98 protein-coding genes and 2 pseudogenes (1 of these 100 cut by a window edge) are annotated in these 115,343 nt (G+C 69.7%); 35 read left to right on the plus strand and 65 right to left on the minus strand.

Translation table 11 applies throughout. The features are described 5' to 3' along the window. From BLU09_RS16895 to BLU09_RS16915, 5 genes and pseudogenes are all read right to left on the minus strand, one after another. Positions 1-626, minus strand: a 626-nt coding sequence (locus BLU09_RS16895) for a hypothetical protein (protein ID WP_244171786.1), incomplete at its 3' end; no start/stop codon positions are given. Between the two features lie 156 nt (positions 627-782). Beyond that, positions 783-1,178, minus strand: a pseudogene (locus BLU09_RS16900) (deoxyhypusine synthase family protein); the annotation flags it as partial. A 134-nt stretch (positions 1,179-1,312) separates the two neighbouring features. After that, positions 1,313-1,543 (minus strand): annotated as a pseudogene (locus tag BLU09_RS39400) (methyltransferase); the annotation flags it as partial. Between the two features lie 182 nt (positions 1,544-1,725). Beyond that, the gene (locus BLU09_RS16910; protein ID WP_167371102.1) at positions 1,726-2,871 is read right to left on the minus strand and encodes a DUF1015 family protein; all 1,146 of its coding nucleotides are present in this window, start codon (positions 2,869-2,871) and stop codon (positions 1,726-1,728) included. A 68-nt stretch (positions 2,872-2,939) separates the two neighbouring features. Beyond that, positions 2,940-4,400: an MFS transporter gene (locus BLU09_RS16915; protein ID WP_090490575.1), complete on the minus strand. Its 1,461-nt coding sequence runs from the start codon at positions 4,398-4,400 to the stop codon at positions 2,940-2,942. A 168-nt stretch (positions 4,401-4,568) separates the two neighbouring features. Between BLU09_RS16915 and BLU09_RS16920 the strand changes: the two genes are divergently transcribed. Then, entirely contained in the window at positions 4,569-6,035 is a 1,467-nt protein-coding gene (locus BLU09_RS16920; protein ID WP_090490576.1) for a deoxyribodipyrimidine photo-lyase, read from the plus strand. Positions 6,036-6,139: 104 nt separating this feature from the next. Next, on the plus strand, positions 6,140-6,460 hold the full coding sequence (locus BLU09_RS16925; RefSeq protein WP_090490577.1) for a polyhydroxyalkanoic acid system family protein: 321 nt from the start codon (positions 6,140-6,142) through the stop codon (positions 6,458-6,460). A gap of 27 nt (positions 6,461-6,487) precedes the next feature. Here BLU09_RS16925 and BLU09_RS16930 read toward each other — a convergent pair whose 3' ends face one another. From BLU09_RS16930 to BLU09_RS16955, 6 genes are read right to left on the minus strand one after another with little or no spacing between them, the layout of a single operon-like run. After that, complete coding sequence (locus BLU09_RS16930; RefSeq protein ID WP_090490578.1) at positions 6,488-8,290, minus strand: protein-glutamate O-methyltransferase; 1,803 nt, start codon at positions 8,288-8,290, stop codon at positions 6,488-6,490. Then, the gene (locus tag BLU09_RS16935; RefSeq protein WP_090490579.1) at positions 8,284-9,288 is read right to left on the minus strand and encodes a chemotaxis protein CheB; all 1,005 of its coding nucleotides are present in this window, start codon (positions 9,286-9,288) and stop codon (positions 8,284-8,286) included. The genes BLU09_RS16930 and BLU09_RS16935 overlap by 7 nt, the downstream gene beginning before the upstream one ends. A 37-nt stretch (positions 9,289-9,325) precedes the next feature. Further along, entirely contained in the window at positions 9,326-11,659 is a 2,334-nt protein-coding gene (locus tag BLU09_RS16940) for a hybrid sensor histidine kinase/response regulator (RefSeq protein WP_090490580.1), read from the minus strand. 33 nt (positions 11,660-11,692) lie between these two features. Next, positions 11,693-12,946, minus strand: coding sequence for a methyl-accepting chemotaxis protein (locus BLU09_RS16945; RefSeq protein WP_090490581.1), 1,254 nt, complete (start codon positions 12,944-12,946; stop codon positions 11,693-11,695). Between the two features lie 5 nt (positions 12,947-12,951). Next, positions 12,952-13,326: a Frizzy aggregation protein FrzB gene (locus tag BLU09_RS16950; RefSeq protein WP_090490582.1), complete on the minus strand. Its 375-nt coding sequence runs from the start codon at positions 13,324-13,326 to the stop codon at positions 12,952-12,954. After that, complete coding sequence (locus tag BLU09_RS16955; RefSeq protein ID WP_011554146.1) at positions 13,323-13,805, minus strand: chemotaxis protein CheW; 483 nt, start codon at positions 13,803-13,805, stop codon at positions 13,323-13,325. The genes BLU09_RS16950 and BLU09_RS16955 overlap by 4 nt, the downstream gene beginning before the upstream one ends. 170 nt (positions 13,806-13,975) lie before the next feature. Here BLU09_RS16955 and BLU09_RS16960 point away from each other — a divergent pair, with 170 nt between their 5' ends. Then, positions 13,976-14,845: a response regulator gene (locus BLU09_RS16960; RefSeq protein WP_090490583.1), complete on the plus strand. Its 870-nt coding sequence runs from the start codon at positions 13,976-13,978 to the stop codon at positions 14,843-14,845. Between the two features lie 135 nt (positions 14,846-14,980). Here the strand turns inward: BLU09_RS16960 and BLU09_RS16965 are convergent, their stop codons facing one another. Then, on the minus strand, positions 14,981-16,285 hold the full coding sequence (locus BLU09_RS16965; protein WP_090490584.1) for a radical SAM family protein: 1,305 nt from the start codon (positions 16,283-16,285) through the stop codon (positions 14,981-14,983). A 186-nt stretch (positions 16,286-16,471) separates the two neighbouring features. Here BLU09_RS16965 and ald point away from each other — a divergent pair, with 186 nt between their 5' ends. From ald to BLU09_RS16985, 4 genes are all read left to right on the plus strand, one after another. Continuing rightward, positions 16,472-17,596, plus strand: coding sequence for an alanine dehydrogenase (ald, locus tag BLU09_RS16970; protein WP_090490585.1), 1,125 nt, complete (start codon positions 16,472-16,474; stop codon positions 17,594-17,596). A 242-nt stretch (positions 17,597-17,838) separates the two neighbouring features. Then, positions 17,839-18,480, plus strand: coding sequence for a sigma-70 family RNA polymerase sigma factor (locus BLU09_RS16975; protein ID WP_011554150.1), 642 nt, complete (start codon positions 17,839-17,841; stop codon positions 18,478-18,480). 22 nt (positions 18,481-18,502) lie between these two features. After that, positions 18,503-19,402 (plus strand): anti-sigma factor family protein, encoded by a 900-nt coding sequence (locus BLU09_RS16980; protein ID WP_090490586.1) that lies wholly within the window; start codon positions 18,503-18,505, stop codon positions 19,400-19,402. Positions 19,403-19,578: 176 nt separating this feature from the next. Continuing rightward, entirely contained in the window at positions 19,579-21,267 is a 1,689-nt protein-coding gene (locus BLU09_RS16985; RefSeq protein WP_090490587.1) for a response regulator, read from the plus strand. A 52-nt stretch (positions 21,268-21,319) separates the two neighbouring features. Here the strand turns inward: BLU09_RS16985 and BLU09_RS16990 are convergent, their stop codons facing one another. The 6 genes from BLU09_RS16990 to BLU09_RS17015 all read right to left on the minus strand — a co-directional run bounded on the left by BLU09_RS16990 (position 21,320) and on the right by BLU09_RS17015 (position 28,319). Beyond that, on the minus strand, positions 21,320-22,453 hold the full coding sequence (locus BLU09_RS16990; RefSeq protein ID WP_090490588.1) for a hypothetical protein: 1,134 nt from the start codon (positions 22,451-22,453) through the stop codon (positions 21,320-21,322). Next, complete coding sequence (locus BLU09_RS16995; protein ID WP_090490589.1) at positions 22,450-23,220, minus strand: type III pantothenate kinase; 771 nt, start codon at positions 23,218-23,220, stop codon at positions 22,450-22,452. The genes BLU09_RS16990 and BLU09_RS16995 overlap by 4 nt, the downstream gene beginning before the upstream one ends. Positions 23,221-23,233: 13 nt before the next feature. Then, positions 23,234-24,238, minus strand: a complete 1,005-nt coding sequence (locus BLU09_RS17000) for a biotin--[acetyl-CoA-carboxylase] ligase (RefSeq protein ID WP_090490590.1) — start codon at positions 24,236-24,238, stop codon at positions 23,234-23,236. Positions 24,239-24,274: 36 nt separating this feature from the next. Then, positions 24,275-24,910, minus strand: coding sequence for a hypothetical protein (locus tag BLU09_RS17005; RefSeq protein WP_090490591.1), 636 nt, complete (start codon positions 24,908-24,910; stop codon positions 24,275-24,277). After that, positions 24,888-25,805: a HEAT repeat domain-containing protein gene (locus tag BLU09_RS17010; RefSeq protein ID WP_090490592.1), complete on the minus strand. Its 918-nt coding sequence runs from the start codon at positions 25,803-25,805 to the stop codon at positions 24,888-24,890. The genes BLU09_RS17005 and BLU09_RS17010 overlap by 23 nt, the downstream gene beginning before the upstream one ends. Positions 25,806-25,871: 66 nt before the next feature. Beyond that, the gene (locus BLU09_RS17015; protein ID WP_090490593.1) at positions 25,872-28,319 is read right to left on the minus strand and encodes an HTH domain-containing protein; all 2,448 of its coding nucleotides are present in this window, start codon (positions 28,317-28,319) and stop codon (positions 25,872-25,874) included. Between the two features lie 98 nt (positions 28,320-28,417). Between BLU09_RS17015 and BLU09_RS17020 the strand changes: the two genes are divergently transcribed. Beyond that, positions 28,418-30,616: an outer membrane protein assembly factor BamB family protein gene (locus BLU09_RS17020; RefSeq protein ID WP_167371103.1), complete on the plus strand. Its 2,199-nt coding sequence runs from the start codon at positions 28,418-28,420 to the stop codon at positions 30,614-30,616. A gap of 14 nt (positions 30,617-30,630) precedes the next feature. Here BLU09_RS17020 and BLU09_RS17025 read toward each other — a convergent pair whose 3' ends face one another. Next, positions 30,631-31,545 (minus strand): hypothetical protein, encoded by a 915-nt coding sequence (locus BLU09_RS17025; RefSeq protein ID WP_186817645.1) that lies wholly within the window; start codon positions 31,543-31,545, stop codon positions 30,631-30,633. Positions 31,546-31,596: 51 nt separating this feature from the next. Here BLU09_RS17025 and BLU09_RS17030 point away from each other — a divergent pair, with 51 nt between their 5' ends. Continuing rightward, positions 31,597-32,628, plus strand: a complete 1,032-nt coding sequence (locus BLU09_RS17030) for a homoserine O-acetyltransferase family protein (protein ID WP_090490881.1) — start codon at positions 31,597-31,599, stop codon at positions 32,626-32,628. Here BLU09_RS17030 and udk read toward each other — a convergent pair whose 3' ends face one another. Next, complete coding sequence (udk, locus tag BLU09_RS17035; protein ID WP_090490596.1) at positions 32,629-33,264, minus strand: uridine kinase; 636 nt, start codon at positions 33,262-33,264, stop codon at positions 32,629-32,631. Positions 33,265-33,333: 69 nt separating this feature from the next. Next, the gene (locus tag BLU09_RS17040) at positions 33,334-34,986 is read right to left on the minus strand and encodes an MbnB/TglH/ChrH family RiPP precursor modification enzyme (RefSeq protein WP_244171788.1); all 1,653 of its coding nucleotides are present in this window, start codon (positions 34,984-34,986) and stop codon (positions 33,334-33,336) included. A 116-nt stretch (positions 34,987-35,102) separates the two neighbouring features. On the opposite strand from BLU09_RS17040, the gene BLU09_RS17045 reads away from it, so the two are divergent. The 4 genes from BLU09_RS17045 to BLU09_RS17060 all read left to right on the plus strand — a co-directional run bounded on the left by BLU09_RS17045 (position 35,103) and on the right by BLU09_RS17060 (position 39,585). After that, positions 35,103-35,918 (plus strand): GNAT family N-acetyltransferase, encoded by an 816-nt coding sequence (locus tag BLU09_RS17045; protein ID WP_090490598.1) that lies wholly within the window; start codon positions 35,103-35,105, stop codon positions 35,916-35,918. Between the two features lie 229 nt (positions 35,919-36,147). After that, entirely contained in the window at positions 36,148-36,981 is an 834-nt protein-coding gene (locus tag BLU09_RS17050) for a hypothetical protein (RefSeq protein WP_244171789.1), read from the plus strand. 296 nt (positions 36,982-37,277) lie between these two features. Beyond that, positions 37,278-37,976: a response regulator transcription factor gene (locus tag BLU09_RS17055; RefSeq protein WP_090490600.1), complete on the plus strand. Its 699-nt coding sequence runs from the start codon at positions 37,278-37,280 to the stop codon at positions 37,974-37,976. Then, positions 37,945-39,585, plus strand: a complete 1,641-nt coding sequence (locus BLU09_RS17060) for a sensor histidine kinase (RefSeq protein ID WP_090490601.1) — start codon at positions 37,945-37,947, stop codon at positions 39,583-39,585. The genes BLU09_RS17055 and BLU09_RS17060 overlap by 32 nt, the downstream gene beginning before the upstream one ends. Here the strand turns inward: BLU09_RS17060 and BLU09_RS17065 are convergent. Further along, positions 39,573-40,751: a hypothetical protein gene (locus tag BLU09_RS17065; protein WP_090490602.1), complete on the minus strand. Its 1,179-nt coding sequence runs from the start codon at positions 40,749-40,751 to the stop codon at positions 39,573-39,575. The genes BLU09_RS17060 and BLU09_RS17065 overlap by 13 nt on opposite strands. A 7-nt stretch (positions 40,752-40,758) precedes the next feature. Next, positions 40,759-42,084 (minus strand): hypothetical protein, encoded by a 1,326-nt coding sequence (locus BLU09_RS17070; protein ID WP_090490603.1) that lies wholly within the window; start codon positions 42,082-42,084, stop codon positions 40,759-40,761. Between the two features lie 251 nt (positions 42,085-42,335). Between BLU09_RS17070 and BLU09_RS17075 the strand changes: the two genes are divergently transcribed. Beyond that, complete coding sequence (locus BLU09_RS17075) at positions 42,336-42,782, plus strand: hypothetical protein (RefSeq protein WP_244171790.1); 447 nt, start codon at positions 42,336-42,338, stop codon at positions 42,780-42,782. Beyond that, complete coding sequence (locus BLU09_RS17080; protein WP_090490605.1) at positions 42,779-43,348, plus strand: DUF4123 domain-containing protein; 570 nt, start codon at positions 42,779-42,781, stop codon at positions 43,346-43,348. The genes BLU09_RS17075 and BLU09_RS17080 overlap by 4 nt, the downstream gene beginning before the upstream one ends. Before the next feature lie 63 nt (positions 43,349-43,411). Here the strand turns inward: BLU09_RS17080 and BLU09_RS17085 are convergent, their stop codons facing one another. From BLU09_RS17085 to BLU09_RS17120, 8 genes are all read right to left on the minus strand, one after another. Beyond that, positions 43,412-45,187 (minus strand): choice-of-anchor X domain-containing protein, encoded by a 1,776-nt coding sequence (locus BLU09_RS17085; protein WP_244171791.1) that lies wholly within the window; start codon positions 45,185-45,187, stop codon positions 43,412-43,414. 226 nt (positions 45,188-45,413) lie between these two features. Beyond that, on the minus strand, positions 45,414-46,406 hold the full coding sequence (locus BLU09_RS17090) for a cysteine synthase A (protein ID WP_090490607.1): 993 nt from the start codon (positions 46,404-46,406) through the stop codon (positions 45,414-45,416). A 50-nt stretch (positions 46,407-46,456) separates the two neighbouring features. Next, positions 46,457-47,689 (minus strand): ABC transporter permease, encoded by a 1,233-nt coding sequence (locus BLU09_RS17095; RefSeq protein WP_011554175.1) that lies wholly within the window; start codon positions 47,687-47,689, stop codon positions 46,457-46,459. Positions 47,690-47,693: 4 nt separating this feature from the next. Then, positions 47,694-48,932, minus strand: coding sequence for an ABC transporter permease (locus BLU09_RS17100; protein ID WP_090490608.1), 1,239 nt, complete (start codon positions 48,930-48,932; stop codon positions 47,694-47,696). Continuing rightward, positions 48,929-49,681 carry an ABC transporter ATP-binding protein gene (locus BLU09_RS17105; protein WP_090490609.1) on the minus strand — a complete coding sequence of 251 codons (753 nt, stop codon included), beginning with the start codon at positions 49,679-49,681 and terminating at the stop codon, positions 48,929-48,931. Before BLU09_RS17105 ends, BLU09_RS17100 begins: the two co-directional genes overlap by 4 nt. After that, a complete protein-coding gene (locus tag BLU09_RS17110) occupies positions 49,678-50,937 on the minus strand; it encodes an efflux RND transporter periplasmic adaptor subunit (RefSeq protein ID WP_090490610.1) in 1,260 nt (419 codons plus the stop codon). The genes BLU09_RS17105 and BLU09_RS17110 overlap by 4 nt, the downstream gene beginning before the upstream one ends. Further along, positions 50,934-52,280, minus strand: a complete 1,347-nt coding sequence (locus BLU09_RS17115; RefSeq protein WP_090490611.1) for a TolC family protein — start codon at positions 52,278-52,280, stop codon at positions 50,934-50,936. The genes BLU09_RS17110 and BLU09_RS17115 overlap by 4 nt, the downstream gene beginning before the upstream one ends. Continuing rightward, positions 52,280-53,029 carry a YIP1 family protein gene (locus BLU09_RS17120; RefSeq protein WP_090490612.1) on the minus strand — a complete coding sequence of 250 codons (750 nt, stop codon included), beginning with the start codon at positions 53,027-53,029 and terminating at the stop codon, positions 52,280-52,282. Before BLU09_RS17120 ends, BLU09_RS17115 begins: the two co-directional genes overlap by 1 nt. A 172-nt stretch (positions 53,030-53,201) precedes the next feature. Here BLU09_RS17120 and BLU09_RS17125 point away from each other — a divergent pair, with 172 nt between their 5' ends. Further along, complete coding sequence (locus BLU09_RS17125) at positions 53,202-55,724, plus strand: ATP-dependent Clp protease ATP-binding subunit (RefSeq protein WP_090490613.1); 2,523 nt, start codon at positions 53,202-53,204, stop codon at positions 55,722-55,724. After that, positions 55,721-56,590 carry a Rossmann-like and DUF2520 domain-containing protein gene (locus BLU09_RS17130; RefSeq protein WP_261770586.1) on the plus strand — a complete coding sequence of 290 codons (870 nt, stop codon included), beginning with the start codon at positions 55,721-55,723 and terminating at the stop codon, positions 56,588-56,590. Before BLU09_RS17125 ends, BLU09_RS17130 begins: the two co-directional genes overlap by 4 nt. On the opposite strand, the gene BLU09_RS17135 is transcribed toward BLU09_RS17130, so the two are convergent. Continuing rightward, positions 56,574-57,899, minus strand: a complete 1,326-nt coding sequence (locus BLU09_RS17135) for a hypothetical protein (protein ID WP_090490615.1) — start codon at positions 57,897-57,899, stop codon at positions 56,574-56,576. The two genes, BLU09_RS17130 and BLU09_RS17135, sit on opposite strands and share 17 nt — an antisense overlap. Positions 57,900-57,998: 99 nt before the next feature. On the opposite strand from BLU09_RS17135, the gene BLU09_RS17140 reads away from it, so the two are divergent. Continuing rightward, the gene (locus BLU09_RS17140; RefSeq protein WP_373283982.1) at positions 57,999-61,394 is read left to right on the plus strand and encodes a hypothetical protein; all 3,396 of its coding nucleotides are present in this window, start codon (positions 57,999-58,001) and stop codon (positions 61,392-61,394) included. A gap of 62 nt (positions 61,395-61,456) precedes the next feature. Here BLU09_RS17140 and BLU09_RS17145 read toward each other — a convergent pair whose 3' ends face one another. From BLU09_RS17145 to BLU09_RS17180, 8 genes are all read right to left on the minus strand, one after another. After that, complete coding sequence (locus BLU09_RS17145) at positions 61,457-62,218, minus strand: hypothetical protein (RefSeq protein ID WP_244171794.1); 762 nt, start codon at positions 62,216-62,218, stop codon at positions 61,457-61,459. Beyond that, positions 62,215-62,970 carry a hypothetical protein gene (locus BLU09_RS17150; protein ID WP_244171795.1) on the minus strand — a complete coding sequence of 252 codons (756 nt, stop codon included), beginning with the start codon at positions 62,968-62,970 and terminating at the stop codon, positions 62,215-62,217. Before BLU09_RS17150 ends, BLU09_RS17145 begins: the two co-directional genes overlap by 4 nt. 14 nt (positions 62,971-62,984) lie before the next feature. Next, on the minus strand, positions 62,985-63,461 hold the full coding sequence (locus BLU09_RS17155; protein ID WP_090490617.1) for a hypothetical protein: 477 nt from the start codon (positions 63,459-63,461) through the stop codon (positions 62,985-62,987). A gap of 171 nt (positions 63,462-63,632) precedes the next feature. Further along, positions 63,633-64,205 (minus strand): nicotinate (nicotinamide) nucleotide adenylyltransferase, encoded by a 573-nt coding sequence (gene nadD, locus BLU09_RS17160; RefSeq protein WP_011554188.1) that lies wholly within the window; start codon positions 64,203-64,205, stop codon positions 63,633-63,635. A 1-nt stretch (position 64,206) separates the two neighbouring features. After that, positions 64,207-64,878, minus strand: coding sequence for a hypothetical protein (locus BLU09_RS17165; protein ID WP_090490618.1), 672 nt, complete (start codon positions 64,876-64,878; stop codon positions 64,207-64,209). A 3-nt stretch (positions 64,879-64,881) separates the two neighbouring features. After that, complete coding sequence (locus BLU09_RS17170) at positions 64,882-66,102, minus strand: exo-beta-N-acetylmuramidase NamZ family protein (protein ID WP_090490619.1); 1,221 nt, start codon at positions 66,100-66,102, stop codon at positions 64,882-64,884. Beyond that, positions 66,102-67,418, minus strand: a complete 1,317-nt coding sequence (locus BLU09_RS17175; protein ID WP_186817643.1) for an adenylate/guanylate cyclase domain-containing protein — start codon at positions 67,416-67,418, stop codon at positions 66,102-66,104. The genes BLU09_RS17170 and BLU09_RS17175 overlap by 1 nt, the downstream gene beginning before the upstream one ends. A gap of 68 nt (positions 67,419-67,486) precedes the next feature. Next, positions 67,487-68,215, minus strand: a complete 729-nt coding sequence (locus BLU09_RS17180) for a tetratricopeptide repeat protein (RefSeq protein ID WP_090490621.1) — start codon at positions 68,213-68,215, stop codon at positions 67,487-67,489. A 75-nt stretch (positions 68,216-68,290) separates the two neighbouring features. On the opposite strand from BLU09_RS17180, the gene BLU09_RS17185 reads away from it, so the two are divergent. Continuing rightward, positions 68,291-70,696 (plus strand): endonuclease MutS2, encoded by a 2,406-nt coding sequence (locus BLU09_RS17185; RefSeq protein ID WP_090490622.1) that lies wholly within the window; start codon positions 68,291-68,293, stop codon positions 70,694-70,696. 80 nt (positions 70,697-70,776) lie between these two features. Here the strand turns inward: BLU09_RS17185 and BLU09_RS17190 are convergent, their stop codons facing one another. Continuing rightward, positions 70,777-71,577 (minus strand): 4'-phosphopantetheinyl transferase family protein, encoded by an 801-nt coding sequence (locus BLU09_RS17190; protein WP_090490623.1) that lies wholly within the window; start codon positions 71,575-71,577, stop codon positions 70,777-70,779. A gap of 77 nt (positions 71,578-71,654) precedes the next feature. After that, positions 71,655-72,191, minus strand: a complete 537-nt coding sequence (locus BLU09_RS17195) for a tetratricopeptide repeat protein (RefSeq protein ID WP_090490624.1) — start codon at positions 72,189-72,191, stop codon at positions 71,655-71,657. 33 nt (positions 72,192-72,224) lie between these two features. Between BLU09_RS17195 and BLU09_RS17200 the strand changes: the two genes are divergently transcribed. After that, a complete protein-coding gene (locus BLU09_RS17200) occupies positions 72,225-72,818 on the plus strand; it encodes a hypothetical protein (RefSeq protein ID WP_090490625.1) in 594 nt (197 codons plus the stop codon). Positions 72,819-72,879: 61 nt separating this feature from the next. Here BLU09_RS17200 and BLU09_RS17205 read toward each other — a convergent pair whose 3' ends face one another. Together BLU09_RS17205 and BLU09_RS17210 are read right to left on the minus strand one after the other, a co-directional pair. Further along, a complete protein-coding gene (locus tag BLU09_RS17205; RefSeq protein ID WP_090490626.1) occupies positions 72,880-74,232 on the minus strand; it encodes a sigma-54-dependent transcriptional regulator in 1,353 nt (450 codons plus the stop codon). A gap of 3 nt (positions 74,233-74,235) precedes the next feature. Beyond that, the gene (locus tag BLU09_RS17210) at positions 74,236-75,525 is read right to left on the minus strand and encodes a sensor histidine kinase (RefSeq protein WP_090490627.1); all 1,290 of its coding nucleotides are present in this window, start codon (positions 75,523-75,525) and stop codon (positions 74,236-74,238) included. Positions 75,526-76,014: 489 nt separating this feature from the next. Between BLU09_RS17210 and BLU09_RS17215 the strand changes: the two genes are divergently transcribed. The 5 genes from BLU09_RS17215 to BLU09_RS17235 all read left to right on the plus strand — a co-directional run bounded on the left by BLU09_RS17215 (position 76,015) and on the right by BLU09_RS17235 (position 81,479). Next, a complete protein-coding gene (locus tag BLU09_RS17215; protein ID WP_090490628.1) occupies positions 76,015-77,310 on the plus strand; it encodes a TolC family protein in 1,296 nt (431 codons plus the stop codon). Beyond that, positions 77,307-78,053: an ABC transporter ATP-binding protein gene (locus tag BLU09_RS17220; RefSeq protein ID WP_020478849.1), complete on the plus strand. Its 747-nt coding sequence runs from the start codon at positions 77,307-77,309 to the stop codon at positions 78,051-78,053. Before BLU09_RS17215 ends, BLU09_RS17220 begins: the two co-directional genes overlap by 4 nt. 45 nt (positions 78,054-78,098) lie before the next feature. After that, positions 78,099-79,547: an efflux RND transporter periplasmic adaptor subunit gene (locus BLU09_RS17225; protein ID WP_090490629.1), complete on the plus strand. Its 1,449-nt coding sequence runs from the start codon at positions 78,099-78,101 to the stop codon at positions 79,545-79,547. Between the two features lie 27 nt (positions 79,548-79,574). After that, positions 79,575-80,780: an ABC transporter permease gene (locus tag BLU09_RS17230; RefSeq protein WP_090490630.1), complete on the plus strand. Its 1,206-nt coding sequence runs from the start codon at positions 79,575-79,577 to the stop codon at positions 80,778-80,780. Between the two features lie 141 nt (positions 80,781-80,921). After that, positions 80,922-81,479 carry a type 1 glutamine amidotransferase domain-containing protein gene (locus tag BLU09_RS17235; RefSeq protein ID WP_090490631.1) on the plus strand — a complete coding sequence of 186 codons (558 nt, stop codon included), beginning with the start codon at positions 80,922-80,924 and terminating at the stop codon, positions 81,477-81,479. 8 nt (positions 81,480-81,487) lie between these two features. On the opposite strand, the gene BLU09_RS17240 is transcribed toward BLU09_RS17235, so the two are convergent. Then, a complete protein-coding gene (locus BLU09_RS17240; protein WP_261770585.1) occupies positions 81,488-82,042 on the minus strand; it encodes a response regulator in 555 nt (184 codons plus the stop codon). 19 nt (positions 82,043-82,061) lie between these two features. Between BLU09_RS17240 and BLU09_RS17245 the strand changes: the two genes are divergently transcribed. Then, positions 82,062-83,396, plus strand: a complete 1,335-nt coding sequence (locus BLU09_RS17245) for a sensor histidine kinase (RefSeq protein WP_090490633.1) — start codon at positions 82,062-82,064, stop codon at positions 83,394-83,396. Here the strand turns inward: BLU09_RS17245 and BLU09_RS17250 are convergent. After that, positions 83,374-84,681: a lipoprotein N-acyltransferase Lnb domain-containing protein gene (locus tag BLU09_RS17250; RefSeq protein ID WP_090490634.1), complete on the minus strand. Its 1,308-nt coding sequence runs from the start codon at positions 84,679-84,681 to the stop codon at positions 83,374-83,376. The genes BLU09_RS17245 and BLU09_RS17250 overlap by 23 nt on opposite strands. 161 nt (positions 84,682-84,842) lie before the next feature. On the opposite strand from BLU09_RS17250, the gene BLU09_RS17255 reads away from it, so the two are divergent. Further along, entirely contained in the window at positions 84,843-85,364 is a 522-nt protein-coding gene (locus BLU09_RS17255) for a hypothetical protein (RefSeq protein WP_244171798.1), read from the plus strand. 27 nt (positions 85,365-85,391) lie between these two features. Here the strand turns inward: BLU09_RS17255 and BLU09_RS17260 are convergent, their stop codons facing one another. After that, entirely contained in the window at positions 85,392-86,147 is a 756-nt protein-coding gene (locus BLU09_RS17260) for an SDR family oxidoreductase (RefSeq protein ID WP_186817642.1), read from the minus strand. A 158-nt stretch (positions 86,148-86,305) separates the two neighbouring features. Here BLU09_RS17260 and BLU09_RS17265 point away from each other — a divergent pair, with 158 nt between their 5' ends. Beyond that, the gene (locus BLU09_RS17265) at positions 86,306-87,505 is read left to right on the plus strand and encodes a metallophosphoesterase (protein ID WP_090490637.1); all 1,200 of its coding nucleotides are present in this window, start codon (positions 86,306-86,308) and stop codon (positions 87,503-87,505) included. Between the two features lie 147 nt (positions 87,506-87,652). Further along, positions 87,653-88,438 carry a tetratricopeptide repeat protein gene (locus BLU09_RS17270; RefSeq protein WP_090490638.1) on the plus strand — a complete coding sequence of 262 codons (786 nt, stop codon included), beginning with the start codon at positions 87,653-87,655 and terminating at the stop codon, positions 88,436-88,438. Positions 88,439-88,544: 106 nt separating this feature from the next. On the opposite strand, the gene BLU09_RS17275 is transcribed toward BLU09_RS17270, so the two are convergent. The 3 genes from BLU09_RS17275 to BLU09_RS17285 all read right to left on the minus strand — a co-directional run bounded on the left by BLU09_RS17275 (position 88,545) and on the right by BLU09_RS17285 (position 93,836). Continuing rightward, positions 88,545-88,763, minus strand: a complete 219-nt coding sequence (locus BLU09_RS17275; RefSeq protein WP_020478851.1) for a DUF3185 family protein — start codon at positions 88,761-88,763, stop codon at positions 88,545-88,547. A gap of 52 nt (positions 88,764-88,815) precedes the next feature. Then, positions 88,816-92,349 (minus strand): ribonuclease R, encoded by a 3,534-nt coding sequence (gene rnr, locus BLU09_RS17280; RefSeq protein ID WP_090490639.1) that lies wholly within the window; start codon positions 92,347-92,349, stop codon positions 88,816-88,818. Between the two features lie 107 nt (positions 92,350-92,456). After that, a complete protein-coding gene (locus BLU09_RS17285; protein WP_090490640.1) occupies positions 92,457-93,836 on the minus strand; it encodes a protease inhibitor I42 family protein in 1,380 nt (459 codons plus the stop codon). A 195-nt stretch (positions 93,837-94,031) separates the two neighbouring features. On the opposite strand from BLU09_RS17285, the gene BLU09_RS17290 reads away from it, so the two are divergent. The 3 genes from BLU09_RS17290 (at position 94,032) to BLU09_RS17300 (ending at position 96,938) form a co-directional block, all read left to right on the plus strand. Continuing rightward, the gene (locus tag BLU09_RS17290; RefSeq protein ID WP_090490641.1) at positions 94,032-95,264 is read left to right on the plus strand and encodes a molybdopterin molybdotransferase MoeA; all 1,233 of its coding nucleotides are present in this window, start codon (positions 94,032-94,034) and stop codon (positions 95,262-95,264) included. 116 nt (positions 95,265-95,380) lie between these two features. Then, positions 95,381-96,055, plus strand: a complete 675-nt coding sequence (gene ribA / locus BLU09_RS17295) for a GTP cyclohydrolase II (RefSeq protein WP_090490642.1) — start codon at positions 95,381-95,383, stop codon at positions 96,053-96,055. Between the two features lie 49 nt (positions 96,056-96,104). Then, positions 96,105-96,938: an MBL fold metallo-hydrolase gene (locus BLU09_RS17300; RefSeq protein WP_090490643.1), complete on the plus strand. Its 834-nt coding sequence runs from the start codon at positions 96,105-96,107 to the stop codon at positions 96,936-96,938. Here BLU09_RS17300 and lipB read toward each other — a convergent pair. From lipB to lpdA, 5 genes are all read right to left on the minus strand, one after another. Continuing rightward, positions 96,928-98,001 carry a lipoyl(octanoyl) transferase LipB gene (lipB, locus tag BLU09_RS17305; RefSeq protein WP_090490644.1) on the minus strand — a complete coding sequence of 358 codons (1,074 nt, stop codon included), beginning with the start codon at positions 97,999-98,001 and terminating at the stop codon, positions 96,928-96,930. The two genes, BLU09_RS17300 and lipB, sit on opposite strands and share 11 nt — an antisense overlap. Beyond that, complete coding sequence (locus BLU09_RS17310; protein WP_244171799.1) at positions 97,998-99,671, minus strand: ClpX C4-type zinc finger protein; 1,674 nt, start codon at positions 99,669-99,671, stop codon at positions 97,998-98,000. Before BLU09_RS17310 ends, lipB begins: the two co-directional genes overlap by 4 nt. Before the next feature lie 137 nt (positions 99,672-99,808). After that, complete coding sequence (locus BLU09_RS17315) at positions 99,809-101,059, minus strand: dihydrolipoamide acetyltransferase family protein (RefSeq protein WP_090490646.1); 1,251 nt, start codon at positions 101,057-101,059, stop codon at positions 99,809-99,811. A 60-nt stretch (positions 101,060-101,119) separates the two neighbouring features. Beyond that, positions 101,120-102,049, minus strand: coding sequence for a lipoyl synthase (gene lipA / locus BLU09_RS17320; RefSeq protein ID WP_090490647.1), 930 nt, complete (start codon positions 102,047-102,049; stop codon positions 101,120-101,122). A gap of 257 nt (positions 102,050-102,306) precedes the next feature. Continuing rightward, the gene (gene lpdA / locus BLU09_RS17325; RefSeq protein WP_090490648.1) at positions 102,307-103,704 is read right to left on the minus strand and encodes a dihydrolipoyl dehydrogenase; all 1,398 of its coding nucleotides are present in this window, start codon (positions 103,702-103,704) and stop codon (positions 102,307-102,309) included. An 80-nt stretch (positions 103,705-103,784) separates the two neighbouring features. On the opposite strand from lpdA, the gene BLU09_RS17330 reads away from it, so the two are divergent. Continuing rightward, positions 103,785-104,921: a hypothetical protein gene (locus BLU09_RS17330; RefSeq protein WP_244171800.1), complete on the plus strand. Its 1,137-nt coding sequence runs from the start codon at positions 103,785-103,787 to the stop codon at positions 104,919-104,921. 18 nt (positions 104,922-104,939) lie between these two features. Here the strand turns inward: BLU09_RS17330 and BLU09_RS17335 are convergent, their stop codons facing one another. The 10 genes from BLU09_RS17335 to hisG all read right to left on the minus strand — a co-directional run bounded on the left by BLU09_RS17335 (position 104,940) and on the right by hisG (position 112,842). Beyond that, positions 104,940-105,389, minus strand: coding sequence for a hypothetical protein (locus tag BLU09_RS17335; protein WP_011554224.1), 450 nt, complete (start codon positions 105,387-105,389; stop codon positions 104,940-104,942). A gap of 267 nt (positions 105,390-105,656) precedes the next feature. After that, entirely contained in the window at positions 105,657-106,265 is a 609-nt protein-coding gene (gene hisIE, locus BLU09_RS17340) for a bifunctional phosphoribosyl-AMP cyclohydrolase/phosphoribosyl-ATP diphosphatase HisIE (protein ID WP_090490650.1), read from the minus strand. After that, entirely contained in the window at positions 106,265-107,044 is a 780-nt protein-coding gene (gene hisN / locus BLU09_RS17345; protein ID WP_090490651.1) for a histidinol-phosphatase, read from the minus strand. Before hisN ends, hisIE begins: the two co-directional genes overlap by 1 nt. After that, positions 107,041-107,802 (minus strand): imidazole glycerol phosphate synthase subunit HisF, encoded by a 762-nt coding sequence (gene hisF, locus BLU09_RS17350; RefSeq protein WP_090490652.1) that lies wholly within the window; start codon positions 107,800-107,802, stop codon positions 107,041-107,043. Before hisF ends, hisN begins: the two co-directional genes overlap by 4 nt. Beyond that, the gene (locus BLU09_RS17355; RefSeq protein WP_090490653.1) at positions 107,802-108,338 is read right to left on the minus strand and encodes an imidazoleglycerol-phosphate dehydratase; all 537 of its coding nucleotides are present in this window, start codon (positions 108,336-108,338) and stop codon (positions 107,802-107,804) included. Before BLU09_RS17355 ends, hisF begins: the two co-directional genes overlap by 1 nt. Continuing rightward, positions 108,335-109,051 carry a 1-(5-phosphoribosyl)-5-[(5-phosphoribosylamino)methylideneamino]imidazole-4-carboxamide isomerase gene (locus BLU09_RS17360; protein WP_090490654.1) on the minus strand — a complete coding sequence of 239 codons (717 nt, stop codon included), beginning with the start codon at positions 109,049-109,051 and terminating at the stop codon, positions 108,335-108,337. Before BLU09_RS17360 ends, BLU09_RS17355 begins: the two co-directional genes overlap by 4 nt. Beyond that, positions 109,048-109,641, minus strand: a complete 594-nt coding sequence (gene hisH / locus BLU09_RS17365; RefSeq protein WP_090490655.1) for an imidazole glycerol phosphate synthase subunit HisH — start codon at positions 109,639-109,641, stop codon at positions 109,048-109,050. Before hisH ends, BLU09_RS17360 begins: the two co-directional genes overlap by 4 nt. Further along, a complete protein-coding gene (locus tag BLU09_RS17370; protein WP_090490656.1) occupies positions 109,638-110,675 on the minus strand; it encodes a pyridoxal phosphate-dependent aminotransferase in 1,038 nt (345 codons plus the stop codon). The genes hisH and BLU09_RS17370 overlap by 4 nt, the downstream gene beginning before the upstream one ends. Continuing rightward, positions 110,672-111,985, minus strand: a complete 1,314-nt coding sequence (hisD, locus tag BLU09_RS17375; RefSeq protein WP_090490657.1) for a histidinol dehydrogenase — start codon at positions 111,983-111,985, stop codon at positions 110,672-110,674. The genes BLU09_RS17370 and hisD overlap by 4 nt, the downstream gene beginning before the upstream one ends. After that, positions 111,982-112,842 carry an ATP phosphoribosyltransferase gene (hisG, locus tag BLU09_RS17380; RefSeq protein ID WP_090490658.1) on the minus strand — a complete coding sequence of 287 codons (861 nt, stop codon included), beginning with the start codon at positions 112,840-112,842 and terminating at the stop codon, positions 111,982-111,984. The genes hisD and hisG overlap by 4 nt, the downstream gene beginning before the upstream one ends. A 301-nt stretch (positions 112,843-113,143) precedes the next feature. On the opposite strand from hisG, the gene thiO reads away from it, so the two are divergent. Both thiO and BLU09_RS17390 read left to right on the plus strand, forming a co-directional pair. Continuing rightward, a complete protein-coding gene (thiO, locus tag BLU09_RS17385; protein WP_090490659.1) occupies positions 113,144-114,262 on the plus strand; it encodes a glycine oxidase ThiO in 1,119 nt (372 codons plus the stop codon). 247 nt (positions 114,263-114,509) lie between these two features. Further along, positions 114,510-115,343: the 5' portion of an HD-GYP domain-containing protein gene (locus tag BLU09_RS17390; protein ID WP_090490660.1), read on the plus strand. The gene runs 402 nt beyond the window's last position; 834 of the gene's 1,236 nt are visible here — the first part of the coding sequence; it begins with the start codon at positions 114,510-114,512; the stop codon falls past the right edge of the window.

The raw sequence follows: 115,343 nt of genomic DNA on the forward strand, positions 1-115,343 counted from the left end.
CCGCCGATGTCGGGCAGCGTCGGCTCGTCCATCTTCACCTTCACGAGCCCACCGTTGTTCGGCGGCGTGAACGGCCCGCCGATGTCGGGCAGCGACGGCTCGTCCATCTTCACCTTCACCCGGCCGTCGAAGAACTTGGGCAGCGCCTTCTCGAGTCCCTCCGGGGCCTTGATGTTCGGAGGCGTGAGCGGGCCATCGAAGCCAGGCAGCGACGGCTCATCCGCCTTGACCTTCACCCGGCCGTCCATGAACTTGGGCAGCGCCTTCTCGAGTCCCTCCGGGGCCTTGATGTTCGGAGGGGTGAGCGGGCCATCGAAGCCAGGCAGCGACGGCTCATCCGCCTTGGCCTTCACCCGGCCGTCGAAGAACTTGGGCAGCGTCTTCTCATGCCCCTGCGGGGACCCGACGAAGCGGTCCGCCAGCTCGCGGGCCTTGGGCGTCAGCTTCACCTTCTCGAAGACATCGCGCAGCTGCTCGTGCTGGTGAGGGGTGAGCGAGCTGGCATCCGCGCCCTTGAGCGCCTTCTGGAGGGTGGGCGCTCCCACCTGCTTGCCACCGCGGGTGGCCTCCTTCAGTCGGGTCTCGAGCGAGGAAACGAATTGGGTCGGCGATTTGATAGGGCGCATGTGGGCTCCGTTGAGAGTTATCGCCTCCCCCCATGCGGAAGTTGCTCGTTTCTATGAAGTCGAGAGGGTTTCAGGGACGAATTGAAACCCTGCCCCCCGGCGACGGGGAGGGGCGGCACTGGCCCCCCCTCCCACATCGGCCCCAGCAACCGCCTGCTAGCCCCGGTGCTTCGCGATGAGGGCGCTCGCCGCCCTCGGGTTGCCCTGGCACTCGAGCAGGGCGCGGAGCATCAGCGGGACGACGATGGTGGCGTCCGACTCGATGACGAACATCGACGTCATCTCGGTCAGCTTGTCCCACGTGATCTTCTCGTTGGGCGTCGCGCCCGAATACGAGCCGTAGGACGTCGTCGAGTCGCTGATCTGGCAGAAGTACGCCCACGGCTTCACGGGCTTCTGCAGGTCGTACTTGATGGACGGGACGACGCAGATGGGGAAGTCACCGGCGATGCCGCCGCCAATCTGGAAGAAGCCCAAGCCCTGGCCCATGGAGACCTCCTCGTAGCGGTCATAGAAGTCCGCCATGCACTCGATGCCGGACTTGACGATGCTCGGTCCGCCGCGCTCACCATGTCCTGGAGCTCACACGCCAGCTCGTGCCGCGCAATCGCCCTCTCCGTGGACACGCTGCTTCGCCCCGATGCCCGCGTCCGGTACGGCGGATTGCGCAGCACGTGCGCGAAGCTGCCTGCCGCCAACTGCGCCCCTACCCTGCGCAGGTCCCCATGCACCAGGGGCACTTCGCGCTCACAGCGGTTGAGGTACACGCTCCGCTCGGCCAGGGAGAACAGGCGCGCCTGAAGCTCCAGCGCGGTGATGTCCTTGCGTCCCAGCTTGCGCGCGAGCACCAGGGGGATGATTCCGCAGCCCGTGCCCAGGTCCATCAGTCGGCCCCGCTGCGCCGCGCCTTCGTCCATGGCGAAGTGCGCCAGCAGCAGTGGGTCCAACGTGAAGCGGTATCCCTGACGGCGTTGCAGCACCCGGCCCCCCCGCCGCAAATCGAGTCCAGCGTCACCCCCAGCCCTGGCTGGAGTTCGAGCGGAACACGCCGGAGAAGAGCCTCTGGCCGAGTTTGGCGCAGGACCCTCACGCCAACGGGTCAGCCTTCCCGGTCCAGGTAGAGCAGCCCCGCCGGCGGCAGCGGTTCGACCCGAAGCGTGCTGGGTGGCAGCGTCGCCTGTGCCTCCATCACCGCGCGTACCTCCCACAGCGGCGGCGGATTGAGGGCGAAGCCCGCCTGGAACATCCCTGACTCCACACCCTGCACCAGCGACTCCAGCCCCTGCACCGGGAACACCTGTGAGTGCCCCGGCGCCTCCGGGTCCTTGATGCCCAGCACGGTCCGCAGCACCAGCGCGTTGAGCAACGCCAGATCCAGGCTCCGCAGCGTGGGATTGCGCGGCGCCCCCTTCAGGTGCGCCAGGTCCAACCCCTGACGGAACCGGAGGATGCGGCCTCGCCCTCCCGGCAACACCAACAGCACCGCGTGGTGCCCGGTGATGAGCGTCGCCAGTCGCTCTCGCGCCACCGCAAGACCGCGCGGCGTATTCAGGGGCTCATCCAGTTCGTAGACGCGCGCATACGCCGTCACCAGCGTGAGGAACGTCTCCTCCTTGAAGGTCTCCACGCCCTTGAGCGCGCGGTGGATGGGCAGCAGTTCCAGCCCCGGGTCGGACAGGGGAACGACGGCCGCCAGCGTCGGGCCGCGCTCGTCCAGCGCCGCCAACGGCCGCATGGGCGCTTCATCCAGCACAGCCTGGAGCCGCTTCGACACGGGGGAAGGCTCGATGCGCCGCAGCGACAGGGTGTTCTGTCCGTAGCGCCCTTCCCACACGACGATGGCGCGCGCAGAAGCCTCTGCGAGCAGTCCGCGCAGCACGCCATGGTCATCCGCGGTCAGCGTGACAGCGGGCTCCGCTTCCCAGGCCCTGGGCCGGTACGGGTCATGCTCCAGCGAGGCGCCCGCATCCGGATTCAGGGCACACAGGAGGAAGCGCACCGGCGGGCCGCCGAGCTTGCCAGCGGGTCCCTGCACCTCCACCAGGTACATCGCGGGGCGTGTGTCCCGCAGCAGCGCGCCCGAGTCCCGCAGGCGCCGCAGCTCCGCCGTGGGATTGGCCGCCTCCAGGAGGGGGCGAACGTGTGACGGCTGGGGCACCGCATTGCCACGCGGCACGTAGCCGCTGGGCTCCAGCGAGGAATCCAGCGAGCCAAGAAGGGCCGAAAATGGATTGACGCGCGCCATGTCGGGGGGAAGGTGGTGCCTCCTGCCCCGCCGTGCCATGGCGCGCGCCTGGTTGCCCTAGGCCGCGTCTACCACCAGACGTTCGTGTACGGCCGGTCCTTCGCTGAGCGGCCAGCCATCTTCAGGGCGGAGCGGTCCACGCTCTCCTCCCACAGCAGGCTCACCGTGGTGATGGCCCCCGCCGAACCAAGGAACGACAGGACGTACGGCGTGGACTGATCGAAACCACCCAGCACCACGCCGGAGAGGAGCAGCACCACCGCGCCCACGCCGCCGCCGAAGATGTTGGCTCGGACGATTTGGGACGGCGTCGGGTTGTAACGCATGGTGGCCAGCGCCAGCGCGCCCGCGCCGATGCCCGGCGCCAGCAGCAGCGTGTCCCGCCACGTCTTGCCGGACACGGGCGTCCCGGAGAAGTGGATGATGGCCAACAGCAGCGCCGCGTAGGCCGCGCCCCAGCCCGCACCGGACGAAATCAGCAAGCCGTCATTGAGCGGAAGCTGGCCGCCGCCAATGCCCGCCGTGAGCCACGCGCCCAACTCCGCGCCCAGGAAGGCGGACCACGTCAGGACGCCCGCGTCCTGCGTGAAGAGGTCCATCAGGCCCGCGGTGAACATGCCGCCCACCACCGAGTTGGCGATGCCGAAGGTGGCCATGGGGCGGTCCACCCAGTTGTTGAACTGCCACCACGACGAGGCACCGAAGCCCAGACCCGCGCCGATGAGCGTGCCCGCGAGCATCGCCTCACGCGAGCTCTTGTCGAAGTTGAAGTCGCTGGCGAACGCCTGCGTGAAGAAGCCACCCAGCGCGCCCAGCGTCGTGTGGTGCACGATGAAGGTGAAGCTGCCCGGACCGGAGAGGAACGGCCCCTGGCGCGGCCTGCCGTCCAGCATCACCCCGGTGTCCTCGATGGGAGGCACGCCCCGCTTCGCCGTGGCCCGGTCGTCCGGCGTCAGCGGCGACTGCGGCTTCGTCCGCAGCGAGTCCGGATCCGGAGGCAGCGTGGGCGCGTCGCTCGCCGTCGCGGTGTCACCCGGGTAGCGAGCCGGGTCCTGCGCATCCGAAGGGGGATAGGCGTTCTGCGCCGGGGGGTAGCTCTGCTGCGGCTGCGGCTGCGCATACGGGTCCACCGGCTGCGGCGGCTGCGCGTACGGGTCCGAGGGCTGCGTGGACTGTGGCGGTTGCGCATATGGATCCGCTGACGGCTGCTGCGGCTGCGGCTGCGCATACGGGTCCACCGGCTGCTGCGGCTGCGCATACGGGTCCGCGGGCTGCGCGGACGCCGGCGGCTGCGCGTATGGGTCCGCAGGTTGCTGCGTCTGCGTCGGCTGCGCATACGGGTCCGCGGGCTGCTGCGGCGCCGTCTGGCGATACGTGGGCTGCGGAGGGGCCGCATAACCCGCGGGGGCAGACGGAGGCTGCGCAGACCCCGGGGATGGATAGGTTCCGCCAGCCTGCGCCTTCGCGGGCTCCGGAATGACCAGCGCGAGAGCGAGGGCGGTGATGGGGAGATAGCTCCAGCTTCTCAATGATGACACGCAAGGACTCCTTCGGTCCGGCCGGACGGCAGAAAACCACAACCTGTCCTCGGGTGCCGGAAATTGGAGCGCCGTCCGACCCTCCCTGTCCCCTCGTTCACAGCCACGCACTTCTTTTCCTCCGCGACGCGAATGCGGCTCGCGTATCAGTGAGGCCCCATGCCTGAAGGCTTCTCGTGGTCCGAACTCGGCGTCGATTCGGCGCGCGTGCAGGTGGTGAAGGACCTCCCCCTTCCTTCCGGCCGCCGCGACTTCGTCCTCTACTGGTGCATGGTCAACCATCGCGCCGAACAGAACCACGCGCTGGATGCCGCCATCGGTCTGGGCAACCACCTGCGCCTGCCCGTCGTCGTCTACCAGGCCATCCGTCCGGACTACCCCCATGCCTCCGACAGGCTCCACGCCTGGGCCCTGGAGGGGATGATGGACATGGCCACCGGCTGCGCCGCGCGCGGGCTGCCCTACTGGCTGGAGCTGCCCCGGACCTCGAAGGAGCACCGTCCCCGGCTGGCCCAGCTCGGCCGGCGCGCCGCCGCCATCGTGTCGGACCTGTTCCCCACGTACATCATTCCGGGCCACCTGCGTGGCGCCGCCAAGGCCCTGGACGTGCCGCTGTTCGCCGTGGATGCCTCCTGCGTGGTGCCCATGCAGCGCATCGCCACGCGGCAGATTGGCGCCTATACCTTGCGGCCCAAGCTGAAGAAGCTGTGGCCGGAGTACCTGGACCGCGCCGTGCCCAACCGCGCGGTGAAGGCCGCCGCGGCCGGACGCAAGCTGGAGCCGGACTTCGCCACGTCGGACGCACGCGAGGCCCGCGAGTCCTTGGACGCCTTCGACTTCGACCATTCGGTGGCGCCCATCCAGGAGCGCGGAGGACGAAAGGCGGGCCTCGAGGCGCTCCAGGCCTTCGTGCACCAACGGTTGGAGGGCTATGACGAAGGCCGCAACGACCCGGGCCTGGCGCGGCAGTCCAACCTGTCCCCCTTCTTCCACTGGGGCAACCTCTTCGCGGGAGAGGCCGCGCGCGCCGCCATCCGCGCACGCGGCGCGCAGGATGCTTCCGTGCAGGGCTTCCTGGAGGAGCTGCTCGTCCGCCGTGAGCTGGGCTTCAACTACTGCTTCCACACGCCGGGGCCGCAGCAGCTCTCCGTGGCCTCCCTGCCTCCGTGGGCAAAGGAGACGCTCACCCGCCACCAGAAGGACGCGCGCGAGCACCGCTATTCGTTGAAGCAACTGGAGACAGCACGGACCGCGGACGGCTTGTGGAACGCGGCCCAGCGAGAGCTGGTGGAGCGTGGCCGCATCCACAACTACCTGCGCATGCTGTGGGGGAAGAAAATCCTGGAGTGGACTCCCTCCCCCCAGGAAGCGCTGCGACGCATCGCGTTCCTCAACGACAAGTACGCGGTGGATGGCAGGGACCCCGCGAGCGTCGCCAACTTCATGTGGGTGCTGGGACTGCATGACCGCCCCTTCCAGGAGCGGCCGGTGCTGGGCAAGGTGCGGCCCATGAGCTCCCTGCGCACGGCGGCCAAGTACAACCTGGCCCCCTACCTGGAGCGCTGGGGCCGCCCGGAGGACCCACCGGTGAAGCTCAAGCGCGTCCGCAAGACGGCAGGCCCGTGAGCAAGCCTGTTGACATCCGCGCGCCCAAAAGTGACACGGCGGTTCCATTCCCGCTCGGGCACGGATAAACGCACGAAGCGGGACACCGAGATCAGGAGCCAGCCATGGGAATGATGAAGTTCGATATCCCCCACTCCCTCCCCAAGGAGGAGGTCAAGCAGCGCGTCGATCAGCTGCTCCAGTACTGGGGCGGCAAGTACGGCGTGAAGGCGGACTGGCAGGGGGAAGGCGCGAAAATCGTCGGCAAGGTGATGGGCATCCAGATGGACGCCTCGTTCGTCATCACCGACAAGGCCGTCGAGGGTGAGGGCACCGACCCTGGCATGCTGCTGCGCGGCCAGGCCAAGAGCTACCTGCAGAAGAAGTTCGGCTCCGTGCTCGACCCGAACAAGAGCCTGGACCAGGTGAAGAGCAGCCTGGACTGACGTGAAGCACGGGACGCGGCCCCTGCCTCAGCGCAGGGGCTGTTCCTCCAACGCGGCCAGGGCGTAACGCGCCGCGCGAGAGATGGCATCCGCCGAGTCCGGCATCTCCGGGTAGTGCCCCGCGAGGGGACGCTGCGGGAAGCGAAGCTGGGCAATGGCGTTGCGGTAGCTGCGGCGGGCCGCCTCATGGTCCTGCGTGCGCTCGTGCACCTGCGCCAGCAGGTAGTGGCCAATGGCCAGCGTGGGCTCCAGGAACAGGGCCTTGCCCAGCTCGGAGCGCGCCTCGCTCAACTCCCCTGCTTGCAACGCTGCGACCCCGCCGAACACCCGCGCCTCCACGCACAGCGGCTCGCGCTGAATGGCCTGCGCGAAGGCCTCGCGCGCCTCGGGGATGCGGCCGGTGAGCGAGAACAGGTTGCCCAGCGTCAGCAGCCCATCCAGGTCACTGGGCTCGTCCGCGAGCAGCCGCTGCACGCCAGCGATGGCCGCCGAGAAATCCCCCTGCGCCATCTTCCGCACCGCCATGGCCAGTCGCTCCGCCGGAGGCAGCAGCGTGGGCCAGGCGGGCACCTCCACGGTGGGCGCGCGGGGCGTGGTGGCCACGGCCGGAAGCTCGGTGGTGATGCGCGGACGGGCGGAGTCCCCGCTCCCCACCGTGGGCAGCTCCGCGGTGACACGCGAGCGCGCGACGCTGGGAGGTAGCGGCGCGGCGATGGCCGGCAGCGGCGAGTGAGGCGACACCGCGGGCAGCCGCCCCGGCACCACGGAACGCGGACTGGAAGAGGCCCCCAGCGCCGGCAGCGTCACGCTGGGCGAGCCAGGCGCCGCCACCGAGGACGCGGACACCGCGGGCAGCCGCGTCGTCAACGGGACGTCCTCGGGCAGCATCCGCTTGCGCAGGTCCGCGGTGAACGCGTCCGCGGGCACGGGCCTGCGCGCGGCGACCTCGGGCTCGCCAGGATACGGGGTGATGCGCAGCGGCGGCGCCCGCATGCTCTTGTCGTTCAGCGGGCGGCGGTACACGAACGCCCCATCGACTTCGATCATCTCGAAGCGGTCGTAGACCTTGAAGAGGCTCTCCGAGTACCCCAGGAACAACAACCCGCCCGGCCGCAGCGCGGCGAGGAAGCGGTCCATCAACCCGCGGATGGTGGGCAGGTCGAAGTAGATGATGACGTTGCGGCAGAGGATGAGGTCCAGCGACGACAGGGCCACCTTGTCGAAGACGGGAACCGCCAGGTTCTGTCCATCGAAGCGGATGTACTCGCGCAGCGCGGGCAGCGCCTCATAGCCCTCTTCCACGGGCTTGAAAAAGCGCGTCAGCCGCGTCTGGTTGATGCTGATGGCCCGACGCGAGGTGAAGCGCCCCTGCTTCGCGGCCTCCACCGCGGCCAGGTTGAGGTCGGTGGCCCACAGGTCCACCTCCAGCGACAGCGCGCCCAGCTCCGCCAGCACCATGGCCAGGCTGTAGGGCTCTTCACCCGTCGCGCAGCCCGCGGACCAGATGGACACCTTGCGCATCTCGCGCCGCGAACGGGACACCAGTTCCGGCAGCACGCTCTTCTCCAGCGCGCGGAACTGCTTCGCGTCGCGGAAGAACTCCGTGTGCCCCACCGGCACCAGCGGCAACAGCGAGCGCAGCTCCTCTTCGCCACCGGCGCCCGTCAGGCGCTGGATGTAGTGCTCGGGCTCTTCCAGGCCCAGCACGGGCATCCGCGCGGACAGCGCCAGCCGGAGGCTGTGGAAGCCATCCGGCGTGATTTTCAGTCCCGCGCGCTCCAGCAGCAGCGCGGCGAGTTGCTGCAAGACTTTCTGGCTCGCCGTCAACACACATCCACCCACTGCATCAGCGCCGCGCCAATCCGGCTCAGTGGCAGCACTTCGTGCGCCGCGCCCATCAACACCGCCTCGCGCGGCATGCCCCAGACGACGCTCGACGCCTCGTCCTGGGCAATGGTCCGACCGCCGCGCTCTCGAATCTCCTTCAACCCTCGCGCCCCATCGCGCCCCATGCCCGTCAGGATGACCCCGATGCAGCGCGGGCCAAACGACTCACCCGCGGAAGTCAGCAGCATGTCACAGGACGGCCGGAAACCGCGAAGCGCGGGGCCCGCGTCCAGCTCCAACCTGCCCTCGGGTCTGACCAAGAGGTGACTGCCCGACGGAGCGATGTACACCGTGCCCGGCGCCATGAGCACGTCATGTTCGGCCTCCAGCACGCGCAGCGCCGTTTCGTTGGCCAGCCAGTGCGCCAGCCCTTCCGTGAAGCCGTCGCTGATGTGCTGGCAGTAGGCGATGGGCGCCGGGAAGGCGCGCGGAATCATCCGCAGCACCTGCGCCACCGCCTTGGGGCCGCCCAGGGACGCGGCGATGGCTACCAGCGGATACGGAGGAGGCGGCTTCGCCTCACGCGCCGCTTGCGGTGGCGGCCGCGTCTGCACCTGCCGCACCGCCTTCACCTGCGCCAGCAGCACCAGCTTGCGTGACACGTGCGCCCAGAACTCGGGCCCGGGGTTCGCCGGACGCTCCAGCACGTCCAGCGCGCCCGCCACCATCGCCTGGAAGGCCTCCTGGCCGGACAACACGCCGGGGTGCAACGCCAGCACCGGCACGGGCCGCTCCACCATGACGTGCTCGATGGCGGGCAGCGCGTCCAGCGCGCTCAGGTCCACCAGCACCACGTCCGGGAAGTGCCGCTGCACGGCCACCAGGGCGCCGGCGAAGTCCACCTCCGCCGGCCCCACGGGCACCAGGGATTCCCCATCGAACAGGCCCCGGGCCGCGAGCGCACGCAGCCCCTTGCCCACCATGAGCACCCGAAACGCCATACCTGCGACTGCCGCGCCACCGCCCAAGCCTGGCTCCTCAGGTCAGCCGGTCGATGGCCTGCGCGAGAACCTCCACGCCCAGCTCGCCCTTGACGAGGTACGCGTCCGCACCGGCATCCAACCCGCGCCGCTTGTCCTCGGGCGAGGCGAGCGACGACAGGATGATGACCGGAATGCGAGCCACCGCGGGCGTCGACTTGAGCCGCCGCGCCAGCGAGAACCCGTCCAGCTTGGGCATCTGCACGTCCGTGAGGATGAGGTCGTAGGTGTTGTTCTGCACCTTCACGTAGGCCTCTTCGCCGTCCTGGGCTTCCTCCACCGAGTGCCCCAGCGCCTTCACCAGCGCCCCTTCCGTGGCGCGGGCAATGGGCGAGTCGTCCACCAGCAGCACCCGGAGGCGCTTGGCGGCGGGGGCCTGGGTGACGGGGCGGGCCATCCGGCGCACCTCCGCCATGATGTCCGGGACATGGAGCAGCACGGCGATGCGCCCGTCCTCCAGCGCCGCGGTGCCGGCGATGAAGGGCGCGGCCTTGAGGAACTCGCCGCCGCAAGGCTTCACGGCCACTTCGCGCTCGTCCACGAAGCCGTCCACCACCAGCGCCGCGTGGTCCTCGCCGTGACGCACCACCACCGCGGGGGGCTTGTCGAAGCGATTGCCGCCGTTGAGGCCCAACAGCGGCCCCAACGCCACCAGCGCCGTGGGCTTGCCACGGTGCCGCACAGCCAGCGTGCCGAAGATCTCCAGCCGGTCATCCGGCTTGACGCGCATGACGGCTTCCACGTCCGCGGCGGGCATGCCGTAGACGTCGTCCCCCAGGCGCACCAGCAGCACCTTCATCAACGCCAGCGACTGCGGCAGACGCAGGGTGATGGTGGAGCCACGACCGATGCGGCTGCTCACGCCCACCGAGCCGCCCAGCGTCTCCACCTTGCGCTTCACCACGTCCATTCCCACGCCACGGCCAGACAGCTCGCTGACCTGGTCGCGGGTGGAGAAACCGGGGCGGAAGATGAGCTCGATGGCCTCGCGCTCCGACAGCGCAGCGGCCTGCACCGCGTTGATGAGGCGCTTGGAGATGGCCGCCTGACGCAGCCGCTCCGGGTCGATGCCGCGGCCGTCGTCCTCCACTTCGATGTGGAGCATGTCGCCGTCCACGCGCACGCGGATGCGGATGCGGCCGTTGAGCGGCTTGCCCAGCTGCTGGCGCGTGTCCGGGGACTCCACGCCGTGGTCCACCGAGTTGCGCAGCAAGTGCACCAGCGCGTCGCGCACGTCGCCCAGCATGGACCGGTCCACGCCGATGTCGGCGTTCTCGATGACCAAGTCCACTTCCTTGCCCTGCGTGCGCGACATCTCGCGAACGGCGCGCGGGAAGGCGTCGAACACGGTGGACAGCGGCACCAGCCGGGCCTCGGCCACGTGGTCCGCCATCTTCGCCAGGTTGCCGTGCAGTGTGTTGATGCCGTCATCGTTGCGGCGCACGAAGCGGAACGCGTCGTCGCGCAGCATGTGGAGGTCGCTCTCCACGCGGTCCAGCTGCTCACGCAGCTCGTTCGAGATGTCGATTTCTTCCGCCAGCCGGAGGAAGCGGTCCCCCAGGCGGCTGAAGCGCTCGAACAACGCCTCCGTCTCCGAGCTGCGCAGCCGGCCGCGGGCGCTCTCCACCAGCAGGTCGCCCGCGAGCAACCCCAGCGCGTCGAGCACCTCCACGTTGACGCGGATGCTCCGGTCGGCCACCGCGGACTTCGCGGCGCTCGGGGCCTCCTCGTCACGGCCATGCCCGGCGGCCGGGTGAGGCGCGGATGCAGCGGCGTGCGCTCCCGGCTCGGCCACGGGGGCCTGCGGCGGGGGCGGTGCCACCGGAGCCTGCACCGGCGCGGGCGGCGCGGCGACGGCCGCCGGTGCCACCACGGGCGCGGCGACAGAGGCCGGCGGCGGTGCGGGAGGCGGCGCCACGGGCCGTGCGCCAGCGATGGCCGGCGGCGTCTGTCCGGAGACGTCCGCGAGCATGCGGACCATCTCCTCGCTGGCCGGGTTGCCCGTGTTGGCGCCGGACAGGTCTTCGTTGAGATCGGAGAGGACGTCGCACGCCCTGAGCAGGACGTCGGTGGCCACCTCGGTGGCCGTCTTGCCCTCGCGCTCTGCGCGCAGGACGTCCTCGGCGGCGTGCGCCAGCTGCCCGATGGCGGCCAGACCCAACATGCGGGCCTCGCCCTTCATCGTGTGCAGCTCGCGCGCGACGTCCTCCGCGGCCTGGTCCGCGGTCTCCTTCTCCAGGTCCAATACCCCCAGCTGAATCTTCTGGAGGCGGTCGGCGGTGACCTCCTGGAACTTCTTCAGGAGGGATTTCTTGAGAGCCTCGGTGTCCATGGCCGGCGTACGCCCCTCCCCTTCCAGGAAGCGCTAGTCGGCCTTGAACCGCTTGATGAGCTCGGCCAGCCGTCCGGCCAACTGCGTCAGCTCCGCGGCCGCGCCCGTGGCCTGCTTCGAGGCCTGCGTCGTCTGGCGCGTCACGTCCTCGATCTCCGCCATGGAGGCCACCACCTGCTCGGTGGCCGTGCGCTGCTGCTGCGTGGCGAGGTTGATGACGCGGGCCGCGTCGCTCGTCTCCTGGACGCCAGCGAGGATGCCTTCCACCGCCTGCGCCGCCACCGCGCCCAGCTTCTCACCGGACTCCGTGGCGGACTTGGACGCCTCGGCGGCGCCGGCCGCGGCGGCCGTGGCCTCGCGAATCTCGGTGATGAGGTTCTTGATCTCCTTGGTGGAGTCCAGGACGTTCTCCGCCAGACGCCGCATCTCCGCCGCGACGATGGAGAAGCCCTTGCCGGCCTCCCCCGCGCGGCTGCCTTCCAGCGCCGCGTTCAGCGCCAGCAGGTCGGAGCGGTCCGCGATCTCGTCGATGACCTCCACCACCGTGCCGATGCGCTCCACGCGCTTGGACAGCTTCGCGATGGAGTCCGCCACCGCGACGCCGTCGCTGCGGATCTGCTGCATGGCCTGGATGAACTCGCCAATGGCGCCCCGGCCCGCGCGCGCCGCGCCCAGCGTCTCTTCCGCCACGCGCGCCACGCTGCCCGCGTTCTCGGCGATCTGCGCCGACGCGTGCTTCAGCTCCTCCATGGTGGCGGTCGTCTCGTGGATGGCCGCCGCCTGCTCCGTGGAGGACGTCTCATGCTGCGTGGAGGCCGCCAGCACCTGGTTGGCGGACGAGGACAGCCTCAGGGCCGCCTCGTTGATCTCCCGCACGAAGGTGCGCAGCGTCTCGATGACCTTCCCGAAGCCCTCCAGCAGGGGCCCGAGCTGCGGGTCTTCGGTGGTGGTGTTCCACCGGGACAGATCGCCCTCGCGCACCAGGCCGATGAGCGCGTCCAACGCCTGGTCGATCTCCTGCGCCGCCACGTGCTTGCGGTGCTCGGAGGCCGCGAACTGGTCCAGCACCTGGTTGAGCAGGTGCGCCAGCTCCGCGCCGGACTCACCGACCAGCTCCTTGGGCACGCGGGCCTGCAGGTTGCCGGACAGCACCGTCAGCAGCGTGTCGGTGATGGCCTTGGTGGAGGAAGAGGTCGACGCCGCGTTCGTGGCGCCGGCCTTGGAGGCGGGGGCCTTCCGGGCGCGAGCCTTGCCAGCGGGCTTCTCGTTGGGGGTGTCCAGGGACATGTGTCTCAGTGCCTTCCTTGAGTCCTTGCGGTTTCGACCAGATCGATGAGCAACACGGTGCGGGCCTCTTCCAGGCACACACCGACTGCGTAGGCTGCGGCGCCGGCCGTGGGAGGCATCCGGCGCAAGGAATTGACGGGGATGGAGCGCACACCGTGCACGGCGTCCACCTTGAGGTGGGCTTCACCCGCCGGGGTGTCGAAGACGATGGCGCGGTTGCCCCGGTGAGGCAGGCCCAGCTCCGCCAGCGTGAGGTCCTCCGGCAGCGCGCGGTCGATGCGCAGCACCTGGGACGCATCCGTGCCGTAGAGCGTGGCGCCGATGTCGAAGAAGAGGAGGTCCACCTCTTCCTCCTTCTCATGGAAGGCGTCGTCGTTCACCGCGCCACCGCCCGCTGCCGCGCCGTCTGGAGCAGCTTGGAGAAGTTGAGGAGGTTGATGGCCTCCTGGTTGCCGCTGGCCTGCACCACGCCCAGCAGGTGCTCGGCCGCGGCGTCGCCGCCCAGGGGCGGTGGGAGGATGTCCGCCACGGGAATGCGGCGCAGCCCCAGCACCGTGTCCGCGACGACGCCGGCCACATAGCTGCCCGTGACGCCGACGAACAGGCGGGTGCGCGGGCCGATGCGGGCCTCTCCCTTGGAGAGGAAGCGCAGCAGGTCCAGCACCGGGAGCACCTCGCCCCGGTGGCCGGTGACGCCCATGATGAAGGACGGGGTCCGGGGCAAGGGCGTGAGCAGACCGGCCCGAAGCACTTCGAGCACGTTCTCACTGGGCACGCCCAGGCGGAGGTCGCCCACGCGGAAGCAGAAGAACTCCTGCTCCGGCCGGGCCTGGGCGGCCAAGGCGCGGTCCGGAGCCATCCGGAGTGCTCGCTGGAGGGGAGTCGAGGTCGTGGTCAAGGCGCCAAAGTATCCGGAGGCGATGAATAGCGGTCAAGAGGACCTGACGACCAGCCCGCCTGGTCGCCGTTTCGATGGTCCGCGCTGCACCAAAGGTGTAGGGTTCTACCGCGAAGCCCTTGAGGAGGACGATGTCGCGCGTACTGGTCATTGATGACAGCCCGATGCTGGTGGAGCTCACCGTCCGGGCGCTCACCGCCGCCGGCTACCAGGCGAGCGGCGCGCAGGACCTTGCCAGCCTCGAGCAGAAGCTCGCCGAGGGGCCGTTCTCGCTCATCCTCATGGACGTCAACATGCCGGAGATGTTCGGCGACGACGTCGTGGAGTACCTCCGCCGGCAGAAGAAGGTCACCGCGAAGCTGGTCCTCTATTCCGACATCTCCGAGGCGGAGCTGGACGGAAAGACGAAGGCTTCGGGGGCGGACGGCTACATCCTGAAGAGCGGTGGGCTCGAAGCCGTGCTCGGCGGGGTCATGGGTCTCATTGGCCCCCCCGCCCTGGGCATCCCCACCGCCGTGCCCGCCCCGGCTGCGGCCCCCGCGGCGGCGCCCACCCCGCCGGCTCCCGCGGCCCCTGTCCCCGCGGCGACGGGCGGCCTCAAACCCGCGCCCACCACGGGCGGGCGCAAGCCGCGCATCCTCATCGTGGATGACAGCGAGATGACGGCCCGCATCATCGAAGCGGACCTGGTGACCAAGGGCTTCGAGGTCCATGTCGCGGACACCGCCGACAAGGCCACGAAGATCATCCTCAAGAAGCAGACGCGTCCGGACCTGGTGCTGCTGGACGTGCGCATGCCCAACGTGAACGGCGAGCAGTTCTGCCGCTTCATCAAGAGCAACAGCCTCTTCAAGGGCATCAAGGTGCTGCTGTGCTCGGGTGAGAACGTCGAGGAGTTGCAGCGCATCTGCCGTGAGGCGGGCGCCGACGGCTACATCCCCAAGGACGCGGTGATGGGCAACCTGGTGGCCAAGGAGCTGATGCCCACCGGTAACGAGTAGTCCCCAGGGGCCGCGTCGCGGCCCCTCCTGGCGTGTGCCCCCCCGAGGCCGCGCCACCTGCCTCCCGAGGACGGAGCGCCCACCGGGCCTCCAATCTGACAGGGGAAGGAACGCCCTCCCCCGTCCCCCCAGGCGCTACCGGACCCCGGCCGCGTTCTCGCGCTCTTCCAGCCCGCGCGCGAAGTTGCCCACGATGAGCCCCGGGCGTGCCGCCTTCAGCCGCTGAAGCAGCGTGCGGATGCCCACCGGCTCTCCTCCCGCGCCGCGCTCGCGCGCCACTTCCAGGTACTGCAACGGGTCGATGCACAGCGAGCGCGTCTGAACCTGGTCCACGCGGTACTTCTTCACCAGCCGCTCCAGCGCCCGCACCTCGCCCTCGCGGTCGGTGACGCCGGGGAACAGCAGCAGGTTCAGCGCCAGGTACGCGCCGCGCTCACGCGCCAGGGCGATGGAGGCCTCCACGTCCTCCCAGCCGTACTTCACCGGCTTGTAGTAGGCCTCGTAGAGGTCCTTCACCGCCGAGTTGAGTGACACGCGGATGGCGTCCAGCCCCGCGTCGAAGAGGGCCTCCAGGCCGCGCGTGAGGCTGGCGTTGGTGTTGATGTTGATGGAGCCCGCCTGCGTGCGCGCCCGCATGTAGCGGATGGCCTCGGCAATCTGCTTCCAGCGCGTGAGCGGCTCGCCCTCGCAGCCCTGGCCGAAGCTCACCATGGTGCGGCCCGGCGCGTGCTCCAGGTGGAAGAGGCCAATCTGGCCCATCTCCTCGCCCGTGGGCCCGTCATCCATGCGCTCGTGCGACGCCGGTGGGCCGTCCGCCGGCTGGTCGGAGATGCAGCCCACGCAGCGCGCGTTGCACATGACGGACGCGGGGATGGCGGCCTCGTCACGCACGTAGAAGGTGTTCTGCGACGTGAAGCACCGATAGAGCATCGCGCACGTCTTGAGCTGCTTCAGCACCCGGTTGTCCGGGAAGCGCGCCATGTGCTTCGCCACCAGGTCCTTCATGTCCGGCGTGGAGAACCGCTCCGGGTCCCAGTGGGAGCGACGGTCGGTATGGATGGCCCACGCCACCGGCCCCTCACCCACCCAGGCCGCGGCGGTGTACGCCCACTGCGGCAGCACGGGGCCACTGCCCTTCACCTCGCCGGGGAGGAAGGTGCGCGTGTAGCCGGGGGGCAGCAGCGCGCCCACTGCGTTGGGGACAAACGTCTTGCCCCCCATCTTCATCTCCCGGACGAGCTCCAGCTCCCCTGTCTCCGGATGCAGGCCCACCGGGAGGCGCCCTGGCAGGTGGACGAGCCGCCCGGAGGACGGCAGCGGAATGGGCTTGTCCTGCGGAGGAACGAGCTCTTCGCCGCTGCGCAGCGTGGCGAGCAGGTACGGATGTTCCATCACCCGTCCCTTGGGGTCCGCGAATAGGAGCTTCGGAGCAGACGTCATGTCCCTGCTAACTAACACGAGCGGCGCACGCTTCATCACGCATCGCATCCAACGCCTCGCGTCATGTCTTCAGAGGTGTTTGACGCAAATGGCGCCCATGCCGGGCTGTCTGCCCGCGCCTTGATTCCCCCTTGGGCCCTCGTTAGGGTCCGCGCGCTTTTTTACGTCCCCCTCTCGGAGGCAGTCGTGATCGTCGGAGTTCCCAAGGAGATCAAAACCCGCGAGTACCGCGTCGGCATGGTGCCGGCTGGCGCCGCCGCCCTCATCGCCGCGGGTCACACGGTCCTGATCGAGACGAACGCCGGCGTTGGCTCCGGCATCCCCGATTCGGAGTACCAGCGCGTCGGCGCACAGATCGTCTCCACCGCGGACGAGGTCTGGAAGCGCTCGGAGATGATCATCAAGGTCAAGGAGCCCATCGCGCCCGAGTACGCGCGCATCCAGCCCGGCCAGATCATCTATACGTACTTCCACCTGGCCGGCGTGGACCCGGAGCTGACCAAGACGCTGCTCCAGAAGAAGGCCGCGGCCGTGGCCTATGAAACGCTTCAGCCGGACGACGGCAGCCTGCCGCTGCTCAAGCCCATGAGCGAGGTGGCCGGAAAGATGGCCATCCAGGTGGGCGCCAAGTGCCTGGAGCGGGCCCACGGCGGCAAGGGCATCCTCCTGGGCGGCGTGCCCGGCGTGCGCCGGGGCCGCGTCACCGTCATCGGCGGCGGCGTGGTGGGCCTGTGCGCCGCCAAGGTGGCGGTGGGCATGGGCGCCGAGGTCACCCTCATCGACGTCAACATGGAGCGCCTCACCTACCTGGATGACGTGTTCCTCGGCCGCGTCGGCGTGCTGGCCTCCGACTCGGAGAGCATCTCCCGCTCCGTGCGCGAGGCCGACCTCGTCGTGGGCGCGGTGCTCATCCCCGGTCGCAAGGCCCCGAAGCTCGTCTCCGAGGCCCTCATCTCGGAGATGAGCCCGGGCTCCGTGGTGGTCGACGTGGCGGTGGACCAGGGTGGCTGCATCGAGACGTGCAAGCCCACCACCCACGACAACCCCACGTTCGAGGTCCACGGCGTCGTCCACTACTGCGTCGCCAACATGCCCGGCGCCGTGCCGCAGACGTCCACCTACGCCCTCACCAACGTCACCCGCCCCTATTCGCTCCGGATCGCCAACCTGGGCCTGGCGGCGGCCGTGAAGGAGGACCGCGCCCTCGCGCGTGCGATGAACACCTACAACGGCCACGTCACCTACGAGGCCGTCGCGAAAGACATGGGCTACCCCTACATGCCCATCGCGGACGCGCTCGCCGGCAAGTAAGCCCGGTAAGCAGGTAAACGACGCAGTCCCTGGCGGGGAGGTTCGGATGGCGACATCCGGCCTCCCCGCTCGTTATCTCTGCTAGGGAATATGTTTCCCTGGCCGGCGTCGTGTATTCCCGAAGCGGGCGTCCGGGCGGGTGTCGTGGGATGCCGTTGTTGCCCTGGTTGTTCCCGTGCATACATTTGGCGGGTAAGCGACAACTCATTCCCCTTTTGTTTCGGGCCCTTGGAAGGCGGGACATGTTGGATTTCAGGCAACCCAACCGGACGAAGCAGGAATTCGAAGAGCTGGCGCTCGCCCATCTGGACCCGCTCTATTCGGCGGCGCTGCGCCTGACGAAGAACGAGCGCGACGCCGAGGACCTGGTGCAGGACACCTGCATGCGGGCGTACCGCTTCTTCGACAAGTTCGAGCGCGGGACGAACATCAAGGCCTGGCTCTTCAAGATTCTCACCAACACCTTCATCAACCGCTACCGGCGGAAGGTGAAAGAGCGCACGGTGGTCGAAGGCGTGGAGCGCGAGGCCGTCCACGAGCGCTTCGTGAGCCGGGACGCGACGGACTTCGCGGCCAACCCCGAGCAGTACTTCTTCGACCGGCTCCTGTCGGACGACGTGCTGCGGGCCATTGACGCGCTGCCCATCGACTTCCGGCTGGTGGTCATCCTCGCGGACCTCCAGGAGTTCTCCTACAAGGAGATCGCGGAGATTCTCGAGTGCCCCGTGGGCACGGTCATGAGCCGCCTGTTCCGCGGACGCAAGCTCCTGCAGAAGAACCTGCGTGAGTACGCCGAGGGCCAGGGCGTATTCCGGCACGACGGGGAGCCGGTGAACGCCCCCGCGGACCTGGAAGAGTATCGCCACAGGAAGAAGACAGGGTAGAAACCCGTTCCTAGCGCGCGCCATGAACTGCCAGGACCTCGACCGGCTGCTCTATCCCTACCTCGACGGCGAATTTCAGCCCGAGGAACGAGTGGACCTCGAAACCCACCTCTCCGGGTGCGCTGATTGCCGGCGCCGCGCGGAGGAAGAGAAGCAGATGCAGCAGGCGCTGCGGCGAGCCGCGCGCCACTCCGTCTCAGGCATGCGGGCCCCCGCCTCGCTCCGGGCCGGCATCCAAGTGGGCCTCCAGCAGGAGCAGCGCCGCGTCCAGTTCGGCGTCTGGCTGCGCGCGGGGGCCATGGCGTTGGTGGTGGTGACGGTGGGCGGCGGCTGGGCCGCGTTCCACGCCGAGCAGCGGCTGAGCGCGGCCAGGACGGAAGCGGTGCAGCGCCACAGCAAGAGCAAGGCGCTCCCCTTCGAGATTGCCTCCAACACGCCGGAGCAGGTGGAGGAGTGGTTCAAGGACAAGGTGGATCCGCGCATCACCGTCCCGCAGATTCCCAAGGCGAAGCCGCTGGGCGGGCGCATCTCCATCCTCAACGGCCGCGAAGTCGCGTACATCAGCTACGAGACCCTTCCGGACAACGAAGGTGAGCCGAGCCGCCGCTTGGGCGTCTTCGTGCTCCCTGGCGACAACGAAGTCGTCATCCCGAAGTTCCAGGCCCTGCAAGCCGTGGAAGTGGACTCCGCGCAGGGCTTCAACGTCGTCACCTGGCGCGACGATGAAATCGTCTACGAGATGGTGACGGACATGGACGAAAGCGACATCCGCCGGATGCTCGCCGAGCGCGACAGCGGTGAGAAGCTCGCGCGCAAGTCCGCGCCGGAGGCCGACGAGCCGCTGTATTCGCTCCCGCCCGCGCCGCGCACGCCGCACTCCTGGCCTCCCATCTCCATCGAGCCGGTGACGTACCCTCAGTGACGGAAACGTCGGCTGCGTGACGGCGCTTGCCCGCTCCTCGGGCAGCCGGAATTCCGCCCGGTCCGAACATTGACGCTCCCGCGCATGGCCGATAGCCTCGACGCACATCATCACCTTGCGCGTCGCGGCCGGTAGGGCGTTTGTGCGCGCCGCACACCAGGACGGGCCGTCCCTCCATGTCGAAGAAAATCCTGATCGTCGAAAGCGACACCGCGCTCTCCGCCACCCTGCGCTCGGCCCTGGAGGGCCGGGGCTTCACGGTCGACGAGACGACCGACGGCAAGGGCAGTGTGGAGCAGATCCGCAGGGACCGACCGGACCTCGTGGTGCTCGCGGTGGACCTGTCCGCAGGACAGAACGGCTACCTCATCTGCGGCAAGCTGAAGAAGGACGATGACCTCAAGAACGTCCCCATCGTCATCATCGGCAACCCGGACGGCTTCGCGCAGCACCGAAAGCTGAAGGCCCACGCCGACGAGTACGTCGCCAAGCCGGTGGACGCGGATCAGCTGGTGGAGCGCGCGGGTGCGCTGATCGGCTTCCCCGAGCTGCCCGCCACCGAGGACGTCGTCGACGAGAGCCTCACGCTGGACGCGCTCGGCGACGAGCCGATGACGGCGGACTTCGGCGAGGAGATCTCCGTGGAGACCGCGGAGGAGCCTTCCGTCACGGGCGAGGAGCTGGACCTGGACGCCGCCTTCGGCGACCTGTCCGCGCCCGAGGAGACGCCGTCCTTCGAGGAAGAAGTCGTCGTCGCGCCGCCCGAGGCGGTGGTGGAAGGCGTGGAGGAGGACTTCTCCACGCTCGACTCGCTGGGCACCGACTCGGAGGATCCGCTCGAGGGGCTGGATGACGCCTCCGACGAGAAGACGGTGATCGGCTTCATCGCTCCGGCCCCCGTGGCCGCGCCTCCGCCCGAGCCGCCCCGCGCCGTCGCGCCGCCCCCGGTGCCCCGTCCCACCGCACCGCCCCGCCCTGCCCCGCCGCCCGTCGCGGTGGCGCCCGCGGCCGACGCCGCGGAGCTGCGCAGCCTGCGCGCGAAGGTGGCCGAACTGCAGGCCGAGCTCGATGACTCGCGTGGCGCGGCGTCCCACGCCGAGGAGCGCGTGCGTGACCTGGAGGCGCAGCTGGAGAGCCAGGCCACGGAGCTGGAGGCGGCCCGGGCGTCCTCGGGGAAGAACGACAAGGACACCTTCGCCCTCCGCGACGCGGCCAACAAGAAGGACAAGGAGATCCTCCGCCTCAAGACGGAGCTGAATCAGAAGGACCAGGAGATCATCGAGCTCAAGGACCAGAGCCTGGAGCTGGAGCAGAAGGCCAGCACCGCCGAGACCGAGCTCGCCCAGCGCGACGCCCAGCTCAAGACGCTGACCGCCCGGGCGGAGTCGCTCGCCGCGGACCGCAAGCGCGTGGACCAGCAGCTGGCCGCGGCCAAGGAAGAGGCCCGGGGCGCGTCCGCGCAGCTCACCGCGCTGCAGACGGAGCTGGACCAGCACCAGGCCCAGGCGCATGCCTACGCCGCGGAGCTGGAGGAGCTGCGCGCTCGCGCCGGACAGTTGGAGGCGGACGTCCAGGCCGCGCAGCATGAGGCCGAGGACCTGCGCGTCCAGTTGGGCCAGGCCCAGGTGGAGCTGTCCGAGCAGAGCAGCCGCGCCAGCACGGAGGCCGACGAACTGCGCGGCCGTATCGCCGAGCTGGAGGCCGCCACGGCCCGCAACGAGGAGCGCGTGACGCGCCTCTACGCGCGCATCAAGAGCGAGGAGAAGCTGCGCGAGAAGACGAAGAAGGCGCTCGTCATCGCTCAGCAGCTTCTGGACGAGCCCGCATCTTCGGTGGCGGACGACGCCAGCGAAGCGGCAGCCTAGTCGCACGGGCCGCGCTCCCCGGGCCACCCGTGCCCGGGGCACCGCCAGCCCCCTACCCCTGCTTCTTTGGGGTCGTCTTCTTCTCGTGCAGCTTCTTCGCGAAGCCCTGCACGGCCGCGGGCACGTTCTTGTCGCGGCTGAGGTCCTTCAGCTCGGCGTCGCGGAACGAGTTGAGGAACTTCATGGTGACGGTGAGCGGGACCTTGGGGTTCTTCACCAGCGCCATCTTCACCTTGTGGTTCTTCGTCCACTCGCGGTTGTTGTAGATGACGCGCAGCACGTCATCCATCATCGCGCGGTTGGCGGCGCACGAAAGCACCTCACCGTCGGTGATGCGCGGGCTGCGGATGACGGCCACCGCCACCAGCTTGTTCGTCTCGCGGATGAGCGCGGTGCGGGCTTCCTTGTTGCCCAGCGTGGCCAGCTTGATCTTCTCCGCGATGGACATGCGCATCACGCGCTGGGCCAGCGTCAGGCGCTTGCCCTCCTCCATGGGCGCGGCGGACTCGTCCGCGGCCTCCTGGAACTCCTGGAGCACCTCCTCCGCGGTGGGGCCCTGCGGCGGCGGCGCCTCCGCGGCCTCGGGGCCGAAGACGCGCACGCGCGCGGCCTTCATCTGCGGCACGTCCACCAGCGTCAGGCCGCTGCGCACCGCGAAGTCGCAGACGTTGTCGATGAGCGACACCGGCGCGCTCGCGTTGGCGCAGAGGTTCCGGAGGATGTCCTCGTGGCGCAACAGACGGAGCTGGTTCTGCCCGATGATCTCCGCCAGCTTCGGGCTGCAGTCCTTCGCCACGTCCGCCACCGCGTCGTCCGGCGTGCTGGCGTTGAGGACCAGCATCTCCGCGTAGGCCTCGTTGCCCTTCACGAGCCCCAGGAGGTAGCCGAGCACCTGCGGCTGCACCTCTTCGTCACGCAGCGCGGAGCCCAGGATCCTGTCCGGCAGCCCCGCGGCGGTCTTCGCGGCCGTCTCGCGCACGTTCGCGTCCGGGTCGAACGTGAGCATGTAGAGCGCGCCCACCATGTCGGAGGGGCTGAGCGGAATGAGCGACTTCGCCGCCATCATCCGCAGCGGCACCGGCGCCGCGGGGTCCACGTGCTTGCGCAGGTTGGGCGGCAGGAACTCCGCATCGAAGGGACAGCCCGGCGGCGGCGCCGGGACGGCGTTGGGAGCGGCAGTGGTCATGACGCGTGATTCCTTCCGTAGATGATGCGCAGGCCCTCGAGCGTGAGGAACTCATCCACCTGGTGGATGGCCTTGGACTCGCTGGCCACCAGCGACGCGAGCCCTCCGGTAGCGACGACCTTCACCGGAAAGCCCAGTTCGGCCTGCATGCGGGCGCAGATGCCGTCCACCATGCCCACGTAGCCGTAGACGAGCCCGGCCTGCATGGAGTGCACGGTGTTGCGCCCGATGACATGCGGAGGCCGCGCGAACTCCACGCGCGGCAACTTGGAGGCGTTCTGGAACAGCGCCTCCATGGAGATGTTGATGCCGGGGCAGATGCAGCCCCCCAGGTACTCTCCCTTCGGCGACACCGCGTCGAACGTCGTCGCGGTGCCGAAGTCCACGACCACCACGCCGGCGTGGTGCCTCTCGTAGGCGGACACCGCGTTGACGATGCGGTCCGCGCCCACCTCCCGGGGGTTGTCGTAGAGGATGGGCATGCCCGTCTTCACGCCGGGCCCGATGAACATGGGACGGATGCGGAAGTACCGCTCGCTCATCTTCTCCAGGTTGGACTGGAGCGGCGGCACCACGCTGGAGACGACGACCGCTGTCACCTTCATCGGGTCGATGCCGCGATGGGTGAAGAGCTGCCGGACCAGGATGCCGTACTCATCCGAGGTGCGGCGCGTGCTGGTCTCCACGCGCCAGTGGTCGAGCAGGCGCCGGCCCTCGAACACTCCGAGCACGGTGTTGGTATTGCCGACGTCGATGGCCAGGAGCATCACACCGCGCACTCTACCGCCGTGGGCGCAGCTGCTCCACGTCGCCCGCCAACACGCGTTCGAGCGAGCCCTCCGCCGTCCGGACCAGCAGCGCCCCGGATGGGTCGATGTCCTCGGCCCGTCCCCGCAGCTCCTGCCGGTCGGTGCGCACGAGCACGTCCTGCCCCAGCGTGGAGGACAGCGCCTTCCAGCGGGCACGCACCGCGTCGAAGCCCGTGTCCAGGTAGAGGTCCAGCCACTCCTCCAGCCGCGTCCAGAGCGACGCGGCGAAGCGAGCCCGGTGTACCGGCTGCCCCAGGGCCAGCGACAACGACGTGGCGGTGGCCCGCAGCTCCTCCGGGAAGTGTTCGGCCTGGGAGTTGAGATTGACCCCCACGCCCACGATGACGAAGTGCACGCGCTCGGGTTCGGCGGACAGCTCGGTGAGGATTCCAGCGACCTTGAGGCCGTCGATGTGGACGTCGTTGGGCCACTTGATGGCGGCCTCCACGCCCGCGTCGCGCAGCGACTCCGCCAGCGCCACGGCCGCCACCAACGTCAGCTCCGGTGCGCGCTGGGGCGGCAGGCCCGGACGGAGGATGGCGGAGAAGTAGAGGTTGAGGCCCGGCGGGGACACCCAGGTGCGGCCCCGGCGCCCCTTGCCCGCGGTCTGCTGCTCGGCCACCACGACCTCACCGTGCCTGGCGCCATCCTGGGCCATGCGGAAGGCCTTCTCGTTGGTGGAAGGCAGCGATTCGTGGTGGTGGATGGTGCGGCCCAGGTCGCGGGTGTCCAGCAGCGGGCCCACCTCGAGCGAGGTGAGCCGGTCCGGCACCTCCACCAGCCGGTAGCCTCGCGCGGACACCGCCTCGATGCGGTACCCCTTCGCGCGCAGGGCCTCCACGTGCTTCCACACCGCCGTGCGTGACAGGCCCAGCTTGCTGGAGAGCGCCTCACCGGAGGTGTAATCGCCCCCGCTTTCCGACAGGAAGCTCAGGATGAGCTCTTCCTGGGTCTGCTCGTTCGCATTGGCGGCCACTGCGGCACCTCGTGGAGAGTCTCCACCGTATCAGCATCACTCCGAAGGCGGCGCCACGCCGTCTCGGAGCTGCCAGGCCGTCAGCTCCAGGGAGGTCTGCGGCACCAGCTGGCCGTTGGTCTCCACGGCCATTTCGATGCGCACCATGCCGACGCCAGGCGCGAACGTCATCGTGTTCACCAACGTGGTCTTGGCGTCTGCCCGGTTGCGGCCCTCCACCTGGACACAGCGCGGGAAGGTGCCCGCGGGCGTCTCACAGGAGTCCCCCGCCTGGACGATGTGGTAGCGCTCCGTGGAGGACACGGACACCACGTTCGTCCACGAGTGCCCGGTCCTCACTGGACCGCGCAGCAGGTAGCGCTTGGGATCTCTCAAGCCGTAGCCGTCCAGCGAGAGCTGACCGCCCTGGCTGTCATGGAAGACGCCGGCCTCTTCCTTGAGAATCTCCACGGTGACTTGCTTGTCGTCGCGGCCGTTGAGCCGGTAGGTCCAGCTGTTGCCCACCGCGAGCGGGTAGTACGCGGACACGTCATCGGTGCTGGCGCTCGCGCCCGCCGCCGCGTCGACGTTCTTGGAACAGCCCGTGCCCAGCACCAGGGCCGCCAGCACCGCGGCCCCGCCCATGCCGAATGAACGCTTCATGTCGATGTCAGTCCGCGCGGCCGGGGCCACGCGCCTCCGCAGGTGAGTGCTTACGTGATGCGTAGAGCGTGTCCAGCGCCTGTTGCGCGGCGGCCTGGACGGCGGGCGCATCGTGCCCCTGCGCCATCGTGTAGAGATAGGCCTCCGCCTCTGGGCCACCGATTTCGCCCACCGCGAAGACAATCTCCTGCACGAAGCCCAGGTCACGACCACGCGCCAAATCGATGAGCACGGGCACGGCGACTCGCGCCTTCATCTCCACGAGCGAGCCCATCGTCCTGCGCACCGTCTCTGCGTCGGTCGCTTCCTTGAGCCGGTCGATGAGCAGCGGCGCGGCCGCCGGGTGCTGCCGTTCCGCCAGCGTGCGCAGGCTGAACTCCCGCACCCGAGAGTCCGTGGCCTTGAGGTCCAGCACCAGCGCTTCATCGGAGCGGTCCAGCGCCGTCAGCTGCATGACGGCGGACTCAGTCACCTGGCGCAGGACGTTGGCCAGCGCCGTGCGCATGGCCATCTGCCGTCCCGCGGGCGAGTCCTCCTCGACGGGCGCCTCTCCGAGCCCGACCAGTTCGTAGCGCTGGGGCAGACTCCCACCGAAGCGCTCCAGGACCAGGTTGGCACCCACTTCGGCGAAGCTGCGCGGGTCACCGTCCTTCAGCACTTCGCGGGTGAAGGGCACGTCCAGCGTCATGCGCCAGGGCCGCTCCTCACGCGGCGCATCCGCGCCTTTCTGCTCGAAACGGCCGGAGTCTTTCAGGGCGGCGGTGAAGAGCGTGGCCACGCCCTCGGGAGCCAGGCCCAGCAGGGCGTTGTCCCGCAGGGTGGCCCCGGAGAGTTCCACCGGCGCCACCGGGTAGCGCGGCGACTGCCACCGGCAGGCACCGAGCAGCAGGACGACGCAGGAGGCGAGCAACAGGACCGGCTTCATCGCTCCCCAGGGTAACACCTGGAGAGCGACGGCGCCGACCAATCCCTCACCTCCTGGAGTGCCGCGTCAGCTATCGCGCTCCCCGGACGGCCCCTTGGGGGGCACGGACGAGTCAGCGGACGGCTCACCGTCGGTGGGAGAGGAAGCAGGCTCGCTGACCTGCGCGCCCTCCACGACTCCAGAAGACGTCGTCGTCGCGGCGCCAGGGACCACTTCGCCCGCCGAGCCGTCCGGCGCGCCCGCCTGCGTCTGCCCCGAAGTCGGAGCAGCCGATGACGTCCCCTCTGAAGGAACAGTCCCGGGCACGTCTGCCTGCGTGGCGACGCCCACGGACGCGGATACTGCTTCGCCGGAGGCTGCCTCGGAAACGGCACCACCACCCGCCGAGGCAATCGCTTCGCCCGACGCGGCACCTGGGGCAGCAGCCGAGCCCTCGCCACGGTCAGCGCTTGCATCGACCGACTCGGAGACAGGAGGTGCCTCGCCAGCACCGTTGGCAGCAGGAGACTCGCCCCCCGTCACACCGGTTCCGGCAGTCGACACACCGGTGGCATCGACAGGAGTCGCCTCTCCAGCGACGCCCCCGGCAGCCGTCTCTCCGCCAGCGCCTGCAGCCGGGGCTCCGGCCTCGTCAGCGGCGAGACCAACAGCCCCGGCAACGGAGGCACCCGCCTCACCCGCGACCGAAGCGCCTGCCTCACCCGCGACCGAAGCGCCGGCCTCACCCGCGGCGGCGGCCTCTCCAGCAGCCCCCGCCTCACCAGGGGCTCCGGTGGCACCGGCCTCACCCGCGCGGCTGCCACGGCCGCGACGGCCCCGGCGACGACGGCGGCGACGCTTGCGGTCACCCTGTGCCCCTTCGGCACCGGCCTCCGCGGCGGTTCCATCGGGACGCGCACCTCCCACGAAAGCGCTGGCGGCCTCGAGGTCGTCATCCTCCCCGTCCTCGTCGTCGCCCTCCTCTTCATCCTCGCGGCCCTGCAGGACCGGCGCGGCCGGAATTGGAGCGGCTTCACGCGCCTCCCCGGCGGGAGCAGCCGAAGTCTCCTCCGTGGAAGTCCCCGCGGTGGCCTCGGCTTCACGAGCCTCACGGGCCTCGCGCGACTCACGCTCACGGCGGCGCTTCTCACGCGGACGCTCGCGCTCCGCCGGCGCCGCGGCCTCGGTGGGCTCCTCGCCCTCCCGGGCCTGCTTCTCGCGCTGACGCTCCTCGCGGCGCTTCTGGGCCTCCTCGGCATCCAGCTTCGCGGCCTCGAAGAACTTCTCGTCGACCTCGTACAGCGCGACCTGCGTGACGGAGACGGCCGTCTCCGCTTCCAGGAACTTCTCGCCCAGCGCGTCACCGCACCAGAGCATCACCAGCGAACCATTGGCCTGCGCCTCGGTGCGCGCATCACCGCGCACGTCACCCGCGCTCACCAACAGGCCCACCTGCGCCGAATAGTGGCCCAGGTCACGCCGCAGCTCCTGCACCGACTTGCGGTCGATGCCGGGAGTGCCCTTCAGCATGCGCACCGCGTAGCGCAGCTCCACGCTGCCCTCGCGCTTGCGCGCCGTGAGCAAGGGCCCTTCCTTGGACCGCTTGGCCACCTTCAGCTCGCGGAAGCCCAGGCCGTGCATCATCTTCACGACGGACTTCTCGAACGTACCGACGTCCAGCTCGCCCAGGCGCTTGCGCAGCCCACGCGCCACGGAGCGGCGCGCGTCCTTGAGCGCGGCGCGCAGCGTGGACACCAGCGCGGCATCCGCAGGGGCCTCGCCCGCGGCAGCCGGCTTGCCCAGCACCGGACGACCAGCCTCCAGCGGGATGCCCAGCGCCTGCGCGAACGCGGCCTGGAGCTCCAGCGGCGGTGCCTCGCTCGGGGCGCCAGCGCGCTCCAGCGACACCTCTCCAGAGTCCTTGCTGAAGGCGTACTGCGGCCGGCGGCCCGCGTCGATGCGACGCTGGTTGTCCTCCAGCAGCGCGGTGAGCACCGCCTCCACCGTGGTGTCCTCGGCGCACAGCTCCTTGACCCGGGCGCGCTCGATGATCTGCTCGGTGCGAAGCCCGATGTCCGACTCGCTGAGAATCTCGAACACCACCTCGGGCAGCGGCGGGAAGCGCTTGCGGCGACCGCCACGCTCCTCGTCCTCGTCGCGGCGGCGCTTGCGGTCGCTGCCACGGCCCGCGACCCGCACGTTGTCCGTGCGCGGCTCCGGGTGACGCTCCGGCGGACGCAGCGGCGGCAGTTCTTCTTCAGGATGCGGCTCCACCACGCCGGTTTGAGCCAGTGCCTCGACGTCCTCGGGAATCGACCAGTCAACCAGCGCGAAGGTATCCTTCGCCGTCACAAGTACCTTGCGATCCCGCGTGCGGCGCGCCATGGCTGCGAGGCGCGACAGCATCGTCACCTCAGGCGTCTTGCCCACGTGGGAGAGCAGGCTCTGCTGGATGGACTTCTCGGTAATTTCAAGGAAGTGGAGGGGACGACCTTCGCTCTCCAGGATGCGGAGCGCGGCCTCGTAGAATGTCATCGAGTATTCCCCAGGAATTCCGAACGGTTACAAAAATGTAGGTCCGTATAGGCGGCGGATGCTAGCCATCGCTAAACTGGCTTGTCAACGAACGCAAGATGACCCGCATACGCATCGGACAGCGCTGGAAACGCGAACCCGCGGCTTCCCCGCTCGATTCCATCGCACTGGAATTGGACGGGGTGGACCTTCTGTCCGGGGCCGTGGAGGAGTCTCTAGCAGAAGTCGTCCCCTCCCTGGTGCGCTCAGTTGCGGCGCTCGCGGGTGGACGTCAGAAACTGGCCCAGGTCTCCCTGCCCGAGGCCCACCTGGAGCTGGTGCTCCGCCGCATGGGGCCGGAGGTGGAGCTGCTGGTGGCCAACCTCTCCCGCCCTGCCCGGCTGATGCGCCCTCCCGTCCGGGTGGAGCTGGAGGAACTGGTGGAGGCGGTCCGAGAGGCCGGCGAGCGATTCCTCGCCGACGTCACCCGGGCGGGGCCCAAGGCGCTCGCCACCACCGTGGGGCAGGCCCTCAAGGAGCCGCTGAAAGGCCTGAACCGGCCCGCCCGTCCTCCTGACGAGGCGCCGGCCCGGCCCGCCACCCGGCGCGTGGAGCCCACGGAAGTCCCAGGCTTCGGCTTCGAGGTCCGGAACGCCGGGGCTCCCATGAGCCGTGGCGCCGCGCGGGGAACGGCCGGACTGCTTGCGCCCCTGCTGGCCGCGGGCGAGGTCTGGCTGTCGCTGCCCGGCAAGCCCGAGGCCTGGCGCGTCCCCGGCCCGCCGTTCCTGACGACGCTGGAGCTGTCGCGACTGGCGGTGGAGCTGGCGCGCACGGTGGAGCTGGGCGAAAGCCGCTTCGAGCTGGCCCCCGCGGGCGCGAAGCCTCCGCTCCTGGTCGACCTGAAGTCGGGCCAGGCGAAGGCGGGACGCACCGGGACGCCCTTCCCGCTCACGGGCACCGTGCTCGCCGCCGCCCTCTTCCACCTGGGCGAGTCCCTGGCCGCGGCCTTCGCGGAAGCGGACCACGCGCTGGTGGCCAACCCGTACCGGATGGAGCTGGCGGAGCGCTGCCGCGAGGGCCTTTCGCACCTGCGAGGCCCCGTGCAGCCCCCCGAGGCCAAGGGCGCGGCCCGCGAGAAGAAGGCCCGGGCCACGGGCCAGGGCACGTCACGGCCGTTGAAGGTCCCCGGCCGCTTGCGCCGGCTGCGCTTCGCGAAGCTGTGGGAGAAGCGCGGCCTGCCGGACGCGGAGGAATCGCGGCTGCTGCTGGGCCGGCACGGACCGGTGTACTGCGCGCCGCACCTGGCCTCCGCGTTCTCCCGAAAGGACGGAGAACTGCTGTGGAAACGCGCCGCGGCGTTGGGCGTGGCCGCGTCGGCGGATGGCCACGCGGTGGCGGCGGACATCGCGCGCGTCTACGGCTTCACGGGCCGGGGCGGTGGCGCGCGCTGGCTGCATGACCACGACGGAATCCCGCTGGGCCCGCTGCTGCTGCGCAAGGACGGCCTGCTGCTCACCTTGTCCGAGGACCGCACCGTCGTGGCCTTCGCGGAGGCCACGGGCCGCGAGGTCTGGCGCCTGGCGCCGCCGCGCACCCAGCGCAGCTGGCTGGCCACCCAGGGACACCGCGCGCTGGTGGGCACGGACTCGGGCTACCTCTATGGGCTCGACCTGGAGGACGGGCAGGTCCGCTACCGCATGCGCGCGCCCATGCCGTTCCACGGGCCCCCGGTGGCCTGGGGCCGGCGCTTCCTGGCCATGCTGGGCCGCGGCTCGCACTGGGCCGTGCTGCTCGCGGACGCGCACACCGGCGAATCCGTGTGGACGTATGAGCCGGACCTGTCCCACCTGTCCGCGCCGTTGCCCGTGGGCTCGCGGGTGTTCATCGCCGGAGAGCGCGAGCGCGAAGGCATGCTGCTCTGCCTGGACGCGAAGGGCCGGCGTCTCTGGGAGCGCCCGCTCAACCTGGGCCCTGGCCCCTTTGCGTTGGCGTCCCTCCCCCGCGCGGTCGTGGTGACGAGCGCCTCGGGCGCCGCCACCCGGGTGGCCGCATCCGGAACGGTGGACTGGCGCGTGGGCGCCGCGGGCGAGCCGCTCATCAGCGCGCTCCCCGCCCATACCGCGCGCGACATCACGCTGGTGCCGGGGGAGCGCGTCCGTGCCGTGGACCCCCGCGGCGGGCAGGTGCTCGCGGAGGTCCAGGCCGGCGTGGGGCTCGTCGCGCTCCAGGCCGACGTGCGCCTCAACCTCTACTTCCTGGACGATGCCGGCACGCTGTCCGCGTACCGGCTCGGCTCTCACTTCACGGTGGTGGAGTAACCCCGCGCGAAGGCCTAGTTGGCCGCGGCCTTCGACGGGTCGATCTCCTCCTCGGGCCGCTCTTCCTGGGTGGCGCCCTCCCAGGTCTCGCCAGCGCCGAGCTTCCATTCCGAGGGCACGTCCAGCTTCCACACGTAGGTGGCCGTCGCGGTGCCGCCCGACGCCGCGCTGGAGGAGAGGTTGATGGTCATCTCCACCTTCGCCACCTCGTTCGGGAGCAGGTCCAGGTCGTAATGGCCCAGCACCATCTGCGGGGGGAACGCCCGGACGAAGCGCTCCGGGTGGTCAATCTTCATGGACGGGTCGGCGCCGCGCATCTCGCCCAGCAGCTTCCCCTTCGCGTCCGTGAGCTTCCACACCGTGTCGAACGTGGCGCTGGTCATCATCTTCAGCACCTTGCCGTCATCCTTGAGCACGCGCTGCGCGCCCCACACCGCCAACTGCAGGCGGATCTGCGGCTTGCCCAGCACCATCACCACGTCGGAGGAGATGATGTCCAGGCGCATGCCCTTGTCCGTGGCCGACCACACCGGGCGGTAACGGCCCTCGCGCAGGCTGTCGAACGTCTTGCGCGTGTACTCGTAGAAGGCCTTGCGGTCCTTCGCGCGGTCATCCTTCGCGCCACTCTCCTCGCGCTTCTCCAGCTCCAGGAGGTAGTCGTCGAACTTCGTGTTCCCCTTGAAACGCGTCAGGTGCGCGTCCACCTGATCGAAGTAGTTCTTGAAGAAGGGCTTCAACTCATCACGGTAGCTGGCCTCGTCCGGGTTGGCGCGCATCCAGCCCACGCGTTCGAGGTACTCCGCGTGAATCCGTTGCTGATCCGCATCCCGCTGAGCCTCCAGCGCGCGACCGCTCGCGCTGCGATAGCTCATGACGGCGGCCAGCAGCACACCCGCGACGATGACGATGACTCCGAAGTAGCGCTTCACGCGGCAGTCTCCTGTGCCTTTGTCCCGGCAGTGATATGAAAAATCCCCAACGTGATCCAGGCCACCGGGACCCACCTGTTCACCACGCCCCTTCCATTGGAGGAAGGAGAGCTGCTGGGCAATCCCCAGGTGGCCTGGGCGGCCTACGGAGAACCATCAGACGGCAAAGCGGTGGTGTTGCTGCACGACCTCGCGCATTCGCACCTCGCGTTGGGCCCGCCGGAGGACTCGGCATACCAGCCCTCCGGCTGGGGACGCGCCCTGGTGGGGGCGAACCTCGCGTTGGACCCCGCCATCACCCCCGTCTTCTCTCCCGGGTTGCTCGGCAGCCCTTTCGGCAGCACGTCGCCCGCGACGGTGAATCCCGCGTCGGGGGAACGCTGGGGGCTCGAGCTGCCGCCGCTCACGGTGCAGGACATGGCGCGCGCCGTATCGGCCACGCTGCGCGCACAGGGGCTGACGAAGGTGCGCGCGCTGGTGGGCGTGGGCCTGGGCGCCCATGTGGCGCTGCGACTGGCGTCACTGTTCCCCGACCTGGCCGAGGGAGTGGTGGCCATCGGCGCGGCGCGCGCGCTGCCCGAAGGCGTGCGCGAGAAGCTGGGCCTGTCCTGGCAGGTGCTGCGCGCGGACCCGGACTACCGGGACGGCCTCTACGCGCTGGACGCGCCGCCGCGAAAGACGATGCGCAAGCTGCGTCTGGACTTCCTGAAGCTGCTCTGCGGGCGTGAGTTCCTGGCCTCCGCGTACCCGGCCCCCGAAGCGGCCCGCGCCGCGCTGGAGGCGGAAGCGGACGCCTTCGCGGACGCCTTCGACGCCGTGTCCTGGGCGTCGCTGTGCTCGGCGTACGCGGGCAGCGACGTGTCGGACGGCTTCTCGCGAATCCGTGCGCGGGTGCTCCTGGTGACGGGGACGTCGGATGCCATGGCCCCGATGAACCGGGTGCGTGACACCTACCACCTGCTGAGCGCGGCGGGCGTGAGCGCCCGTTTCCTCGAGCTGCCGGGGCCCGGGGACCACGCGGCACTGCTCCAGGACGCGGAGCGGCTCCATGGCCCGCTGAGCGACTTCCTGCGGCGGTGCTGACTAGTCCCGATTCACGGCGCCAGAGAGCTTGCCGCGAAGCGCGCCCACCAGCATGCCGATGGCAATCTCGTTGTTGCCGCCGTGCGGGATGATGATGTCCGCGAAGTGCTTGGACGGCTCCACGAAGCCCATGTGCATGGGCCGCACGTGGCGCAGGTACTGGCTCACCACGTGGTCGAAGTCGCGGCCGCGGTCCTTGATGTCGCGGGTGAGGCGCCGGAGGATGCGAAGGTCGTCGTCCGCGTCGACGTAGATCTTCACGTCCATCTCATCCCGGACCTCCTTCATGTGGAGCACCAGGATGCCCTCGATGAGGATGATGTCGCCGGGGTCCACGTTCTTCGTCTGCGGCGTGCGCGACGAAGTGACGAAGTCGTAGACGGGCTTCTGGATGGGATGCCCGGACTTCAGCGCTTGCAGGTGCTGAACCAGCAGCTCCCTGTCGAAGGCATCCGGGTGGTCGAAGTTCACCTCACGCCTGTCCGCCAGCGGAAGGTCCTTCAAGTCCCGGTAGTATGAATCCTGATCGATGAAGGCCACGCGGCAATCGGCCAATGCCTCGCGTACCTTGCGGGCAACGGTGGTCTTGCCGGACGCGGTGCCGCCCGCGATTCCGACGACGAGGGGGGACGCCATGTGGGCGCGACGTATCTTACCAGGACGACCAGCGCAAGGGTTCGGTCCAATCCCGGACAATTCTTCCCGCTATCCCTGGCGGATCAGCCCTCGCGCCCTCGCCGCCTCCAGCAACCCAGGGGCTACCTCCGCCTCGGCCATGGGCCGCACAGCGAGCATTCCCAGGAATTCACCCAAGGCCAGGGGCACCGACATCACGTCCGGTCCTCCCGCCCTGCGCCGCGCGACGAAGGACCAGGGCCCCGGGCCGGGCCTGCGCGCCACCTGGTTCAGCGAATCCAGGCCGGACAGCTCCAACGTGCCACACGCCCACGCACGGGCCGTGAGGTGCCGGCGCACGGCTCGGGCGGAATGGACCAGCTCGGACAGGTCCACGGGAAGCGACCCGACCCGCACGTCCTCCATCAACCCCACCTGCCCTGGCGCGGGGGCGGGCACCCGCCGCGTGAACAGCGACGGCAGCAGCATCTCCAGCGTCAGCGCCGCCGACGCCCCCTCATCCGGTGACTCGCGCAGGCGGCGCATGGCCCAGGACGCGAAGGACTGACCGGGCGTCCGCGCCACGGAGTCGAAGAGCTTCCGGTACTCCTTCGAGCCGGTGAAGGCCGCCAGCCCCTCCCGCGTGCCCGCGAGCAACAACCGGGTGAGCGGCCAATCGCGGTCCAGGACCTCCGCGACCACGGCCAGGCGGAAGTCCTGGTCCGCCAGCGTGCCCGCTTCGTCCTCCACGGAGGCCGCGGGCGCGGCGGCGTAACCCGCGTCGAACAAGGCCCAGGGCTGGCTGTCCTCCGTGAGTGGAGGCACGGCCGCGACAGCCGCCGGTACGCGCCACGTCAGCGGCGGACGCGCTCCCGCGGGCACCAGTTGGCGCAGGCGGCGCAAGGACATCCGGGCGACCTCGGGCGGGTGGCCATCCCCCTCGAAGGTGACGGCTCGCAGCGATGGGCAGCGCGGAATCAACGAGGCCAGCAGGTCGAACAGCTCCTCGCGCACCGGCTGCGTGTGGTCATCCACGTAGAAGCTGCGCGGCCCCCGGTGCGTCACCACGCCTCCGGCGATGTGCAGCTCGACGACCTGGTCGAGCGGAAAGCCGTCCAGCCCCGTCTCCAATGGCAGTCCCGCGGAGAGCTGATGGCTGAGCAGGTGCCCCAGGTCGAGCAGCAGCGGCGCCCCGGTGCGCGCGTGCAGCTTCGCCATGAAGTCGAGCACATGCCACTGCCCGCGCCGCGCGAGCACCGCGGGGTTCTCCAGCGCGAGCGGCACGGACAGGTGTTGCTGGACCTGGAGCGCGTGGGACACGCACGCCTCCAGGCCCGCTTCGTTGAAGGGCGGCGTGAAGTAGAGGTAGCCCGGGAAGGGCTGCCCATCCACGTGCCACCAGCCCACGTCGTTGCCCACCCAGGGGCTCTCCACGGCGCGCGCGTGGGCGTCCAAATCCCTCAAGGCCTGGACGGGCTCCAGCGCGGGCCCCCAGAGGTTGAGGTGGACGGGATGGAAGAGCACCGGGACGTCCTGGCGACGGCGCCACATCTCCGGGAACAGCGAGGCGTGCGCCTTCGACTCTTCCAAGGAGAGCGGCGCACTGTACTCCACGTAGTCGAAGAGGCCCGGTGACTCGTCCAGCAAGCGGTAGGGCTGCGGCACGTCCGCCACGCTCAGGTTGCTGCTCAACCCCAGGCCCCGCCAGGGCAGTGTCCACGTCTCGGAAACCGCATGCGTCATGCGCTCAACGTAGACGCGCCCCGCGTCCACCGCCACCCGCGACTGCCGGGCAGTGGCGCGATGAACGCACCCGAGGTCGGGTATGCTCGCCGATTCCCCTCACCCCAGGAGCCGCGATGCCCGCCCCCTCACGCGTCGAGATAGATGAGTCCAACGCGCAGTACCGTGGAGCCTGGAGGCGCTTCGCCCTGGGCAGCAAGTCGGGTGAAGTGGTGGAGCGACCCGAGGTCTACATCACCGCCTGCCACGTCGCCTGGTCGATGATGAACTCCGCCTTCCTGCGCGCGCCCGTCGAAACGGAACAAGCGCTGGCGGCCGCGGCGGCCTCGGCGGCGCGCTACTTCTCCGCCGGTAGACATGGCTGGAGCTTCGTCGTCTGCGACGACTGGCTGGCCCCCTCCATGCGCGACAACGCGCCATCCATCCTCGCCTGGTACGGGCTCAAGTCCGAGATGGACGTCACCGGCATGGTGGCGGACCGGCTGGCGCCCTCCATTCACCCACGGCCTCCGTTCACCATGCGTCCCGTCACGGATACGTGGGGCCGGCAGGCCGTGGCCGACATCAACGCCAACGTCTACGACGTCCCCCGCCACTTCGGCCGTGAAGCCTTCGACGAGGACACGCTCTACACCCCGGACTGCCAGGGCTTCGTGGCGTGCCGCGACGAAGAGGCCGCGGCCAGCACGGTGGTGCTGCGCGTGGATGCCGCCGCCTACGTCGCCCTGGTGGCGACCCAGCCGCAATACCGCCGGCAAGGTGCCGCAGAGGCCGTGATGCGACATGCGCTGGCCAAGGCCCATCAGGACTGGGGCACCGAGCGCACCGTCCTCCACGCCACGAGCGAAGGCGAGCCTGTCTATACCCGCATGGGCTACCGGCCGGTGACGCGCTTCCGCATGTACATGGCGCCTCCACCAGGCCAGGGCTGAGCCACACACGGTGCTCGGCACGGGGGAGTAAAAACAGACTCACGCCATTTCGAGCGAGTGACTGGCTTTTTCTACCGAGCTTGAAAGCCAGCCGCTCCGTCGCATTGAAGAATGCCGCTCTCGCATGAACTGCGGCCCACATTCTTCGATGGCGGGGAGGTTGTGGCAGACTGATCCGTGAGGGGGCTTGCTGCACGTCTTGCATCGCCCAGCCACACGGAGTCCGCACATGGCCAAGTGGGATGATCTCGTCCTGGCGATTCCACCGCACGCGGGCGGCAGGTCTCAGGCTCCCGCCGCGGTCACGCTGCTGGAGACACTCCTCGGCCTTCACGAAGCACAGCTCACCCTCCTTCGCGGGTTGCATCGCGACGTCCGGCCGCTGCAGGAAGGTCCCTTCCTGGCCGGGCGGCTCCACCTGGACGCCGTGCGTGCCCCTCAGGCCACCCGCGACGAACAGCTGGAGCGGCTGAAGTCCGCGCGGAGCTGCTTCACGGAAGCCATGGGCACCGAGCGCGACAAGGCGCGGCTGTCGTTCATCGCCCTGCACCTGGGCCTCTGCTGGCTGCTGCTGGGCGCGGAGCGGGATGCGCGGGAGTGGACGCAACTGGCCCACCGCACGGCCGTGGAGGCCATGAAGGACATCCTGGTGGAAGCCTCGAAGCACCAGGGCCTCACCCAGAACCGGTACCTGGATCCGGCGCTCACCTTCTTCATGTTCTTCACCAGCACGGCCACGCTGGGCGCGGGCTACCTCTTCTGGGACCGGGTGCTCAGCAAGCGCACGGGCACGGTGATGCGGCGCGCGCTGGGGCAGATGCAGGCGCTGGCGGACTACGTGGACATGCTGGGCGAGGTCCGCCTCCGCCTGGGCGAGCTCCCCCATGACGTCGCCCGATACGAGCTGACCCACGGCGTGGACGAACGGCAGTCCGTCGCCCGCATCACCATCCGGAAGCTCATCAACGACCGGGAAGCCATCTACTTCAACGGCCGGGAGACCCGGAAGGTCACCTGGAATGACCAGGAACGCTCCGAGGTCATCACCCGCGAGCTGATCTGACGCCGGGCGCTGTCACCGTCCCGTCAAAACCTGTTTTCAGGATTGCCTCGGCGATACGTCAGACCGGCCCGCCATAGTAGCGGCACTTCCTTGATGGGGGCGAAGGTGACGGCGCAGACGATGCTCGTGTTCATTCCAGTGATTCTCCTACTCGCCGCGGCGGTTGCGATTCCGCGGCCCCGCCGGCGCTCACGCCGGTAGTCGTAGTCACGGCCGGGGGTGCGCCCCGGCCGTCTCCCTGGCCCGGGCGGGTGTAGAGTGCGGCAGTCGTCGCAACCCTCCCCTCCCGAGCAGCCGTGGCCGAACGTCCCACAGTCCTGGTCGTCGACGATGATCCTCACCTGAGGGAAATCGTCCGCTTCGCGCTGGAGCAGGGAGGCTTCCGGGTGGATGAGGCCGCCGATGGCCGCGCCGCCCTGAAGCAGGTCGACCGCGCCCTCCCAGCGCTCATCGTCCTGGACATCATGATGCCGGAGCTGGACGGGCTGGCCGTGTGCCGTGAGGTCCGGCGCAAGCACGAGCTGCCCATCGTCTTCCTCTCCTCGCGGGATGACGAGGTCGACCGCATCCTGGGCCTGGAGCTGGGCGGCGACGACTACCTCACCAAGCCCTTCAGCCCGCGCGAGCTCGTGGCGCGCGTGAAGGCGGTGCTCCGGCGCGCACGGCCCGCGCCGGTCCCGGAGGTCGAAGCGCCCGCCGCGCGGATGCAGTCCCGAGGGCCGCTCCGCATGGACGCGGAGCGCTGGCGCGCGTGGTGGCAGGACACGGAAGTGGTGCTCACGGTGACGGAGTTCCAGCTCCTGGCCACGCTGCTCCGAGTCCCCGGCAAGGTCTTCACCCGGGATGAGCTGATGAACCGCGTCTACGACGACGTGGTGGTCAGCGACCGGACCATCGACAGCCACGTGCGCCGGGTCCGGCAGAAGTTCGCGAGCGCGGGCGGAGACGTCATCGAGACGGTGCATGGCCTTGGCTATCGGCTCGCCCTCCCCTGAGCGCCGCGCGCGCCCGCGCTTGTGGCTGGTGTTCGCCGCCGTGGGCATCGCGGGGTTCGCCCTCACGCTTGCGGGGCTCGCCTTCGTGCGCGTCTACGACAACCAGCTCATCCGCCAGACGGAGTCGGAGCTGATTGCCCAGGGCGCGGTGGTCGCGGAGGTCTTCCGCGAGCGGATGCGCGCCACCGTGCTAGAGGGCGCATACGGCCGCGAGCGCACCGCGCCCTGGCCCTTCCCCATTCCCGACGACACGCGCCTGCGCCCCATCCTTCCGTCACTCAGGGCCTCGGATGCATCCCTGCCGCCGGGCGACACGCCTCGGCCTTCGCGCGTTCCCGCGGAGCCGCTGTCACAGGCGGCCGGACTGCAACTGACGCCGCTGCTCGAACAGGTGCGTGCGGCGACCCTGGCCGGCATCCGCGTGGTGGACACCGAAGGCGTGGTCGTGGCCAGCAGCAGCCCCGCCCTCCTGTGGACGACGCTGGCGGACCGCACGGAGGTCCAGCGGGCCCTGCGCGGAGAACCCGCCAGCGTGCTGCGCCGCCGCGTCGCCGATCCCGAGGACACCCCGCTGGCGTCGCTCAGCCGTGACACCGGCATCCGCGTCACGGTGGCGCTGCCCGTGCTGGAAGGCGATCGCGTCTGGGGCGCGGTGGTGCTGACACGCACGCCCATGACGTTCGCCAAGGCGACGTACGCGGACCGGTGGAACCTCACGGCCACCGGCTTCGTGTTGCTCGGCGCGGTGGCGCTGATGTCGCTGGCCGCCGCCGCGCTGGTGGGCCGGCCGGTGCGCGCGCTGGTGAAGCAGACGCGCGCCATCGCCATGAGCGACCCTTCGGGCTTCGAGCCCATGGCGCGCCCCGTGGTGGCCGAGCTGGCCGAGCTCTCCGAGTCCCTGGCCGGCATGGCCACCGCGTTGCGAGACAGGAACCAGTACATCCGCTCCTTCGCGGCCAACGTGTCACACGAGTTCAAGACGCCGCTGGCCTCCATCCAAGGCGCTGTGGAGCTGCTGCGCGACAGCGCCGACGCGATGTCCCCCGAGCAGCGCGCGCGGTTCCTCGCCAACGTGGACGCGGATGCCCGCAGGCTCACCCGACTGGTGCAGCGCCTGCTGGAGCTGGCCCGGGCGGACTCCATGACGGCCACGCCCGCGCAGGTGGAGCTGGGCCCGCTGTTGGAGGGGCTCGCCCTCCGCGCCCGCGCTGACGGTGCCACGGACATCCATGTGACGGCACCACCCACGGGCCTGAAGGTGAGCCTCCCGCAGGAGGTGCTCGACGACGTGCTGTGGCAGCTCGTCACCAATGCCCGCCAGCACGGTGGCGACACCGTCCGCGTGGACCTGTCGGTGGAGCAGGCCCCGGAGGCGGACCTCGTGCGCGTGGTGGTGAAGGACCGAGGCAAGGGCATCTCCGAGTCCAACCGTGCGCGCATCTTCGACGCCTTCTTCACCACCGCCCGCGAGCGAGGCGGCACGGGCCTGGGCCTGACGATTGCCCAGTCCATGCTGCGCGCCTTCCACGCGAGGTTGGAGCTGCTTCCTTCCGACACGGGCACCACCTTCGCGGTGGTGGCGCCCGTGCCCCGGCTTCAACGGAAGTAGCTGTCGGAGATGTCCACGGAGTAGCCCAGCTCCAGCGTGGGCGAGGACGCGGCCACCAGGAACTGGCGGAAGTGCAGCGCCTTTCCGGGCAGGCCCGACGCCCCCGCGGCCACGGCTTCCGTCGACTCGTACTGCTCCAGGCTGCCGCCCTCGCGGCGGTAGTTGAACACCGCGGGGAAGTGCGCGCGTGCGCGGAGCTCCGCCACCGGCCAGGAGACTCGCGGCAACGCCAGCTTCAACCGGCCGGAGAGGTGGAACACGCCCAGCTCTCGCGACAGCACCACCTCCAGCGTCCCGCCCGTCTCTCCCAGCCGCGCCGGAGCGGCCTTCAACGCCAGGGTGCCGTTCTCCGACTCCACGGGGACGGGAATGGCATTCAGGGTGACGCGCTCCAGCCGGTGTCCTTCCGGCAGCACCAGCTCCAGCGGCTGCTCGCGATCCAGGCTCAGCGCGTAGCTGACGCGCAGCGTGGCTCGGCCTTCCAGCGTGGACACCCAGGACGCGGTGGCCTCGGTGATGCGCGGCTCCAGCGGCGGGCGCACCTGCTGCTTCTGGCTTTGTGCCACCCGAGCCACCGCCGCGCGCCAGCCCACGCGCAGCATGCCTTGCACCGGATACACGGCGTGGGACTCGCCTCCCATCGAAGCCAGCGGCTCAGTGAGCGTGAAGACGGACGTGTCCGCCTCCAGCGCCAGCGGCACCGGGGACGCGTGGGGCCCGAAGCGCAGCTGGGCCCGGCGCTCCGGCCCCGCTCCGGGCGAGCGGATGGAGACGCCCACGTCGAAGACGTAGCGCCCGGCCTTCCGCGTGAGCAGGCAGAGGTACCCGTCGACGACGCCCACGGTGCCTTCCTCCAACGAGGGCAACGTGGCCGGGTACGTGTCCGCGTCGAGTTGGAGCAGGCGCACCTGCGTCCAGCGTCCGTCCGCGAGCACCTCCACGTCGAAGTGTCCGTCCACGAAGAGGGCATCCGCCGTGAGCCGGCCCTTGAGCTGGCTCTTCACCAGGGCCTCCATCGGAGGTGCTTCAGCGGGAGCCGCCTGGCGCTGCGCGTAGAGGGGAATCAACTCCTGAAGCGGCACGGTGGCGGTGCCGGAGGGAGACCTGGCGGCCGAGCCATCGGCCGTGGTCAGCAGGAGTCCAACGAAGAGCGGTACGGTCCACATGGCGGAATCAGCTCGCTTCCGGGGTGACAGGGGTGGAGGCAGCGGGAGCCACGGCGGCGCGCGGAGGCTCACCGGGCAGGGACAAGTCGGAGAGGAAGGCCCGCACACCAGCGCGGGTGGAGAGCACCATCAGCCCCAGCAGCGCGGCGAGGATCTCCAGCGTGTAGATGAGGCCGGTGTAGCCCTGGAGGATGACGGCGCCGGTGGGGACCACCAGCGTGGCGCCCCACAGCCCCGCGAGCACGGACGTCCGTTCCTTCGGGAAGAGCCAGCGGACGTACACCACCACCGCCGCGCCCAGGCCCACCGCGCAGAGGGCGTAGGCGGCGTAGAAGTTCATGAAGGCCGCCAGGTACGCCAGCAGCACGAAGAAGAAGCCGTACACGGACGCCAGCAGGTACGTCTCGTGGAGCGCGAGCGAACGGCGGTGGCGCAACCCCAGGGCCGCGAGCAGCGCGAGCAGCCCCAGGAAGGGAACCCAGGCCCGGGTCGCCATCGTGCCCACCAGCGCGTCGAACGTCTTCTCCGACGGGAGGATGACGCCCAGGTTCACTCCCGACTCCAGCGACTGGAAGGCCCAATCCAGCGTCACCGCGTCGGCCGTGGTGTTCACCGACGACGCGGCCAGCACACCCGACGGGTAGTCGTAGTTCTCTCCTCCTTCGACGGCGACGTGGACGCGCACGTCCCGCGCGGGAAGCGCTGGATCCAGGCGGTACACGAATGAGTTCAGCCCCCGGGCGCGGTAGCGGATGGTGAAGCGGGACGTGGCGCCCTTGGCGATGCGGCCCGTCCACACCAGCCGGTTGCCGGACTCGCCCAGGTCCAGGCTGGACTCCGTGCCGTCGACCAGGAACTGGAGCTCCGACAGCAGCACCTGCGACTTGTCCATCTCCATGGGGAAGATGAACGCCACGTCGATGTCGGTGCTCTCGCGGTTGACCACCGCGTAGTCGGCGTTGAGGGTGAAGTCGAAGCCGGAGAAGTAGCGCAGCCCGCGCTTGCGGTAGTTCATCTTCGCCTGCACCTCGACGTGCTGGCGGTCGAAGGGCAGCGGCTTCAGCTCGGTGAAGATGGTGCCGCTGTGCACGTAGCGCAGGGACGGCGCGGGCTGGGTGACGGGCGCGCCCCAGCGGTCCTCCACCCCGGCGGCCAGCTCCGAGTTGGCGAAGTCCGTCCGGTCCGCCACCTGCCCGGCGATGACGGCCGTGGCGAAGACGACGATGACCAGACTGCCAAAGACGTGGTGGGCCACGAGCCAGCGCAGGGCCCGGCGAAGGGCGCCTTCGGGCGCTCGCGGCGGACGGGGAGGCAGCGGAGGAGGTGCGTTCATGGGCGCAGGATCTCCGCCCCCCGTGCAACGGTGATGGCCCCCTTGTGCGGCTGCCGAGGAATGTTCGTGCAGATTTCGTGCAGGCCGGGATGCAGCTTCACCCTGCCCCGGATACACTCTGCGTCCATTCCGCGTCCTGGACGCGGCCCCTTCCCTGAAGCCCCGACAAGGTCGTCATGTCCGTCCCTGGAATCGGCTTCCCTGGCCCCTGGCGGCTCCGCTCTGGAGCCGAAGAATACGAACTGCGCGTCATGCGAGCCGTGACGGCCCTCGACGAGCGGGAGTGCGTCCCGGCCGAGCACATCACCTGGCAGCTCGACCATTGGCTGACCTCCGCCCGCAGGCCCTTGCTGGAGATGTACGAGGCCTTGGGCGGCATCCTTCCGTGGAACGCCAGCTCGCTGGACCGCGCCCGGCAGGACGCCCGCGTGCGAGACCGGCTGGTGCAGGCGCTGGAGCGCCGTGAGCTGGTGGCTCTGCGCGTGCAGCGCCGCGCCGCCGCCTGGGCGTGGCCGGAACCGGCCCTGCCGCCCCCCCGGCCCGAGCCCGAGGTCCTCCCCCTGGCGCGCCCGCCCGTGGAGGTCTTCACCCTCTTCCCCGACCCGGCACGGCAGGCCGAAGCCCTGCGCCAGGCCGCGGCGGCGGGTGTGCCGTTCTGCGAGGAGTGTGAAAAGCAGAAGCAACGGGCCGCGGCGTGAGCGCACCGGTCCCCCAGCTCCCGGGCCTGTTGCAGTGGATACGGCAGGCCACGGAGGAAGCGCCCACGTCGGCGCTCTACGCCATCCTGGACGGGGCGCGGGCCCCCAACATCCACCGGCTGGTGCTCACCTGCGGCCTGACGCAGAGCTGCCTCTATGCGGGGAAGCTGCCGCCGGAGTTGGTGGAGGTGGCGCCCTACCTGGTGCAACTGCGGCCCGGAGCGCCCGCCACGGAGCAACTGCTCGCCGCGGGCTGGGGCAAGAGCTGGGGCATCTTCGTGCAGAGCCCGGCCCACCCGGACGCGCTGCGGCGGCACCTTCGGCGCTTCCTCAAGGTCAAGGACGCCAACGGCAAGCCGCTGGTGTTCCGCTACTACGACCCGCGCGTGCTGCGCGTCTACCTGCCCACGTGTACGGACGACGAGTTGGACTTCCTCTTCGGCCCCATCGAGCAGTTCTTCGCTGAGTCCGAGGACGGCGGCAGCATGCTCGCCTACGCGCGCCGTCCCGAAGAGGCGCCCCTGGACGCGCCGCCGCTGTCCATCCTCCCGACGCCGCTCATGTAGCGGCCTCGGCCCCTCCCTGGGGCGCACCGTTGAATCGATGCGCCCCGGTCGGGCCTCCCCGCGTCAGTGCGCGGAGAGCAGGGGCCGGTCGAACGCGCGCGCCAGGCAGGCCTGGTTCGCCACGCTGTCCAGGTTCGTGTTGCGCATCTGGATTTCGTAGAACGGGCGGCTCAGCGACGTCACGACGGGGTCCTGCACCCAGAAGGCCGTGGAAGGACTGGCCATGCCCGTGGCGAGGAACGGCGAAAGCGCGCCGTACTCGTCGATGTGCGTGAACTCGGTGCGCGTTTCGCGGCCGTGGCAGCCGTTGCAGGTGTTGCGCGAGAAGACGTGACGGGCGTCGTTGACGGAGATGCCCGACGCACGCCAGTACGAGTCCGTCGGCGACGAAATCCACGGGAACGCGCCGAGGAACGGCGTGCTCGACGTGGGGTACGCCGGCGGCACGGTGTAGCTGTTGGCCAGGATGGCGGGCGTGTTCGCGTTGATGAAGTCACGCAGCACCGTCGTGTTGTTGTGCGAATCGCCCGGCGTCAGCACCGTCGGCTGGCCCTGCAAGCGGTTCACCGAGGGACCCGAGCCCATCAGGTGAAACTCGCGCAGCTCCCACGGGTAGCGCAGCCACTCCTCGTTGGTGCGGATCTGGTTGATGGCGCTGCCGTTCGGCTTGCGGGGCGCGGCGTTGCGCACCACCACCTGCTGCGTGAGGCTCGTCAGCGCCGCATTGTACGCCGCGCTGCCCAGAATCATGGACGGCGCCGACAGGTTCAGCCACCCCTGCGCCCAGGTGCGGACCGCGTCACAGCTGGCGTGCGGGACGCCGTACTCGAAGATGACCAGGAAGGGCCGCACGCCACAGGTCCCGCTCGAACGATCCACCGCGGCGAAGACGAAGCGCAGCTCTCCCGCGTTACCAGAAGCGTAGGCGGATGGCCCCGCGCTGGCGCCCAGGTCCAGGCGGTTGACGATGGCCACCAGCTTGAACGGCGACCGTGCCAGCTCCAGCGCGCCGCTCGAGCGCGGCCACGGCGTGAGGATGCGCGCGGTCATCGCCGGGCGCGCCGGCACCGTCCAGCCGTTGATGTTCTGGTTCACGGTCCACTGACGCAGCCAGTGCTCCGTCAGGTTTGCTGGCGACACGTACGAGCTCGCCATCTCCCGCATCAGGTGGTTGAACGTCCATACACCATTCGGGTTGCCGGCGTTCGTGCACGGGTCATACGTGCGCGTCGGATCATTGACCACGTTGGGGTGGGTGATGATGAGCGAGTTCTCCGGCTTCACCGCGTGGGAGATACCCGCGGGGAAGATGGGGATGGGGACACCCGGCCGGAAGATGTCGGGCGACAGCGGCGTGAGGGCGCGCTCGGAGACACGGACGCGGTTGTCGAAGGTCGCGACCGTCAGCGGCGTCTGGGGATTGCGCGCCTGGAACTCGCGAATGCGGTCCTGCGTGGCGCGGTGGGTGACGAAGTCCACGTCGCCAATGGCGGAGAACACGCCGTCACCGGCCTGCTCGTCACCATTGAGGCCCTGGTCGTTCAGCACGAGCGCCTGCCCCGAGTCCGACACCACGGGAACCTGCTGATGCACCTGCCCCTGCGCGAGCTTCGCGCGAATGAGGCTGCGCGTCTTCGACGTCAGCTCGCCGTCGAGCGCGATGGCATCCATCGAATCGAGGATGGGCGCGGCGCCCGTCTGCGCCTGCTCCTGCGCCGCGGCCACCGGCTCCTCCGAAGGGAGGGATTCGGAGCCACCACACCCTGCGAGCAGGGATGCGGCGACGACGCCAGACCAGGCGCGCAACACGCCTGGAAACTTCTTGGAGGACTGCTTCATGGGGGACTCCTCGCGGGTAGACTGCAAGCGCGGCCTTGTGCACCCCGCAGGCCAGAGTCCCCTTTCAATGCCTTCAAGCGCGGCGCGTGCGCCACCGCGGGCGGCAATGACAAATCACGCCACAGCGTGACTCGTCCTGTAACAGCAGACGTCACAGACTCGAGGGAGAGTCATTGCAGTCCCAGGGTGTTGAATTGCAGCACGACCACCCGAGTCCCCCGCACTGTCAATCCACGGAAAGCGGCCGGACCTCCAGCTGCTTGGACGCGAGGAACTCCGGGTTGAACACCTTCGACGCGTAGCGGCTGCCGTGGTCGCACAGGAAGGTGACGATGCGCAGCCCCTCGCCTCGGTGACGTCGCGCCAGCTCCCACGCGGCGCGCACGTTGAGGGCCGCCGATGTGCCCACCACCAGCGCGTCCTCGCGCGCCAGGTGGTAGAGCATCTCCACCATCTCCTGGTCCCCCAGGCGCATGGCCTCGTCCACCTGGGCCCGGCGGAAGTTCTCCGTGAGGCGCATGATGCCAATGCCCTCGGTGATGGAAGAACCGGGCCCTTCCATGCGCCCTTCGCGCACGTAGGTGAAGAGGCCCGAGCCCGGCGGGTCCACCAACACCACGCGCACGGCGGGGTTCTTCTCCTTCAGGTAACGGCTGACGCCGCCCATCGTCCCGCCGCTGCCCACGGACGCCACCAGCACGTCCACGCGGCCCTCGCACTGCTCCCAGATTTCGGGGCCCGTCGTCTCGTAATGGTAGTCGCCGTTGGCCGGGTTCTCGAACTGGTTCGCCCAGAAGCCGCCCTGCGCTTCCGCCAGCACACGGGCCTGGTGGAAGAAATGGTTCGGATTGGCGAAGGGCACCGCAGGGACCTTTCGGACCTCCACGCCCATGGCCTCCAGCAGCTCGTACTTCTCGCGGGCCTGGTTGTCCGGCATGGTGACGACCACGCGGTACCCGCGCTCGCGGCCCAAGAGCCCCAGGCCGATGCCGGTGTTGCCCGCGGTGCCCTCGAAGATGGCGCCGCCCGGCTTCAGGAGGCCCTGCGCCTCCGCGCGCTGAATCATCCCCTTCGCGGCGCGGTCCTTGATGCTGCCGCCGGGATTCATGAACTCGGCCTTCGCGAGGATTTCACACCCCGTCTGCCGGCTCAGCGAGCCGATGCGCAGCAGCGGGGTGTTTCCGACGGAGTCCCAGAGCGTTCCAATGCGAGGCGCCATGGGCTGTGCTTAACGCGAAGGGTGGCGCCCGTCACCGGGAACCACCGCCCTCAGTCCGCCCGCATGGCCTCCACCGGATCCAGCTTCGCCGCGCGGGCCGCCGGGTAGATGCCGAACAGGAGCCCCACGCCGCAGCTCATGAACAGGGCCAGGCCCACCGCCCACGGGGGCACCTGCATGGGAAAGCCCATCATCCAGTTGCCCAGGAACACCAGCCCGAAGCCCAGGCCCAGGCCCAGGGCGCCACCCATCAGCGACAGCAGCACCGCCTCCGTGGCGAACTGTCCCAGGATGCGGCGCTTGCGCGCGCCCAGCGCCTTGCGCACGCCAATCTCCCGCGTCCGCTCCATCACCGACACCAGCATGATGTTGAGGATGCCGATGCCGCCCACCACCAGGGACAGCAGGCACACGCCCACGCCCGCGATGGTGATGACCTGGGAGAGCTGATTGAACGACGCCGTCACCGACTCGTTCGTGTGCAATTCGAAGTCGTTGGGCATGTTCGCCGGAACGTCGCGGCGCCGGCGCATCAGCGAGGCCACCTCGTCCTGCGCCTTGCTGAACAGCTCCGGGGACTTCGCCTGCACGCTGATGTCCAGCGAGCGCTTCTTCCCGTAGAGCTGGTGGAAGACGCTCAGCGGAATCATCACCTGGTTGTCCAGGCTGAACATGCCCAGCATGCTCCCCCGCTTCTGGAGCAGGCCGATGACGCGGAAGGGCCGGCCCTTGATGCGCACCTCGTGGCCCACCGGATTCATGCCCGGAAACAGCGCGTCCGACACGTCCGTCCCCAGCAGCGCCACGTAGCGGCCGTCCAGCGCCTCCACTTCGTTGAAGTAGCGCCCGGCCTGCACCGACACCCCGCTCACCAGCGGGTAGTTGGCGGGCGTGCCGAACACGCGGACCGACGGCCGCGTCTCCGAGCTCGCCGTGGCCAGCTTCTGGCCACCCTCGTCGTCGGTGGGCACCACCGTCCCCACCGACGGGCAGGACTCCTCGATGGCCCGCGAGTCGGGCATCTCGAAGTCCTTGCGCTTGGCGAACTTGGCCCAGTTGATGCGCCCGAAGCCGCCTGCGGGCCACTTCGTCACCTGGAAGGTGTGGGCCCCCATCCGTCCCAGGTCGTTGTTCACCTTGACCCGCAGGCCCTCGATGAGCCCCATCATGGTGATGACCGTCGCCACGCCAATGACGATGCCCAGCAGCGTCAACAGCGAGCGCAGCGGGTTGCCCAGGAAGGTGCCCAACGCCAACCGCAAATTGTCCAGGAACGCTCGCATCGCGCTACTCGTAACGAAGGGCTTCCACGGGGTCCAGGTTCGCCGCGCGCGCCGCCGGCCAGATGCCGAACAGCAGGCCCACCAGCGCGGCGAAGCCCACCCCCGCCACCACGGTCATCGGCTGCACGTCCGCCGCGAGCGGCGTGATGAGCGACACCACCTTGGCCGTGCCCAATCCCACGGTCGTCCCCAGCAGGCCTCCCACCGCGGACACGCTCGAGGCTTCCATCAGGAACTGGAAGACGATGGTCCGTTTCCGGGCGCCCAGCGCGCGTCGCACGCCAATCTCCCGCGTCCGCTCGCGCACCGACACCAGCATGATGTTCATGATGCCGATACCGCCCACCAGCAGCGTGATGAGCCCCACGCCCACGGCCACGCCGTACAGCGCGCCCGTGAGCTGCTCGTATGTCTGCGCCATGGCCTCTGGCCGGTTGATGGAGAAGTCGTCCTCCGCCCCCGGAGGCGTGGAGCGCACGCGCCGCATGATGCCGGTGAGCTGGTCCTCCGCGGACCGCATCTGCGAGGCATCCTCCACCGCCATGGCAATCTCGAAACTGCGGCCCTTGCCGAAGCTCGAATAGAACGTCTTGAAGGGGATGAAGACGATCAAGTCCATGCTCTCCCCCACCATCTTCCCCTTGCGGCTGAGCGTGCCCACCACCTGGAAGGTGCGGTTGTCGATGCGAATCGACTGCCCCACCGGACTGACGCCCGGGAAGAGCCCGTCCACTACGTCCGCGCCCACCACCGCCACCGGCCGCGTCGTCGCGTCGTCCGCCTCGGTGAGGAAGCGCCCGCCGGTGATTTCGTAGCCGGAGATGTTGAGGTACTCGTGCGTCACGCCCTGGATGCGCACGGTGGACATCTGCTCGCCGCCGTGCGCCACGTCCGACAGGCGAGACACCGCCGGGGACATGGCCGTCACGAAGGGCGCCAGCGTGCGCAGCCGGTGCATCTGCTCCAGGGTGAAGTTCTTCCGGTTGCGGTACTTCCACCAGTCGCCCTTGATCATCCAGGGCCACTTGGACACGTACATCGTGTTCGCCCCGAAGGTGGCCAACTGCTTGTGGAAGGACGTGTTGAGCCCCTGGATGATGCCGACGATGGCCAGCAGCGTGGCCACGCCGATGCCAATGCCCAGGGTGGTCAGCACCGTGCGCAGGCGGTTGGCCTTCAGGGAGAAGACCGCGATGCGTGCGCCCTCCAGCACATCCACGCGGAAGGCGGACCGCTGGCTCATGCGCCCCCCGCGTTCAGCACATCCGACGCCGTCCCCATGGCCACCGTGCGGCCGTCGCCGTCCGCGACAATCTCACCGTCGCTCAGGCGGATGGCCCGGGGGCAGCGCGCCGCCAGCTTGGGCTCGTGCGTGACGAGCACCAGCGTGTGGCCCGCCTTGTGGAGCTGCTCGAACAGGCGGACGATCTCCTCACCCGTCGCCGAGTCCAGGTTGCCCGTGGGCTCGTCGGCCAGCAGCATGGAGGGCTCGGACACCAGCGCGCGGGCAATGGCCACGCGCTGGCGCTGTCCACCGGACAGCTCGTTGGGCCGGTGGTGCATGCGGTGAGCGAGCTGCACCTTCTCCAGCGCCGCCGTGGCCCGCGCGCGCCGCTCCTTCGCGCTGACGCCCCGGTACACCAGCGGCAGCTCCACGTTGGCCAGGGCCGTCTCCTTGGGCAGCAGCTGGAAGGTCTGGAAGATGAAGCCAATCTCCACGTTGCGGATGACGGCGAGCTCGTCGTCGCTCATGCGCGACACGTCCTTGCCGTTCAGCATGTACCGGCCGCTGCTGGGCGTATCCAGACAGCCGAGCACGTTCATCATCGTGCTCTTGCCAGAGCCGGACTGGCCGATGATGGCCACCCATTCGCCCCGGTTGATGCCGAAGGAGACGCCGCGCAGCGCGCGCACCTCTTCTCCACCCACGTGGAAGACGCGGGTGATGTTCTCCACCTGGATGAGCGGTCCCGCGCCGCTGGCCTGACTCACGACTTCCGACCGCCCTTCATTCCCGCGCCCTGCTCCGGCTCACGCACGATGTCGCCGTCGTTCAGCTCCTTCGACAGCGTCCGGTACGGACCTTCAATCACCCGGTCGCCATCATTGAGCCCGGAGACGATCTCCAGCTCCGTGTCGGAGGCGATGCCCGTCTGCACGCGGCGCACCTGCGCCTTGTTGCTGCTGTCCACCACGAACACGACCTTGGCCAGCGACTCCGTCCGCTTCGCCGTCAGCCCGCCCCCTTCGATGGGCGCCTTGTAGTCCGGCAGCGAGCGCTCCGAGCGCACCGTCACCGCCTGGATGGGCACCAGCACCACGTCATTGTGCGTCTCCGCGGAGATGCGCACCTCGGAGCTCATGCCGGGCAGCACGTTGGGCGGACGGGTGTCCAGCGCGACGGTGATGGGGAAGCTCGTCACCTCGGCCTCGGTGCCCTCGTTCTTGATGAGCGCCTTCTGGGCAATCTCCACCACGGAGCCCGAGTACGTCTGGCCCTCCAGCGCATCGAGCGTGATTTCCGCGGGCTGGCCCGGCTTGAGGTGCACCACCTCGTGCTCGCCCACCTCGAACTTCACCTCCATGGCGCTGAGCGCGGCGATGGTCATCACCACGTCCTCGGACAGGTCCGAGCCACGAACACGCTCACCCACTTCACGCGACAGCTCGATGACGTTGCCGTCGATGGGCGACACCAGCGTCGTGCGCGTGAGGTCCGTCTGCGCCTGGTCCACGATGGCCATGTTGCGGGCCAGCATCTGCTTGGCCGACGCCAGCCGCGCATCCGCCGTGTTCTTCGTCGCCCGCGCCGTGTCCACCTCGGCGGTGGACGACAGGCCCTTCTTCGCCAGGTCCTCCACGCGCGCGAGCTCCAACTGCGCACGGCCCACCTCCACCTCCGCCACCTGCACGTCGGCGCGCGAGGCGTTCAGCGACGCCAAGGCCTGCTTGTGCGCGGCCTGGTAGAGGCGCGGATCGATGCGGCCCAGCACCTGGCCCTTCGTCACCGCCTCGCCGTCCTTCACCGCCAGCTCCACCAGGTCACCGGAGAGGCTGGACGAGATCTTCACCGTCGTGGCCGCCTGCACCTTGCCCGCGCCGGTGATGGTGCGGGTGATGGAGCCCTTGCGAGCCTTCGACAGCTGGACTTCGAGCGACGGCGGAGGACGATCCTTCAGCCCGCCCGCGGTGATGGCCGCAGCACCCAGGAACAACGCGCCAGCAATGGCACCCTTCCACCACTTCATTTCGACTCTCCCGGGCTCAGGGCGCCCATGGCCCGCTGCAATGAATAGCGGGCGATTTCGACATCGATCCTGTTTTCCAACAAGGCGAGCTCAGCGCGCGTCAGGCTCAGCTGCGCGTCGCGGACCTCCAGGGTGGAGCCCGCGCCAGCGCGGAAGCGCGCCTCCTGCATCTCCAGGCCCTGGGCAGCGGCCTCGACGTTCTGCGCAGCCAGGCGAGCGGCCTCCAGCTGGGCCTCCAGCGTGCGGTGCGCGGCGCGAACCTCCCCTTCGATTTCCCGCGCCGTCTGCTCCAGCGTCAGCTGCGCCTTGCGGATGTCCGCCTCGGCGCGACGGGAGCTCGCCCCCGTGGACAGGCCGGTGAACAGGTCCCAGCTCAACCCGACGGCCGCGGTGAAGCGGTTCTGCAGGCGCGGCTCGGTGAACACCAGCGAGGCGTCCGGACCGCCGCGGTTGTAGAGGCCCTGGGCCACCAGGCGCGGCAGGTACTCCGAGCGGGCAATGGACTGCTTCAGCTCCGCGGCGCGGATGCGCAGCTCCAGCGTCCTGAGCAGTGGCCGGTACGCGCGGGCCGACGCGAGCGCCTCGTTGACCGACGGCGCGGGCGGCGGCTCGGTCGTGAGCACGCCCGGATCCTGGGCCGTCAGCGCCTCGGTGCCCGGCCGGGCCAGCCACACGGCGAGCTGGGACTGGTCGTTGACCAGCTGCCCGAGCATCGCGGTGTAGTTGATGCGGTCGGTCCCGAGGTTCACCGTGGCGGTGATCTCTTCATTCTTGCCCGTGCGGCCCGCGTGGAAGAGGGCCTGGGCGCGCTCCACCTGCTGCTCGCTGCGCTCGACGGTGGCCTTCAGCACCTGGAGCGTGGCCTGGGTGCGGTACAGGGTGAAGAAGCGGCGGATGGCCTCCAGCTCGGAGGTGTCCGCCTCTTCCCGCGCCTGCCCCTTCTGCGCGTCACGCACCACGCCGCTCTGCTCCAACTGCTTCCAGCGGGCGCGGTCATAGATGATCTGCGTGAGCGACAAGCCCAGGTCGTAGTTCTGGGTGCTGGTGGAGGGCGTCTCCACCGCGTTGCGGATGAAGCTTCCCGGGTTGGCCGGGTCCGGAACCGTGGTGAACTCCTGCCTGCGACCGAACCAGATCTTACCGGCCGACGCATCGAGTGAGAGCTGCGGCAGCAGCACCGAGCGGGACAGGTTCACGTCCTCGTCCGCGATGGCCACGTCCAGCATGGCCTGGATGGCCGCGACGTTCTGCCGGCCCTCCGCGCGGGCCTGGTCCAGGGTGATGGGTGTACCGGAGTCCGAGGGAGAGGCGGCCAGGGCGACCGCGATCACGAAAGCGTTCATTACGCACCTGCCTGGGCGGGAAGGCCGATGAGGAAGATGCCCGCGTACATGGCGTACAGCGCCACCGCCAGCAGCAACGCGCGCCCACGGCTCATCCCGGTGGCGGCGGAGAAGCCCAGCCCCAGCAGGCCCGTGCTCCAGAGGTTGAAGAAGTCCACGGTGGACGCCACGCGCTGCATCTTCGGACTCAGGCCTTGCAACACGGCTCCCAGGTTCGACGGTACGAGGTTCATCACCCGCGCCATGGTAATGGAGTGCTGCGCCGCGACGCAGAGGGTCAGGATGAGGTGGTAGAGCGCGATGGGCAGCAGCGCCAGCACGGCCGCGGACAGCAACTGCTCGAAGGACGCGGGCCGGTCGAAGAGCCAGCTGGCCACCCACAGGATGCAGGCCAGGAGCAGCGCCATCAGCGGCATCAGGATGACGCCCTTGGCGATGCCACCAACCAGCGCCTTTCGCGACTCCGTTTGGATCTTGTCCGTGAGGTCCGCCTCCGACAGCCCCATCAGCTGACCAGAACCCTGGAGCTGGCGGATGACGTCAGGCGCGACGTCCCAACGGAGGGAAAAGAGCGTCCCGGAAGCGGACACGCACAGGGCCAGGATGAGGAGAGGCCACACCCAGCGGCGCGCCTCGACGGCAGCACGGGTCCCATCGAGGGGATCGACGAAGACGCGGGCCGGTTGAGCAAGAGAAGTCATATGGTGGTGGAGGTCTCGGAGCGATGTACGTCGCTCGTCCTCAGGCAATTGCCTGGCCAGCCGAAGAAAGGCGCCGAACAGGCAGGCAGCCAGCCAAATTCCGCTGGCGGACGCTTTCTACTCCAGGGCTTTACGGCACATGTAGCGGCCTGTAGCGGAAATTTTGCCGGACGCCCCAAGAGGGTGTATTGCGCTCGTCTGGTCGCTTGCCGGAGTTCGAATGGTCGATAGCACGGACCTCGCGCAGGTCCTCCACGAAGCGAATGACATCGCACAGAGCGTGGTGCAGAGGGTCACCTCCGCCCACGTGCTCCTGGCGCTCTTCACGGTGGAGAACCGTGCTCAGCTGCTGCTCAAGGAGCGAGGCGTGGACGAGGACGCCATCCTCCAGTTGCTGACGGCCGCTCCCGCGGAGCCGGACAGCCTGCTCCGGGAGCTGCGCGAGAAGACCCGGGAGATCGCCTCCAATGTGGGCTCCCAGGAGGCGGACTGTCTCCACCTGCTCATCGCCGTGGCCCGGGTGCGCTGCGCGGCCCAGGAGCTGCTGCTGCAGGCCGGGCTGGACCTGGGCGGCCTCATGCGCGTGGCGATGTCCTACTTCACCAGCGGTCACATGCCGCGCCGCCTCCAGCTGGGCCGGTCACAGACCCTGGGCCCCCGGCCCGCGAGCCGCCCCCTGGGCGCGCCGCCGTCCCCCCTTCCGGCCTCCGCCGTCACGCTGAGCCTGCCGCGCTCCCGGCCCGGCGCCCCGCCGTCGTCGCCCCCGCCCTTCACCGCGCCGCCACCGCCGCCGCGCTACAGCACGCCCGCGCTGTCGCCGCGCGATCTCATCGACGTGGACGAGGAGCCGGAAGCGCCGCCGCCCGCCCCCGTGGCACGCGCCGCGCCGTCCCCTACCCCGACCTCCACGGCGGCCCCTGCACCCGCGGGCCGGCCGGCGCAGTCCGCCGCCGCGTCGCCCGTGCTCGACGCCAAGGCCTACCCCCTGCTCACCTCGCTGGGCCGCAACCTGAGCCAGGCCGCCCACGAGGGCCGCCTGGACCCGGTGGTGGGCCGCGCGCGCGAGGTCGAGGAGGTCATCGACATCCTGGGCAAGCGGCGCACCAACAACCCCTGCCTGCTGGGCGAGCCTGGCGTGGGCAAGACGGCGGTGGTGGAGGGCGTCGCACAGCGCCTGCTCGAGCTGCGTGGGTCGCTGTCGGAGAAGGTGCTGGTGGAGCTGGACATGGCCACGCTGGTGGCCGGCACGCAGCTGCGTGGCTCGTTCTCCGAGAAGCTCAACGCGCTGAAGGAAGAGGTCCGCCGCGCCGAAGGCCGCGTGGTGGTCTTCATCGACGAAATCCACACGCTGGTGGGCGCGGGCTCCACGGGTGACGGTCCGCAGGACGCGGCCAACGAGCTGAAGACGGCCATGGCGCGCGGTGAGTTTCCCTGCATCGGCGCCACCACGCACGACGAGTACCGCAAGTTCATCAGCACCGACCCGGCCCTGGAGCGCCGCTTCACCGCCGTGGTGGTCAACGAGCCCTCCGTGCCGGAGACGGTGGAGATCCTCCGCGGCATCATCGGCCGCTACGAGGAGCACCACGGGCTGCGCTACACGCCCGAGGCGCTGGAGGCCGCCACGTCCCTGGCCAGCCGTTACGTGACGGACCGCTTCATGCCGGACAAGGCCATCTCCGTGGTGGACCTGGCGGGCAGCCGCTGCCACCGCGAGGGCCGCGACGTGGTGGAGCCCTCCGACGTGGCGCGCGTGGTGGCCAAGCTCGCGGGCGTCCCCGAGGAGCGCCTGCTGATGAACGACTCGTCGCGCCTGCTCCGGCTGGAGCAGGACCTGGCGGAGCGCGTCATCGGGCACTCGGAGGCCGTCACGCGCATCGCCCGGGTCATCCGCCGCAACTACGCGGGCTTCGCGTCGCGCCGCCCCATGGGCAGCTTCCTCTTCCTGGGCCCCACGGGCGTGGGCAAGACGGAGATGGCCCGCGCGCTGGCGGACGTGCTGTTCGGCAGCCGCGACTCGCTGGTGCGCCTGGACATGAGCGAGATGTCCGAGCAGCACGGCGTCTCGCGCCTCATCGGCTCGCCCGCCGGCTACGTGGGCTTCGGTGAGGGCGGACAGCTCACGGAGCCCGTGCGCCGCCGGCCCTCGTCGGTGGTGGTGCTGGACGAAATCGAGAAGGCGCACCGCGAGGTGCAGATGCTCCTCCTCCAGGTCCTGGAGGAAGGCCGCCTGACGGACGGCAAGGGGCGCCACATCGACTTCTCCAACACCGTCATTGTCATGACGACGAACCTGGGCGCGGAGGCCTTCTCCCGCACCGGCCGCCCGGTGGGCTTCGGCGCGGACTCCGCGGGCCCCGGCGACGCCATGGACATGGCGTCTTCGGTGGCGCGCAAGGCGCTGCCGCCGGAGCTGTGGAACCGCATCGACGAACGGCTCCCCTTCCGCCCCCTGGCGGAGGTGGAGGTGGCGCGCATCGCCACGCTGCTGCTGGAGGAGAGCAGCAAGCGCCTGACCACCGAGCGCGGCATCGGATACGTGGCGGGCGACGACGTGGTCGGCCACCTGCTGAAGTCCGGCGGCTTCGATCCGCAGCTGGGCGCGCGCCCCATGCGGCAGATGGTGCAGCGGCTGGTGGAGGGCCCTCTCGCGGAGCGCATCCTGTCGGGTGAGTTCGTCACGGGCGACCGCGTGCGCATCGCGGTGAACTCCGGACAGCTCCACTTCCAGCGCGAGCGATGAGCCCCGGCCCCCGCCGCCGCGCAGGGCCTTCGAAACGGCGCCCACCCGTCGTGATTGTCGGGATGGGTCGCCTGGGTGGCGCGCTCGGGCTGGCGCTCCAGGCGAAGCGCTGGCCCGTGCGCATCCACTCCCGCACGGATGAAGGCCGCGAGCGCGCGGAAGCGCTCGGCTTGAAGACGGCCGCACCCGCGGACCTGAAGCGGGCCCGCGTCATCCTCCTGTGTGTTCCGGACGCGGCGGTACCCGCCGTCGCACAGGCGCTGTCCACCACCCTCCCCCGCACGGCCGCGCTGGTGCACACGGCGGGCGCGCTGTCGCTCGATGCGCTGGGCACGGCCAAGGGCCGGAGTCGCGGCTCGTTCCATCCGCTCTGCGCTGTCTCCTCGCCACGTGACTCGCTGGCGGGCAGCACCGTGGCGGTGAGCACTCCGTCACGCACGCTGCGGGAGGTGCTGCGGCAGATGGCGGCGGACGCGGGGCTCCGCGTCATCGAGGTGCCAGAAGCCCACCGCGCGGCCTACCACGCGGGCGCGGTGCTGAGCGCTGGAGGCCTGGTGTCGCTGGCGGATGCGGCGGTGGCGGCCCTGGGCGCCGCGGGAATCCCGCCAACGGACGCACTGGCGGCCCTGTTGCCGCTGATGCATTCGGCGCTGCGGGGATTGGAGACCCGGGGCCTCGCGGGGGGCCTCACCGGGCCCATCGTCCGCGGAGACTCCGGCGTGGTGGCGGCGCACCTGGAGGCGCTCCCCGCGGATGTCGCGCCGCTCTACCGGCTGCTGTCGCGGCGCGCGCTGGGGCTGGCCGGAGACCGGCTGGAGCCCACGTCGCGCGCCGCGTTGGAGCGGCTGCTCAAGCCGTCAGGATGATGGAACCCTGCAGGGCCTTGCGCACCACGGCCAGGGCCTGCTCGGACGCGGCCTCGGCCTCGGTGAGCCGGCGCAGGGACAGCTCGCCGCCCTGAACCTGCGTCACGGAGCGCTTCAGGTCGGAGAGCAGCGTCAGCGCGGCCTGCAGCATCTCCTTGCCCTGCGGCGACTCGGTGGCGGGCTTGCCGGCCGCCTTCGCCACGTACTCCGTGAAGCGCTGGAGCGTCTCCGCCGTCTTCGCGGGGTCGAACTGCTCCAGCAGCGGCTGGATGCGCGAGGCGTTGATGCGGATGAGGCGAAGCGCGCCCACCCGGCCGAAGCCCGGGTGCACCAGGCCGATGTCACTCATCTCGAACGCGCCCAGCAGGCCCTCGTCGGGGGCCTTGTGCGCATGCGGCACCAGGTCCACGAAGAGCGGCAGCGGGTCCGCACCCTGGCGGAACATCTCCAGTTCCTCCTCGTCCAGCGGCGGGAAGTTGGCCGGGGTGCCGATGAACAGCAGCGGCAGCACCAGGTCGTGCCAGAAGTCCTCGGGCGCCGAGCCCGTCCCACCGATGGTGCCGAACAGGTGCGCCATCAACTCCGCCAGACGCGGCGCGCGCTCGGCCTGGTCAATGAGCGACTTGGTGGTGTCCAGGCGCTGGAGGGACTGCACGATCTGCCCCTCGAACTGCTGGCGCGCCTCGGGAGGCAGGGGCGGCTGGGTGCGACCCAGCGCGTTGCGCACGTCCCGAGCAAGCCCGTCCGGCTTCGTCTCCAGGGCCGTGGCGGCCTTCTTCGGGTCCAGGACGACGAACTGGAGGAACCCGGGGTCGAAGAGGCGCTGGTAGTCCACCGGCGTCAGCTTGGGCGCCTGGCCTCCCAGGGCCTGCGCCGGGTTGCCGCCAAAGCGGGCCTGTCCCAGCGAACGGCGGATGTCCGCGGCCAGGTCTTCCAGGCGGGCCAGCTTGCCCTGACCCAGCGAATCCATCACCGCGCCGAACGGCGACAGCATGATGATGGCCTCCGGGAAGCCCAGCGTGGCGCCCTCCGGCGAGTCGCGGTTGGGGAACCAGAAGGCCTGGTGCTCCTGGATGAGCCGCAGGGCGAACGCCCCCGCCAGGCCCAGCGCGATGGTCTGGTGCTCCGGCTTGTTCACCTGGAACTGGCCGCCAGTCAGCTGCGCGATGGCGGGTTCAATCTCCACCCAGGGTGCCTTGAGCAGATCGACCGGCTTGCCGGTGGCCTGCTCCAGGGCAGCGGCGACCTGCATCTGGGCATTGTGAACGTGCTGCGGAACGGGATGCGCCTGGGTGGCGGGTTCGGACATGGCGGAATCCAGACTCGGAAATAGGAAGGCGACGGGGGCCATCCCTTACCGTGAAATTCGCGGTCGTGGCTACGATTTGTGGCCTGTAGGATGGCCTGCATGCCCGCTTCCCGCTGGTGGCTTCGCTGGGCTGTCCTCGCCACCTGTTTCCTGCTGACAAACGGCGGGTGTGCCTTCGTCACACCCCGTTTCCCCCAGAACATCCAGGCCTCGTTCGCTCGGGACGAGATGCGCAAGCTCACCACGGAGTCCCTGGAGCTCTACTACCCCGCCCAGCTCCGGGGCGCGGCCCTGCGCATGGCGTCGCGGCTGGAGGGCTGCGTGGCCCGCCTCCACGAACAGACGTGGCGGAAGAAGAAGCGGGACCGGGTGCTCGTCTACCTAACGAGCTCCAACTTCAACAACGCCTACGTCGTCCCCGACTACGCCAGCACGCCGCAGCAGATGGTGATGCCTTCCCACCTGACGCTGGAGCTGTTCCACCTGTTCAACCTGGGCGAGGTGGACGTCGGCGACGTGGCCTGCCACGAGGCCGTCCACTACGTGCAGCTCCAGCAGACGGACGGGGTCTGGGGTTTCCTCAACCTCGTCACCGGAGGCTTGTTCCAGCCCAACTCCTATACGGAGTCGTGGTTCCTGGAGGGACTGGCCACCTACTACGAAGGGCAGTTCGAAAAGGACGCGGGCCGGCCCCACAGCCCCATCTGGCGCGGCTGGTACGACTCCGTGGTGCAGGCCACCGGAGGACGGCTGAACCCCGGCTACCTGTCCCCCGAGCAGCGCGCGCTGGACCCGTTCGGCGGCAACTACATCACCGGCATGCACTTCGTGGAGTACCTCGCGAAGCGCTACGGGGAGGCGAAGCTGTGGAAGCTGGTGGATGAGCAGGGCGGCTCCTTCGTGCCTCCGCTGGCGGTGACGCTGCGCTTCAAGCGCGTGTACGGGCGGGACATCGGCTCGCTGTTCGCGGAGTACACGCAGTCGCTGCGCGAGGACCTTCAGGTGCGCGAGCGGCCCTCGGCGCAGCGAACGTGGGTGTCCGACGCGGGCTACTTCTCCCGGCTGGCCTCGCACGCGGCCAGTGGAGTCACCGCGACGGTGGGCGTGGGCCGGGAGCGCTACACGCGGTTGACGGTGCTGGAGCCGGATGGCCGCGTGCGCTTCGAACGGCCGCTGGTGGAGCTGCTGCCCGGGCGCCGCTGGGTGCTGGGCTCCCCGACGCTGGTCAGCGGCATGTCGTTCAGCCGCGATGGCGCGTGGCTGTACCTGGTGATGGCCGACCTGAACACGGAAGGGGGCTACACGGCGAGACTGTGGAAGGTGGATGCGCGCACGGGGAACGTGGTGCGGCTCTGGGATGACGTGATGGGGATGGGTGGCAGCATCACGCCGGATGGGACGGCCTACGTCTACGTCCGCGTCGATGGGGATTCGGCCAACGTGGTGCGGCTGGATTTGGAGACGGACACCCGGAAGGCCCTCACCGACTTCGGCGCCAGCACCTCCGTGGGGCCGCCCGCGGTCGCTCCGGATGGCGAGCGGGTCGTCTTCCCCCTCTCAGGGGAGGCGGGTTGGGACCTGGTCCTGCGGGAAGCGGATGGAGGCCTTCGGTGGCTGACGCACGACGGCCGCTTCAACTACTCGCCCAGGTGGCTGGATGATGAACGCCTCGTGTTCCTCCGGGAGCACGAGGGACGGCTGCAGGCCCACGTCCTCACGGTGGCGACGCGGGAAGTGGTTCGCATCACGGACGCGCCGCACCTGGTGATGGACGTTCATCCCGTGGGAACCGAGGAAGTGGTGTTCCTCAACCGGGACGGTCTGAACTTCACCATCGACCGCGCCCCACTGGTGCCCATTGCGCCGGTGGAGGCCGACACTGGCACGGCGCAAGTGGGGGTGGCAGGGCACGCGGTGCTGGCGCAGGCCCCCCACCCTTCAGCTCCATCTCTCGAGACCGAACCCGGAGCACCCCGGCTCCCTGAAGTGCGCACGGAGACTCCGGCATCGGAGTCGGAACAGGCGCCCACGGCCGCACCTTCCGAGTCCGAGTTCGCTGCGTTCCCCATGCCCGGCGCTCCGGTCCAGCCCGATGCGGCGCAACCGCCCTCACTCTCAGAGACCGCGCCGGGCCAAGGAGCCCCGCTATCTGGACAGCCGTCCACCAGCGATGAGGCGTCACCACCGCCAGAGGCCGCGTCGGACCACGGAGCGCCGCCCTCCGAGGGGCCGCCCACCCGTACCGCCGAGGGCGCTGTACCTCCACCGCCTGCCCCTCAGTCGGAGCAGCCTGCCCCCGAGGACACCGCGCCGCCGTCCCCATCTCCCGCGGCCGAAGACGCGCCCACGGCGCTCACGGGGCTCGACGCTCCTGTCGAAGCCCCGCCAGACCCGGGCACGGAGCTCCAGATTCTCTCGGACGAGCCCTACTCGCCGCTGGAGCGCTTCTTCATCCCCGAGCTCCGCGTGCCCTACCTGCTCGCGGGAACCGACCCCGACAACACGGACGACACGTACACGATGGGCGGGCTGGCCCTGGCGGGACAGGACCGGCTCGGCTTCCATGCGTACTCGCTGCTGCTCTCCTTCGACACGCGAGAAGACGCCCCCAGCCTCTCGCTGGCCTACGGCAACGCGCAGCTCGCGCCCTGGTACATCCAGGTGTCGGGCGCGTACATCCGCCAGAATCAGCGCACGGACCTCCAGGCCACGGCCTTCGCCTCGCGCTCCTTCTGGACCACGCCAGTGACCTTCGGCGTGCTGGCGCTGCGCCGCGAGTACGACGCCACGGACCGCGACCCGCGCATGCTGACGCGCATCGTCGGCCCGGAGGTCTCCGTGTCGTACTTCGCGGGTGACGCCACGTCCTACGGCAGCACCCAGCGCGGCCTGGGCATGACGGCGGCCGCGGGTGTGTACCCCGGCGCATTCCTCCGGGACTCCACCATGGGCGACGTGCGCCTGGGACTCGACGCCTTCACGGGGGGCCTGCCCTTCACGGGGCGCGACAACCTCCGCCTCACCGCGGTGGGGCGCTTCCTCCCCGGCGCGCCGTCCGGGCTGCTCCAGGTCGGCGGCCTGAGAGCGGGGCAAATCTGGTACACCAACCGCGAGAGCCAGCAGACCAGCCCGCTGCCCCTGCAGTTGCAGCCGGGCATCGCCTTCAGCGAGTACCTGCGCGGCTACGAGGACCTGGAGATTCGCGCGCGCGACGCGCTCATCGGCTCCGCGACGTACCAGTACCGGGTCCCCATCGACTACGGCTGGGCCTCCACGCTGTGGCTCTTCCCGTCCCTCTTCGTGCGCGACGTCGGCGTCGAGGCCTTCGGCTCGCTGGCCCGCACCGACAACCGCGCCAACCACGCGGCCGTGGGGGCCTCGGCGTCACTGCACCTCACCTTCGGGCAGGCGGTTCCGGTGTCCCTCTATTACCAATACGCCTACCGCTTCGAGCAGGGCCTGGACCACCTGCACCTCATCGGCCTCGGGCTCTGACCCGGGCTTGCCCCGCAACCTGGTCGCGAATCACGAACCTGGGTGGAGCACTCGCGTGTCGCTTACAGCCCCTCGTCCTTGCAGAGGTCGTCCTGCAATTCCGTCAGCGCCTTCCGCGCCCGCATGGGCTGGCAGGTGTTGGCCAGGAAGTAGGACGAGGCGCCCACCGTCGCGCTCTTGAGCCTCGCGCCGAGCGCCGACCAGCACCATTCGAACGCCACCTTCCTCGCATCACCCGCGCGGGAATCCGTCGCGGGCAGGTCCAGTGCGGCCAGCACCGCCTCCGCGAGCGCGTCGTCCTTGCAGGCGCCAGCCTCCTTCCCACCCCGCACCGCCGAGGCGAAGAGTGGCATCGCGACGTAGGCGAAGTGGCCCCGCTTCACGAGCCGCGCGGCCTGGAGCGTCGTCTCAGCGCTCGCGTCCCCCGTCAGCTCCCGGTACGTGTCGATGCAGCCACTCCGCTCGAGCGCGAGGCAGCGCTCCAGGTCCTTCAATCCTCGCGCATCGCGCGCCGAGGAGAAGCCGGGCGCCTTGGCGAGGAAGGAATACCGCTGCCCCAGCGCGCGCGCCTTCCGGGCGGTGGCGAACGGGTCCTTGTCATCCGGAGCCATCGCCGATTCGACTTCGGCCGTCGCCGCTTCCGTCACGAGCGCGCGCCATGTGTCGGTGCGCGAGGCGGGAGGAACGTCCTCCGCGCGCTCCAGCAGCTCCGCCCAGGACTTCTGCACGGCCAGCGCACGGAGGTCTTCGAGCGTCGCCGCCGGGCGAGCCAGCACCGGCGCCGCCAGGAGATACGCCAGCGCCATGGGCAGTCGACGCTTCACTTGAGCCTCCCGTCCAGGAACCCAGGCCCCTCGGCCGCGCCCCCTTGAGTGGTGGTGAAGATGAGCGCGTCGGCCCCTCGCTCGAACGCGAGCGCAGGCCCGAAGCGACAGGTGAGGACCGTGACATCCTTCACGGCGGCACAGCGAGCCCGCGCCCGCGTCGCGAGCGGCGCACACGCCGCCCAGACGTCCAGCTCCGCCATCACCGCATCGTCGAAGGTCTTCCAGTCGAACGTGAAGGTCGGTGACGTGCCACACGCCTTGCGCAGCGCCGCCATGGCCTCGGCGGCGCGCGCGGTGTACTTCTTCTCCAGGTGGGGCCAGGCCTTCTTCTCGAAGGCCGCGATCCTCCCGGACTCCCGTTGCAGCAGGTGCGCGGACAGCACCTCAGAGGCAGACGCCTTGCCCGTCGCCTCCTGGCTGAACTTGACGTGGAAGGATGGCTTCCCGGGAACGAAGGCCTCGTAATCACCAGCGCGCTGGGACAGCAGCACCCAGTCCGCGCCGCGATGACGGACGACGTAATCGACACCCCGCCCCGTGTCCCGGGCCTTGCCGCGCACCGAGAGGCCATCCTGCTCGGAGTCGGTGCCCTGAAGCCGCAGCACCACCTCCGACGCCTCCTGCGGCGCCAGCGTCACGACCTCGATGGACTGCCCGTCAGTGCCCCGATAGACCTTGAGGCCCAACGACTCCAGTGACTCCGCCGCCACGGCCCCCTGGGCCCACAGCAGCAGGAGCACCATCGCCATCCTCCGCACCATGCTCAGTTCAGCGCCTTCTCGAGGGTCGCCTTGGTGTTGTCCTCGATGTTCGTGTGGTCCACGCTCATGCGGTACGTCAGCGTGCCCTTGTCGAGCGAGAGATTCCGCAGCGTCGCGTCGTTGGTGCCGTCCTTCTTCTCGGGCGGCTTGACGCCACCGAACAGGCACGACACGCCGGTCACCTTCTTCGCAATCGCCTTCTTGTAGGCCGGGCGCTCGCACATGGTGGTGACCCCATTGATGGCCGCCTCACAGTAGGAGCCATAGCTCGAGTTCGCCCAGGCCTCCGGCTTGAAGTTCTGGAAGTCGGTCTTGACGGTGAGCTTGGTGCCACACTTCTCGTTCGCGGCAGCCAAAGCCTCGGAGATCTTCTCCTCGAACGACGCCTTCGCCTCCTCCTGCGCGGGCTTGAGATCCTCCTCGGCGAAGACAGACGTCGACAGCAGGGCCACGGCGGCGAACACGAGCTTTGAATTCATGTGATGTTTCCCCAGGAAAGAACAACCATCACGAGTTTCAAACTGCCCTGGTTTTTACGCAAGTGCATCAATGGAATAGAAGCCGCGGAAGTGCCGAGGAAGGGCGCTGTCGGGCGCGCCACCTGAACGGCGGGGCAGCATGGCGAAGGTCGAGTCCGACGGACGGCGGCGCTACGGCGTCCGCTTCAGGCCGTAGAGGCCGTGCTCGCGCGCATAGGCAATGGCGCGCGCGGGCACCAGGTCCGACGGCGCCTCGCCGCGCGCGAGCAGGTCGCGAATCAGCGTCGACGACACCTCCGCCAGCGGCGGCCCCAATGTGTTCGGCGCCGGGTACCCCGCGCGGTTGAGCACCATCACCCGCGACAGCTCCTCGATGCGGTGGAAGTCCTTCCAATGCGGAAGGTCGCGCAGGATGTCGCTGCCGATGATGATCGACCAGCGGATGTCCGGATGCCGCGCCACCAGCAGGGTCAGCGTGTCCACCGTGCGGCCGGAGAGTCCCGGCTCCTGTTCGATCCGGCTCGTCTTCAGCCAGCCCGATGTCTCCGCGCACAGCGCATCGCACATGGCGACGCGATGCTCGAAGGGCTCCATCTGCTTGCCGAACGGGTGCTGCCAGGACGGCATCAGCCACACCTCGTCCACGTCCTGGGTGGCATGGACGTACGTGGCGGCCATGAGGTGCCCCACGTGGGGCGGGTTGAACGAGCCTCCGAGGAGCGCGACCTGCACGGCGGGCCTCACATCACTTGAGGGACAACTTCGGGGACTTCTTCTCCAGGACGATGACCTGGGGCTCCACTATCGAGTGCCCATCCAGGCGGAACGCGGAGAAGCGCAGGTTCCGGTCCACCTTCTCCAGGAGCGCACACGTCTGCTCGGCGGCGCCCACCAGTCGCCCCGGCGTCAGGAAGTAGCGCGGGCCAATCTGCACCACCTTGGGCTCCGGCTCCTTGCCGTGGACGAAGAGCTGCGCGTTGAGCAGGTCATCCCGCGTCAAATCGTTCTTGTCGTGCACCACGCAGCACAGCGTGTCCCCCATCAGGTCCATGACCTTGTTGCTGATGGAGGGATCTCTGTACTGGAGCGATTCGCGCTCGGGCACGCGGATGAAGCGCTCCATGACGAGCCGGCGGTCGTCCTCCGACGCCACGTCCGCCGGAGCCTCCGCGCGCGACGGCGTGCGAGGCAGCGCATCCTGGCTGCCCAGCCAGTTCGTCACGTCCGCCAGGAAGTCCGCGTCCGAGTACTCACGCCCGCCCCGGCTCTTCTGCCGCCGCCACAGCACCCATTCATCCAGGTCCGTGTAGCGCGCGCCCGCGAAGAGAAAACGCCGCGCCCCCTTGGAGCGCAGCAGCTCGTAGGCCGCGTCGAAGGCTTCGAGGTCCCCATGGCTGTCGGAGAAGACGCCGATCACGCCTCAAGCGTATAGCAGGTAGGACGTCCTGTGACGTGCGAACGTTTCCGTCTGAGCGGAGAACCCCTCCAGCAACCGCTCCAGCGGCCACCCCGCCTCGATGCCTCGGCGCACCTGGTCCGTCCCGCAGAGCAGGTCGAAGGCCGGCACATCCTCGACGAACTCGTAGGCATCCGCGCGCCAATCGAACGAGCCCGGGCCAATGTCATGCAGCGCCTGGAAGATGGCGACGCCGGTGCGCAGGGGCTGGAAGGCCTCCCGGTCCGTCACGTGGATGAAGGCGCCGTTGCAGGACTGCCCCGTGTACTTGTCGAACGTCGGCGTGAAGCCCACGGCCCGGAAGGCGACCCCGGGCAGTTCCTCCTTCGCCAGCCGCGCCAGCAACTGGTCCGTGTCCACCCACGGCGCCCCGAACTGCTCGAAGGGGCGGCAGGTGCCACGGCCCTCCGAGACGTTGGTGCCTTCGCCCAGACACATGCCCGGGTACACCAGCGCGGTGTCGGCGGTGGGCATGTTGGGCGACGGCGAGATGAAGGGTAGCCCCGTCTCCGACCAGAACTGGCCGCGGCGCCAGCCTTCGCACGGCACCACCGTCAGCTCGCAGCCGAAGCCCTCCTGGGCGTTGAAGAGGCGGGCCAGCTCCCCCGCCGTCATGCCGTGGCGGTTGGGCAGCGCGTACAGGCCCACGAAGGAGCGGAAGCCCTCCCCCACCAGGTTGCCTTCCATCGCCACGCCGTTGAGCGGGTTCGGCCGGTCCAGCACGTAGAAGGGCACGCGGGCCTTCGCCGCGGCCTTCATGGCCAGCGCCATGGTGTAGACGTAGGTGTAGTAACGGCTGCCCACGTCCTGGATGTCGAAGACGAGCGCGTCCAGCCCCTGGAGTGACTCCTGCCGGGGCGACAGCGATTCGAAGGTGGAGCCGTAAAGGCTGTACACCGGCACGCCGGTGCGGCGGTCCTTCGCCTCGTCCACGGCGACCATGTACTGCGCCTCACCCCGGATGCCGTGCTCCGGGCCGAAGAGCGCAGCCAGCGTGACGCCGTCCGCGCCCGACAGCAGGTCCGCCAGATGGCGGAAGCGAGCATCCACGCTGGTGGGATTCACGATGGCGCCCACGCGCTTGCCCTTCAACGCGGAGAAGCCCTGCTCCACCCACACGTCCAGTCCCGTCTTCACCTTCGTCACGGCGTTCCCTTCCTCAGCCAGCCCCGAGGGCCGGCACATCAACGCTCCTTGAAGCCCTTGAGCGCACTGTCCGCGGCCGCCTTCGAGTCGCACTTGGAAATGCCGAACAGGCCCGTCCGCACCCCGTCATCGGGCCCACCGTCGGACTTCAGGTCCTCCAGCGCGCTCACCGCCCGCTTCAGCTGGAGCCGGCCTACCGTGGACGCCGCATCCGAGCGCACGTCGCATCGCGCATGCGACAGCATCTCGATGAGGCGGTCCTCCGCGGCGCGGCTGCCGGCCTTCACGGCCGTGGCGTAGACCTTCAGCGCGTCATCGGGCTTGCCCGTCGCTTCCGTCAGACGGCCCAGCAGGAAGTTGCGCCGCCCGGAGTCCTCCTCCTTCATGATGAGGGTCCGGGCGTCCTTGGCCAGCGCGGTCCGCTCCTCCTCCGGCGCCCGCTCCACCGCCTTGATGGCGCGCACCGTCTCGTCGCCACTGAACGTCAGCATCGCGACGCCCGCGAGCACGACGGCCGCGCCCACGCCCACCAGCATCCGGTGCTTCTGGACCTGCGGCGGAAGCGTCGCCATGCCGCGCGAAAAGAGCGAACCGCCCACCGTGCGCGCCTGCCGCCCGAGCTCCGCGGCCTGCTGGCCCAGCACCGTGGCACCCGCGGCCGCGCGTTGGCTGATGACCGCTGCGCCCGCCGCGGCCCGCTGCCCCAGCACGGACAGGTCCACCTGCGCCCCCGGTGACGAAGCCTCCGCCACGCGGGACAGGGCCAGGTTCCCGAAGGGCGGCATCGTTTCGGAGCCCGGCGTCTCGGCGATGACGCTGGCCGCGGGAGCCTCCACGCGGTACGGCGCCCGGGGCACGTGGAAGACGCGAATCTTCCCCGGGATGCCCTTCAGCTCGTAGGCGCCCACTTCCTTGGAAGGCACCTCGGCCTTGTTCATCGCCAGGTAGACGGCCTCGGTGAAGTACACCTCGCCCGCCTCGGCGATGCCCTCCACCCGGGCGGCGATGTTGACGGGCTCGCCGAAGATGTCGTTCCCGTCCAGCCGCACCTCGCCCACGTTGATGGCCACGCGGACGTGAATCTGCTCCGACACCTCCACCGTCCGGTTGTGGTGCCACAGCCGATCCTGGATGGCGATGCCGCTGAGCACCGCCTGGGTGGGCGATTCGAAGGTGACGAGGTACGCGTCACCGATGGACTTGACGATGCGCCCGCCAAACGCCTTGAACAGCGGCGCCAGCAGGGCCTCGTGGACCTGGAGCAGGCGCTGGTTCTCCTCCAGCGTCTGCCGGCTGGTCCGCTCGGTGAAGCCCTTGATGTCGGTGAAGACGATGGCGAGGTTGGCGGTCTTCAAAGCCCGCGCAGTGTATGCGCCACCGTCGATGGTGCAATCGCAACTGCGTACCGAATGACTGCTCGCTGTCAGCGACGTGATGGTTTGAGGTCACGCATACGCCGCTTCGGAGGGGCTTCCAGCGCCGCGCGGACCCGCTCCGCGAGCTGGGGCCGCCCCGTGCGCGCGTAGAAGTCGGCGAGCCGCCGGAGGACCAGCGGACTGGCCGGCTGGAAGCCCCGCGCCGCCAGCAGCTCCTTCTCCGCGTCCAGCAGGCGCTCCTGCTTCTCCAGCACCTCCGCCAGTTGGAGGCGCACCTGCACCCACTCCGGCTTCAGCCGCGCCAGGTAACGCAGGTGCAACTCCGCCTTGAGCAGGTCCCCCATGTCCAGCCAGAGCGTCCCGAGCCGGAAGCGGGCCTCCTCGTAGGAGGCGCGCAGCTGCACGGCCTGCTCGTACGCCTGGACGGCCTGCCGGCGATCATCCCGCTCCTCCCACAACAATCCCCGCAGGTACCAGGCGCGGGGATTATGGGGAGCCTGCTGGAGCGCGGCGTTCAGGTGGGACTCCGCCTGCTCCAGCGCGCCTCCCGTCTTCAGCAGGAGTCGGGCCATCTCCAACCGGGGCAGCTCCCACGCGGGTTGAGCCCGGACCAGGGCCTCCAGCGCGGCCAGGGCGGCCACATCATTCCCATCCGCTTCCAGGGCCAGGGCCTCCGGGAGCGACACCACCGTCCGTGACGAGGCCGATGTCAGAGCAGAAGGCTCCGCTGCGTCAGTCGCGCCCGCCAGCAAAGCCACCAGGATGACCCACCTCATGTGCGGCTGATAGCAGAGCCGACCCGGGCGCCTCAATAGATCCTCTTGACGGCCGAACGGCCGCGCATGAAACCCATGACCGTGCAGATATCGCAAAGAACGCTGGAAGACCTGGGCTTCGCGGATGTGCTCCGCGCGTTGGCGCAACGCTGCAGGACGGAGCCCGGCAGAGAGCGAGTGCTCGCCCGGCCCTTCCTGGACACCCCCGAGGCCGTGGCGGAGGCCCTCGCGCTCGTCGCCGAGACCCGCTCGTTGTCCCAGGAGCAGTTCTCCCTCCCCTTGGGTGGCGTGACGGACCTGCGTACGCCCATCGGCCATGCGGCCAAGGGCGGCATGCTGGAGCCCCGCCAGCTCATCGACTCGGCGCAGCTCCTGTTCGCCTTCGTCCGTACCCGCGAGGCACTGGACGAACGCCGGGCCCGCGTCCCCCGGCTGGTGGAGATTGCCCGCCGGCTGCCCTCACTGGAGCCGCTGGCCCGCCGCATCGACCAGTGTTTCGAACCGGACGGTGAGATTTCCGACCGCGCCAGCCCGGAGCTGCGCGAAGCCCGGGACCGGGCACGTGGGCTCCATCGCCGCATCAAGTCGCGGCTCGACGAGCTGCTCCACGACGAGACCTTCCTCCCCAAGCTGCGGGAGAACTACTACACGCTCCGCAACGGGCGTTACGTGGTGCCGGTGGTGGCCAACTACCGCTCGGAAGTGGACGGCATCGTCCACAACGCCAGCCAGACGGGCCAGACGCTCTTCATGGAGCCCCAGGCCATGGTGGGCCTGGGCAACGACCTCGCCATCGCCCAGTCGGAGGTGGCCGAAGAGGAGCGCAAGGTGCTCCAGGCCCTGAGCGACCAGCTCGGCCGGGAGTCGGAGCGCATCCTGGAGGGTCTGGACGCCGTGGCGGAGCTGGACGAGGCCGAATCCGTGGCCATCCTCTCCGCGGACCTGGGCGCCAGCACGCCGGCCTTCGAGAACGTCACGGACATGCAGCTTCGGCAGCTGCGCCACCCGCGCCTGGTGCTCAAGGGCGCCGAGGTGGTGGCCAACGACGTGACGCTCACGGGCGATGCGAAGGCCCTGGTCGTCTCCGGCCCCAACGCGGGCGGCAAGACGGTGACGCTGACGGGCGTGGGCCTCTGCGCGCTGATGCTCCGCGCCGGCCTGCCGATTCCGGTGGCCGAAGGCTCTCGGATGCCGCTGTACCGCTCCGTCCACTCCACCGTGGGTGACGCGCAGGACCTGGAGCAGGGCCTGTCCACGTTCAGCGCGCACGTGGTGATGCTGCGCGACATCATCGGCGCCGTGGGTGAGGGCTCACTGGTCCTCATCGACGAAATCGCCGCGGACACCGACCCACGCGAGGGCGCGGCCATCGCCATCGCCGTGCTGGAGGAGCTGATGTCCAAGGGCGTGGTGGTGCTCGTCACCACGCACCTGGAGGAGCTGAAGGCGCTGGCGCACATGGACCCGCGCTTCCTCAACGCGCGCGTGGGCTTCGACTCGAAGCGCATGGCCCCCACCTACCGGCTCCAGATTGGCGCCGCGGGCCAGTCGTCGGCCATCGAGATGGCGGCACGCGTGGGCCTGCCCCAGAACGTGTGCGAGCGCGCCCGGGAGCTGTCCGTCAGCGCCGGCGGTCCGCTCACCAAGGCGCTGGCGGCGGCCGAGGAGGAACGGCGCAAGCTCCACGAGGAGCTGGAACGCGCCCGCGTGGCGGCCCAGGAGGCCGAGGCGCTCCGGGCCGACTTGGAGAAGCAGAAGCAGTCCTTCGAGCGCGAGCGCCGCGCCCGGATGATGCAGTTCAACGACGACGTACACGCGGCCAGCGAGCACGCGGCGGCGGAAGTACAGAAGCTGCTGACGAAGCTTCGAGCCGAGCAGAACGAGAAGGCCCTCGCCGAGGCCCGGCAGCAACTCCAGCAGCGCGCGGACGAGGCGCTGAAGCGCGCCCAGGCCGCCAAGGCGGAGCTGTTCCAGGTGGAGGCACCTGGCCCGGCCAACCTGAAGGTGGGCGCCTGGGTGCACCACTCGGGGCTGAACCGCGATGTGGAAATCCTGGAGCTGGCGGACAATCACGCGGTGGTGTCCGCGGGTGGCGCGCTGAAGATGCGCGTGCCCATCACGGAGCTGTCGGGCGCGCGCACGCGCAAGCCGCAGCAGGCGAAGTTCCCGGAGCGGCAGAAGCAGGATGCGGCGCTCAAGCGCGCGGCCTCCGCGGCCCCCTCCGAGGTGGAGGCCACCCATTTCCGCTGCGACGTGCGCGGCATGCGCGCGGACGACGCGCTGGCGGAGCTGGAGTCGTTCCTGGACCGCGGCATGCGCAGCGGAGAAGACGCCGCGCTCGTCATCCACGGCCATGGCACGGGGGCGCTCAAGCAGGCCATCCGTGACTACCTGGCCGCGTCTCCGTACATCCGCATGTACCGGCCGGGTGAAGGCCACGAAGGCGGCGACGGGGTGACCGTGGTCGCCCTGCGCGCCTGACCGCACCCGCGATACGGACTTGAAGCACTGGAGCTGCGCTGTCGCCAGCGCATGTCAGGCGCGGCGACGGAGCTGGCGGCCTAGCTTCGAGAGACGTCGCGGCCAAACACCTGGCGGATGCGCTCCAGATCCGCCGGCGCGACATGGAGCAGCGAGTGCTTGGGAGACACCACCGCGAGCACGTATCCGCCGAGCACCCAGGCACGGGCGCGGTACTGGGCGAAGTTGCGGAAGAGGCAGCCGTAGCCTCCCGCGACATGCCCCTCGAAGGCGTCGACCTCCAGGACCTCGAACGGAGCGGTGAGCCCGCAGCGCAGGGCCTTGGAGAGCGCTTCCTTCATGGTCCAGATGACGTTCGCCGCCAATTCGCCGCCGCCGGGCGCGTGACGGACCATGGCCAGCTCGCGCTGCGGCATCACGGATTCGAAGACGTCCGTCCGTTCGGGAGAGAGCTGCTCGACGTCGACGCCAACGATGTGCTCCGGCCCACACGCAACCGCTGCCGCCACCGAGCGCGCATGGCTGAGGGAGACCACGGGTGAATCCCCTCCCGCGCCCTTGACCACGGGGTGTTCGAAGACGCCGGGCGCGATTTCGACCGCGTGCATCGGCACCTGGATGCCGAGCCCGCCGAGGGCGCGTTTGGCGGCGTAGCGCCCCAAGAAGAACCCGAGCCGCCGCGAGTCCGCGCGAAAGCCGTCCAGCCGTGCCCGCTCGTTCGGATGGAGCAGTGCCAGCTGCGCATCGTTGATGGCCGCAGCGGACTCCTGATGGACACAAGCGAGCACCGCCGGCACCGGCACACCGTGGCGCACCATGCCGAGCGACACCGTCGCGGAGGACTCCAGTCCGAGCGGGTCGTGATGGTCAGAGCCGGTCATGGCGCTGGATTCTGTGTCAACCCGCCCGGGACCTCAATCACAGCCGAGCCCCTGGCTCGCGCCGCGAGTGTCGCGGCTCAGGACAGGCGCTGGTGCTCCGCGAGCACGTCGTCCAGGGCCTGGGCCTGCAGCTTCACGTCGGGATCGGAGTCCATCAGGGCCTTCGCGGTGTGAATGCGAGCACGCGCGGCGTCCGACTTCGCCAGGGCCATGGCCATGAAGAGGTGCGCCCGCGTGTCCTCGGGGTGGGCCTCCAACACAGGCGTGAGGACCTGTACCGCCCGTACGTCCTCTTCCCGCTCCAGCAGCGCCATGGCCAGGTCGTGCGCCGGGCCCGGCTCTGACGGCGCCCGGGCATGGGCGTGCTCCAGCAGTTCCACGGAGCGTGCGCGCTCACCCGCCTGATCCAACACGCGAGACAATCCGTGCATCACCGCTACGTCGCCGGGGGACTTGCGCAGCGCCTCTTCCAGCAGACGGCGGGCTTCGGCCACATCCCCTGCGTCCAACCGGGCCATTCCGTCGCGATAAAGGTCCGTTCCCACTGAGTTCTCCTGGCACCACGCGGTGCGTCGGTCATTTCCACGCAACTTCAAGTCTACAAACTGCGACAAACTGAGAGGAAGCTTTCCCCCCCGGACCTCATCATGCTCGTTCGCAACGCCCCCGTCTCGGCCCGCCGCCCGGCGAACTCCCCCTCGGAGTCGCCCGCCGCGGAGAAGCCCAACGCCGCCGCGGTCCCCGCGGCCATCCACCAGAAGGACTCGTTCAGCAACACGACGACGGCGCTCCAGCGCACGGCGAAGGTGGGGGCGGCGCCCGCGGGCGACCACGGCAAGCTGATGATGGAGTACCTGACCGGCGCCCGCCCTCCCCCGGCGGACTTCGAGAAGGTCATGGGCTACAAGCCCTACGCCATCCAGACGCCGCACGGTCAGCGGATGCAGGACCCGCTGGGCTACGCCTCCGTCCCGCTGAAAATTGGCCCGGACAAGGAGTTCGACCCCGCGGCCAAGACGCACGACTACGGCTACGACCTGCTGCGCTACTTCGACAAGAAGGGCACGCCGCTCGGCCCCGATGCGCGCAAGGCCGCCGACGCCCTCTTCCGCAAGGACATGTTCGACTACGCGAACGACCAGAAGGGCGCGCTGAACCGCTTCAAGTACCGCTCCTGGGCGCAGATCTACGCCACCGCGGTGGAGCTGAACTCGAAGCGGCAGGGCAACGGCCCTCCGTGACCCCCGCGTAGGTTGCCGGGGCACGCGGCGCGGAGTCGCTTCTCCGCGCCGCTCGATGCACTCAGGGCGACTCGTAGCGCCGCAGCTTGTCGTACAGCGTCCGCAAGCCAATCCCCAGCCGCTGCGCGGCACGCTTGCGATTCCCCGCCTCGTCCGCGATGGCCTGCTCGATGGCCCGTCGCTCCAGCTCCTCCAGCGTCAGGCTGGGAAGCCGGCCCCCTTCCGAGACGGGCGCATCCACCACGGGCCCCGCCGCGCCCGTTGGGTCCAGCCACAGGTGCCGAGGCTCCACCACCGGCCCATCCGCGAGGATGGCGGCCCGCTCGAGCGCATTGCGCAGCTCGCGGACGTTACCCGGCCAGGTGAACGCCTCCAGCCGCGCCACGGCCTCCGGTGACAGACGCAAGCCCGGACGACCCAGCTCGTCGCCGATGCGGCGCAGCAGCAGCTCCGACAGCGGCCGCAGATCCTCGCGCCGCTCACGCAGGGACGGCAGCCGGATGGGGAACACGGCCAGCCGGTGGTAGAGGTCCTCGCGAAACTCACCGCGCGCCATCATCGCCTTGAGGTCGCGGTTCGTGGCCGCCACCCAACGCACGTCGGCTTCCAGGGTCCGCGTACCGCCCACGCGTTCGAAGCGGCGCTCCTGGAGGACGCGCAGCAGCTTGGCCTGGAGCTCGGCCTTCAGCTCGCCGACCTCGTCCAGGAAGAAGGTGCCTCCCTGCGCCAGCTCGATGCGGCCGCGCCGCTGGGCCACCGCGCCGGTGAACGCGCCCTTCTCGTGGCCGAAGAGCTCGCTCTCCAGGAGCGTCTCCGTCAGCGCCGCGCAGTTGACGGCCACGAAGGGCCCGTCCGCGCGCTCACTCCACTGGTGCAGGGCCCGCGCGGTCACCTCCTTGCCGGTCCCGCTCTCCCCCACGAGCAGCACCGTGGCCTGCGTGGGCGACACCTTTCGCAATGCCTCCACCACCGGGTGCATGGCGGGAGCCCCCCAGCTCAGCTCCACCTCGCCCGCTGACTGCCGCGCCTCGGTCTTCCAGTTGAGCAGCGCGCGCCGCTCCAGGGCCCGCGCCACCGTTAGGCGCAGCTCGGCGGGGCTGCCCACCGGCTTGAGCAGGAAGTCGAAGGCACCCGCCTTCATCGCCGCCACGGCGCTCTCCACCGTACCCACGGCGGTGAGCACCACCACCTCCACGTCGGGCTGCTCCTCGCGCACCTTGCGCAGCAAGGTCAGCCCGTCCATCCCGGGCATCCGCAGGTCCGTGAGCAACAGGTCCACGCCCTGCCGAGCCATCAGCCGCGCGGCCTCTTCGCCGTCGGCGGCCATGGTCACCGAGTGACCTTCGTACTCCAGCGCCTCGGCGAGGAACGAGCGCACGCCCTCTTCGTCATCCGCCACCAGGATTCGCGCCATCGCTCAGGCTCCTCTCGCGGGAACGGTGAGACGGAACTCCGCGCCGCCGCCCGCATGGCTCCGCGCGCTCACCGTGCCGCCGTGCAGTTCGACGATGCGGCGGGTGATGGCCAGCCCCAGGCCCACGCCGCGCACGCGGCCCGTGATGAAGGGCTCGAAGATGCGCTCCTCCTCCCCCGCCGCGATGCCGGGCCCGTGGTCCTTGACCGTGAACACCAGAGACGAGTCCTGCCGCTCCACGGTCGCCTCCACGCGCTGGCCTTCGGGGCTGGCCTGGACAGCGTTGCGCAGCACATTCTCCAGCGCCTGCTGCAACCGGCCCGCGTCCAAAGGCAACGGCGTGCGGTCCGGCAGGTAGCGAGCCTCCACACGCGCCGCGCCCGTGCTCTCCACCGCCGCGCGGAGCACGTCGTTGGGGTCCGCCTCCACGCGGCGAAGCTCTCCGCTGGCCACGAAGCCCAGCAGGTCGTTCATCAACTGCTCCAGCCGGACGGCCTCCGACACCACCCGGTCCGCCTTGGGCGCCAGGGCGGCGTCACGCTCCACGCGCTCGGCGAGCAGTTGCGCATGCCCCTTGAGCGAGGCCAGGGGGTTGCGAAGCTCATGCGCCAGCACTGCGGACATGGTGCCCAGGGCCGCCAGCCGCCGGCCTCGCTCCAGTTCCTCCGACAGCGCCTCCCGCTGCGCCAACGAGCGCGAGAAGGCGAAGGCCAACGCCAGGATGCCCACGCACGAGGCCACCGCCACGCCCAGCAGACGCTGCGAGCGCGACTCCAACGCCAGGGCGGTGAGCGGCTCGAACTCGTAGACCATGCGCAGGTGCTTGCGCGGCTCCTGGGAATCGCCCTGCGCCGCCATGGCGCGGACCTCCTCCTGTGTCAGGGGACCGAAGGCGGGACGGGGCCGGCGGAGGCGGCTGACCAGGCGCGCGCGCGCCCCTTCGACCACCAGCGGCGAGCCCTCATGAAAGAGAAGCCGCCCCAGCATCTCCTCCCCGGCTGACGCCAGCACCTGGTCGTCATCCATGACGGCCACGTAGCGCAAGCCGCCCTCCCGGTGGGATGCCAGGAAGGCGTTCAGCGCGGACGGGTCCGGGAGCCCCTCCGTGTCGCGGAAGGCCTCGAAGCCGGCGACCATGATGACGTTGGCCATGCCCCGGGTGACCAGGGCGGACGACTCCAGCGCGGTGTTCCGGATGAACAGCGCCGCGGACATCAGCACCGCGCACATGAGCACCGCCGCAACCCAGGGCGCTCGAGGCCCAAGCGGCCGCCACCAGGGAGCGCCGCTCATCGCCGACCTCCGCCGTGGGGACTCCAACTCCATCGCACACCTCCACAGGCTGCGAACTCTGCATGCGGAGTGCGGAATCCGCACTCTCTTCTGTCGGTGCCGCGCGCCTCGGGAGCCGTCGGTCGTCCGAGCATGAGAGGGTGCATGGGGCGTTCTCCTGAGGGTGGAGGGCGGCCACGTGGCCGCTGGCAGGGCGAAGGAGCAGGCGCGAAACCTCGGCGCGCCCACAGGTCGCCCTGCCCAGTGCAATCACGGGGCCCAGGCCCGCTGTTCAGGCTCGCGCGCGTGGGCCCCAGGGAGGCCCCAAGGCGGACATGCGAAGATGGCCGGCATCGCATGCGGAATCCGCACTCGCACTGCGGTTCCCGCAGGCCCGGCGCCACTTTCCCTCCACATTTCCATGGGTTGGACCGTGGCAAGGCAAATGCAGTGGCCCGGCTTGCGATGAAAAACGCACAGACACCGTGGTGGAAGCGGCAACCCTACCGGATGACGGCCCTGGCCCTGGGCTTCCTCGGGCTGGTGACGGCGCCCGGCGTGGGTCTGGCCCAGGCAACGACGACGATGACAACGGTCTCCCTGGAGGAGGCCATCGCCCGGGCGCTGAAGACGAGCCCCCAGGTGGCGCAAGCCGCCGGCACCGTCACCACGACAGGGGCCGCTGAGCGCAGCGCGTTTGGAGCCTACCTCCCCAACCTGTCCGCGAGCGCGAACAGCTCGCTGGCCAGCAGCCAGCGCCTGGACCCCACCACGGGCGCGGTGTTCAACGCCCCCAGCGACACGTACAGCGCCGGCTTGTCGGCCTCGTGGAACGTCTTCACCGGTGGCCAGCGCGGCGCCACCAGCAAGCAGGCCCAGGCGCGCTCCAGCGCCGCGCGGGCCGGACTGATTGCGCAGCGCGCGTCCGCGGTGCTCGACGTGGAGCGTTCCTATTACGAAGTCCTCCGCGCCGGGGGCCTGGAAGAGGTCGCCAGGTCCCGCATCGAGCGCGCGAAGCAGAACGCGGAGGCCGCGGATCGGCGCCTGGCGGTGGGTTCGGCGACGCGCTCCGACGTGCTGCGGGCGAAGTACGACCTCACCGCCGCGCAGGAGGCCCTGCTCTCCGCGCAGACCCAGCACGCCGCCGCGGCCCTGTCGCTGGGCCGGCTCATCGGCGAGGATGGGCCGGTGGACGCTCAGCCGTTGGAGCTCCAGGACGTGTCCACCTTCGCGCTCACCGACGAAGCGCTGACGGACGAAATCACCGCCCAGGCGCCGTCCATCCAGGCCGCGGAGGCGGACCTTCGGGCGGCGGAAGCCAGCGTGAAGGTGGCCAGGTCGTCCTACCTGCCCACGGTGCGTCTCTCCGGCGGTTATGACTGGTTCAATGACGAGCCCGCCTTCAACGGAGGCCGCACGAGCTGGTCGGTCCGGCTGGGCCTGTCCTATCCCATCTTCGACGGCTTCGTTCGCGAGGAGCGCGTGGTGAGTGCGCGGACGCAGGCATCGGTGGCCCAGGCCACGCTGTCGGATACCCGGCGCGCGTTGCGCTCGAGCGTGGGAACGTCCTTGAACCAGCTCAAGCTGGCGTCGAACCGCATCGCCCTGGCCACGGAGTCCGTCGCGGTGGCCCAGGAGGACCTGAAGGTGCAGCAGGAACGCTACAAGCTGGGCGCCACGACCATCATCGAGCTGCTGACGTCCCAAGAGAACCTGGTGACGGCGGAGATCAACCTGGTGGCCTCCCGCTTCGACTACCGGATTGCGCGCGCGGAGCTGGAAGCGCTCGCGGGGAGGCCGCTGTGAGCACGTCCACCCATCCCCAGCAGCAGGCGGGCACGGGCCCGGCGCGGGACATCTCCGACGTGGTCATCCGCGTGGAGGGCCTGCGCAAGGACTACACGATGGGCTCCGAGGTGGTGCGCGCGCTGCGCGGCGTGGACCTCACCATCCGCCGCAATGAATACGTGGCCGTCATGGGCCCGTCCGGCTCCGGCAAGTCCACCTTCATGAACCTCATCGGCTGTCTGGACGTCCCCAGTGAGGGCCAGTACTGGCTCAACGGCCAGCCGGTGGCGGGCATGTCGGAGAACGCGCTGGCCCGCATCCGCAACCGGGAGCTGGGCTTCGTGTTCCAGAGCTTCAACCTGCTGCCCCGCGCCTCCGCGCTGGACAACGTCGCCCTGCCGCTCATCTACGCGCGCATCCCCAAGAAGGAGCGGCGCGAGCGCGCGGCGGCGATGCTGGACAAGGTGGGCCTGGGCGCGCGAATGGACCACCGGCCCAACGAGCTGTCCGGCGGTCAGCGCCAGCGCGTGGCCATTGCCCGCGCGCTGGTGACGCAGCCCGCCCTGCTGCTGGCGGACGAGCCCACGGGCGCGTTGGACAGCCGCACGGGTGAGGAGATCATGGCCCTCTTCGGCGAGCTGCATGGCCAGGGTCAGACGCTGATGCTCGTCACCCACGAATCGGACATCGCGGCGCATGCGCAGCGGGTGCTGTTCCTGAAGGACGGCGTCATCGAGCGGGATGAGCGGAATCGGGACTGAATATTCGCCACGCTCGCTGCGTGGGCCAGGGAACGGGAGGTCGTCGTGAGCAAGACGAAGAAGTGGATCATCTCAGGCAGCGCGGCGCTCCTTCTCGGCGCGGGGGTGTACGTCACCCAGCGCGGCGAGGAGCCCAAGACGAACGAGCGCTCGGCGGCGGTGGCCGTGGTGGAGCGCCGGGACATGGAAGTGGTGGCCGAATCCGCGGGCCTGGTGGAGCCGCTGCGCGTCGTGGAGGTGAAGTCCCAGGCCTCCGGTGAGGTGCTGAAGGTCCACTACGACACGGGCGACACCGTTGCCGAGGGCACGCTGCTGGCGGAAATCGAGCCGCGCGACGTGCAGAACGCGCTGGCGCAGGCCCAGGCCGACCTGGAGTCCGCGCGGGTGCGGCTGAACACGACGGAGGCCCAGCGCCAGCGCATGGAGGCGCTGCGCAAGGACGGCTACGTGACGCAGCAGGAATACGAGACGGCCGTGGACGCGTCCGCGACGGCACGGGCCACCAAGGTGCGGGCGGAGACGAACCTCCAGTTGGCGCGTGAGCGCAGCCGGGACGTCACCATCGTCGCGCGCAGCCCCGGCACCATCCTGGAGCGGACCATCCAACCGGGCGTCATCATCGCCTCCGCCACCAACAACGTGTCCGGTGGCACCGCGCTGTTCAAGATGGCGGACCTGTCGGTGATGCAGGTGCGCGCCAAGGTGGACGAGACGGACGTCGGGCAGATCAAGCCCGGCCAGAAGGCGCGCGTCACCATGGAGGCCTACCCGGGCCGCACCTTCATCGGCGAGGTGGTGAAGATCGAACCGCAGGCCCTGGTGGAGCAGAACGTCACCCTCTTCCCGGTGCTGGTGCGGATGGACAACCCGGACGGCCTGCTGCGGCCGGGCATGAACGCGGAAGTGGCCATTGAAATCTCCCGCCGCCGCAATGCCCTCACCGTGCCCAACACCGCGGTGGTGGGCGTGCGGGACGCCCGGACCGCGGCCGCCGCGGTGGGTGTTTCCGAAGAAGCGCTGCGCGCGGTGATGCGGCCGCCGGGTGCCTCGAGCCACCCGGGCGCGCCGTCCGGACCGACGACGGTGTCGGCCGTGGGAGAAGCTGGCGCGGGCGCCACCGCCGCAGTGGCCAATGGCGCCGGGCCGGGCGCGGTGCCCGCCAGGGGCCAGGGCGGCATGGGTGAAGGCCAGGGCGGCGGAGGCCAGGGCCGCGCGGGCCGCCGGGCTCGCGAGGATGTCCAGGGCGCGACGGACACGCGGCAGGGCGTCGTCTTCGTGCAGAGCCCCACCGGTCCGCAGCCCCGGCGCGTCACCCTGGGCCTGAGTGACTGGGAGAGCACGGAAGTGGTGAGTGGCCTGGAGGATGGCGAGCAGGTGGTGCTCATCACGGTGGCGAAGCTCCAGAAGCAGCAGCAGCAGAGCACCGAGCGGATGCGCCAGATGTCGGGCGGCGTGATTCCCGGCGCGGGTGGTGGCCCGCGCGGACCGCGCTAACCCCCAGGCCCATCAGGAGGACACGTCATGGGTGAAATCATCCGGGTCGCATTCGATGCGGTCCTCGCCAACAAGCTGCGGTCGCTGCTGACCATGCTGGGCATCGTCATCGGCATCGCGGCCGTCATCACCATGGTCGCGCTGGGCGAAGGGGCGCAGCGCTCGGTGGCCCAGCGGCTCCAGGGGCTGGGCACCAACGTCCTCACGGTGCGCCCGGGTCAGGCGTTCACGGGCGGCATGATTCGCGCCCAGGCGTCGATGACCATCGACGACGCGGAGGCGCTGCGGGAGAACGCGCGCCACATCCAGGCCGTGGCGCCGGAAATCGAGTCGCGCTTCCAGGTGGAGTACGGCGCGAAGAACGCGAACCTGTCCGTCGTGGGCACCTGGCCGGACTACTTCCGCGTCAACCAGGGGCAGATCACGAACGGCCGGCTCTTCACGGACGCGGAGGACAAGGGCCGCCGCCGGGTGGTGGTGCTAGGCGCCCTGGCCGGTGCGCAGCTGGGCCTGACGGACACCGCGTCCCTGGTGGGCGAGTCCATTCGCATCCGGGGCATTCCCTTCGAGGTCATCGGGGTGCTGGCCGAAAAGGGCGCGCAGGGCTTCAACAACCCGGATGAGAGCCTCTACATCCCGCTGTCCACCGCGCAGTTCCGCGTCATGGGCAGCGACCGCATCCGCTCCATCGCGGTGCAGGCCGTGAGCGACACGTCCATGGACGACGCGATGGCGGAGATCGACCAGAAGCTCCGGCGCGAGCACCGGCTGCGCCCTGAGCAGCCCGCGGACTTCAACATCCGCGACCAGGCCTCGCTGCTCAACACCATGCAGGAGACGACGCAGACGTTCTCCCTGCTGCTGGCCGGCATCGCCGCCATCTCCCTGCTGGTGGGAGGCATTGGCATCATGAACATCATGCTGGTGTCGGTGACGGAGCGCACGCGCGAGATTGGTCTGCGCAAGGCGCTGGGCGCCACCGGCACGGACATCATGCTCCAGTTCCTCGTGGAGTCCCTGGTGCTGTGCCTGGCCGGAGGAACGCTGGGCCTGCTGCTGGGCATGGGCGGCGCGGCGATGCTCCAGCGCATGGCGGGCTGGACGGTGGTGGTGGCACCCGAGGCCATCATCGTGGCCATCGCCTTCTCGGCGACGGTGGGGGTGTTCTTCGGCATCTGGCCGGCGCGGCGCGCGGCGAGCCTCGCGCCCATCGAGTCGCTCCGTTACGAGTAGCCGGAGTCCTGGCCTCGGGCGCCAGCCCGTCCGCCGAGCAGGCGGCGGGCACGGCGCCCGAGCGCGTTTCAAGCCCTCCTCTTCCGGGCCGGGACTGCACAGGGTGCACATGTTTGCGGGCCTGACTCGAGGAGGGACGACATGGCGGATGGCAAGCGAATCGCGTGCATCGTGGGGAGCGGTTTCGAGGACTCCGAGCTGAGGGTTCCCTACGACAAGCTGCGCACGGAGGGCCACGAGGTGGTCCTCATCGGAAAGAAGGCCGGAGAGGAAGTCGCCGGCAAGCAAGGCAAGGAGACGTTCCGCGTGGAGCGGAGCATCGACGATGTCCAAGTGCAGGACTTCGACATGCTGCTCATCCCCGGCGGGCACTCTCCCGACAACCTCCGGGCCGACGAGCGCTTCGTCCAGTTCGTGAAGGAGTTTGATGACCGCGGCAAGCTCATCGCGGCGGTGTGCCACGGGCCCCAGCTCTTCATCTCCGCGGACATCCTGGACGGACGGACACTCACCGCGTGGACGACGATTCAGCATGACCTGCGCCGCATCCCCAATGTCCAGGTGAAGGACGAGGCGGTGGTGCGGGACGCCAACTGGATCACCAGCCGCAAGCCGGACGACCTCGAGGACTTCAGCCGCGCCATCATCGAGGACCTGAAGGGCGCGGGCGCCCGAGGAGAGCAGGAAGCCCGCGCCTGACAGGGCGTCTACTTCCGGCCGCTGAGAATGTGCTGGAGGAGCTGACGCGAGATGCGGAGCAGCTTCGCGGCCCCGCGCACGCTCCCTTCGGATTTCGCCAGGGCCTCGTCCACCAACGTGTCGCGGACGAGGCTCTCGAAGCCGTGCAGAGGCACCCGTCCCGCGCTCGCCCGCAGCGCGGTGACCAGATCGGGGGGACGCGCCAGCGTCTCCAGCCAAACGGCCTCCAGCCGCGCGAGGTCCAGCGGCTTGGGAAGGAAGGCACGCACCCCCTCCTGCGCGAGTTGGAAGGCCTGCTCCGCCGTCGCCGTCCCACTGATGGCGATGACGTGCGGCAGCGGCTCCAGCTCACACAGCGGCGCCAGCAGCTCGATGCTGTCCCCATCCGGAAGGCTGACATCCAGGATGACGGCGTCGGGCGCATCATGACGGAGGACCTGACGCGCCGCGGCGAGCGAAGCGGCATGGGTGCACCGCTCGACGCGAGAGCGCAACGCCTCCTCGATCGCACGCGCCAGACGCGTGGCGTCCTCGACGACCAGGAGATGTCGGACCCGCCCCACCCATGGCAATTTACCATGAATGCCAGAGAGTCCCCGACCGCCCGCGATGGAGCAGATGGCGCAGCGGGTGCTATCCGACGCTTCGAACGAGGGCGAAGCACTGGTCAGCGTGGGCCGGATTGTCTTCAGTGCCCTCATCCTGACGCGTTTCCTTGCGCTGGGTGGAGCCCACGCCGAGGGCGGTGCCGCGGCGGCATGGCTCCAGCTTCCCCTGCTGCTGGGCAGCATCGCGGTGTCGGCGATGGCGCTGCTGGCAGCTCGGCGGCGGCTGTTCGGCGCGAAGCTGCTCGTGGCCTCCACGGTGCTGGACGCCGTCTTCGCCCATGCGTCCCTCCTCTCCACGGTGCTCTGGCATGGCCCTCACTACACCGGGCTGCTGCGAATGCCGGACCCCGCAGCGGCCATCGCGGTGGCCTTCATCACCGCGCTGCGGCTGTCGCCCGGGGCCGCGTGGATTGGGACGGCGGCCAACCTCCTGTTGATGGGGGGCCTGACGGCGCTCGACCTCCACGTCAATGCCAGGAACGCCACCTACGGAGCGAAGGATCTGATGCTCCTGTTCATCTTCATCGGCAGCGCGGGCGTCTTCGCCTCGGTGATTTGTGGCATCGCACGGCGGCTGGTCCTGGAGGCCGGAACCGCGAGTGCCCACATGGAGCGTGCACGCACGAACCTGCGCGCGCTGCTGCGCGAGCACCACGACGTGCGCACGTTGCTGTCCGCGGCGAGGCTGCGCGCCGACCTCCTCCTCCGCGAGCCCATGGGCGCCAGCGCGCCCGGCCATGCGAGCGCCCTGGTCCAAGACCTGGGTGAGCTGAGCAGCTTCATCGAGAGCGTGAAGGCCCGGGCGCTGGGCGAGCTGACTGTGATTGAAGATGCGACGGCGGTGAACGTGGGCGCCACGCTGCGCCGCGCCATCGAGGTCGTCCAGGCGAGGTTCGCCCGGGTCCGGTTCGAGCTGGAAGAAACAGCGGGCCTGGCGCGTGCCGCCGCCAACGACGTCAGCGTCCGGATTGTCGGTGGAGAGCGAGGGCTCACGCACGTGGTCACCAACCTGTTCGTGAACGCCTGTGAGGGGGATGGACGGCAAGGCGCGCGCACGGTCCGAATCAGCGTGGAGCCGAACCCGACGCTGCACGGCGTCCTGCTCAGCGTGAGCGATGACGGACCGGGCTTCCGACCGGGGCTGCTGGAGGGGGAACGCCCCCGGGCCGGTACGACCAAGCCAGAGGGCGCTGGGCTGGGCATGCTCCTGGTGAGCGGGCTCGTCGAGGCAAGCGGCGGCACCTTGCGCGCCTGCAACCCGCCCGAGGGAGGCGCACGGGTCGAAGTCACGCTGCCCACCAGCGGGTAGCGCCACGGGCCCCTTCTCTCACCCCGGCGGCAGGCGCAGGCGCCGTGGACGGCCGGCGCAACCGCCAGGCGTGAGCGAGCCCCAGTCCGACGTTCGCCACCAGCCACAAGGCCATGGGCTTGCGGTTGTCCTGGTCGAATGAGGGCAAGAGCTTGAGCACCACCGCGAGCAGCGAACCCGCCGCGAGCAGCCAGACGCATCGGCGTGCCCAGCGCTCCGCGCGCTCGCTGCCAAACATCATGAGGATGCCCAGCGGAAGCAGCGCGAAGGCAAGCGGATTGGCCAGCAACAGGTTCTCATTGCCCTGCATGACATCGAGCCTGGAGAACAGCATCAACCCACCCAGCGCCACGCCCGCCGCGCCGAGCGTGAGCCCGAACACGGCGTGATAGAGGCCGAAGAGAATCTGGAACATCCGGTGTGTGCCGCGCCCACGCAGGAACGCGAGGATGACGGCCAGGGCCGCGCCTCCTGCGCCAAGCCGCCAGGTGGAGGTTCCTTCCCAGCCTGCGTCGACAGGAGCGGGCGCGTCCATGGACGGAGATGTGGCCCCCTCACGCTTCACCAACGGGATGCGCCTGCCGGAGCCATCCACGTAGGACACGCCCATGAGCAGTCTGGCGAGCTCCCGAGGCAGGAAGGCCTCCTCCCATTGAGTCGCGGGCGCGTCCACGGCGTCGTTCAGCCATAACATCAAGAGCAGCTCCGACACCGGATGCGTCTGGATGTATCTCCGGAGGAGCTCTCGTTGGGTGGCACGCGCCGGCTCCGTGAGCGCGTCCCGAAGCGCGCCACCCAATGCCTCATCAAGGACGTCCCGCACACGCGTCGCGCAGTTGTCCCTGAGCGGATGATAGGCATATTCACGCGAGGCGGGCTGGACGTCTCGCTCCAACCGCGCCAGGAGCCGCTGACGCTGGTCCACCGTGAGCATGAGGTCCTGTACGTCAATGGACCGCGCCAGCGCACGGTACAGCAGGAAGGTCCGCTCCACGGACAAGCGTGCTGCCCAGAACGTCGGCCGGCCCAGGAGGAAGCGGACCGGTCCCCCATTCGCGATGGACGTCGTGCCATAGCTGTAGAGGACGCCTGTCTTCAGGCGCGTGTCCTCGACCCACAGCGCGCTGTGACCGAAGCGCTGGTGCATGTCCGCGCCGGGGCCAATCGTCACCAGCCGGATGCGCAGGGACTCCGGATGTCCGCCAAAGCCCTCGGGTGGGGACGCGGCGAACGCCGCCGCGCGGACCAGGGCCACGACCACGATGAGCACCGCGTGTCTCGCCATCCCATGGCAATGCCCCATGCCCGCGGGGTCAGGGCAGTGCAAAAAGATTGGCAGTGTTCACATGAAACGCGCCAAGGCAGGGTTCCTATCGGCTCGCGGGCGTCGTGCAGCGAGCCAATGACACACACACCCACTTCCGAATTGGCAAGGAGAAGTCTCATATGAACACGACCCACACCCCGAACACGTATTCCAGGCGCTTCGTGGCTGCCGTCACAGCCACCCTGGCCGTGGCCATGCTCTTCATGACCCCTGGCAAGGCACAGGCCGTGGATGGTGACCGGCAGGTGACGCACCTCCGTGTCCGCATCGTCACCGGAAGCGACGACCTGCGCCAGGCGAGCAACGCCTTCGCTGAGTTCAGCTACACGGCGCTCAATGACAACCACATCTCCATCAGCCAGAACCTGAACAACGGCGCGAACTGGCCCAACGGGTCAACGCGCACCGTGGAAGTCGAGCTCCCCAGCGGCGTCCTCTACAGCAAGATGCGCGAGTTCGCGATCCGGTTTCAATCCGGGCAGTCAAACCCCTTTGAGACCGGTGACAACTGGAACCTGAACGACATCCGGGTCACCGCCATCCTGGACGACGGGTCGGAGACCATCATCGTGCAAGACTCCGGAAACCCCTATCACCGCTTCAAGAGCGACGTGAACACCCGGCGCGCCTGGGTGCTCTGACGTCGCCGCGGGGGCGGCTCGGCTGCGTCAGGTGCTTCCCCGCTCGAAGGCTTCCACATCCTGGTAGTACCGTTCCACCTGGGCCTGGGTCGCCGCCTGGGTGTAGACCTCGGCACGCGGACGTTCGATGGAATCGAGGATGACTGTCGCGGCATCCTCGACGCGCTGCGCCCCTGGCAGCCCCCGCGAATCGGGCCCTCCACCGAGCGCGTTGTCCCCGAAAGCCGTGGCGACCACGCCGGGCATCACCACCGTCACGGTGATGCCCGGGTACGTCTCACGCAGCTCCTGGCGCAGACAGGCGCTGAGCGCGTTGAGCGCATGCTTGGCCGCGCTGTACGCCGAACGGTGGGGAACGATGGGCAGCCGCCCCAGGGTGCTGGAGACATTCACCAACTGCCCGGCGTCGCGTGACTGGAAGTGCGGCAACACCGCCTGCATCCCATAGAGGGCGCTGTTCACGTTGTCGCGCCACATGGCCTCCAGGTCATCGTCCGTGAGGTCCGCCACGGAACGCGTGATGCCCCGCCCCGCGTTGTTCACCCACACGTCGATGCGGCCAAAACGGGCGAGCGCAGCGTCACGCAGCCGCTCCATGTCCGCGCGCCGGGTCGCATCCGTGACCACGGCGAGTGCCTCGTGCCCACACTGTCCGGCCACCACTTCCAGCTCCGCCTTGCGGCGCGCGGCCAGCACCAGTCGGGCGCCCTTCCCGGCCGCTTGCCGCGCCAGCTCCGCGCCAATGCCGCTGCTTGCTCCAGTGATGACGATGACCTTGTCCATGTCCAGGGTCCTCCCAGGCTGACGCGTGTGCCTCTATCAGGCGCCCTGACGCCCCGCGAGCCCGACCGGCCCCCGTGGGGGGCGCTTCGCCACCTCGGCGCCAGGCTCACCGCGGGCCGTGCCGTGGTACCGTGAGACCCCTCCCCGCCCCTTCCGTCATGCCGCTGCGACTCTTCTCCTTTTCGATGCTCATCGGGCTCGGCGCGGTGCTGGGCCATCTGTATCTGTACCGTCGGCTGGTGCGCCCCCTGGTGCGGGGCCGCCTGCCTCGACTGCTGGCCATCGGCGTGCTCGTGCTGATGACGGGCGTGCTGGGGAACCGGCGCACCGTGCTGGACCTGCTTCCGGGGAGCGCCGAAGGGCTGCTCACCATGGCGGTGTACACGTGGATGGGCGTGGCGCTCTGCCTCGTCATCGCCCTGCTCCTGACGGACGCTGGCCGAGGGCTCACGGCCCTGGCGAGACGGATGCGGCCACGCGCCCCGCCCGCGCCTCCCACGCCAGCCCCCAGCCCCAGCGTGGACGAGGACCGGCGGCGATTCCTGGGCCAGGCCGTGGCCGGCACCGCCTTCGTCGCGGGGGGCGGGCTGGCCGCCTACGGAAGCTGGCGCGCCTTCTCGCCGCCGCTCATCACTGAAGTGGCGGTGAGGATTCCCAAGCTGCCCAAGGCCCTGGACGGGCTGAGCATCGTGCAGCTCACCGACATCCACGTGGGCCACTTCATCCAGCGCCGCTACATGGACGCGCTCGTCCAGCAGGCCAACGCGCTGCGCCCCGACCTGTTCGCCATCACGGGAGACCTCGTGGATGGCGACGTGGCCTCGCTGGGCGGCCACGTGTCCGCGCTCGCCGCGCTGAAGTCCCGCTACGGCAGCTACTTCGTCACCGGGAACCACGACTACTACTCGGGTGACGAGGAGTGGTCGGCCTTCCTGGAGTCACTGGGCATCTCGGTGCTGCGCAACCGGCACGTCTCCATCGGGGACAAGGGCGCATCCTTCGACCTGGTGGGCGTGGATGACTGGAGTGGTGGCCGGCGGCGCAACAAGAAGGGTTACGACCTGGAGCTGGCGCTCGCGGGGCGGGATTCCGACCGCGCCGCGGTGCTGCTGGCGCACCAACCCGCGAACTTCAAGGTGGCGGCGGAGCGCGGCGTGGACCTGCAGATTTCGGGGCACACCCACGGTGGACAGCTCGTTCCCATGACGATGCTGATTGGTCTGGCGTGGGAGCACTCCGCCGGGCTGTACGCGCACGGTGACTCCAACATCTACGTCAGCCGTGGCTGCGGCTTCTGGGGACCGCCCATGCGCGTCGGCAGCCCGCCAGAGCTGGTCAAGCTCGTGCTGACAGCATGACGCACTGGGACATCCGGTGCGCGGCCTGCCTGCTCACCAGGGAGCAGGCCATCGGGCGAAGGGCCGCGGCGGCTCGACTTCGGGTATGCTCCCCGGCAAATCAGGACCCGTGAGGGTGGGTCCTCAAGAATCTTGAGAGGCACAGATATGAAGCGCCTTGGAAAAGTCGGTCTGCTGGTCGGAGCGCTCACGCTGGGTGGCGCAGTCGTCGGGTGTAAGGCCGAGGACGACACCGCGAAGAAGCACCGCATCGTCGGCAGCGACCACCTGAGCAAGAAGGAGTTCAAGGAAGCCGCCGCGGCCTACGCGCTGTCGCTCCAGGCGGACCCCAAGCAGGAGAAGGTCTGGGAGAAGAAGGCCTTCGCCCACATGCAGATGGGGCAGATGAACGAGGCCGCCGAAGCCGTCCTGAAGATGGGCGAGCTCAAGACGACGCCCGCGGAGAAGGCGGAGATCTACCGGACGCTGGCCAGCATGTACATGACCGGTGGCACCACCGAGGACGCCGAGAAGTACTTCAACGAGGCCCTCAAGCTGGAGCCGAAGGACGAGGCGTCGCTCGGGTGGATCGCGGAGATCTACGCGCAGCGCGGCGGCGCCCGCTCCATGGGCGCGCCCATCATCAAGGAGTCCCTGGAGAAGTCGCTCAGCTATTACGACCAGGTCATCGCCATCAACCCCAACTCCGCCAACACCTACCTCAACAAGCGCGTGGTGATGGGCCGCCTGATGGAGTTCGAGCGGCAGCAGAAGGAGATGGCGCTGTCCGAGGCGGCCGAGAACGCGAAGAACAAGGAAGTCGTCGCCGAAGCGACGGCTCGCGCCGACGAGCACCAGAAGCGCATGGACGAGTACCAGGTGCAGTTCGCGGAGATGACGAAGAAGTTCGGTGAGGCACAGAAGGCCGCGAAGGCGGCGGCGCCCGCGCAGTAACCCACCGCAGCCAGCCGGACCGTACACGAGGGCCTGGGACCGCGAGCCGGTTCCGGGCCCTTCGTGTTTCAGCCGATGGCGGCCATCTGGATTTCTGGCCCACGGCTCAGCGGCGCCGTCTGCCTCCGCCTGCGAGCACCATCAGGATTCCGCCCACCAACGCCGCGCCGCCTCCCGCCAGATACAGCGTGGTGCGGTCGGTGTTCCGGCCGGTGATCAACTCCGTGGCCCGCTCCGCGAGCGAGTCCCGGGCCTTCAGCCCGGACCACAGCAACACGGCGCCCGCGATGGCGAGCATGACACCCAGCAGCCGGACGAAGCTCACGTTGCCTCCTGAAGTCACGGGCCTCCCTTGAAGGAGGAGGCCCGCGTCAATCTCAGCGCTTCTTTCGCCCCGAAGGCGCCTTCTTCTTCGCGGCTCCCGAAGCCTTCGCTGGCTTCGCGGCACGCGCCACGGCGGGCTTCGCGGCCTTCTTCGACGGCGCCTTCGCCTTGGACTTCGACGCGGCCACCTTGGTGGCCTTCACGGCGGCCCGAGCAGGCGCAGCCTTCTTCGCCTTGGCGGTGGGCTTCTTGGCCTTCGTGGCGGCGGCCTGCCTGGCGCTGCCGGCCGCGACGGTCTTCTTCCGCGCCGGGGTGCGCGTTGCCTTCGCCACGGCCTTCTTCCGCGCAGCCTTCCGCTTCGGCGCAGCCGCCTCTGGCTCGGGCGCGGGAGTCACGGGCGGCTCGACGCTCACGGGCTCGGCTCGCACGGGCTCCGGGGCCACGGGAATCGGGGTTTCCGTCACGGCCCGGCTGGGAACAGGCGGGGGCGCTTCGACGGGCGCCTCGGGCGGCGGGCGCGGGGGCTCCATCGAGAATGCCCTGTCGTCCTCGGACTCGCGCCCGGGCTTGGGCGCGGGGAACCGGGTCCCTGGGCCGCCCTGCGGCTTCGGCTTCTGGAACGACCGGCCGTGAGACGGGCCGCGGGGTTCAGGCCCCCGCTGACGCTGGGACGCCAGCGCGCGAATCCGGTCGAAGCCTGGGTGTGGAGACCGGGCGGCGTCTTCGCCCGCCGGCAATTCCCACGGAGCGGGCGCGGACGGCGCTTCGGGCGGAAGTGGCTCGGCCGTTTCAGCGGACACGGGCGCCGGAGCCTGCGGCTCCGGACGGATGAACGTCCTGCGCTTGGGCCACGCGGGCGATTCGGAACGAGACGGTTCCTGTCCTTCTGGCGCCCTGGGCGGGAACCGAGGCTCCTTCCGGTGCGGCGCGGCCTCCTCACGACGGCCCTCGCGGGAGAAGCGTCCACGCGGGCGGCCCGGGCCTGGCTCCTCATACTGCCCGGAGGGCGCGCCCCGGCTCGCCACGGCGGCTTCCCGTTCGCGGCGGCCCGGGCGCCCTGCCCGCTCCCGCCGGCCATCCCGTTCGCGATGCGACGGTGCCTCGGCCGTCCATGCCTGACGCCGCTGCGGATGCTCGCCCCGCGTCGCGACACGGCTCAGCGGCGCCTCGCCGTCGAACTGGAGCGCCTCGAAGTCGATCTTCTTCGCCGTCACGTTCACGGACGTCAGCCGCACCCGCAGCTTCTGTCCCACGCGCACCCGGCGGCCATTCGCGTACACCAGGGAGTGCGTCAGCTTGTCCAGCTTCGCCCCGGGCCCCAGCGTCTCGGCCTTCACCAGGCCTTCGACGTGCACCTCGTCCAGTTCGACGAAGAAGCCGAAGTCGGTGATGGCGGCCACGGTGGCGGCGAACTCCTCGCCCACGCGGTCCTTCATCAACAGACACGCGTAGAAGGACACCACCTCCCGCTCGACCTGCATCGCCGCGCGCTCGCGCTCGGAGCACTGAGCGGACATGTCCTCGAGCTGGTCCTCCTCGCGCTCCAGCATCGACTGCGAAGGCTTGCGCCCCTTCCGGGCCCAGTGCGCCTTGAGCAGCCGGTGCACCAGCAGGTCCGGGTAGCGGCGGATGGGCGACGTGAAGTGCAGGTAGTGCTCGGCGGCCAGGCCGTAGTGGCCCACGCGGGACGACGTGTACACCGCCTGCATCATGGAGCGCAGCAGGAGCTGGTTCAGCGCCCGCTGCTCCGGGTGGCCTTGGAGCTGGCTGACGAAGGCATCCAGCTCCTTCGACGACACGCCGTCCTCGACGCGCATCTTGAAGCCATAAGCCTCCGCCAGCGCGGCGAACGTGGCCAGCTTCTCCGGGTCCGGCTCGCCGTGGAACCGGTACACCGTAGGCAGGCCCTCGTCCTGGAAGAAGGTCGCCACCGCCTCGTTGGCGGCGAGCATGCACTCCTCGATGAGGCGGTGGCTGTCTTTGCGCTCGCGCTTGTCCATGCGCGCGGGCAGGCCTTCCTCGTCCAGCACCACCTTGTGCTCGGGCAGGTCGAAGTCGATGGCGCCGCGCTCCTTGCGCATCTTCATCAGCGCGCGGGCCAGCGACATCAGCCGCTCGAAGTGGGGCTTGTGCGCGTTGCGGTGCGGCACGTCCTTGCCGTCGAGGACGTCCTGCACCTCGTTGTACGTGCACCGCGCCACGCTGCGCATCACCGCCGGATACAAGTCGTAAGTGCGACGGTGGCCCCGGCGGTCGAACGTCATGTCCGCCACCATGCACAGCCGGTCCTCGTCCGGGCGTAGAGAGCAGATGCCGTTGCTCAGCCGCTCCGGCAGCATGGGCAGCACCCGGTCCGGCAGGTACACGGACGTGGCGCGACGCAGCGCCTCCGCGTTGAGCGCACTGTCTTCCCACACGTAGTGCGTCACGTCCGCGATGGCCACCACCAACCGCCACCCATCCGGCCGGTCCTCCACGCAGACCGCGTCGTCGAAGTCGCGCGCGTCCTCACCATCGATGGTGATGAGGGGAATGGCGCGCAGGTCGCGCCGGTGCTCGCCGCGGGCCTCTTCCTCGGTCACGGTCACCGCGTAGCGGTCCGCCTCGGCCATGACCTCCGGCGGGAACTCGTCGGAGAACCCCTGCGAGTAGGCGACGCCCAATACCTCGGCGCTCGGAGTGCCGGGCTTGCCCAGGGAGCCGGCGACCTCGCCGTGCAGTCCCCGGTCCGGGTCCAGCATCTGGGCACCAATGCCCAGCTGGACCTTCACCAGGTCCCCTTCGCGCGCCATCTGCGTCAGCGGCACGCGGATGGGGCCGGGCAGGCTCGAATCCGTGGGGTACACCACGGCGTAGCGGCCCTTCACGACGTAGGTGCCCACCGCCAGCTCGCGACGGCGCTGCACCACCCGGACGATCCGACCCTCCAGGCGCGGAGGCCGCCCCGAGACGGCCACCACCACCCGGTCATTGTCGAGCGCGCGCTGGGCCTCGTGCGGCGGAAGGAAGACGTTGTCTCCTTCCCCCGACAGCGGATGCACGAAGCCGAAGCCATCCCGGTGGACGTGGAGGATGCCTTCCAGCAGGCCGTCCTCTTCGACCTCGCTGAAACGACCCCGGCGGCCGGGCCACTCCGCCCGCTCCTGCCGGAAGCCCCCTCCATGCTTCGAAGCGCCCCGGCGATCACGCCCTGGGCCCCGCTCCTGCCAGCCCGCGCTCTTGCCGCGCGCCCCCGGCTCATGCCGGCGGGCCGCGAAGCCGCCAGGACCCGGCGCGCGCTGCCCGGCATGCCGAGGTCCGCGGTTCGGCCCGCCCTCGCGGGGCTCGGCGGCGCCGCGCTGACGCCACGCCGTGGGAGCGCCCTGCTCCCTTGCACGCACGTCGGCCTCGCGCCGCGATGGCTGCCGGGGCACGAAGCGCTTGCCGTCCTTGAGGATGTCGCCCTGACGGACGAGCTCGCGCAGGGCGCGCTTGAGCTCCGTCTGTTGTCCGGGGTGCAGGCCCGCGAGCCGGAGAAGCTCCTTGATGCCCAGCGGGTGGTCTGCTTCAGCGAGGATCTGCTTGAGAAGGTCTTGAGAAAGGCTCACGGTGGGGTCGCGGCTCGGCCGCTACGGGAACGGGTAAGCCCGAAGCGGCCGGACGGGAACCCCCCGGCGACCGGCCGCCCCCCGGAACCTGTTCCGGGCGACGACCCTCAGGGCTTGACCGTGACGTTGATTTTGAAGGAGCGGTCCACCAGGCCGGGCGACAGCGCCTTGGCCAGGAAGAACTCCACCTCGAAGGCGCCTGGGTTGCGCGGGGTGAAGAAGAACTCGCGGGTACCGGGACCGTCCTCGGGCGCGGGCTCGAAGTTGGCTTCGCGCAGGCCCACGCGCTTGGCCACCGTGGGCTCGATGGCCCAGGTGAAGCCGGGGTGCTCGGGCAGGCGCACGGTGAGGCCGTGGTTGAGGCGCACGTCCACGGACGTGGGGACCTCTCCCTCGATGTGCACCAGCTCCATCTCGTCCCGCGACACGGCGCGCGCTTCGGACGGACGAAGCTCCACGTTCTCCGCCAGGATGCGGCCGCCCCAGCCGGACGTCTTGTCGACGATGCCTTGCACCTGGAGCGTGTATCCGACGTGCTTGCGCAGGGCCTTGCCAGCGGCCTTGCCCTCGATGATGAACGACACCTGCTGGCGCGTGCCGCCATTGGACACGACGAGCACGAACTCCTCACCCGTCATCTCCAGGTTGCCACGCACGCCCGCGAAGCCCTTGATGCCCGCGCCCATGCCGGCCGCCGTCACCATGGAGACCTCACCGGGCGACAGGTAGCGCAGCCGCGCCTCCGTCTCCGCCGGGGCCGCCTCCACCACCTCGGCATCCGGCTTCTTGGCCGAGTACTTGCGAACGTCCACCACGCCCGCGTGGTTGGTCGTCTTGCGGATGAGTCCGCTGACGGAGACCTTGTGGTCCACGTAGGCCGGGAGGACTTCCTGATCCGGGCCCTGGAGGAGGAAGGTCAGCTCGCGCTTGTCGCGCCCGACGACCACCAGGTGCGGCATGTCGTTGGTGACCACCAGGCGGCCCTTGAGGCTGCCCTCGCCCGTGACGCCGCGGCCTTCGCCGGCCGTCAGCAACTGCTCCATCTCACGCTTGGTGAGCGGCTCGCCCGGAGGCGGTAACTTGGTGGCGCGAGGACGGGGCTTCTCCACCGGAGGGGCGGCAGGTACCGCGCTCGCCTTCGCCGCCTTGGCGCTCGCGGCGGACTTCGCTGCGGGAGGCGCCTTCGCCGGAGGGGCCTTCGGGGTCTTCGCTGCCGGGGGGGCTGCCTTCGCGGCCGAGGCCGTCTTCCCAGCGGGAGCGGCCTTCTTCGCGGTGGCCTTCTCCTGCGCGGCCTTCTTCACTGCGCTCTTGGCCCCCTTCGTTACGTCCGATGCCGCTTTCGCCAATTTCGTCGCCGCCTTCGCCACCCGCTTGGAGGCGTTCTTGATCAGATCCAGCCGGGCAGCGGAGTCCTTCTTCGCAGCGGGCTTTGCGCCAGCCTTGCCAGCGGGAGTCGTCTTCTTGGCCCCGGACTTGGGCTTGGCCATCGACGCAGTCTCCTTGAGAGTTCCCGTGTCCTTTCAACGGGTTGGCGGACCTGCCCAGAGGGCAGGCAAGCCTCGCGATCACCGTTGCTTGTAACGATGATCAGGTAGGCTGTCAAACTAACACTTGATTATCTCACGGACTTTGTTCGTGAACGGGTCCAAGCCACAAAGCCACGGCATGGCTATAAGCCGGGCATGAACGACTCCGCCACATTGCTGCCGGAAGAAGAAGCCCGGTCGCAGATCCTGGCCCTGTGCGCGCCCCTTCCCTCCGAGTGGCTGCCCTTGGATGACGCACTGGGGCGCGTGCTCGCCGAGGACGTGATGGCGCAGCGGACACTCCCTCCCTGGGACAACTCGGCCATGGATGGCTACGCGGTGCGCAGCGCGGACCTGGCGGGTCCCCTGCCCGTCCGGCTCGTCGTCGGAGAGACCATCTACGCTGGCGCGGTGGGCAGTCAGGCGCTGGCTTCCGGGGTATGCGCCCGCATCATGACGGGCGCTCCCCTCCCCACGGGTGCGGATGCGGTGGTGATGCGGGAGCGGACACGGCCCGTGGACCAGAGCGGCGCGGATCAGGTCGACGTGCTCGAAGCGGTGGCCCCGGGCCAGTTCGTGCGGCCCCGGGGCGAGGACGCTCGGGAGGGGCAGCAGCTGCTGGCACGCCGCACGGCGCTGGGCATCCCCGAACTGGGCCTCCTCTGGGCCCAGGGCCGACAGGCTGTGCCTGTGTCGCGCGCGCCGCGAGTGGCCATCCTCTCCACGGGCGACGAGCTGTGCCACGCGGACGAGCCACCCAACGGCCGCATCGTGGACACCAATGCTCCGTCACTGGCGCTGGCGGTCCGCCGCGCGGGCGGCATTCCCACGCAGCTGGGCATCGCTCGGGATACGCGCGACGCCGTACTGGCCGCGCTTTCCCGGCTGGACGGGTTCGACGTGGTGCTCACCAGCGCGGGGGTGTCCGTGGGCGAGCGCGACTACGTGAAGGAGGTGCTGGCTGAGCTGGGCGTGGAGCAGCATTTCTGGCGCGTCGCCATCAAGCCGGGAAAGCCGCTGGTGGTGGGCCGTCGTGTCGCCACGCTGTTCTTCGGACTTCCGGGCAACCCCACCTCCTCCCTGGTGACGTTCGAGCTCTTTGTGCGCCCAGCCCTCCGCAAGCTGCTGGGGCATGCACAGGTGGAGCCCGGACGTGTGGCTGGACGCCTGGAAGGCAAGCTCACCAAGCCCCCTGGCCTGGCGCATTTCGTCCGCGTCACGGCGGCTTGGAGAGAAGGCAACCTGTGGGCCCGTCCGCTGGCGACACAAACGTCTGGTGCCCTGCGTTCTGCGGCGGCGGCCACCCATCTGCTGCATTTCCCTCGGGAAGCCAGCAGTTTGACGGAGGGGGACGCGGTAGAACTGCTTCCGCTCTCATGGGTGGCCTGAGGAACGAAGGGCGCCGTGGAGCATCCTCTTGGGGGCTCGTGCTCGAAAGCACCAGCCGCCTTGACTTGAGAACCTGAGGACTCCAAACAGGGGCCCGCATCTGGAGAGGACTCAACATGTCGGACACACGCTCACCTCAGGTCCTTCCGACCCGTAAGCACACGCAACACCTGGAACGGTTCTCGGAGGCGGACATCCCGACCGGGCGCGGCTCGCTGCGGACCATCGTGTTCCGGGACAAGCGCAACGGGCGGGAGCATGTCGCGCTCGTGGTGGGACAGGTTTCAGGACACGAGGGTGTGCCGGTGCGCATCCACTCCGAGTGCCTCACGAGCGAGGTCTTTGGCAGCCTGAAGTGCGACTGCCGCGAGCAACTGGACCGCTCGCTCGACTTCATCACCCAGGCGGGACAGGGCGTCGTGCTGTACCTGCGGCAGGAGGGGCGCGGCATCGGCCTGGGGAACAAGATCAAGGCCTACGCCCTGCAGTCCAAGGGCCTGGACACCTACGAAGCCAACCGGCAGCTGGGTTTCGCGGACGACCTGCGCACCTACGACATCGCGGCGGAGATGCTGCGGAGCCTGGATGTGCGCTCGGTGGACCTGATGACCAACAACCCGCTGAAGATCGCGGGCATGGTCGAAGAAGGCATTCCCGTCCGGCGTCGAATCCCTTCCCGGACCGAGCACAATCCGCATAACGTCGACTACCTGAGGACGAAGCGCGAGCGTACGGGGCACCTGATTGAGCTCTTCGCCGAGGACGACGACACGGAAGCCAAGACAGGCTGAGAAGCCCCCCGCGAGGCGACGGAACACCGTCGCGCGCAACCAGGTCCGCGTGCCCTTCGAGGTGCGCTTCTGGGGGGTGCGCGGCTCCATTCCTTCGCCGGGCGCGCACACGAAGCGCTATGGCGGAAACACGCCCTGCGTGGAGGTCCGCTGCGGGGACGAGCTGCTCATCTTCGACCTGGGCACCGGCGCGCGCGCGCTGGGGCATGCGCTGGTGGCGAAGAAGAAGCCGGTGAAGGGCTCCATCTTCATCTCGCACTACCACTACGACCACCTGCAGGGCCTGCCCTTCTTCGGGCCCATGTACCTGCCCACGAGCGACCTGACTGTCTATGGTCCGGCGCGGCACGGGCAGTCGGTGAAGCAGCTCCTCAGCGGGCAGATGGTGCCGCCGTACTTCCCGGTGACGGCGGACGGCGTGTTCCGGGCGCAGCTCACGTACACGGACCTGGCCGCCACGCAGACGCTGCAGCTGGGCCCGGCGACGGTTCACACCATCGAGCTGAACCACCCGGGCGGCAACATGGGCTATCGCGTCGAGTGCCAGGGCCGCTCGGTGGTGTACGCCACTGACCTGGAGCACGGCAGCGACATGGACGCGGCCTTCTACGCGTTCGCCCAGGACGCGGACGTCCTCATCTACGACGCCATGTACACCGAGGACGAGTACCACGGCCGCACCGGGCCGGCTCGCACCGGCTGGGGCCACTCCACCTGGCAGGCCGCGGTGCATGCGGCGGACGAGGCCGGGGTGAAGAAGCTGGTGCTCTTCCACCACGACCCGTCACGCGATGACGCGGGCATGGACCGGCTGCTGCGTCAGGTGCGCAAGCACCGCCCCGACGCCATCGCCGCTCGCGAGTCCCTGGTCATCAAGCTGTAGCGCGCTTCACCGTCTCCCTCAGGCCCTGGAAGGGCAACCGCTCCAGGGCCGTGGGGACGTCCACCCACTCGAAGGCGTCGTGCTCCGCGCCCAGGCGCACGTCCGCGTCCGGCGGCACGTGGACGGCGAAGCCGTTCTCCTCCACCAGGTGCGGTGGCAGCGCCTCTCCCAGGGCGAAGGCGTGGCGGTAGTCCAGGTCCACCAGCGGCACGCGGAGGCCTGTCTCCTCCTCCAGCTCCCGCGCCGCGGCCTGCGCTGGCGACTCACCCGCTTCGAGCCTCCCGGTGAGGACCTGCCAGAAACCGCCCCGCTCCGGGCGACGGCGCACGAGCAGCACCCGTGCCTCGGGACCACGGCCCTTCACCACCGCGATGCTCACCGTCCGCATCGGCGGCGGCGCGTCCACGCGCTCGCTGTCGAACACGGTGCAGAAGCTGCTGGCGATGGCCTCTTCCACCTCCGCCATGGGGAGCGCGCGGCCCAACTCCCGCTGCATGGACGTGACACCTGCTTCTCGGATGCCACACGGGACGATGAGCTGGAAGTGGTCCAGGTTCGTGTTCACGTTGAGCGCGAAGCCGTGCGTGGTGAGCCAACGCGACAGGTGCACGCCAATGGCGGCGATCTTCCGCGCGTCCGGAGCACCTTCCGCGCCAATCCAGACGCCGGGCCACTTGGGGATGGGGCCCGCGGTGATGCCCCACTGGGCCAGCACCTGCATCACGGAGCGCTCCACGTCGCGCACGTAACGGCGCACGTCGCGTCGGTCCTCCGGCAGCAGGAAGATGGGGTAGCCCACCAGTTGGCCGGGGCCGTGGTAGGTGACATCGCCGCCACGATTGGTCTCGAAGACCGCCGCGCCCTCCTTCGCCAGCTGCGCGTCGCTGGCGACGATGTTCTCGCGCTTCGCGGCACGGCCCAGGGTGAGGATGGGCGGGTGCTCCAAGAGGAGCAGCGCATCGCCGGAGAGCCCCTGGCGGCGTGACTCGCTGAAGAGGTGCATCAGCTTGAGCCCGTCCTCGTACTCCACTCGGCCCAGGCGGTAGACGGTGATGGTGTTCATGACGTTCGCTTCTTTCGAGCCTTCCGCGTGGGCGAGGGCTTCACGGTGGGCGCCATGCTCCACGTTCCCGTGGGCACCCGGTTGAGGAGGGCATGCAGCTCATGGCCCGCGCGCGGCGAGCGGCTGGCCGCCTGCGCCAGCGCGATGAGCACTTCCTCCGAGACGGAGACCGCGGGCTCTCGCGAGGCCAGGCGCTGGCGAGCGATCTCCACGAATTCAGAGGGTGTGGGCACCTGGAGCGGCAGGAGCACCTGCACGTGCTCCAGGATGTCCGTGGGCACGGCTCCGCGCACGGCCTGAGTCAGCGCGGCGGTGGTGGACACGGAAACACTGGATGCGTCTCCGCGGAGGCTCAGGCCCCGATCCTCCGTGCGCAGGCCCCTCGCGCTCAGCAGGACGACGGGGCGGCGGTCCCGGGCCAGGAAGGCCTGCAGGGTCGCGTGTGACGTCGCGTCCAGGCGGTCCACGTCCTCCACCAGCAGCGTGCGAGAGGAAGTCGTCACGTCCAGCTCCGCGACGGGGGTGATGACGCCCGCGGCCTCTCGCTGGAGCTGCTGGAACCAGACGCTCTTGCCACTGCCTTCGGGCCCGATGACCAAGAGGGTCCGCGCGTGGGCCGCAAGCGACTGCGTCAGCAGCGCCTGCGTCACGCCCTGCCCCACGAGCCCCAAGACAGGTGTCACGGGCCGTTCCGGCCGCGACACCGTGGGCGAAGGCTCCAGCGTGACGTCACCCAGCAGCGATTGCGACTCGAACAGGCAGCTCTTACAGATGAACGCGCCCGCAGGCCCCGCGACCAGGTCCCCCGTGTCAGTACGCGGACGGCAACAGAAGGAGCACCATGCGTCGAGCGCGGCATCCGCACGCGTAGGGCCGCGCTCGATGATCCGAGCCTCTCTGCGACGCCGAAGCCGCGCATCCGTGAGGATGTCCGCTCCTGCGGGTCCTTCCTCTGCCTCACCCGCCAGGCGTGTTGACGCAAGCCGCGTCGTGGACGCCTCGACGCCCAGAAGTTCCTGCTCGCCCACGCCATCCTGGAGCGTGGCCGCTGAGGCGACCTCCGGTGCGGGCATGGACGCGGAGGGAACGCTCCGTCCAGTCGCCCCCGCGCTCCAAACCGGAATGGACGCGACACCGCTCCGCACGTCCACGGTCGCATCCGGTGGCGACGAGGAATCTTCCGCCCCTGCGACCACACCCGCGATGCGCGCAATCTGCACTTCGAGCCGCTGCAGATCTTCCGCGACCTCCGTCTCGATGACCCAGGCCTGGGCGGCGTCGCGAGGCGCGTCGTCACCGGCGTGCAGGGCCGCCTCTCGCAGCGCATCCTCGATGAGCCGCTGCCGGTGGACGACGTCCGGCAACAACTCCGACGCCAGGGAATGCACCACCCCGGATGCAGGCAAGCCCTCTTCGTCGTCAGCGTCCGTCCCAGGCCGCGCGAGCAGAGGCTCCGGCATCCACTCCAGCCGGTTCACCGCATCCGCGATGTCCGCGCGGCTGCCGTCCAACCGCTGCGCATGGCGAAGCAGCTGCAACGCGCGGGACGGGTGCCCCGCCTGACGGTACAGCTCCGCCGCTTTCTGCAGGCACTCCACCGCACGGGCCACGTCTCCCTGTGTCTCGGCGGACTGCGCGGCGCGGATCAGCTCGCGAGGGTTCTCGGCCATACGGGGAGAGCCTAACCGGCTCGGGGCACCCGCGCGCGGCCCTCGAACGCGGGCCCCAGCACCAGGCGCTTCCCGGCCCGGCTCCAGGGCCACCACGCCCCTCACCTCAGGGACGTGGACCCGCCACGGCGCTCACCTCACGCCATGGCCAGGAACAGCAGGTCCGGCTTCTCCAGGTACTTGATGATCTCGTACGTGAAATCCGCCGCCACCGAGCCGTCGATGACGCGGTGGTCGCACGACAGCGACAGGTTCATCATGTCGCGCACGACGACCTGGTCCCCCACCACCGCAGGGCGCTTCTTCAGGCGGTGCACGCCCAGGATGCCCACTTCAGGGTGGTTGATGATGGGCGTGGCGAACAGGCCGCCGCTCTGCCCCAGCGAGCTGATGGTGAAGGTGCCACCCGTCAGCTCCTCCATCTTCAGCTTCCGGTCGCGCGCGGCGGCGCCCAGGCGGGCCGTCTCACGCGCCAGGTCGGCCAGCGTCAGCCGGTCCGCGTTCTTCACCACCGCCACGGTGAGGCCGTCCGGCGTCGCCGCCGCCATGCCGATGTTGTACTCGCCGCGGACCACCAGCTCCTGCGACGCCTCGTCGAAGTTCGCGTTCAGGTGCGGGAACTTCTTCAGCGCCGCCACCGTCGCCTTGATGATGAACGGCAGGTAGTTGAGCTTGGTGCTCTCACCAGCCGCCGCCAGCTGCGCGTTCAGCCGCGCGCGCAGGGCCACCAGCTCCGTGGCGTCCACTTCCTCGACGAAGGCGAAGTGCGGCGCCGTGAACTTCGACCGCACCATCTTCTCCGCGATCTTCTTGCGCAGTCCCCGCAGCGGAACGCGCTCGTCCGCCGCGCCCGAGCTGACGGCAGGAGCCGCGGGACGCGCCTTCTGCTCGGCCGGAGCCGCGACGACGTTCTTCTCGCCACCCTCCAGCGCCGCCACCACGTCCGCCTTCGTCACGCGGCCCTGCGGCCCCGTGCCGGCAATCGACGCCAGGTCCAGCCCGTGCTCGCGCGCCATCCGCCGCGTCACCGGCGTGGCCAGCACCTTGGACGCTGAGGCAGGCGCCCCACCGACATGGCCACCCGCCACGGGCGCCGCCGCCGGCGCGCTGGCCTCGGCATGACCACCGGCCTGCGCCGGCGCAGCGCCCTCCACCTCCAGGGTGACGAGGAGCTGGTGCACCTTCGCCATGTCGCCTTCATTGCCGTGCGTCTTCACGACACGGCCCGCCTTGGGAGCGGGAACGGTGACGGTGGCCTTGTCCGTCATCACCTCGGCGAGCACCTGGTCTTCCTTGACGGAATCCCCCGCCTTCACGTGCCACTTCACCAGCTCACCCTCCATCACGCCTTCACCAAGGTCGGGGAGCTTGAATTCGAAGATCGCCATGGGGTCGTCTTTCCGGGAAGCAGGGGTGTTGGGTCAAGCCATGAATCGGAGCGTCAAAGCTCAGCCGAGCCGCTCGAGCCGCTCGCGCTCCATCAGGCCCTTCATGAAGAACTCAGCGGCCCGGTAGCTGGACCGCACCAGCGGACCGGAGGCCACGTAGAGGAAGCCATAGGACTCGGCCAGCGTCTTGTACGCCTCGAACTGCGCGGGCGACACGAAGCGCTCCACGCGCAGGTGGTACTGCGACGGCTGCAGGTACTGGCCCAGCGTCAGCACGTCCACGCCCACGTCGCGCAGGTCCTTGAACGTCTGCTCCAGCTCCGCGTCCGTCTCCCCCAGGCCCACCATGACGGACGTCTTGGTGTACAGGCCCTCGGGGCGGTTCTTGAGGTACTCCAGCACGCGCAGGGACTGGTGGTACTTCGCGCGGCGGTCTCGGACCGTCGGCGTGAGGCGCTCCACCGTCTCCACGTTGTGCGCCACCACGTGGGGCTTGGCCTCCGCCACGGTGGTCAGGTCCTTCTCCACGCCCTTGAAGTCCGGGATGAGCACTTCGACGATGGTGCGCGGGCTCTCCCGGCGCAGCTCGCGGATGGCGGAAGCGAAGTGGCTGGCGCCGCCGTCCGGCCGGTCATCCCGGTTCACGGAGGTGACGACGATGTACTCCAGGTCCATCTCCTTCACCGCCTGGGCCAGATGGATGGGCTCCATCGGATCCAGCGGAGGAGGCGCGCCGACCTTCACGTGGCAGAAGCGGCACGCCCGCGTGCACACCTCGCCCATCAGCATCACCGTGGCGGTGCCTCCGCCCCAGCACTCGGCGATGTTCGGGCAGCGGGCCTCTTCGCACACCGTGGCCAGCTTGGTGCGCTTCACGATGGCTTTGACCCGCTCGTAACCTTCTCCGTGCGGGAGCCGCACCTTCAGCCACTCCGGCTTGCGGGTGGTCTCAGTCACCTGGGGCAGAGGGAACCGGTCGGGAGTCGCCATGGATCGCGGGCCTTCTATGGGTTGGACGGAGGACGTTCAAGCGGAAGCCACTGACGCGAGGCGTCAGCATCCACCAGTCGTCCGCCAGTTGTCGCCTCTCTACTAATGCCCCCGGTTCCTGGGGACAGGCCCGGAGCACCCGTGAGGACGGCCAGGCAGGGGACCGTCACCTCGCGCGGCCGCGGGGGCCGGAAATACGAGGGGCCGTCCGCGGCACACCGGGACGGCCCCTGGGACTGCAAGCGAGGCGCCGCCGCCTAGAAGTGGCGCGGGTGGCCCAGCGTGGCCTCGGCACCCTCGTGCACGATTTCCGAGAGCGTCGGGTGCGCGTGGATGGTGTTGGCCAGCTCCTCGGTGGTGATCTCCAACTTCAGCGCGACACACGCCTCGGCCAGCAGCTCCGTCGCGTGCGGCCCGATGAGGTGCACGCCGAGGACCTCGTCGTACTTCCGGTCCGACACGATCTTGATCATGCCGGTGGCCTCGTTGGAGATGGCGGCCTTCGTCACGGCGCCCATCGGAGCGATGCCCACCTTCACGTCGTAGCCGCGCTCCTTGGCCTTCTTCTCCGTCAGGCCCACCGAGGCGACCTCGGGGTAGCAGTACGTGGCAGACGGCGTCAGGTCGTAGTTGATGGGCTGCGGGTTCTTCCCGGCGATGTGCTCCACCGCCACCACGCACTCCGCGCTGGCCATGTGCGCCAGCATCGGCGTGGGGATGATGTCACCCACGGCGTAGACGTTCGGCTCGGAGGTGCGCAGCATCGAGTCGACCTTGATGTAGCCGCGCTCGGCCTGGATGTTCGTCTTGTCCAGACCCACGTCCTCGGTAACGGGCGAGCGGCCCACCGCCGACAGGAGGATTTCCGCCTCCAGCGTCTTGGTCTCGTTGCCCACCTTCATGGTGACGCGCACGCCGTCCGCCGTGTGCTCCACCTTCTCCACCGCGGAGCCGGTGTGCACGTCGATGCCGCGGCGCTTGAAGATCTTCTCCAGCTCCTTGGAGATGTCCGCGTCCTCGATGGGGAGCAGCGCGGGCATGTACTCCACGATGGAGGTCTTGCTGCCCACGTGGTTGAACACGGAGGCGAACTCACAGCCCACCGCGCCGGCGCCCAGCACGATGATGCTCTTGGGGACGCGGTCGATCTGCAGGATGGAGTCGCTGTTCAGCACCCGCTTGTGGTCCACGGGGACGTTGGGCAGGGACTTGGGCACCGAGCCCGTGGCGAGGATGATGTTCTTCGCCTCCAGGATCTTCTTGGAGCCGTCCTCGGCGGTGACTTCCACCTTGCCCTTGCCGGCGATGCGGCCGTGGCCCTTCACCACCGTCACCTTGTTCTTCTTCATCAAGAAGTCGATGCCGTTGGCACCCTTGGTGACAATCTTGTCCTTGTGCTTCATCGCGTTGGGCCAGTTGATGGCCGGGCTGCTCACATCAACGCCGAAGTCAGCCGCTTCGCGGACGTGGTGGAACAGCTCCGCGGTCCACAGCAGGGACTTGGTCGGGATGCAGCCGCGGTGGAGGCAGGTGCCGCCCAGCCGCTTGTCCTTCTCGATGATGGCCGTCTTCAGGCCCAGCTGACCCGCGCGAATGGCGCCCACGTATCCGCCGGGGCCCGAACCGATGATCACCACGTCGAACGTCTCAGCCACGCACGCCTCCGTAATTATTGCGGATGGAACCCGGTGGGGCTGATAACCCCCGGTCCCGGTTGGAATCAAGGAGTTTGCTCGTGCGCCGTTTCCCGCTCCGAACCCTCCTCTTGATGTTGGTAGCACTCATCGCCTTCGGGCGCCTGTGGTGTGTGACGCACCAGGAGAAAGCGCCCGGTCCTCGCCCCGGGCGCATGGCCCAGGCGGGTGACGCCCCGGCCGGCGCCCCCGTCCCCTCCTCCGCCCCCGAGTGCCGCACGCTGGAACGGGCCCTCGAAAGCGCCCTCCGCACGCCCCAGGACACCCAGGTCCTGGACGAAGCGCGTCAGCAGCTCGACGCATGCCGTCAGCCGCCCGTTCGCGCCTGCGCGCTGGGCGTGGCCCTGGACGCCCGGTCGCCCTTATCCGAGGGAGAAGCCACACCGCTGCGAGGCCTGCTGGCCAGCCTGTGTGAGCACTGCCCGCCGGCCGCCAATTCGTGCGCCCGGTCCGTGGGGCAGGCCCTGCTGAGTGCCGCGGTGGGACCCAATGCCGACGTCGCGAGCGCGAAATGGAACCTGGAGCATGCGGGGCCAGGCCTGGAGGGGGCTTGTGCCTCGCTCGTCCAGTTGGGGCTCGCACCCGCGGCCCAGTCAGACCTCACGGTACGGCCCCCGGTGCTCGCGCTCGTCGGGGAGCTGGCGCCCCGCTGCTCGCAGGCAGGCTTCCTGGATGACGCGCTCCTGCGCGCCGCCGCTGTGAACCTCGTGGCGCCCACGCCCGCGCTGGTCGCCCTGGCCGCGGTGCCCATTCCTCCCGAGACGAGCGCCATGAAGCCGGACCGGATTGAAGGCACCGAGCCCGGCTTCCAGGCGTTCGACCGGGACGAGAACACCGGGGTTCCAGTCGGCAAGGCGCTCAAGAGCAAGCGATGGGACGCGGACGGCGCGCTGCGCGCGAGCTACGCGCCCACGCTGAAGCAGCTCGTATCAGTGAGGATCCGCGCCACGGGCCCGGGAACGGTGCGCGCCATCGTCCGGACGCCGCAGGGCGTGGGCTTGAAGGACCCGGAGAAGGACTTCGCCTTCGTCAACCCCACCGTGTGCCGTTTCACCGGCACGGGTCAGTGGGAGCAGTGCCCGCTCCAGGTGCCGCTGCGCGACGTGGACGCCGTGAGCGTCTTCCCCGAGCACGCGGACACCGAACTGAAGGAGCTGGAGGTCCACGGCGCCCGCTGAAGGCGCCGCCGACCGACGTCAGGCGACGAGGCCGCGCTCCTTGGCCAGTGTGAAGAGTGGCGCGGCGTCCTTCTTCAGCACCGCGCTCACGTCCTTGACGATGGAGTCACCCGACTTCGCGACCGACAGGAAGTTGTCGAAGGTGCGCGTGAGGATGAGCACGCCGGAGATGATGACGCGCTGAAGGTTGTGCTGCAGGTCCGTGCCTTCATAGATGAGCCACGCCTGCTCCACGCAGGTGCGGCGGGCGTCCATGAGGAACTGGTTGAGGACGGTGCGCTCGTTCGCGTCGGGCACCTTCGACTTCGAGCTCACCGAACCCACGTAGATGAGGTTCGTGTTGAGCCGCGCCGCAGCTTCCTGCATCTGCGCCAGCACCAGCGTCACGTCCTCCTTGGTCGGAGGATTCTCCCAGCGGGAGAAGATGACTCGGTCGATGATCTCCGCTTTGTAGGTAGGGCCGTTCACGATGCCTCCGGTGAGGCGAGCGCCTGACCGGCACCCGCCCGGCTTGCCACGCTGCCGTGCGGTCGGATCTGTAGCAGGAACACTCCATTCGTTGAAGTGCACGACACCTGAACCGGCATTCATTTGGCCCGGCACCGCGGTTCTGTCCTGCAGCGGAAACGGACAAATCCACTCGGACCGACACGGACACTCAGGGAAAACACGTATACGCCCGCGTCATCTCCAGGATTCACCGGATCCTGTCGTGCAGCGGACATGCGCGGCGGATCAGCGCGAAGCGCGCCTGGCGAGGACAGCCTTCACGTCGTCGAGCGAGAGGCCCAGGGGCCGGACCGCGACGAGCACGTGGTAGAGCACGTCCGCCGCTTCCTCCGCGGCGCGTGACGGGTCCATGTCCGCGCACGCCGTCACCAACTCCGCGGCCTCCTCGCCCAACTTCTTCAAGCGCAGGTTGCGGTCCTCCAGCAGGCGGCGCGTGTAGCTCGGAGGTGCATCATCGGGCCGCTCCACCGGCGCGGCGCGGCGAGCGAGCGTGTCATCCAACGCACTCAGTGCATCCCAACGGCCCGGGCCGAAGCAGGTCTCCGTCCCCAGGTGACACGCGGGGCCCGCCTTCTTCACGCGCGCGAGCACCGCGTCACCGTCACAGTCGGCGCGGAGCGCCACCACGCGCTGGACGTTTCCACTGGTGGCGCCCTTGTGCCACAGGCCGCGCGTGCGCGACCGGTAGTGCATCTCCCCCGTGGCCAGCGTGCGCTCCAGGGCTTCCCGGTCGGCATGCGCCACCATCAACACGTCACCGGTGCTCGCGTCCTGCGTGACGACCGTCACCAGTCCGTTGCCCTTCGTGAAGTCGAGCGCGTCCAGGTCGAGCATCAGCGTGTCTCCACGGCGCCGAGCCGCTCCCGCACCACGCGCGCCAGGGCCGCGTTGGTGGCGATTCCATTTCCGCCGAACGCGGTCCGCCGCCCCGTCCAGTCGGTGAACACACCGCCGGCTTCCTCGATGATGGGCTGCAAGGCCGCTCCATCCCAGGGGGACAGCAGCTCATCCACCATGACCTCCGCGCGCCCGGTGGCGACCAACAGGTAGCCGTAGCAATCCCCCCAGGTACGGTCCACGGCCGCATCCCGCGCGAGCGCGCGCCAGGCGGCCCCGCGCTCCGGGTACACCGGGAAGCGCTCATCCGTGGACAGCACCACGGCCTGGGACAGCTCCGCCTGCGTGGACACGGCCGCGCGTTGGTCGTTCCAGAAGCAGCCCCTCCCCGGCGCCGCCACCAGCAACTCACTCACCGCGGGGAAGTACGCGGCCCCCACGAGGATGCGCTCACCCTCCGCCAGCGCCACCAACGTGCCCCACAGGGGGACACCGCGGATGAACGTCTTCGTCCCGTCGATGGGATCCAGAATCCACCGGCGCTTCGCGCCCGGACGCGTCTCGCCGAACTCCTCGCCCAGGATGCCGTCGTGAGGGAAGCGCGTTTCCAGCCACTCGCGCGCACGGGACTCCGCCGTGCGATCCGCCACCGTCACCGGAGAGCCGTCCGACTTCGTGTCCACCGCGATGCCACCGCGGAAGAACCCCAGCGCCGCGTCTCCCGCTATCCGCGCCACCTCGGCGGCGGCCTGCATCAGATTTCCCGAGTCCGTCATGCCAGGCTCCGAATGTGAAGGCCGCCCTCGCGGAGCAGCGCCTTGATGGCGCCCACGGTGGTGAGGCCGTCGTGAAGGATGCCCGCGACCAAGGCCGCATCAGCGCCTCCCTCCTGGAACGCATCCCGGACGTGCGCCGCGCTGCCCGCGCCGCCCGAGGCGATGACGGGCACATCGACCGCCTCCGACACGGCCCGCGTCAACGCCAGGTCATAGCCCGTCCGCGCGCCATCCCGGTCGATGCTGGTGAGGAGCACTTCCCCTGCCCCGCGCGCCACACACTCACGCGCCCAGGCCACCGCGTCCAGGTCCGTGGGCTTCCTGCCGCCATGGGTGTAGACGCGCCAGCGATCGCCCTCTCGCTTCGCGTCGATGCTGGCCACCACGCACTGCGCGCCGAAGCGCTCCGCACATGAGGTGAGCAGCGCCGGATTGGTCACCGCCGCGGAGTTGATGCTCACCTTGTCCGCGCCCGCTCGAAGCGCCCGGCCCACGTCATCGACCGTGCGCACCCCGCCGCCGACAGCCAGGGGAATGAAGAGCTGCTCGGCGGTGCGCCGCACCAGCTCCCACAAGGTGTCCCGCTCCTCGGCGCTGGCGGAGATGTCGAGGAACGTCAGCTCATCCGCTCCCTCCGCTTCGTAGCGCCGGGCCAGTTCCACCGGGTCTCCCACGTCGCGAAGTCCCTCGAACTGGGCGCCCTTCACCACGCGTCCGCCCTTCACGTCCAGACAGACGACGAGCCGCCGCGTGAGCATCACTTCACCTCCAAGGACACGGAGCCCTTCATGCTGAACACCGAGCCGGAGTCCACCATGGCATCCCGCAGCGCCAGCCCCAGCGCCTTGAAGGACGCCTCCGTCGCGTGGTGGCTGTCCTTTCCGCGCAGCACCCGCAGGTGCAGCGTCACCCGGGCGTGCTCGCTGAACGAGCGCATCCAGTGCTCGTAGAGCCGGTTCTTCAACGGGCCCTGGTAATAAAAGCGCCCCCCTGCATCCAGGCAGGCCTGCACCAGCGCGTCGTCCATGGGGATGGTGCGCTCGGCGAAGCGCGCGGCCGTGGCGGGAATCACCTGCTGCACCGCCGTCCCCAGCGTGATGGCCACGTCCTCCATCACATGGTGCGTGAGGTCCCCCCGCGCATGCAGCGAGAGGTCCAGCCCTGCGTAGCGCGCGAAGGTGGCCAGCATGTGGTCGAAGAACTTCAACCCCGTGTCCACGTTCGTGACGCCCTTGCCCGGCGACAGCTCCACCCGGACCTGCGTCTCCTTCGTCTCCCGAATGACAGTGGTCATCCCGCGAACTCCCGAGCGACTGCGCTCGCATCCAGCCTTCCGGTGTACAGCGCCATGCCAATGACGGCCCCGTATGCGCCCGCCGCCGCGAGGGCCCGCAGGTCCTCCATCGTCGTCACGCCACCCGACGCGTACAGGCGGTGCCGGCTGGTGCTCGCCACCTCCCGCATCAACGGCAGGTCCACTCCCGACAGCTGCCCCTCCTTGTGGACCGCCGTCACGAGCAGGCCCCCCAGCGGCAAGGGCTCGAAGGCCGCCAGCACCTCCCGGATGTCGCGATGGCTTCCCGCCGTCCAGCCTCGCGTCACCACCTCGCGCCCCTTCACGTCCGCGGCCACCACCACGCGGCCGGGGAAGCGGTTCGCGATGTCCGCCAGCCAGCCGGCGTCTTCGATGGCGCGAGTGCCCACCACCACGAACTCGGCGCCGCCCGACAGGACGGTCTCCACCCGGTCGGAATCGCGCACGCCGCCGCCCACGGAGAAGGTGAGCCCTCGCTCGTGGGCCGTCAGCTGGAAGATGGCGTCCGCGTTGGAGCCCTTGCCCAGCGCCGCGTCCAGGTCCACGACATGGAACGCACGGAAGCCGTGACGGCGCCACTGCGTCAATGCCTCCAGCGGGTCCTCCACCCGGACCTTCTCCGCCGCGTACGAGCCGCCCACGAGTTGGACACACGCGCCCTCGCGCAGGTCGATGGCTGGAATCGCAATCACGGCGCCACCTCCCGCAGGAAGGCCTGCACGAAGCGCACGCCCGCCGTGGAGGACTTCTCCGGGTGGAACTGCACACCCACCACCCGTCCCCTGCGCACCGCCGCCGGGAAGCGGTCCGCCTCGTGCGTCGTCCACCCCGTCACCACCGAAGCATCCGCGGCGCGGCAGACGAAGCTGTGCGCGTAGTACACGGTGTCCAGCCGCGCCCCCGCCAGCGTGCGTTCGTCCTCGACCTGGTTCCAGCCAATCTCGGGTACTCGCTTCGCCGCCAGCCGCGTCACCCGGCCCGCGAAGTAGCCCAGGCCGGCGCCCTCGCCTTCGTCACTGCCGTCGAAGAGCAACTGCATGCCCAGGCAGATGCCCAGGCACGGCAGGCCCTGCTCCAGTGCCGCGCGCATGGCTTCACGCCCCGGCTCGAGCCGCGCCACCGCCGCACCGAATGCGCCCACCCCCGGCAGCACCAGCACGTCGGTATCCAGCGCACGCAAAGGGTCCTCCTGGGCGCGCACCTCAGCGCCCGGCACCGTGGCCAGCGCCTTGGCCAGCGAGTGGAGGTTGCCCGCGCCGTAGTCGAACAAGGTGACTCTCATCGCAACGCCTCCCGCAGCGCCGCCAGCGCCGTCTCCATCAAGGGCCAGGGCCCCACACCGATTCGGAGCGCGTCACCCACGCCCGTCAGCGCCTGGAACGCCCGCACATTCACGTCCCGCTCTCGCATCCGCTCCGCGACCGCCAGCGCGCCCGGAAGCGGCACCATCAGGAAGTTGGCTTCCGATGGCAGAGGCGTCAGACCCAACGACACCAACTCGCCGCGCAGCCGCTCGCGACAGGCGACGGCTTCCTCCGCACGGGCTCGCACCCAGTGCGCGTCACCATTCAGCACCGAGACTGCCACGGCCTCCGCGACACTGGTGAGCTTGTAGGGTCCGCGAGCCTTCTCGACCTCCGCCACCAGTTCGGGTGATCCGACGCCCCACCCGACTCTCAGCCCCGCCAGCCCGAAGGCCTTGGAGAAGGTGCGCGTCACCAGGACATTCGCCCGCCGTCGCGCCAGGTCGAGGAAGTCCTTCCCCGGCGCGAAGTCCGCATAGGCCTCATCGATGATGACGATGCCGGGTGCGTCCTCGGCGACGCGCTCCACCGCCGCCCGCGACAGCGCGGTGCCTGTGGGGTTGTTGGGCGAGCACAGGTAGATGACCTTCGCCCCCGTGCCGAGCAGTGCGTCCGCATCCACGTCGAAGTCCGGCTTCAACGGTACCGGCACGCCCTCGAGTCCGTTCACCTTGGCGAACAGCGGCACCATGACGAAGGTCGGGTCCTGATAGGCCAGCGTGTCCCCGGGCTCCAAGAAGGCGCGCAGCGCCGAGTCGATGACGTCATCCGAGCCGCAGCCCGTCGTTATCTCGTCGGGCGCCGCGCCAATGGACGCAGCCAGCGCCCGGCGCAGGTCCGGGGCATACCCCCGTGGATAACGCGGTACGCGGGACACGGTGGTGGCAAGAACCCGCTCCACGGCGGGCGGAACGCCAAAGAGGTTGGTGTTGTCACTCAGGTCCACCCGGCACGGGCGATTCGAAGGCGCGTACAGTGGAATGTCCCGGTACGAAGCCCGCCTGGGAATCATGGCCGCCCCCAGGCGCGCGCGGCGTCCGCGTGCGCGAAGAGACCTTCACTGTCGGCCAGCCGCCCCACGTCCTCCGCCAGAGACGCCGCCGCCGTGGGCGCGACGCGCTGGTAGGTGGTCCACCGGTAGAAGTCGAGCAGGTTGAGTCCCGAGTACGCCCGCGCCAGCCCCGCCGTGGGCAGCACGTGGTTGGAGCCGGTCATGTAGTCGCCGTAGGCCACCGACGAGCGCTCCCCCAGAAAGACGGTGCCCGCGTTGCGCACCCGTCCCAGGTCCTCCCGCGGCGACGCGGTTGCGATGAGCAGATGCTCCGGAGCGAAGTCCGCCACGAAGGGCCAGGCCTCCTCCAGGGACGCCACCGTCAGCACCGCGCCGCGAGAGCCCAGGGCCGACGTGACGATCTCCCACCGCTTCGCGCGCTCGGCCTGCCGCTCCACCTCCGCGGCGATGGCGTCTGCCAGCGCGTCACCCAGCGCCAGCGTGACGCAAGCCGCCTCCGGATCATGCTCCGCCTGAGCCAGCATCTCCCGCGCCACCGCGGCAGGGTTCGCCGTGCCGTCGGCCACGACCAGGATTTCACTGGGGCCCGCGGGTGCTTCAATCGCCACCGCGCCCACCACCTGCAGCTTGGCCTCGGCCACATAGGCATTGCCCGGCCCCACGATGCGGTCCACGCGCGGCACGCTCTCCGTGCCATAGGCCATGGCCGCCACCGCGCCCGCGCCGCCCAGCGAGAAGACGCGGTCCGCGCCCGCCAGGGATGCCGCCGCCAGCACGTTGGGGTGTGGCAGTCCATCGGGCCCCGGCGGCGAGCACACGATGACCTCGCCCACGCCCGCCACCTTCGCGGGCACCACGCCCATCAGGACGCTGCTGGGGTACACCGCGCGGCCTCCTGGGGCATACACCCCCACGCGGCCCAGCGGATCCGGCCGCCGCCCCACGAGCACGCCCGGCTCGGTTTCGACCTCCACCAGCCGCGGCCTTTGCGGCGCGTGCGCCAGGGCGATGTTCCGAGCCGCCCGGGCCAGCGCGTCCCTGACCGCTGGCTCCAACCCGGCGAGCGCCGCGGCGCAGGCCTCTCGCGGAACCTCCAGCGCCGTCAGCTCCACGCGGTCGAACTGCCGCGCGAGTTCGAAGAGCGCCTGATCTCCTTCCGCTCGCACGCGGGCGATGAGCTCCCGCACGCGCAGCGCGACGCGGGCATCGGATCCAGTCGCGCGGTCCAGCAGACGCCGGAAGTCCTCCCGAGCAAGCGCGGACAGGGGACCGCGGTACCTCAGGGTCGACGAAGCAAGGAAGGCCGTCACGCCATCAACCTTTCAATGCGGGTGACGAGGATGCCCTCGCAGCCCAATGCCTTCAGCGCGTTGATTGTGCGGTAGATGGTCTTCGCCGGCACCACCGCGTGCACGGCCACGAAGTCACCGCCGTCCAGCACGTCCACCACGGTGGGACCATTGAGGCCCGGGAGGACTTCGCGCACCCGGATGAGCGAATCCTTCGGCACGTTGGCCATCAGGTAGCGCTTGTCGCGCGCCGCCAACACCGAGCCCAGCGCCTGCTTCAGCTCGGCGAGCTTCTGCTGGGTGTCCACCGGATTGCCCTTGCACGCCACCAGCCGCGCACTGGACTCCAGCACCGTGCCCACCTCGCGCAGGCCATTCATCTTCAGCGTGGAGCCGGTGGACGTCAGGTCCACGACGATGTCCGCGATGCCCAGGTGGGGCGCAATCTCCGCCGCGCCCGACACCGGAACCACCGCCACCCGCTGCCCGCGCCTGGCGAAGAACTCCTGCGTCAGCCGAGGGAAGCAGGACGCGACCCGCATGCCCTCCTTCACGTCCTCCGGCGAGGCGAAGCCGCCCTCCTCCCGCGCCGCCACCACCAGGCGACACCTGCCGAACTCCAGGTCCATCAGCAGGTCCAGCTCACGTCCGGACTCACACACCAGGTCCCAACCGGTGACCCCCGCATGCGCGGCGCCGTCCGCCACGAACTCCGGGATGTCCTGGGCGCGGACGAAGATGGCCTCGAACTCTCCGCCCAATGACGCGGTGAGCGCGCGCTCGCCCCGGGCCCGCACCTCCAGCCCCGCGTCATTGAACAACTCCCGTACTTCGTCCGAGAGGCGGCCTTTGTTGGGCAGAGCAATCTTCAGCAGCATGAGGGACCTTCGAGACTGCGAGGAGACAACGACGCGGAAACGAAAAAAGGCCCGTCCTGGGGGGACGGGCCTTCGGTCGCTGCGGCAGGTGCCGAGGTGGGTGGTGCGTCTAACGTCTCACCCAGGCATGCGCATGGCGAACGGTCCCGTCGGGGCCGAGCCGATGATGCGCATGGTGATGGTGAAGGGACGCGAAGAGCATCGCAGCATGAGTAACGACAAAGCGCCCCGCCGTCAACCGGGCCCCGGGAGCGCCCGCGCAACGCTTGCAAACACCCGCGCGGGCGAGCAGGAAGCGCCCATGCAAGTCGCGGACGTCATCATCGTGGGTGGGGGCATCATGGGCTGCGGCATCGCGCTGCGGCTGCGGCAGGCCGGAGTGCGCGTCGTCGTGCTGGAGCGCTCCATTCCAGGCGCGGAGGCCTCCAGCGCGGCGGCGGGAATGCTCGCGCCCCAGATGGAGTCCGACGGTCCGGGCGCCTTCCTGGATTTGTGCCTGCGCAGCCGCGGCCTCTATCCCGCCTTCGCTGCCGAGCTGCGCGAGCTGTCCGGCGTGGACGTGGCCTACCGGCCCTGCGGCATCCTCAAGGTCGCCTTCAGCGAGGCCAGCCTCCACCACCTGGACGCCACGGTGGCGTGGCAGCGTGGCATGGGCCTCCGGGCCGATTTGCTCGACGGCGCCGCGGCCCGCGCCCTGGAGCCACGCCTGTCCGCGAAGGCCGTGGGCGCCGCGCACTTCCCGGACGACCACCAACTGGACAACCGGCTCCTGGTGCGCGCCCTGACGATGGCCGCCGCCCGGCTGGGCGCGGAGTTCCGCAGCGGCTACGTGCGCGGCGTGGTGCAGGAGGGTGGCCGCGCGGTGGGCGTGGACCTGGACGGCGAGCTGCTGCGCGCCGACGCGGTGGTGCTGGCCGCGGGCTCCTGGTCCGCCCTGGTCCACGGCGCCGGCGTGGAGGCCCGGGCGGTGCGGCCCGCGCGCGGGCAGATGGTTCAATTCCAGACACGCCTGCCCCTGCTGGACCGCATCGTCACGTCCGAGAAGGGCTACCTGGTCCCGCGCGCGGACGGCCGGGTCATCGCTGGCAGCACCATGGAGCTGGTGGGCTTCGACAAGCAGGTGACCGCGGCGGGGCTGGCGCGCATCCTCGACATGGCCCTGGAGCTGTGCCCGGAGTTGGGCTCGGCGCCCGTCACGGAGACGTGGGCGGGCTTCCGGCCGTGGACCGAGGACAAGCGGCCCTACCTGGGTGAAGGCCCCGTGCCCGGGCTCTTCCTGGCCACCGGCCACTTCCGCAACGGCATCCTCCTGGCCCCCATCACCGCGAAGCTCGTCGCGCAGGCCGTGCTGGGTGAGCGGCCCGCCGTGGACCTGACCCCCTTCCGGTACGACCGCTCGCTCACCCAGCCCCATACCTGACGCAACCCGACGTCAAGGGTGGGGAGCCGTCCCCCTGCCTCCTCGGGCGCAGGGGGTGCGAGCGGGCGGGCGGTCCCGCCGCCGGATTCAGAGGGGCGGACATGACGCGGCGCCTGCCTGTCCCACCCACCGCCAGGGGTCGTCCCCTCGCCAGGCCCCTCATTCGATCAGCCGTGAACCCTGATCCGATGGTAAATTCCCGTACTCGTTGGCCAATGAATCCCGGAAACCTCTAGAATCGCTCGCTGTGGAAGCCATCCCCCCTGCCCCACCCCGAATCCTCATCGTCGATGATGACGACTCCGTACGAGACGTCATCTCTGTCCTGCTACGTGAGGAAGGCTACAACTGTGTCGTCGCCAACGGGGCCGAGATGGCCCTGGACCTGGCGGGCGAGGAGGAGACGCCGCTCGTCATCAGTGACATGAAGATGCCGGGCAAGGACGGCCTCTGGCTCCTGGAGAACCTCCGCGAGCGGCTCCCCGACACCTCCGTCATCATGCTCACGGGCTACGGTGACACCGAGTCGGCCGTGGACTGCCTGCGCCGCGGCGCGGTGGACTACCTGCTCAAGCCACCCAAGCTCACGGACCTCATCCGGGCCATCGAGCGGGCGCTGGCCAAGCGCCGCATCGAGATGGCCCGCAAGCGCTACCAGAAGAAGCTGGAGCGCAAGGTCCGGGACAGGACGGCCGAGCTGCGCAGCGCCCTGCGCGACATCGCCAACACGTACCAGAACACGCTGCTGGCCCTGGTGGCCGCCCTGGACGCGCGCGAGCACGAGACGAGCGACCACTCCCAGCGCGTGGTCAGCTACACGTCCGCCATCGCGCAGCGCATGGGCATCCAGGGCAAGGAGCTGGAGGAGATCGGACGCGGCGCGCTGCTGCACGACATCGGGAAGATTGGCGTGCCGGACGCGGTGCTGCTCAAGCCGGGCAAGCTCACCCCGGACGAGTGGCTGGAGATGCGCAAGCACCCGGACATCGGCTTCCAGATGATCCAGGCCATTCCATTCCTGGACACGCCCGCCTCCATCGTCCTTTCGCACCAGGAGCGCTGGGACGGCGCCGGCTATCCG

This window comes from Myxococcus virescens (assembly GCF_900101905.1).
Taxonomy (GTDB): Bacteria; Myxococcota; Myxococcia; order Myxococcales; family Myxococcaceae; genus Myxococcus; species Myxococcus virescens.

Coding starts and splice junctions, on each gene's coding strand:
- BLU09_RS17200 (WP_090490625.1), top strand. CDS start 72,225: ATGCTCGTTCGCAACGCCCCCGTCTCGGCCCGCCGCCCGGCGAACTCC.
- BLU09_RS17270 (WP_090490638.1), top strand. CDS start 87,653: ATGAAGCGCCTTGGAAAAGTCGGTCTGCTGGTCGGAGCGCTCACGCTG.
- BLU09_RS16980 (WP_090490586.1), top strand. CDS start 18,503: ATGAACTGCCAGGACCTCGACCGGCTGCTCTATCCCTACCTCGACGGC.
- BLU09_RS17135 (WP_090490615.1), bottom strand. CDS start 57,899: ATGTCCGAACCCGCCACCCAGGCGCATCCCGTTCCGCAGCACGTTCAC.
- BLU09_RS16990 (WP_090490588.1), bottom strand. CDS start 22,453: ATGACCACTGCCGCTCCCAACGCCGTCCCGGCGCCGCCGCCGGGCTGT.
- BLU09_RS17130 (WP_261770586.1), top strand. CDS start 55,721: ATGAGCCCCGGCCCCCGCCGCCGCGCAGGGCCTTCGAAACGGCGCCCA.
- BLU09_RS16945 (WP_090490581.1), bottom strand. CDS start 12,946: ATGTCCCTGGACACCCCCAACGAGAAGCCCGCTGGCAAGGCTCGCGCC.
- udk (WP_090490596.1), bottom strand. CDS start 33,264: ATGGCGTCCCCCCTCGTCGTCGGAATCGCGGGCGGCACCGCGTCCGGC.
- BLU09_RS16920 (WP_090490576.1), top strand. CDS start 4,569: ATGCCTGAAGGCTTCTCGTGGTCCGAACTCGGCGTCGATTCGGCGCGC.
- BLU09_RS17245 (WP_090490633.1), top strand. CDS start 82,062: ATGCCAGAGAGTCCCCGACCGCCCGCGATGGAGCAGATGGCGCAGCGG.
- BLU09_RS17230 (WP_090490630.1), top strand. CDS start 79,575: ATGGGTGAAATCATCCGGGTCGCATTCGATGCGGTCCTCGCCAACAAG.
- BLU09_RS17065 (WP_090490602.1), bottom strand. CDS start 40,751: ATGTGGACCGTACCGCTCTTCGTTGGACTCCTGCTGACCACGGCCGAT.
- BLU09_RS17250 (WP_090490634.1), bottom strand. CDS start 84,681: ATGGCGAGACACGCGGTGCTCATCGTGGTCGTGGCCCTGGTCCGCGCG.
- BLU09_RS17140 (WP_373283982.1), top strand. CDS start 57,999: ATGCCCGCTTCCCGCTGGTGGCTTCGCTGGGCTGTCCTCGCCACCTGT.
- BLU09_RS17085 (WP_244171791.1), bottom strand. CDS start 45,187: ATGAAGCAGTCCTCCAAGAAGTTTCCAGGCGTGTTGCGCGCCTGGTCT.
- BLU09_RS17185 (WP_090490622.1), top strand. CDS start 68,291: ATGACCGTGCAGATATCGCAAAGAACGCTGGAAGACCTGGGCTTCGCG.
- BLU09_RS17115 (WP_090490611.1), bottom strand. CDS start 52,280: ATGAACGCTTTCGTGATCGCGGTCGCCCTGGCCGCCTCTCCCTCGGAC.
- BLU09_RS17045 (WP_090490598.1), top strand. CDS start 35,103: ATGCCCGCCCCCTCACGCGTCGAGATAGATGAGTCCAACGCGCAGTAC.
- BLU09_RS16925 (WP_090490577.1), top strand. CDS start 6,140: ATGGGAATGATGAAGTTCGATATCCCCCACTCCCTCCCCAAGGAGGAG.
- BLU09_RS16935 (WP_090490579.1), bottom strand. CDS start 9,288: ATGGCGTTTCGGGTGCTCATGGTGGGCAAGGGGCTGCGTGCGCTCGCG.
- BLU09_RS17095 (WP_011554175.1), bottom strand. CDS start 47,689: ATGCGAGCGTTCCTGGACAATTTGCGGTTGGCGTTGGGCACCTTCCTG.
- hisN (WP_090490651.1), bottom strand. CDS start 107,044: ATGACGGACTCGGGAAATCTGATGCAGGCCGCCGCCGAGGTGGCGCGG.
- BLU09_RS17110 (WP_090490610.1), bottom strand. CDS start 50,937: ATGAAGTGGTGGAAGGGTGCCATTGCTGGCGCGTTGTTCCTGGGTGCT.
- BLU09_RS17170 (WP_090490619.1), bottom strand. CDS start 66,102: ATGTGCCGGCCCTCGGGGCTGGCTGAGGAAGGGAACGCCGTGACGAAG.
- BLU09_RS17155 (WP_090490617.1), bottom strand. CDS start 63,461: ATGAATTCAAAGCTCGTGTTCGCCGCCGTGGCCCTGCTGTCGACGTCT.
- BLU09_RS17355 (WP_090490653.1), bottom strand. CDS start 108,338: ATGACCACTGTCATTCGGGAGACGAAGGAGACGCAGGTCCGGGTGGAG.
- BLU09_RS17235 (WP_090490631.1), top strand. CDS start 80,922: ATGGCGGATGGCAAGCGAATCGCGTGCATCGTGGGGAGCGGTTTCGAG.
- BLU09_RS17255 (WP_244171798.1), top strand. CDS start 84,843: ATGAACACGACCCACACCCCGAACACGTATTCCAGGCGCTTCGTGGCT.
- BLU09_RS17265 (WP_090490637.1), top strand. CDS start 86,306: ATGCCGCTGCGACTCTTCTCCTTTTCGATGCTCATCGGGCTCGGCGCG.
- BLU09_RS17090 (WP_090490607.1), bottom strand. CDS start 46,406: ATGGCGCCTCGCATTGGAACGCTCTGGGACTCCGTCGGAAACACCCCG.
- BLU09_RS17050 (WP_244171789.1), top strand. CDS start 36,148: ATGGCCAAGTGGGATGATCTCGTCCTGGCGATTCCACCGCACGCGGGC.
- BLU09_RS16910 (WP_167371102.1), bottom strand. CDS start 2,871: ATGGCGCGCGTCAATCCATTTTCGGCCCTTCTTGGCTCGCTGGATTCC.
- BLU09_RS17190 (WP_090490623.1), bottom strand. CDS start 71,577: ATGACCGGCTCTGACCATCACGACCCGCTCGGACTGGAGTCCTCCGCG.
- BLU09_RS17215 (WP_090490628.1), top strand. CDS start 76,015: ATGACGGCCCTGGCCCTGGGCTTCCTCGGGCTGGTGACGGCGCCCGGC.
- hisF (WP_090490652.1), bottom strand. CDS start 107,802: ATGCTCACGCGGCGGCTCGTCGTCTGTCTGGACGTGAAGGGCGGACGC.
- BLU09_RS17290 (WP_090490641.1), top strand. CDS start 94,032: ATGAACGACTCCGCCACATTGCTGCCGGAAGAAGAAGCCCGGTCGCAG.
- BLU09_RS17180 (WP_090490621.1), bottom strand. CDS start 68,215: ATGAGGTGGGTCATCCTGGTGGCTTTGCTGGCGGGCGCGACTGACGCA.
- BLU09_RS17010 (WP_090490592.1), bottom strand. CDS start 25,805: ATGAAGCCGGTCCTGTTGCTCGCCTCCTGCGTCGTCCTGCTGCTCGGT.
- BLU09_RS17125 (WP_090490613.1), top strand. CDS start 53,202: ATGGTCGATAGCACGGACCTCGCGCAGGTCCTCCACGAAGCGAATGAC.
- hisG (WP_090490658.1), bottom strand. CDS start 112,842: ATGCTGCTGAAGATTGCTCTGCCCAACAAAGGCCGCCTCTCGGACGAA.
- BLU09_RS16960 (WP_090490583.1), top strand. CDS start 13,976: ATGTCGCGCGTACTGGTCATTGATGACAGCCCGATGCTGGTGGAGCTC.
- BLU09_RS17040 (WP_244171788.1), bottom strand. CDS start 34,986: ATGACGCATGCGGTTTCCGAGACGTGGACACTGCCCTGGCGGGGCCTG.
- BLU09_RS17210 (WP_090490627.1), bottom strand. CDS start 75,525: ATGAGCGGCGCTCCCTGGTGGCGGCCGCTTGGGCCTCGAGCGCCCTGG.
- BLU09_RS17060 (WP_090490601.1), top strand. CDS start 37,945: ATGGCCTTGGCTATCGGCTCGCCCTCCCCTGAGCGCCGCGCGCGCCCG.
- BLU09_RS17315 (WP_090490646.1), bottom strand. CDS start 101,059: ATGGCGATCTTCGAATTCAAGCTCCCCGACCTTGGTGAAGGCGTGATG.
- BLU09_RS16965 (WP_090490584.1), bottom strand. CDS start 16,285: ATGACGTCTGCTCCGAAGCTCCTATTCGCGGACCCCAAGGGACGGGTG.
- BLU09_RS17100 (WP_090490608.1), bottom strand. CDS start 48,932: ATGAGCCAGCGGTCCGCCTTCCGCGTGGATGTGCTGGAGGGCGCACGC.
- BLU09_RS17205 (WP_090490626.1), bottom strand. CDS start 74,232: ATGGCGCGAATCCTGGTGGCGGATGACGAAGAGGGCGTGCGCTCGTTC.
- BLU09_RS17260 (WP_186817642.1), bottom strand. CDS start 86,147: ATGGACAAGGTCATCGTCATCACTGGAGCAAGCAGCGGCATTGGCGCG.
- BLU09_RS17310 (WP_244171799.1), bottom strand. CDS start 99,671: ATGGCCGAGAACCCTCGCGAGCTGATCCGCGCCGCGCAGTCCGCCGAG.
- lipA (WP_090490647.1), bottom strand. CDS start 102,049: ATGGCGACTCCCGACCGGTTCCCTCTGCCCCAGGTGACTGAGACCACC.
- hisIE (WP_090490650.1), bottom strand. CDS start 106,265: ATGCTCGACCTGGACGCGCTCGACTTCACGAAGGGCAACGGACTGGTG.
- hisH (WP_090490655.1), bottom strand. CDS start 109,641: ATGAGAGTCACCTTGTTCGACTACGGCGCGGGCAACCTCCACTCGCTG.
- BLU09_RS17075 (WP_244171790.1), top strand. CDS start 42,336: ATGCGAGCCGTGACGGCCCTCGACGAGCGGGAGTGCGTCCCGGCCGAG.
- BLU09_RS16975 (WP_011554150.1), top strand. CDS start 17,839: ATGTTGGATTTCAGGCAACCCAACCGGACGAAGCAGGAATTCGAAGAG.
- BLU09_RS16940 (WP_090490580.1), bottom strand. CDS start 11,659: ATGGACACCGAGGCTCTCAAGAAATCCCTCCTGAAGAAGTTCCAGGAG.
- BLU09_RS16985 (WP_090490587.1), top strand. CDS start 19,579: ATGTCGAAGAAAATCCTGATCGTCGAAAGCGACACCGCGCTCTCCGCC.
- BLU09_RS17020 (WP_167371103.1), top strand. CDS start 28,418: ATGACCCGCATACGCATCGGACAGCGCTGGAAACGCGAACCCGCGGCT.
- thiO (WP_090490659.1), top strand. CDS start 113,144: ATGCAAGTCGCGGACGTCATCATCGTGGGTGGGGGCATCATGGGCTGC.
- BLU09_RS17015 (WP_090490593.1), bottom strand. CDS start 28,319: ATGACATTCTACGAGGCCGCGCTCCGCATCCTGGAGAGCGAAGGTCGT.
- BLU09_RS17070 (WP_090490603.1), bottom strand. CDS start 42,084: ATGAACGCACCTCCTCCGCTGCCTCCCCGTCCGCCGCGAGCGCCCGAA.
- BLU09_RS16955 (WP_011554146.1), bottom strand. CDS start 13,805: ATGGCTCCGGACCGCGCCTTGGCCGCCCAGGCCCGGCCGGAGCAGGAG.
- BLU09_RS17285 (WP_090490640.1), bottom strand. CDS start 93,836: ATGGCCAAGCCCAAGTCCGGGGCCAAGAAGACGACTCCCGCTGGCAAG.
- BLU09_RS16995 (WP_090490589.1), bottom strand. CDS start 23,220: ATGCTCCTGGCCATCGACGTCGGCAATACCAACACCGTGCTCGGAGTG.
- BLU09_RS17370 (WP_090490656.1), bottom strand. CDS start 110,675: ATGATTCCCAGGCGGGCTTCGTACCGGGACATTCCACTGTACGCGCCT.
- BLU09_RS17150 (WP_244171795.1), bottom strand. CDS start 62,970: ATGGCGATGGTGCTCCTGCTGCTGTGGGCCCAGGGGGCCGTGGCGGCG.
- lipB (WP_090490644.1), bottom strand. CDS start 98,001: ATGAACACCATCACCGTCTACCGCCTGGGCCGAGTGGAGTACGAGGAC.
- ribA (WP_090490642.1), top strand. CDS start 95,381: ATGTCGGACACACGCTCACCTCAGGTCCTTCCGACCCGTAAGCACACG.